This is a genomic window from Streptomyces sp. NPDC002144 (assembly GCF_053593695.1).
Window position 1 is genome coordinate 1 of record NZ_JBSFDB010000032.1, and the last position, 108,731, is coordinate 108,731.

The window sequence follows — 108,731 nt, forward strand, 5'->3', positions numbered from 1 at the left end:
GCGAGCTTCCAGACCACCCTGTCCAACTTCGCCGCGCTCGGCGTCGACGTACAGATCACCGAACTCGACATCGCCCAGGCACCCGCCACCGCCTATGCGAACACCGTCAAGGCGTGCATGAACGTGGCGCGTTGCAAGGGCATCACCGTGTGGGGCATCCGGGACAGCGACTCCTGGCGCACCGGCCAGAACCCGCTGCTGTTCGACAACAACGGCAACAAGAAGGCGGCGTACAACGCGGCGCTGACCGCGCTCGGCGGCACACCCGCGACCACCGCCCGAGCCTCCGCCGCCGCCCTCCCTTCGAGCTTCAGCTGGAGTTCGAGCGGCGCGCTGATCGCGCCCAAGCCCGACTCGGCACACAACATCGCGGGGATCAAGGACCCGTCGGTCGTGTACTACAACGGCAAGTACCACGTCTTCGCGAGCGTCGCGAGCTCCTCCGGCTACAGCCTGGTGTACCTCAGCTTCAGCGACTGGTCGCAGGCCGGCTCGGCCACGCACCACGACCTGGACCGCGGCGCGATCGGCAGCGGCTACCGGGCCGCCCCGCAGATCTTCTACTTCGCCCCGCAGAAACTCTGGTACCTCGTCTACCAGACCGGCAACGCCTCGTACTCCACCAACGCCGACATCAGCAACCCCGACGGCTGGAGCGCGCCGCGCAACTTCTACGCCTCGATGCCGGACATCATCAGGCAGAACATCGGCGGCGGTTACTGGGTCGACATGTGGGTGATCTGCGACAGCGCCACCTGCTACCTGTTCTCCTCGGACGACAACGGACACCTGTACCGCTCGCAGACCGGCCTGTCCCAGTTCCCGAACGGCTTCACCAACACCGTCATCGCGGCCCAGGACTCCAACAAGTACGCCCTGTTCGAGGCGAGCAACGTCTACAAGGTGCAGGGCAGCAACCAGTACCTGCTGATCGTCGAGGCCATCGGCTCCGACGGGCGGCGCTACTTCCGCTCCTGGACGTCCGGCAGTATCGCGGGCTCGTGGACCCCGCTGGCCGCCACCGAGAGCAATCCCCTCGCCCGCGCCACCAACGTCAGCTTCCCGGCGGGCGCCTGGACGAAGGACATCAGCCACGGCGAGATGATCCGCGCCGGCTACGACCAGACGCTGACGATCCCCTCCTGCAGGCTCCAGTACCTCTACCAGGGCCTCAACCCCAACGCGAGCGGTGACTACAACACCCTGCCCTGGCGCCTGGGCCTGCTCACCCAGACCAACTCCGCCTGCTGACCGCCGACCGCCCTCATCACTCACCCGCACGACCAGAGGAGCTTCCCGTGATCGTCCGACAGTCGTTACGTCCCTCCCGGCGCGCCCTCCTCGCCACCGGAGCGGCCGTCGCCCTCGGCGCCGGCATCCTCACCGGCACCGCCCCGTCCTCCCACGCCGCGGGATCGCTGCCCTGCGACCTGTACGCCTCCGGCGGCACACCCTGCGTGGCCGCCCACAGCACGACCCGCGCCCTGTACTCCGCCTACAACGGCCCGCTGTACCAGGTGCGCCGCGCCTCCGACAACGTCACCCGCGACATCGGCGTCCTCAGCGCGGGAGGCGTCGCCAACGCGGCAGCCCAGGACTCCTTCTGCGCCGGCACGTCCTGCGTCATCACCGTCATCTACGACCAGTCCGGCCGGGGCAACCGCCTCACCCAGGCGCCCGGCGGCGGTGCCGCCGGCGGTCCGGACAACCTGGCCAACGCCACCGCCGCCCCCACCACGGTCGCCGGCCACAAGGCCTACGGCGTGTACGTCGCCCCCGGCACCGGCTACCGCAACAACACCACCAACGGCACGGCGAAGGGCGACCAGCCGGAGGGTATGTACGCCGTCCTCGACGGCACCCACTACAACGGCGGCTGCTGTTTCGACTACGGCAACGCCGAGACCAACAGCCGCGACAACGGCAACGGCACCATGGAGGCCATCTACTTCGGCAACATCAAGGTCTGGGGCTACGGCAGCGGCAACGGCCCCTGGATCATGGCCGACCTGGAGAACGGCCTGTTCTCCGGCGTCAACCAGCACTACAACGCGAACGACCCCTCCATCAGCCACCGCTACCTGACCGCCGTCATCAAGGGCGGGCCCAACAAATGGGCCATCCGCGGCGGCAACGCCCAGTCCGGCGCCCTGTCCACCTTCTACAACGGGGTCCGCCCCAACGTCGCCGGCTACAACCCGATGAAGAAGGAGGGAGCCATCATCCTCGGCATCGGCGGCGACAACAGCAAGGGCGCCCAAGGCACCTTCTACGAAGGCGTCATGACCTCCGGCTATCCCTCGGACGCCACCGAGAACGCCGTACAGGCCAACATCACCGCCGCCGGCTACGGCAGGTGACAGCGCCGGGTGGCCCGGGCCGACGCCCATCGGCCCGGGCCACCCCTCCCACGTCCCCGGCCACCGCGTTTGATCAGACCCACCTCGTCCGCGAGGCTGGAGGTCCGGCGCAGTCCAGGAAAGGTCCCCCCGTGGTCAGCATCCCGACGTACACGCTCAACGACGGCACGACGATCCCCGCCATCGGCCTGGGCACCTGGCCGATGAGCGACGCGGAGGCGGAACGCGCCGTGGCCGGGGCTCTGGAGACGGGCTACCGCCTGGTCGACACGGCGACCAACTACCGCAACGAGTCGGGAGTCGGCCTCGGCATCGCCCGCAGCGGCATCCCGCGCGAGGAGGTCGTCGTCACGACGAAGCTGCCGGGCCGTCACCACGGCCACGAGGAGACACTCGCCTCCTTCGAGGAGTCCCGCAGGCGGCTGGGCCTGGAGTACGTGGACCTGTACCTGATCCACTGGCCGCTCCCCCGCGTCGACAAGTACGTCGACTCCTGGCGCGCCATGATCAAGCTCCGCGAGGACGGACTCGTCCGCTCCATCGGCGTCTCCAACTTCACCGCCGAACACATCGAACGGCTGGAGAAGGAGACCGGTGTGCTGCCCTCGGTGAACCAGATCGAGCTGCACCCGCTCTTCCCGCAGGAACAGCTGCGCGCCTTCCACAGTGCCAACGGCATCGTCACCGAGAGCTGGAGCCCGCTCGGCCGGGGCAGCAGCCTCCTCGAGGACCCTGCCCTCGTCGCCATCGCCGAGGCCCACGGCGTGACACCCGGGCAGGTCGTGCTGCGCTGGCACACCCAGCTCGGCGCGCTGCCCATCCCGAAGTCCTCCGACCCCGAGCGGCAACGGCAGAACCTCGACATCTTCGGCTTCGAGCTCGACGCCGACCAGCTGGCAGCCGTCTCCGACCGCGCCCACCGGCGCCTGGGCGGCGACCCGGCGGTGCACGAGGAGTTCTGAGCCACCGCGCGGGGTACTCGGACGGCCGCGAGGATCAGGGCGCGTGGAAGGAGCCCCAGGTGGGCGAGCGGGACCGGCTGCGGGACTACCACGACAAGCGCGACTTCCAGCGAACCAGGGAGCCACGGGGGCGGTCGGCCGCCTCGGGGGACGAGCCGCGGTTCGTCGTGCAGATCCACGACGCCAGCACCCTGCACTTCGACTTCCGGCTGCAGGTCGGCGACGTACTGAAGTCATGGTCCATCCCCAAGGGCCCCTCCGACGACCCGCACGACAAGCGGCTCGCCGTGCCCACCGAGGACCACCCCCTGGAGTACGAGGACTTCGAGGGCGTGATCCCGCGGGGCGAGTACGGCGGAGGCACGGTGATCGTGTGGGACCACGGCACCTACGAACCGCTCAGCCACGACCGCAAGGGGCGGCCCGTCGACTTCGAGGAGTCCCTGGAGGGCGGACACGCCCGCTTCCGCCTCAAGGGCTCCAAACTGCACGGCGAGTACGCCCTCACCCGGTTCCGCGGCGGCAGGGACGGCGACCGGGAAGAGGCCTGGCTGCTGGTGCGGACCGGCAGCGCGAAGGCCTCCGGGCACGGCACGCCGGATCCGCGCCGGGCCCGCTCGGTCAGCAGCGGCCGTACGCTCGCCCAGGTCGCCGCCGACGACGGCGACCAGGCGTAGCGGGTCGCCAGGTGATCGCTAGGTGTCCGCTCGTCTCTGCCTCGGGCCGGCGGGGGCGCGCAGTTCGCGGTGGACCGCCCAGGCCACCGACACCATCGGCACGGCGACGACCGCGCCGATCACCCCCGCCAGGATGCTGCCGGCGATCACCGAGACCGCCACCACGACCGGATGCAGCCGCACCGCCCAGCTCATCACCAGCGGATGCAGTACATGGCCCTCGATCTGGCCGACGATGACGATCAGCGCGAGGACCACGATCGCGATGACCGGCCCGCGCGACGCCAGCGCGACCACCGTGGCCACGCCCAGCGCGATGGGCGATCCCACCAGGGGGATGAACGCTGCGAAGAACTCCAGCAACGTCAGCGGCAGCGCCAACGGCACCCGCAGCACGAACAGGGCGATGCCGACCAGCACCGCGTTGGTGGCCGCCACGATCACGATGCCCCGCGTGTACCCGGCGAAGGTCCGCCACGCCGCGCCACCCGCACGGTTCCAGGGGTCCCGGGCCTGCTGCGGCAGCAACTCCTGGAACCAGTGCCAGAACCGGTCGCCGGAATGGATGAAGAACAAGGAGCAGAACAGCGCCAGCACCCCCGCGGTCAGCACCTCCACGAGCCGCCCGGCACCGCTCACCGCGCTGGTGATCAACGTGGAGCGGTGCTCCGACACGAAGGTGTTGACCTTGCCCTGAAGATTTGACGTCACCGAGCGACTCACATGGAACGGAGCTCCCTGCAGCCATCGCTCGATGCGCCCGATGCCCCCGCTGAACTCCCGCCCGAGCTGGTCCCACTCGCTCGCCACCAGCTCACCGACCAGCGCCAGCAGTCCCAGGAACAGCACCAGGCTTCCCACGACGCTCACCACCACCGCGAGCGACCTCGGCAGCCATCGTGCCAGCAGATCGGCGAGGGGACGCAGTACGGAGGTCACGACCAGGGCGAGGAACAAAGCGACGGCGACCAGCTGCAGGCGTCCCAGAATCACGAAGCCCGCGTACACGGCCGCCCCGAGCACCAGCAGCCGCCAGGCGTAGGCGGCACCGACCTTCAGCCCGTGATGCACGTCCACGCCGTTCGCGGCCCCCGGCGCGGATGCCGACGCCCTGCGCGCACGGGCCACCGTCCCGTATCCGCGGGCCGGCCGGCTGCCCAGCACGACGTACCGCATCCGACGCGGGCCGCGGCTGCCGCCGGGTCCGGTACCGGGATGTCGGCGCGACCGACGCAGGGCGTCGCTCACCTGCACGTCACCGCCTCACATCGCCGCAGGTCGTCGAATTACGCAGCTACGTGTTCCCAAAGCGGCAATTTTCTAAATCGAGGGTGCACGCACGGACCAGTCGGCACGGAATCGGGCCCACCAGACCGCTTCCCCGCCGGATTGATCCGTTCCGGCCCCAACCACCCTCCCGGGGCTCTATGTTCACGGCGGTACTCGATCTTCCCCCCATGTCCAGAGAGGCCCTCGCATGCGCACCGCGCTCCGCTCCGCCCTCGTCGGCGCGATCGTCACCACCACAACCCTCACCATCTCCGGTACGGCAGGCGCCACACCGCCCGGCCCAGGGGTGACCGCCAAGCTCATCAGCCAGACCACCGTCGGCGACACCGACTACGTCCTGCGCGAGATCACGGTCCCGCCCGGCCAGGCCACCGGCTGGCACTACCACGACGGCCCCGTCTACGGCTTCGTCCGCCAGGGCACCCTCAGCCACTACCACTCCGACTGCGCCGAGGACGGCGTCTACCCGACGGGCACCACCGTCCGCGAACCCGGCGGCCCCGGCGACGTCCACCTCGGCCGCAACGAGGGCGCCACCCCGCTCGTCCTCGACGTCCTCTACGTCCTCCCGCACGGCGCCCCCTACTCGGAGGACGTGCCCAACCCCGGCTGCTCCTTCCAGTGATCAGCCCGGAGGCAGCGGCTGCTCCGCCCAGATCGTCTTGCCCCGGCCGGTCTGCCGACTGCCCCAGCGGTGGGTGAGCTGGGCGACCAGCAGCAGCCCGCGGCCGCCCTCGTCGAAGGCATGGGCCCGGCGCAGATGCGGTGAGGTGGAACTGCCGTCGGAGACCTCGCAGATCAGCGTGCGGTCGCGGATCAACCGCAGCTGGATGGGCGGGGCGCCGTAGCGGATGGCGTTCGTGACCAGCTCGCTGACCACCAGCTCGGTCACGAACGCCGCCTCGTCCAGACCCCACGCCGACAACTGCTCGGTGGCGGCCTGCCGGGCCGCGGCCACCCGCTCCGGGTCGGGCGTGATGTCCCAGGTGGCCACCTGGTCCGCGCCCAGCGCCCGGGTGCGGGCCAGCAGCAGCGCCACGTCGTCACTGGGGTCCTCCGGCAGCACCGCCTTCAGCACCGTGTCGCACAGCGCCTCCAACGTGTCGACGGGGGCGGTCAGCGCACGGCACAGCTCGGCGGTGGCATGGTCGACATCCCGGTCGCGGTCCTCGATCAGACCGTCGGTGTACAGGGCCACCACCGCGCCCTCGGGTACTTCCAGCTCCATCGCCTCGAACGGCAGACCACCGACGCCCAGAGGCGGCCCGGCCGTCATCTCGATCAGGCTCGCCGTACCGTCCGGCAACAACAGCGCCGGCCCCGGATGGCCGGCGGCCGCGACGTTCAGCCGCCGCGAGACGGGGTCGTAGACCGCGTACAGGCAGGTGGCCCCCAGCTCAGCGACCTCGTCACCGCTGTCACCCGAGGCCAGATGGGTGACGAGGTCGTCGAGGTGGGTGAGCAGCTCGTCCGGCGGCAGATCCACGTCCGCCAGCGTGCGTACGGCCGTACACAGCCGGCCCATCGTCGCCGTCGAGGGAATGCCGTGCCCCACGACATCCCCGACGACCAGCGCGACACGGCTGCCGGACAACGGGATCACGTCGAACCAGTCGCCGCCGATCCCGACCAGCGCACCCGAGGGCAGGTATCGGTGCGCCACCTCCACCGCGGCCTGTCCGGGCAGGCCCTTCGGCAGCAGACTGTTCTGCAGCGCCAACGCCGTGCTGCGCTCGCGCGCGAACCGACGGGCGTTGTCGACGCACACGGCCGCACGGCTGGCCAGCTCCTCCGCCAGTACGACGTCGTCGTCCCCGAAGTCGTCCGGATTCGCGATCCGTACGCCCACCGCCACACCCAGCGTCGTACCGCGCGCCCGCAACGGCACCGCCAGCATCGAGTGCACACCCCTGCGCCGGGGGCGACCCGCCGGAGCGCGGGCATTGCGCTCAGCGACCCACCGCATGAACTCCGGCTCCCCCGCCTGGCTGACGATTGCCCGCCCCGCACGCAGAGCCATCGCCGGCGGCGAGAACGACGGGTAGAAGTCCGCGTCCCCGATACGCACCGCCGCCTCCGGCGTCCCCTCCGTCACCGAGCCGTGCGCGACGCGGCGGAGAACGATGTCGATGTCCGGCAGTGCGGGCCGCTCCTCCGCGGCCAGCACCCAGTCGAGCAGATCCACGCTCGCGAAGTCCGCGTACCGCGGCACCAGCAGCTCCACGAGCTCTTCCGCGGTACGGACCACGTCCAGCGTGGTCCCGATCGACGCCGCCGCCTCGTTCAGCAGCGCCAGACGCTCACGCGCCCAGTACTGCTCGGTGCTGTCGAAGGCCGCCAGCGCGACCGCGCACACCGCGCCCGAGTCGTCCCGCAGCGGCCACATGTCCGTGGTCCAGGCCTGATCACGGTTGAGGGCGGGGGCGCCGGCGTAGCTCTCGTACCGGGTGGGCCGGCCGGTCTCGGCGACCTGGCGCAGATGGGCCAGGAAGCCACGGCTGTGCTCGGCGTCCGCCACGGTGTCCGAGAAGTGCCGCCCCTGCAGGGCGTCCTCCGGCACTCCCATGACCCGGCATGCCACGTCGTTGAGCCGCAGATAGCGCTGGCGCGTGTCGAACACCGACATCGACATCGACGCCTGCTGAAAGGCGCGGGCGGCCAGCAGCTCCGACTCCCGCGTCCCGCCGGCCGCCTCGGCCGTGATCACGTGCCCGGCCGCCGCACCGCCCTCACCGGTGACGGGACAGGCCCGCGCGTCGAGGCTGACACTCGAGCCGTCCCGATGCCGCACCACCACCCTCCCGGCGAGCGCTGCCAAGGCCTCGGCCGACGGCGCCTCGACGACCAGATCCCGAACAGCCCGCCCGACGACGTCGTCGGCGGTGTATCCGGTCAGTCGCCGGGCACCCTCGCTCCACCCCGTCACCATGCCCCCGGCATCGACGATCACCGCAGCAGAGCCATGCTCCATATAGTTCAGGATGGTTCTTTTGTCGCACCGCTTCAACCGAAACGCGCGACCCCGGGGGGTCGCGCGTTGCGCGGGTGTCACTTCTGGTGGGTCCGCAGGGCCGCCAGGGCGCGGTCCGCGTGGGTGTTCATGCGGAGTTCGCTGCGGATGATCTCCAGGACGGTGCGGTCCTGGGCTATGACGAAGGTGGCGCGTTTGGTGGGGGCGAGGTTGAAGCCTCGTTTGACACCGAAGCGCTCGCGGATGGTGCCGTCGGCGTCGGAGAGGAGGGGCGTGCCGAGGGTGTGGCGGCCGGAGAACTCCTGCTGGCGTTCGACGGTGTCGCCGCTGATGCCGACGGGGTGGGCGCCCACGGCGGCGAACTCGGCGGCGAGGTCGCGGAAGTGGCACGCCTCGGCGGTGCAGCCGGCGCTCAGGGCCGCGGGATAGAAGAAGAGGACGACGGGTCCGTCGGCGAGCAGTGCGGAGAGGGTGCGGGGGGTGCCGGTCTCGTCGGGCAGTTCGAAGTCGTCGACCTTGTCGCCGACGGTGATGCGCTCGCTCATGCCTGGCTCTCCCCACTCTTGGCGATGCTGCGGGCCCACAGGACGAGGGGCAGCTGCAGGGGCAGTCGTCCGATGGCGGCTGCCTTGTGGGGGGTGGGGCGGTGGCGCCAGTCGATGGCCATCTTGACGTTGGCGGGGAAGACACCGACGAAGAACGCGGCCGCGGCGAGGGCGGCGGTCTTGCGGGTGCGGGGCAGGGCGAGGCCGGCGGCGAGGGCGAGTTCGGCGGCGCCGCTGGCGTAGGTCCAGGTCCTCGGGGTGCCGGGCAGGGCCTCGGGGATGGTGGCGTCGAAGGGGCGTGGTGCGGCGAAGTGGGCTACTCCGGCGGTGGCCAAGAGACCGGCGAGCAGCAGGGGTGAGCGTTCGGACCGTGGCACGGTTCCTCCTCTGGGGGGCCTGCCGCGGGATACTAGCCGGACGGTAAGAGTCACCTCCGCGCGGGCCTCGGTTCTACGGGCGGTGGCGGTGGGCGCCCGGGGTGTAGCCGAGGTGACGGCGGAAGACGTCGATGAAGGCGCTGGTGGAGGACCAGCCGCAGTGGTGGGCGACGGTGGTGACGGGGGTGTCGTCGGCGAGCAGGCGCAGGGCGTGGTAGAGGCGGGACTGGGTGCGCCACTGGGGGAAGGTCATGCCGAGCTCTCCGCGGAAGAGGCGGCTGAGGGTGCGTTCGCCGGTTCCGGTCGCCGCGCCGAGGGCGGCGAGGGTGCGGGGGTCGGCGGGGTTGGCGTGGACGAGGGCGCAGACGGCGGTCAGGCGGGGGTCGGTGGGGGTGGGCAGGCGCATGGGCTGCTGGGGTGAGACGCGCAGTTGGTCGCGCAGGACGGCGAGCAGGCGGTGGCGTTCGGGGGTGTCGTCGTCGGGGTCGTGGGTGTAGGCGAGGATCAGTTCGCGCAGGAGAGGGCTGACGGCGAGGGCGGTGGGGGCGTCGAGGCCGAGCGGGTTGTCGTGGGCGGGCAGGCCCACGAGGTGCAGCTCGAGGTGGCCGCGGGCGCGGTGGGCGTGGACGGTGTGGGCGGGGACCCACAGGGCGCGGGTGCCGGGGGCGAACCAGGTGCCGGCGTCGGTGGTGACGGTGACGACGCCTGAGCCGGCGTAGACGATCTGGTGTTCGTCGTGGTGGTGGGCGTCGATGCGTTCGCCGGCGGCCAAGGTGCGGACGCGGGTGGGCGCCTTCGGCGCGTGGCGGATGTTCGACACAGACAGGCAGATTATCGGAAGCGGGCCAGAGGGGGGTGCCGCGACGATCGCGGGGTGCCTCTTCACCGCGGTCGTCCCCTCGCCCTGCTGTCCCTGAGTCACGCCTGTGTGGACGTGTATCAGGGAGCCGTCGCCGCGCTCGTGCCGTTCTTCGTCGGCGAGCGCGCCTACACCTACGCCGCCGCGTCGGGCGTCGTGCTGGCTGCCTCGCTGCTGTCGTCGGTGGTGCAGCCGCTGTTCGGGGTGCTGACCGACCGGTGGCCGATGCCGTGGCTGCTGCCGGTGAGTGCGGTGACCGGTGGTGCGGGAGTCGCGCTGTGCGGGGTCGTCGGCTCGTACGGGCCGACGTTGGCGGCGGTCGCCGTGTCGGGGATCGGGGTCGCCGCCTACCATCCGGAAGCGGCGCGGGCGGCTCGTACGGCGGCGGGCGGCAGCAACACGGCGATGAGCTGGTTCGCGTTGGGCGGCAATCTCGGCTTCGCGACGGCGCCCCTGCTGGTCGCGGCCGTCGTGGGCACCGGTGGCCTGCACGCCTCTCCCCTGCTGGTGCTGCCGGCACTGGCGGGGGCCGCACTGTGCGCGGCGGGGGTTCGCCGGTCCGGGAGCGGAGGGGGGCTCACCCGTGAGGCGATGGCGAACGGCGAGGACGACTGGCCGTCGTTCCTGCGGCTGTCCGGGGCGATCGTGTGCCGGTCGATCGTCTTCGTCGGCCTGAGTGCGTTCATTTCGTTGTACGTGCGTCAGCGCTCGGGCGGCGGGGAGGCGGCCGGTACGGCCGCGCTGTTCGTGCTGTACGTCGGGGGTGCCGTGGGCACGGTGGCCGGGGGCCGGCTGGCCGACCGGTACGGACGGCTGGCGGTGGTGCGGCGCTCGTACGCCCTGACTGTTCTGGCGGTGGCGGGCGTGGTGCTGGTGCCGGGGCCGGTGGTGTATCTGTTCGTGGCGCTGACCTCGGCCGGGCTGTATGTGCCGTTCTCGCTGCACGTCACGCTCGGTCAGGACTTCCTGCCGGGCCGGGTGGGGACGGCGAGCGGGGTCACGCTGGGACTGACGGTGAGTGTGGGTGGGCTGGCCGCTCCTGCGTTGGGGGCGTTGGCCGACGTGACGTCGCTGCGGACGGCGTTGCTGCCGCTGATCGCGCTGCCGGCGCTGGGCCGGCTGCTGCTGTGGGGTCTGCGGGAACCCTCGGCGGGGGCGCGGCCGGCCGGTCGGCGTGCGATGTCGGTGTGACGGGCGTCAGACGGTGGTGTGCTCGGTTTCCTCGTCGATGGCGTAGGTGAGGAAGTCGTCGACCATGCGGTGGAAGAGCGTGGCCAGCTGGCGCAGTTCCTCCGCCGACCAGTCGGACAGGGCGAGCTGCATGCCGCGGGCGCCGGCGTCGCGGACGCGGGCGATGGCCTGCTGTCCGGCCTCGGTGAGCTGGATGCGCTGGGCGCGGCGGTCGTCGGGGTCGGGGACGCGGGTGACGTAGCCGGACTTCTGCAGTTGCTGCACGGTGCGGGTGACGTGCGAGGCCTCCACGCCGAGGCGGGTGGCGAGTTCGCCGGGGCGCAGTGGCTCGGAGTCGGCGACCTGTCGCAGCAGCGCCACGGCGGCGCGGTCGAGGGGCACGCCGGCCAGTGCCATCAGCCGCTCGTGCTGGCGGGCGCGGGTGCTCAGGTAGGTGATGCGGGTGAGCGCGCGCTCGATCTCGATGACCTCCTCGGACGCGGGGGTGTCGGGGAGTTCGGGGAGCGGTGGAGTGGCCATGCGATCCACTTTACCATCTTGTTGCGTAACTCAAGTAACCTACTGCGTACGTTCGCTTCGTGTACTACGGGCGCATGATGCCGCCCGTACGGCGACCCTTCGTTCAGTCCGGGCATGCGGTGTCGGAGGACCGGATCTCGCGGCCCTCCGCAGCCGTGACGGTGACGGGCAGGGGCCTGGTTCCGGGGGCGCCGACGCGCTCGGCCGCGAGGGCCGTGCAGATGAGCTGCGCGGCGGCGAGGTCGGTCTTGTTGCCCATCGCGACGGTGAGCCGGATGTCCACGCGGTCCCTGTGTGAGGTGACCTGCACCCACTTCGTTGTCTCGGCGGCCGCACTCTGGTCCAGGGTGGGCGCTTCGCTGGGGAAGAGAGCCGTGGGAGGGGACGACGCCACGGAGGGCAGCAGCGACCTCAGGCCCGCGGACTGTTCGCCCGGGGTGGGACCTTTGAGCAGCACCTGGATCGCCGACTCGGCGTCGGGGGGCGCCGCGGTCCGGCGGGAGACGCCGTAGAGGACGTCGCCGGTGACGTAGTAGACCCGGATGGTCGGCACGAGCCCGCTCGCGGGGACGCCGGACTGCACCACTCCGGTGGTGGGGATGCCGCAGGAGGCGAGCAGGCCCAGGGCCGGTATCAGCATCACGGACGCCCAGCGGCGTACGGGTGTGGTCACCGGTTCTCCTCGTTGTGCAGCGGGAGTTCTACGGTGAAGACCGCGCCGCCCTCCGGCCGGTTGGCGGCGCGCACGGTCCCGCCGTGGACGCGGACGTTCTCGGCGGTGATCGCGAGGCCGAGTCCACTGCCCTCGGTACGGGTGCGGGCGGCGTCGGACTTGTAGAACCGTTCGAAGACGTGGGGCAGGACATGGGCGTGAATGCCGGGGCCGCTGTCCAGCACCTCGATGACGGCACGGGGCTCTGTCCCGGTCGAGCCGCTCAGGCGCAGCCGGACCGGGCGGGCGCCGTGCCGGAGGGCGTTGCCGACGAGGTTCGCCACGACCACGTCGAGGCGGCGCGGGTCGACGCGTCCGCGCAGGGTGTCGGGCGGCGGCAGTTCGGTGTCCACCACGTCGGTCCAGGCGCGGGCGGCGAGCGTGCGGCGCAGTGACTCGGCGAGGTCGATCTCGTCCAGGTGCAGCACCGCGGCGCCCGCGTCGAAGCGGGAGATCTCCATCAGGTCGTCCACCAGGCGGGCCAGTTTCACGGTCTCCTCGCTGATCAGACGGACCGCGGTGGCGGTGTCCGGGTCGAGGCGGGCGGCGTCCTCGTCGAGGACGTCGGTGACCGCCGACATGGCCGCCAGCGGGGTGCGCAGTTCGTGCGAGACGTCGGCGGCGAACCGGCGGGCGCGGGCCTCCATGCCGCGCAGTTCGGCCACCGACGCCTCCAGGGCGGCGGCCGTCTCGTTGAACGTGTGCGACAGGTCGGCCAGTTCGTCGGAGCCGTTGACGGCGAGGCGGGTGTCGAGGCGTCCCTCGGCGATGCTGCGGGTGGCGCTGCGCAGCGCGCGCACCGGGCGTAGGACGCCGCGGGCGGCGAGGAGCGCGAGGAGCACCGCCAGGACGAGGGCGGGCACGGTGGCCCGTTCGACGGCCGCGACCAGGGCGTCGACGTAGGCCTGTTCCGTTGCCTGGGGGACGGTCAGGAAGATCCGCAGACCCGACGCGGCGCCGGTCGTGAACGCCACGGACATGCCGACGACGAGGGAGGTGTGGTCACCGGTGCGGACCCGCTGGAAGACGGTCGCCACGCTGGAGCGCACGGCCTCGCGCAGCGCGGGCGTCAGTTCCGCGAACCGATCGCCTGCGGCGGACGTCGCGCTCAACTCGCCGTAGGTCACCATGACCCGCCAGGCACCGGACGGTTCGGAGGCCGCGACGTCGGACGCGAACCGCCGCAGCCCGTCCTGGGTGGGCGGTATGTCGAGGTCGGGGGCGAGCCGGTTGGCCTGGGCGCGCAGCTGTGAGATCACCGCGTCCTGGCTCTGCTGGAGCACACCGGTGCGCGCCTCGCGGAAGGTCAGGGCGCCGGTCGTGGTCGCGGTGAGCGCCGCCACGAGCGCGAACGCGAGAACCAACCGGGTGCGCAGTCCGAGCAGTTGGGGCACTCTGGAGCGCCGGGCGGACAGCCCGCGGACGCGGGCCCTGCGAGTGCGGGTCACTGTGCGGCGAACCGGTAGCCGAAGCCGCGCACGGTCTCGATGTAGCGGGGCTCGCCCATCTTGGCGCGTAGCCGCTTGACGCAGGCGTCCACCAGACGCGCGTCGCCGTGGTAGCTGTGCTCCCAGACCGCCTCCAGCAGTTGCTGCCGGCTGAAGACCTGCCCGGGCGAGGCGGACAGGGTCAGCAGGAGGCGCAGTTCGGAGGCGGCGAGCGCCACGGGCACACCGCGCAGGGCGACCGAGAAGCCGGCCCGGTCGACGGTGAGGTCTCCGTACGTGTCGAGTTTCGGTATGCCGCCGTCGCCCGGCGCCTGGGCCGCCCGGCGCAGTACGGCGCGGATGCGGGCTTCCAGGACCCGCGCCTGCACGGGCTTGACCACGTAGTCGTCGGCTCCGGCCTCCAGCCCCACGACGATGTCCTCGTCGTCGCCCCGCGCGGTGGCCATGATGATCGGCAGCGTCTGGTCGAGGTCACGCAGCGCACGGCAGACGTCCAGGCCGGGCATGCCGGGCAGCATCAGGTCCAGCACCGCGACGTCCGGCCGGAAGGAGCGGGCCTGTTGGAGCCCCTCCTCCCCCGTCACGGCGGTACCGACCTCGTGCCCCTGCCGACGCAGGGCCAGGGCGACTCCCTCCCGCACGGCGCGGTCGTCTTCGATCAGCAGTACACGTGGCATGGGCTCAGTATCGGCACGTCCCGCGCCCGGCCGGGGTTCTGTTACCGGATGATCACATGAGCGGCCAACCGGATGGGCGTTATCTTTTCGTTACCCTTCGGGCCAGGTTCGATCACAAAGCGGTCACAACCTAAGCCACCATGACCGCGCACAAAGCAACTCGATCCAGCAGCCGCCGCCGTCCCAGCGGCCCAGCCCACGCCGTGGTGAACGGACGGAAGGGAGGACGGCTGTGGGGAGGTGTCGCCGCGATCGCCGTGCTGGGCGCAGCGGGCTTCGCGGCCGTGGGCTGGACCGCTCCCGGCCACGGCGACGACCAGGCGGACGCACCGGCCCGCGAACACACCCAGGCCGGGTCCAAGGCCCCCACGCCGTCCCACACCAGCAAGCCCTCCCCCAGCCACAACCCCTCGGCGTCTCCCTCCCCGAAGGTGATCCCGGCCACGGGCCCGGGTACGTTCACCACCGCGCCCGGCACCAGCCCCACGGTCGGCACCGGCAAGGTATGGCGTTACCGGGTCGAGGTGGAGGACGGCCTAGACGTGTCCCCCCGGGCCGCCGCAGAGGAAGTCGAGCGCATCCTCGCCGACCGGCGCGGCTGGACGGCCGACGGACACTCGGCGTTCCAGCGCGTCTCCGGCGGCACCGCCGACTTCGCCGTCAAGATCGCGACACCCCGGACCGTGGACAGGATCTGCGGTGCCTACGGACTGCAGACCAAGGGCGAGGTCAACTGCCGTGTCTCCAACGACGTGATGGTCAACCTCAAACGCTGGCTGCTGGCCACCCCCGTCTACGCCAAGGACGTCACCGCCTACCGCGCGCTGATCATCAACCACGAGGTCGGCCACTTCCTCGGCCACGGCCACGCCGGCTGCCCGGGCCCCGGAAAGCCGGCGCCCGCGATGATGCAGCAGATCAAGGGCATGCACGGCTGCGTGCCCAACGTGTGGCCGTACGACGAGCAGGGCCGGTACATCACCGGCCCGGCCGTCTCCTGAGCCCCGACTTGTTCTGGGGAACTCGGCTGGACCCGCATCGAATGCAGCACGGTGCCTTTCCTGGAGGGCGACGAACTCCACCCGGCCGCGAACCGCGGCAAGATGGCCGCGGGCCCGGCCGCTGGACGACGACCGCCCGCCGTGGCTGCGATCCCTCACCGACCGGACAACGGAGGCGACCGACTCCGGCCGGGGCGGTGCGATGTCCTGCTCGGCTCGCCCGCCCGGCCCAGGGCGATCGCGGTAGCCAGGCCGATACCCGAGTCGGCTCCGGTCACCAGCGCCTTCTGGCCCTTGAGAAGCTGCGCGGACGCTGGTTCGCGATCGTCGGCATGCATCGCCACCACGGTCACTCCCTCGGCGTTTCGGTGGTCACGGCCACCGGGACGGGCGGAGCGCGTGAGGACGAACGAGTGCCGGACGATCGGGCTACGAGCCCCTGCGGGCAGCTGCCGGCCGGGCTGCTGCGCACGACCGCGCCGGCTCAGCTGGAGGTCGGCGTCTTGTCCGGGTTGCCGTAGTAGGCGTTGGGGCCGTGTTTGCGGGTGTAGTGACGTTGGAGGAGGTGGGGTGGGGGTGGGGTGGTGGGGTTGAGGGAGAGGGTGTGCAGGGCGATGTCGGCGACGGCCTCGCAGATGATGGCGTGTTCCAGGGAGGTGCGGGCGGTGGTGCCCCAGGTGAAGGGGCCGTGCCCGGCGACCAGCGCGGCGGGGACCTCGGCTGCGCGGTGGTCGTCGCCGTGCAGGAGGTCGACGATGACGCGGCCGGTGTTGTACTCGTAGTCGGCCGCGCATTCGGCGGGGGTGAGGTCGCGGGTGACGGGGATGGGGCCGTTGAAGGTGTCGGCGTGGGTGGTGCCCAGGACGGGGATGTCGCGGTGGGCCTGGGCGAAGGCGACGGCGTGGGTGGAGTGGGTGTGGGTGATGCCGCCGATGGAGGGGAAGGCGAGGTAGAGGCTGCGGTGGGTCTCGGTGTCGGTGGAGGGACGCAGGTGCCCTGCGACCACGGCCCCGTCGGACAGGCGCACGGTGACCAGGTCGTCGAGGGTGAGGCTGTCGTAGGGCACGCCGGAGGGCTTGATGACGAACACCCCCGCCTCGCGGTCGACGCCGCTGACGTTGCCCCAGGTCAGGGTGGCCAGGCCGACGTGGGGGATGGCGAGGTTGGCGGCCAGGACCTCCTCGTGCAGGCGTGCCATCACAGGGCCTGGGCCAGTCGGTGGTAGGCGGCGTTCCAGCGGATCTCCTTGGCGAACTGTTCGGTGCTGGTGTGCTCGTCGATGGTCAGCAGTTCGACGCCGGTCATGGCGGCGAAGTCGCTCAGGCTCTCCGGGTCGACGGCGGAGGTCAGGACGGTGTGGTGGGGAGCGCCGGCCAGCAGCCAGCTCTCCGCGGACTCGGCCAGCGAGGGGCGGGGTTTCCATACCGCGCGGGCGACGGGCAGTTGGGGCAGGGGGCGGCTGGGGGCGACGACGTCGACGCTGTTGGCGGTCAGCCGGAAGCGGTCGCCGAGGTCGGCGAGGCCGACGACGAGGGCGGGGCCGGGGGCGGCGTCGAAGACCAGGCGGACGGGGTCCTCGCGGCCGCCGATGGACAGGGGGTGGATCTCGCAGCTGGGGCGGGCGGCGGCGAGGGAGGGGCAGACCTCCAGCATGTGGGCGCCCAGGATGCGTGGTTCGCCGGGGCCGAGGTGGTAGGTGTAGTCCTCCATGAAGGAGGTGCCGCCGGGACGGCCGTGGCCGATGACCTTCAGGGTGCGCAGCAGGGCGGCGGTCTTCCAGTCGCCCTCGCCGCCGAAGCCGTAGCCGTCGGCCATCAGCCGCTGCACCGCAAGGCCGGGCAGCTGGCGCAGGCCGCCGAGGTCTTCGAAGTTGGTGGTGAAGGCGGTGAAGCGGCCGTCGGTGAGGAAGGCGCGCAGGCCCAGCTCCTGCCGGGCGGCATACAGCAGGGCGTCGTGGCGGATGCCGCCGGGGCGGAGGGCGGGGACCACGTCGTAGGAGTGCAGGTACTCCTCGGCCAGTTCGGCCGCCGCCTTGGGCTCGACGGCGTCGACGACGGCGACGAGGTCGTTGACGGCGTAGGTGTTGACGGAGTAGCCGAAACGCAGCTGGGCCTCGACCTTGTCGCCCTCGGTGACCGCGACCTCGCGCATGTTGTCCCCGAACCGGGCCAGCCGCAGGGAGCGGGCTGCCTGCCGGCCGGCCGCGGCGCGGGACCAGGCGGCGATGCGTCTGACGACGCGGGGGTCGGTGGCGTGCCCGGCGACGATCTTCCGGTTCACCCCCACCCGGGCCTCGATGTGGGCGAACTCGCGGTCGCCGTGGGCGGCCTGGTTGAGGTTCATGAAGTCCATGTCGATGCTCGACCAGGGCAGCGACAGGTTGTACTGGGTGTGCAGGTGCAGCACCGGCCGGTCCAGCGCGCTCAGGCCGGCGATCCACATCTTGGCCGGGGAGAAGGTGTGCATCCACACGATCACGCCGACGCAGGCGTCCGACGCGTTGGCTTCCAGGCATATCCGGCGGATCGACTCGGCGTCACTCAGGACGGGCTGGGACACGATCCGCAGCGGGATCTCCGCGGCCGCGTCGAGGCGCTCGGCGATCTGCCGGGACTGCTGGGCCACCTGCGCCAGGGTCTCCTCCCCGTACAGGTGCTGGCTGCCGGTCAGGAACCACACCTCACGGCTGTCGAAGGGCTGCGGTTGGCTCGTCATGGCGATGTCCTTTCACAAAGGGTGGTTCAGGCGGAGGCCTCGGCACGCAGACGGCGCAGGCGGTGCATGACGTCGTTGGTGCCGCGCCCGAAGTAGTCGTGCAGCAGCCGGTATTCGGCATAGAGGCGGTCGTAGGCCACAGCCCGCTGCGGGTCGGGCTGGTACACGCCGCGGTCGGCCTTGCCCATCGAGGCTGCGGCGGCCTGGATGTCGGGGTAGGCCCCGGCGGCGACCGCGGCGTGCATCGCCGCGCCCAGTGCCGGGCCCTGGGTGGAGGCGATGATGCTCAGCGGGCGGCGGGTGACGTCGGCGTAGATCTGCATCAGCAGCGCGTTCTTCGTCAGCCCCCCGGCGATGATCAGCTCGTCGACCGGCACCCCGGCGGACTCGAAGGCGTCGATGATGGTGCGGGTGCCGAAGGCGGTGGCCTCCAGCAACGCCCGGTAGACGTCCTCGGGGCGGGTGGAGAGGGTCTGGCCCACGATCACACCGCTGAGGTCGTGGTCGACCAGGACCGACCGGTTGCCGCTGTGCCAGTCCAGGGCCACCAGGCCGTGTTCCCCGACCTGCTGCCCGGCCGCGAGACCGGTCAGGTACGCGTGCGGGTCCTGGCCGGCCGCGGCGGCCCGCTCCGCGTACGCGGCGGGGAAGCCGGTGCGCACGAACCAGGCGAAGATGTCACCGACCCCGCTCTGCCCCGCCTCATACCCCCACAGGCCCGGCAGGATCCCCCCGTCCACCACCCCGCACATGCCCGGAACCACACCATGCTGGTCGGAACTCATCACATGGCACGTCGAGGTGCCCATGATGGCCACCATCTGCCCCGGCTCCACCGCCCCCGCCGCCGGTGCCGTCACGTGGGCGTCGACGTTGCCGACACACACCGCGATACCCTCCGGCAACCCCGTCCAGCCCGCCGCCTCCGCCGTCAACCGCCCTGCGGCCTGGCCGAGTTGCCCGATCGGGTGCTCCAGCTTGTCGGCCACGAACCCGGCGAAGCCGGGGTTGAGTGCCTCCAGATAGGCCCCAGACGGGTAAGTGCCGTCCTGGTACTGGCCCTTGTACCCGGCCGTGCACGCGTTGCGCACGTAAGCCCCGCACAGCCGCCACACGATCCAGTCCGCCGCCTCCACCCAGCGCTCCGTCCGCCGGTAGATCTCCGGATCCTCCTCCAGCACCTGCAGCGCCTTGGCGAACTCCCACTCCGAGGAGACCTTCCCGCCATAGCGCTCCAGCCACGGCTCCTTGCGCTCCACGGCCAGCGCGTTGATCCGGTCGGCCTGCCCCTGCGCGGCATGATGCCGCCACAGCTTCACGTAAGCATGCGGACGCCCCGTGAACTCGGGCAGCTCCGACAGCGGGGTGCCGTCCGCGAGCACCGGCAGCACCGTGCACGCCGTGAAATCCGTCCCGATACCGACCACCTGCTCAGGCCGGACACCAGCAGCAGCCACCGCCTCCGGCACCGCCTTGCGCAGCACGTCGAGGTAGTCCGACGGCACCTGCAACGCCCAGTCCGGAGGCAACCGCGTCCCGTCCGGCAGCTCACGGTCCAAAACCGCATGCCGGTACACGTGCTCCGCCGACCCCAATTCCGCGCCGTCGCGGACCCGGACCACCACCGCACGGCCCGACAGGGTCCCGAAGTCGACTCCCACGACGCAGGGTTCCGGGTTGCCGGATGTCTCGTCCCCGTTGTTCACCATCAGCCTCCTCCTCTGTACAGGCTTATTCGATATATCGACCGTCGTTCGAGTTCCTGAAGACGCCGAGAAGGCGACCGCGGCGGAGTCGACCGGCGTGTCGGTGCTCAGCTCCGGCTTCTGCCGAAGTAGCGGGCGCGCACCCGGTCGAGCAGGATGGCGACGCCGAGCACCGCTCCCTGGACGACCTGCTGGTCGTACGGGCTGACCTTGAGCGCGAGCAGGCCGTTGGTGATGAACTCCAGCAGGATCGCGCCGGCCGCGATGCCGGCGATACGGCCCTCGCCGCCGGAGAGGGACATCCCGCCGACCACCGCGGCGGCGATCGCGGTCAGTTCCCAGCCCGCCCCGACCGAGGGGTCGGCCACGTTCATACGGCCGATCACCAGGATGCCGACCACACCGGCGAGCACGGCGCTGGCGATGTAGGTGGAGGTGATGCGGCGGGCGGTCGGGATGCCCGCGAGGCGGGCCGCTTCCTTGTTGCCGCCTACCGCGTAGATCTGGCGGCCCACGTAGGTGCGTTCGAGGACGAACCAGGCGACGGCGGCGGCGCCGACGAAGAACAGGGCGGGGACCGGGATCTGGCCGATGTAGTACTGGCTGAGGTTGCTGAACATCGGGTCGAGGTTGTTGATGGGTGAGCCGCTGGTGATGGCGAGCGCCATGCCCTGCGCGACGGTGTAGGTCACCAGGGTGATCACGAACGGCGGCACGTTGAGGCGGGTGACCATGATGCCGTGCCACAGGCCGACGCAGGCCGTGATCACCAGCGTGAGAAGGATCGCGAGAGGCGCGGGCATGCCCTCGTTGACGTTCATCCAGGCGGCGAGGATGCCGGCCAGGCCGGCCAGCGCGCCCACCGAGAGGTCAATGCCGCCGGTGAGGATGACCAGCGACTCGCCGATGGCGAGGATGCCGACCTGCGCCAGGTCGCGCCCCATCACCTGGAGGTTGCCCACCGCGGTGTAGGTGTCGGCGTTGGCCGCGATCCCGACGAACACCAGCACGCAGGCGATGATGACTCCGGCCTCCGGAGAGGCGGCGAGCTTACGGGCGAGAGTCGCTGCGGCCGGTCGCGACTTGGGCGCGGCCTCCTCGGGTGCGAGCGTGCTCTGCGCGCTCATGCTGTGGCTCCGTTCGTCAGTTCTTCCTGGTCGGGGGTTTTCCGGTCGAGCGCGGGCGTGCCGGCCGCGGCCGTCATGATCCGTTCCTTGGTGGCGTCGGCCCGGTCGATGACCGTGACGACCCGGCCGTGGTTCATCACCGCGATGCGGTGGCAGATCCACAGCAGTTCCTCCAGTTCGGAGGAGGCGGCCACCACCGCCATGCCCTGTTCGGCCGCCCGGTCGATCAGCTTGTAGATCTCGGCCTTCGCGCCCACGTCCACGCCACGGGTGGGCTCGTCGAGCAGCAGCAGGCGCGGTTCGGCGGCGAAGGCGCGGCCGAAGATGGCGCGCTGCTGGTTGCCTCCGGACAGGGAGCCGATCGGCTGCTCCACCGACTGCATCCGGACGTTGACGTTCTCGGTGATCTTCCGGGCCTCGGCGCGCTCGCGTCCCGGGCCGAGCAGGCCCCGGGTGCTGATCCGTTTGAGCACGGAGACGAGGACGTTGGAGCGGATCGACGCGAACAGCACGAGGGACTGTTCCTTGCGGTCCTCGGGGATCAGGGCGATCCCGGCCGCCACGCCGTCGCCCGCGCCGCGCGGATGGTAGGACTCGCCGCCCAGCAGCATCCGGCCGCCCGTGGAGGGCTGCGCGCCGGCGATGGTGTGGACGAGGCGGCTGCGGCCGGAGCCCATGAGCCCGGCGACGCCCAGGATCTCGCCCTCGCGCACCTCCAGGTCGACCGGTCCCAGACCGTCCGCGGTCAGGCCTTCGACCTGCAGCAGGACGGGGCTGGTCGCGGGCGGTGCCTTCGGCTCGCCCTGGGCGACCTCACCGCCCACCATCTCCCGGATCAGCCGTTCCTCGGTGGCCTCGGCCGGTTCGAGGTCGGCCACCAGCCTGCCGTTGCGCAGCACCAGGACGCGGTCGCTGATGTCGCGGACCTCGTCCAGGCGGTGCCCGATGAACAGCACCGTGCCGCCGCGTTCGGCGAGTTGCCGGGCCAGGCCCAGGACCATCTCGGCCTCGACCGGGCCCAGGGAGGAAGTCGGTTCGTCCAGGATCAGCAGCTTGGGTTCGCGGCCCCAGGCCTTGGCAATCTCGATCATCTGCCGGGTCGGCACCGGAAGGGTGCGCACCTCCCGGCTGACCGGGATCGTCCCGGCGGACAGGCCGATCTCCGCCAGCATCGCCTCGGCCTCGGCGCGCTGTGCCGCACGGTCCACGAGCAGCCGCCGCTTCGACTTGCGCGGCCGACGGCCCAGCAGCAGGTTCTCCGCCACCGACAGCTGCCCGACCAGCGGAAACTCCTGCGAGACCATGGCGATGCCGAGCTGCCCGGCCGCTTCGGTGGACCCCGCGACGAGGGGCTGGCCGTCGACCAGGATCTCGCCGCCGTCCCGGTGGACCGAGCCGGCCAGCGTCCCCATCAGCGTGGACTTTCCGGCGCCGTTCTCGCCCACCACGCCGATCACCTGGCCGGCGTACAGGTCGAGTTCGGGCAGGTCGAGGACGCGGACCGGCCCGTAGGACTTGTGGACTCCCCGCAGCCGCGCGGTGATCGCGCGGCTCGGGGCGTTCTGGGTGGCCGTCATGCTCAGCCGATCCCGAGCTGCGACTCGAGGGACTGGTAGGCGCTGAGGTCGGACTTGGTGACCAGGCCCACGCCGGAGCTCAGGGTCGAGCCGTCCTTCTCCAGGTACGGCTTGACGATCGCCATCGTCTTGGCCTTGCCCAGCACCTTCTCCGCGGCCAGGAGGTACGCCCCGGTGTAGCCCTGCTGGTACGGCATCTGCACGACGGTTCCGGAGATCACGCCGGACTGGATGAACTTCAGCGTCTGGGCGTCGGAGTCGTCGGAGACGATGTGCACGGAGGCGGTCTTGCCCGCCGAGGTGACCGCCTGCGCGAGCGCGGGACCGTCGTAGGAGTACACGCCGTACAGGCCGTTCACATCGGGGTTGTTGGCCAGGATCGTCTCGGCGTCCGAAGTCGCCGTGCTGGCCTGGAGGTTGTCGTTGACCTTCTGCGCGACCGTGATCTGGGTGCCCTTGAGGGCGGCCTCGAAGCCCGCGATGCGCTGGGTGGCGTTCGACGCGGTGAGCGAGCCGACCAGGATCGCCACCTTGCCCTTGCCGCCGAGCACCTGCTTCATCGCGGTGCCCGCCTGGAAGCCGGCGGTGTAGTTCGGGGTGCCCAGGTAGAGCGAGGCGGCGTCGGTGCCCGGCAGCGGCGAGTCGATCGCCAGGACGTCGATGCCCTTCTGCACGTCGGTGTGGATGGTCCCGGCGGCGGAGGTCGGGTCGATCGCGGAGATCGAGTAACCGGTCACGCCCTGCGAGCGCAGCGTCTCCAGCTCCGAGTTCTGCTCCGTCAACTTGCCGTTGGGCGGGGCGAAGTAGGTGCACTTGCTCTTCGCGATGCCGAGGTCGGAGCAGCCTTTGAGGAAGCCGACCTGGCCCGCCTTCCAGTAGTCGGCGGCCACGTTCACGACCATCGCGATGTCGACCTTGGACAGGTCCTTGCCGGCCAGATCGGCCTTCAGCGCCGCGTCGAGCTTGGCCAGGCTCGTCTGGTTGAAGGTGACCGACCCGGACAGGGCGACCGGGGCCGCACTGGGGCTCGACGAGCCGGCGCCGGCCTGGCTGGAGGAGCTGCCGGAGTTCTTGGAGCAGCCGGCGGCGGCGAGCGAGATGAGCACCGCTGTCGCGGCGATCGCGGTGCGGGACCTTCTGCTACGGATCATCATTGATCTGCGCCCTTCTAGGCGTGTCGGGGTGGCGAGCCCACGGCCGGGAGCGGCGGTGGGCGGGTGGGGAGGACGGGGCCGCGAACGGGCATGCCGGAGCGTCCCGGCGAGGGGGATGCGTTGGTCCACGGCGGAGCGGTACGAGGCTCAGGAGGCGCTCGTCGCGGCGGTGGGGCGGGGCCGACGGCGCGGTGGTGGAGGCCTGACGAGCAGTCAGGTCGGATACTCAACTGGCAATGTACACAGCTGAGTTGATGTTCAGGTCACGCTGATGGGCAGCAGTCCATACGGACTCCCTCGTTCAGGGTCGGGGGCGGGTCGCCGAGGTGCGCACCACGAGGGTGGGCGGGATGACGATGTGGTGCGTCTCGTCGGCCACCTGCAGCCCCGCGTCGGGGTCTCCGACGATCTCGATCAGTAACCGCAGGGCGCGCCGGCCGAGTTCGTCGAAGTCCTGGCGGACGCTGGTCAGCGACGGGCCGAAGTACTCGGTCTCCGGCATGTCGTCGAAACCCACCACGCTGATGTCCTCGGGCACCCGCAGCCCTGCCTGCTGCAGGGCCCGCAGCAGGCCGAGCGCCATGTGGTCGTTGGCGCAGAACACCGCCGTGACATCGGGGTCGGCGGCGACGCGCCGGCCGAGCTCGTATCCGGTGCGGGCCGTCCAGTCGACACCAGCGAGCGGCTCGGGCACCGCGGCGCCCCGCTTTTCCAGGGTGCCGCGCCAACCGGCCTCGCGTTCCTGCGCGTCGAGCCAGGAACGCGGTCCGACCAGGTGGTGCACCGTGCGATGGCCGAGGTCCAGCAGGTAGTTGGTGGCGAGTTCGGCACCGGCCTCGTTGTCCACCGCCACCGAGGCCAGCGCGGCGTGGGTCCCGCAGCCCACCGCGACCAGGGGCACGTCCGAGGGGACGTTCGCCAGTGCGGCGATCGCGGAGGTCTGCGGCGCGATCACGATGATTCCTTCGACGCCCTGGTCACGCAGCCGGTCCACGGCGTCCAGTACGGACCGCCGGTCGAGTGTGCCGACGGCGGCCACGGTGACGAAGTACTCGTGTTGTCGGGCCGCCTGCTCGATGCCGTAGAGCATGCAGGCGGGGCCGTACAGCGTGGTGTTGAAGCTGATCACACCCAGGGTGCGGGTGCGGCGGGTCGCCAGGGTGCGGGCGGCGGCGTTGGGGCGGTAGCCGAGCTCGCGGACCGCGGCCAGGACCCGGTCGCGGGTGGCGGGCCGTACGTTCGGGTGGTCGTGGAGGACCCGCGAGACGGTCTGGTGCGACACGCCCGCGAGCCGGGCCACGTCCGCCATCACCGGTGCGCGTTCCGTGTCCATGCTCCACCTCCTCACTGGCTGTCGTGGGAATTGTTAACGCACACAATCCGGAGGGGTCAAGGCATGGGAAGGACCTGTCGTCGAATGCTCCGACAGCGTTGCCATGGGCGGGGAATCCCTCACGACCTGCGGTTTTCCCCCGGCGCGATCCGCCGACGAGCCACCAATGCCAGGCAGAGGAAGCAGAGTTCAAAGCTTTTGTTTCCACTCTCTTGACTGTTCAAGAGAGTTGACCGGCTATTCATCCCAGCGTAGAAAGACGGAGTCGCGAGACCGGGCGATCACCCCATCCGCCCGAGTACAGAGCCGCACGTGACCCGCCGCAGCCGCACCCCCGCTCCCCCGACGCTTCCGGATGAGTAACGGCGTCTGACGTGCTCGCTTGTTAACGCTCACAATCCGCTCGTCCGCAGACAGCGGATCTCCCCCCTGCCCCTGCGCGCGCCGCGGGGCGGCACGCACGACGGAAGAGGTTCACAGTGACAGTCAGACACCTGAGAGGTCTCCGGTTCAGGGTGGTGGGCGCGGTCCTCGCCCTCCTCGCCGGCATCCTGGCCGCGGCCATCGGCACCGCGGGCACGGCCCAGGCCGCCTCGTCCCTCCCCTGTGACATCTACGCCGCCGCGGGCACGCCCTGTGTCGCCGCGCACAGCACCACGCGGGCGCTGTCCGCCTCGTACAGCGGCGCGCTCTACCAGGTCAAGCGTCTGTCCGACAACACCACCACGAACATCGGGACGCTCACCGCCGGCGGCTACGCCAACGCGGCGGCCCAGGACTCCTTCTGCTCCGGCACGGAGTGCGTCATCACCGAGATCTTCGACCAGAGCGGCGAGGGCAACAACCTCACCGTCGAGGGCCCGGGCGGCAACGGCGGGCAGGACGTCGGCGCCATCGCGAACGCCCTGCCCGTCACGGCGGGCGGCCACAAGGTGTACGGCGTCTCCGTGCAGGCCGGCGTCGGCTACCGCGACAACAGCACCACCGGGATCGCCACCGGCAGCCAGCCGGAGGGCACCTACATGGTCACCAGCGGCCACCACGTCGACGGCAACTGCTGCTTCGACTACGGCAACGCCGAGACCAACGGCAAGGACACCGGCAACGGCCACATGGACGCCGTCAACTTCGGCACGGAGTGCTGGTTCACGCCCTGCTCCGGCTCCGGCCCCTGGGTCATGGCGGACCTGGAGAACGGCCTGTTCGCCGGCGGAAACGGAACCAACAGCAACAACACGGGCAACTCCAGCACGTTCGTCACGGCGCTGGAGAAGAACAACGGCACCACCACGTACGCCATCAAGGACGGCAACGCCCAGTCCGGCACCCTGAAGACCGACTACAACGGCAGCCTGCCGACCACCACCGGCTACATGCCGATGCACAAGGAGGGCGCCATCGTCCTCGGCACCGGCGGTGACGACAGCAACTGGTCCGACGGCTCGTTCTTCGAAGGCGTCATGACCTCCGGCTACCCGACCGACGCGGCCGACAACGCGGTGCAGGCCAACATCGTCTCGGTCGGCTACACCCAGGCCGCCCAGACCTTCCCGGTCACCGGCACCGCCTACCGGCTGACCAACCCCAACAGCGGCAAAGTACTGGACGCCGTCAACTGCGGCACCGCCAACGGCACCGCCGTCGACCTGTGGTCCTCCCTCGGCAACACCTGCCAGCAGTGGAAGTTCGCGAGCGCCGGCAACGGCCACTACACCATCACCAACGTCAACAGCGGCACGGTGCTGGACGACAAGAACTGCGGCATCAGCAACGGCACCGCGGCGCAGCTGTGGGCGTCACTGGGCAACACCTGCCAGCAGTGGGACATCACCCCGGCCGGAAGCCACTACACGATCAGCAACGTCAACAGCGGCATGACCCTCGACGTGGCGAACTGCGGCACCGCCAACGGCACGTCCGTGCGCCAGTGGGCGCAGCTGGACAACGTCTGCCAGCAGTGGGACATCGCGCCCTGACCTCAACGACCGCTCACCGACGGCCCGTCGGTCCTCCCCGCCCGACGGGCCGTGTCCCCCGCCTGATCATCTCCGTCCTCCGCACAGTTCTCCCGGCCGACTCGTCTCACAAAGGAACCCCACATGCCTTCGGAAGCCGGACTGCCCCGCAGAACCGTTCTGACCGCCCTCGGCGCCGCCTCCCTGGCCGGCACCTTCGCCGCCGCCGTTCCCGTCCAGGCCGCCGAGCGTGACGCCCCGGCAGCGGACGCAGCCATCACGGACCTGCCCGCCGCGGCCGCGCACTGGACCTTCGACGAGGGTTCCGGCACCTCCGCCGCCGACGCGTCCGGCAACGCTCACACCGTGACCCTCCAGGGCGCGGCCGGCTGGGACACCGGCAAGGTCGGCGCCCACAGCCTGAACCTCACGGCGGGCGGCAACGCCACCGCGTCCGGGCCCGTCCTCGACACCTCCAAGGCGTTCACGGTGGCCGCCTGGGTCAACCTCGGCCAGCTGGGCGGCTACCAGACCGCCGTCAGCATCGACGGCAAGGTCGTCAGCGCCTTCTACCTGGGGCTGCGCGACGACACCGGCACCTTCGCCTTCGCCCGGCTCGACTCCGACGCCGATCAGGGTGCCGCCGTGGCGGCCGCCGCCTCGGCTCCCGCCACCGGCACCTGGACCCACCTCGTCGGCGTCAGCGACCCCTCGGCCGGCGTCACCCGCCTCTACGTCAACGGCGTGCTGGAGGGCCAGGCCGACTACACCTCCGGCTGGGCCGGCACCGGCGACACCGCCGTCGGCCGGGCGCTCTACAGCGGCGGCCACGTCGACCAGTGGCACGGTCTCATCGACGACGTATGGCTGTTCCCGGCCGCCCTCACCTCCGACCAGGTCGCCACGCTGGCGGGGGTGCCGGTGGAGAGCACGACACCGCTGCTGAGCGTGGACGTCGCCAGCCCGGCGCACGCCGTCTCCCCCATCCTGCCCGGCCTGATGTTCGAGGACATCAACCACTCCGGCGAGGGCGGCATCTACGCCGAACTCGTGCAGAACCGCTCGATGATGGCCAGCGACACCTCCCCCGTGCACTGGTCCGCGGTGGGCGGGACGACTCTCGCGCTGGACGCCTCCACGCCGCTCAACGAGGTCCTCACGCGGTCCCTCAAGGTCGTCCTGCCGGCCACCACCGGAGCCGGCAACCGGGCCGGCGTGGCCAACGACGGCTTCTGGGGCATACCCGTGCGGCCCCGGACCACCTACACCGCCCGGCTGTTCGCCAAGGCGACCCGACGCCTCGGCCCGCTCAGGGTGGCCATCGAATCCGCGGACGGCTCGACCGTGTACGCCTCCGCGCGCCTTCCCCACGTGGGCACCGCGTTCCGGGACCGGCCCTTCGAGTTGACCCTGCGCACCCCTTCGGGCGTTCCCGTGGTCGGTGACGCGCGGCTGACCGTGACCACCGACGACGCGTCCGCAGCGGGCGAGACACTCTGGCTGCAGCACGTCTCCCTCTTCCCGCCCACCTACAACAACCGCCCGAACGGTCTGCGCGTCGACCTGATGGAGAAACTGGTCGCTCTCAAGCCGAAGTTCCTGCGCTTCCCCGGCGGCAACTTCCTCGAGGGCAACACCATCGCGACGCGGTTCAACTGGAAGAACACCATCGGCCCGGTCTGGGAGCGCCCCGGCCACATGGACGACGCCTGGGGCTACTGGTCCACCGACGGCCTGGGACTCCTCGAGTACCTGGAGTGGGTCGAGGACATGCGGGCCCAGCCCGTGCTCGCCGTTTTCGCCGGCTACGCGCTCCGGGGTGAACACGTCACCGGCGACGCCCTCAAGCCGTACATCCAGGACGCTCTCGACGAGATCGAGTACGTCACCGGTCCCGTCACCAGCACCTGGGGCGCGAAGCGGGCCGCCGACGGTCACCCGAAGCCGTTCCCGCTGGAGTTCGTGGAGATCGGCAACGAGGACTGGTTCGACTCCTCGGGGTCCTACGACGAGCGCTTCGCCGCCTTCTACGACGCGATCAAGGCCAAGTACCCCCGTCTGAAGCTGATCGCCTCGACGACGGTGACGAGCCGCACCCCGGACCTGATCGACGAGCACTACTACCTCGCGCCGTCCGCCGCCCAGGCCTCCACGCACAAGTACGACAACCGGGACCGCGGGTCGGCGAAGGTGTTCGTCGGCGAGTGGGCCGCCCAGGAAGGCCGCCCCACACCCGACCTCAACGCGGCGCTCGGCGACGCCGCCTGGCTGGCCGGACTGATCCGCAACTCCGACCAGGTCCTGATGGAGTGCTACGCGCCCCTCTTCTCCAACGTCAACAACAACGTCTGGGCGACCAACCTGATCGCCTACGACAACCTGACCAGCTACGCCTCACCCAGCTACTGGGCGCAGCACATGCTCACGAGCCGGCTCGGCGACACCGTCCTGCCGGCCACCGCGCGTGCGCTGCCTGCCGTCGCCACGGTCGCCACCCGCGCCGGGAAGCGGCTCTACCTCGCGATCGTCAACTCCGGCACGCAGAAGGCGAGCGTGCCCGTCGAGCTGAAGGGGCTGGCCAAGGGGGTGAAGAAGACCGCGACGGCCACCGTGCTGAGCGGAGCGTCACGCACCACCACGAACACCCTGGCCGACCCCCATGCCCTCGTGCCCACCACGAGCACGGTCACCGGCGCGGCAGCGGCCTTCACCAGTACGTTGCCGCCGTTGTCCGTCACGGTCCTGGAGCTCACGCTGACCTGACGGAGGGAGTGTCCCACCACCTGTCGCAGCGGGCGCGCCGCTCACCCAGTCGCCGGTGGGGTACGCGGCGAAAACCGCGGCTCGGCCAAGTCGCCGTCCACGACGGCGACTTGGCCGTGCCCGCGCAGACGGCCGTGCAGCATGTCGGCGACCCTGTTGTTCTGTGCGCCCGACTCAAGGAAAACGTCTATTGCTTGACTCAAGTAATCTATCTATGCTTGCCTGACGCAAGCAACCCCTTGTCGGACGGGACCCTCGTCCCGTCGTCCGACCGGGGCCGCCTAAGCGGAGGCGACCCCGCGTGCCGTGCACCGCCCCCGAACTCGGTGCCGGCACGGTGCCGGGCCCGGCGCCGGACTCCCCGTCCGGTGCCGGGTCCAGGGTTCCGCCCCTGCCCACTGCTCGGTTGTCCAGCCGCCCCTCCCCCGGCCGAGCGACGCTCCGGCCACGTCCGGACGCGCCTCACCGGACGCGAGAGAGACGAAGGACAGGACACCGATGAAGACCTCCGTACGGGCCCTGCTGGCCGGGCTGCTCGCCTTCGGGGCGCTGGGCCTCACGCTCGGCGTCACCCACCACGGCGACAGCCCCGGCCAGGCCCCGCCCAAGGGGCCCTACGTCGCCCTGGGCGACTCCTACACCGCGGGCCCCGGAATCCCAAACCAGCACGGCAGCCCGGCCGGCTGCGACCGCTCGGACCGCAACTACCCCTCCCTGGTGGCCCGCCGACTCGGCCTCGACGCGACCGACTTCCGCGACGTCAGCTGCAGCGGCGCCACCATCGACGACCTCTCCCTGGCCCAGAGCACCGACAACGGGACCAACCCGGCGCAGCTGGACGCCCTTTCCAGCCGCACACGTCTGGTGACCCTCGGCATCGGCGGCAACGACATCGGATTCAGTTCGATGATCAAGCAGTGCGTGGAGCGCGGAGTCGTCTACTACGCGCTCGGCGGCACCCGGGCCTCGAACGGCGCCCCCTGCCGCGAACGCCATGGAGCCGGCGGCACCGACGAGACGGAGGAGAAGATCCACGCGGCGGGCGAGCGGCTCACCGGCGCACTGAGCGAGATCCGGCGCCGGGCACCGCGGGCCCGGGTGTACGTCGTCGGATATCCGGCGATCCTGCCGGCCGAAGGATCGAACTGCGGGCGGGCGATGGGGCTGGCGCCCGGAGACGTCGGCTATCTGCATGCCAACGAGCAGCAGTTGAACGCGATGCTGCGGGCGCGCTCCGAAGCGGCGGGGGCGGGCTATGTCGACACGTACACCCCCTCCGTGGGACACGACGCCTGCTCGGCCCGTGACACCCGCTGGATCGAGCCGCTCGTCCCGCTCGCCCCGGCCGCCGCCGTCCACCCCAACGAGCGCGGGGAGCGGGGCATGGCCGAGGCGACACTGTCGGCCTTCGGCGTCACGGGGTGAACGGGCGTCAGGGACGGGACGAGATCGGGGCCAGCCACAGGCCGACGAGTGCGTCGGCGAGGCCGCTGGCGGCATCGTCCCAGTTGGCGCGGGGCGTGGCCCGGTTCTCGGCGATCGCGCGCTCCCGCTCGGCAGGCATGTGCACGATGAGATGGCGGGCCATCTCGGCGCGCTCGGCCCTTACTTCGGGGGGCAGGTCGGGCAGGCAGCGGGTCAGACCGTCGATGATCTGGCGCAGGGTCGGGGAGACGAGGGACTCCTCGACGAGGATCTCGTGCAGCGCGGGGTCGGTGACGACCTGCGCGCAGAACCGTGCGTACCAGGTCGGTCCGCCCAGCGCGCCGAGGTGCTCGGGGACGGGCCGCACCAGGCAGTCCACCCAGTCGCGTACGTCCGTGGAGTCGCCGATGCCGGCCAGCAGCCGGGCGCGGATCTCCTCGATGCGGGTGGCGTGCTTGCGGACGATCGCGCGGACCAGGTCGGCCTTGGTGCCGAAGTGGTAGCCCACGGCCGTGTTGTTGCCCTGGCCGGCGGCCTCGCTGACCTGACGGTTGGAGACCGCGTTCACACCCCGCTCGGCGAACAGCCGCTCCGCCGCGGTCAGGATCAGCTCACGGGTCGCGCTGACCTGTTCCGCCCGTGCCGTCCTGCTCGCCATGCTCACCACCGCACCGGGACTTCGCTCAGCCCTCCGACGGCCAGCCCCTCGAGCCGTCGCAGGTCCGCCGTCGGTGCGGCGAGTTCCAGCGACGGAAGCCTACGCAACAGCACATGGAGGACGGTCCGCAGCTCGGTACGGGCGAGTTCCTGACCGAGGCAGGCGTGCGGGCCGGCACCGAACGCCAGAGGGGGGTTGGGGCTGCGGTCGAGCCGCATCTCGCCGGGCGCCTCGAAGACGGTCTCGTCCCGGTTGGCGGCGGCGGTGTTGCACAGCACCGTCGTCCCGGACGGCAGTAAGGCGCCGGCCACCTCGGCCGGCCGGACGAGGTAGCGGGGTACGCCGATGCCGGGCTCGGCGTCGAAGCGCAGCGCCTCCTCGACCGCGAGCGGCACCAGGGAGCGGTCGGCGAGCAGGCGCTCCCAGCGGCGGCGGTCGGCGAGCAGCAGGGCCACCATCTTGCCGATGACGTTGGCGGTGGTCTCGTGCCCGGCGATCAGCAGGGCCTGGCCGGTGAAGACCAGTTCCCGTTCGGACAGGGGCGGTTCGTCGGCGTCCCACTCGGTCGCCAGATCGCTGAGCAGGAAGACGCTGGGGGCGGTGCGCTTGGCGTACACGTGCGCGGCCATGTAGTCGACGAAGTCGTCCTGCGCCTGCTCGATCTCGTCCTGCGCAGCGGGTGAGGTTGAGCATGACGTCGGACCAGTACGCGAACCTGTCCTGGTCGGCGGCGGGGACACCGAGGAGATCGCAGATCACCCACACGGGCAGCGGGAAGGCCAGGTGCGCCCGCAGGTCCGCCGGATGACCGTGGGACACCATGTCGTCGACGAGCTTCTCGGCCATGGCCCTCGATGCCGGGCTGCTGCGCGGCCATGCGCTCGGCGGTGAACCACCGGCCCACGGTCCGCCGCCACCGCGCGTGCTCGCTGCCGTGCGCCGGGATGGCCATCGCCATGTCGCTGCCGAAGACGCCGCCCGCCTCCTCGTCGGCCAGGCGCGCGGCGCCGTCCGCGCGCAGCACATTGCCGAACCGGCTGTCGGACAGCAGCCGGCGGACGTCCTCGTGGCGGGTGAGCAGCGTCGCCTCGTCCTCGCTGGGCAGGCGTACGCGCGCGAGGGGGCACCGTTGCACCAGCGCGGCCCACTCGCCGGGGGCCTCCAGTGCCGTATCGCCGTGGAAGGGATACCTCGGGAGCAGATCGTCCTCACGCGGGTGCATACGCCCTCCTGAGATCCGGCGGTCCCGGCGCGATCAGGCAGACCGAGCCCTTACAGTAAGTCAGGCGCCTGCCTTAAAACTGGCAAGCTGTTCGCCTGTCCCGTTGTGCCTGGAGGCTATTTCATGTCCGACGCCCTTCCCAGACCCGCGAACGCGGCCGATCCGGCCGCTCCCCCGGCGGGCGCCGTGGTCGCGGTGCTGGCCTTCGCCGGCATCGTCGTCTCACTGATGCAGACGCTGGTCATCCCGATCGTCCCGGAGCTGCCCAAACTGCTGGACGCGCCCGCGTCGGACACCGCCTGGGCCGTGACCGCCACGCTGCTGGCCGCCGCGGTGGCGACTCCGGTGGTGGGCCGGCTCGGCGACATGTTCGGCAAGCGGCGGATGCTGCTGGTCAGCGGGGTGCTGCTGGTGACCGGGTCCATCCTGTGCGCCCTCAGCGACTCGCTCGTACCGATGATCGTCGGCCGGGCGGTGCAGGGTCTGGCCTCGGCCGTCGTGCCGCTGGGCATCAGCATCATGCGGGACGAGCTGCCGCCCGAGCGGCTGGCGGGTGCCACGGCGCTGATGAGCGCCTCACTCGGAGTCGGCGGCGCGCTGGGCCTGCCGACGGCGGCCCTGATCGCGGACCACTTCGACTGGCACGTGCTGTTCTGGAGCTCGGCCGGCATGGGCGCGGTGGCCCTGGTCCTGGTTCTGCTGTTCGTGCCCGAGTCCAAGGTGCGGTCGGGCGGCCGCTTCGACGTCGTCGGCGGCCTCGGCATGGCCGCGGGGCTGGTCTCCCTGCTGCTCGCCATCTCCAAGGGCGCCGACTGGGGCTGGACCAGTGGCACGACCCTCGGCCTGTTCGCGGCGTCCGTCGTGGTGCTGCTCGCCTGGGGCTTCTTCGAACTGCGCACCACCGAGCCGCTGGTGGACCTGCGCACCACCGCCCGCCGTCAGGTGCTGGTGACCAACCTCGCCTCCATCGCGATCGGCTTCTCGATGTTCGCGATGTCCCTGGTCCTGCCCCAGTTGCTGCAGCTGCCCACCCAGACCGGCTTCGGCCTCGGCAAGTCGCTGCTGACCGCCGGTCTGGTGATGGCGCCGTCCGGTCTGGTGATGATGGCCTTCGCTCCGGTCTCGGCCGCCGTCTCCAAGGCCAAGGGACCCAAGGTGACCTTGATGATCGGCGCCCTCATCGTGGCCGCCGGGTACGGACTGAACATCGTGGCGATGTCACAGGTCTGGCACCTGGTGCTGGTGTCCTGCGTGATCGGCGCCGGCATCGGCTTCACGTACGGCGCCATGCCCGCCCTGATCATGGGCGCGGTGGACCCCTCCGAGACCGCCGCCGCCAACAGTCTCAACACGCTGATGCGGTCGATCGGTACGTCCTGCGCCAGCGCCATCGCCGGCGTCGTCCTGTCCCAGATGACGATCAGCCTGGGCGGTTACGCGCTGCCCTCGGAGAACGGCTTCAAGTCCGTCATGGCCCTCGGCGCGGGTGCCGCCCTGCTCGCCTTCGCCGTCGCGTCGTTCATCCCGCGCCGACGCCCCGTCACGGCGACCGCGCCGGTGCCGGCCGCCGAACCGTCGGCCGACGCGTCCTCGGTCAGCTGACCCCAGCCGCCTGAGGGCCGCCCACCGACGTCCCTCAGACCGGTCTTCTCCTCGTTCGCAGCAGGCTCACACCTGCGCCGAGCGCGACGGCGCCCAGGCCGACGCAGGTCAAGACGCCCTGGGTGCCGTCGACCACGAAAGGGGCCACCACGGCGACCGCCAGGTTGAACACGAACAGAAACCAGAGCACGGGCCGCGAGACCAGCGGGGAGTTCATCGGTTTTCCTTCCAGGACGGTGATGGTCGGACCAGAACGGTGACGGTGGGAACGCCGTCAACACTGCCGTCCGCGGTCCACTCCCCGCGATGGAGCGCACTCCCGGACCCGGGGTGTAGCCCGCTGCACCATCGCGACGCCGATCCCGCCTTCCTGCCCAGGGAGGAGAGCGGCCGACCTCGTACTGCGTTCTCAGTAGCGGCCATTGTCGGCAGCCGCACGACGACGCGGCGAGCCCGCTCAGGGAGCCTGAGGTATCCGAGTGCCCGGGCTGTTGACCTCCCCCTCCCCCAGAGGGTCTCCCGTCGTTTCCGGCGGGCATCGCCCACCATGACGTGAGGACCACGACCGGAGAGAACCGATGAGCATCCCCTGGCAGCGCTACGACGACGAGCACGTCCGCGTCGTCGACACCATGGCGGCGGCGCTGCTGTTCGCCGCGTTCCTCTTCGGCAGCGAGATCCAGGTGCCCGGCACCCACCACTCCGACCGCGTCATGCCCACCCTCGCGCTGGCGGCCGTCTCCTGCGGGGCCCTGTTCTGGCACCGCCGCCACTCCCGCACCGTCGTCGCGGTCACCGCGCTGGGGGCCGCCGGAGCGGGCGCCCTGGGTCATCTGCTCACACCGCTGATGCTGGGCCCGGTCATGCTGGCGCTGTTCCGGCTGGCCGTCAGCACCGATCGCCGCACCACCCGGACCTTCTTCCTCGCCACGCTCGTGGTCGTGGTCGTTCCCGCCTTCGCCGTCGACCCCAACGACAACCCCTGGCCCCTGAAGACCCTGGGCCCTGCCGCCTGGCTGCTCCTTCCGGTCGCCACCGGCAGCACCGTCCGGATGAAGGGCGCGTATCTGCAGGCCGTGCAGGCGCGCGCCGAGTACGCCGAACGCAGCCGCGAGGAGGAGGCACGGCACCGGGTGGCCGAGGAGCGCATGCGCATCGCCCGTGAACTGCACGACGTCGTCGCCCACCATCTGGCCCTGGCCAACGCCCAGGCGGGTACGGCGGCCCATCTGGCGCGCACCCATCCCGAACAGGTGCAGAGGATACTCACCGACCTCGCCGGTACGACGTCGTCGGCACTGCGCGAGATGAAGGCCACCGTCGGCCTGCTGCGCCAGAAGGACGACCCCGACGCTCCTCTCGCCCCGACGCCGGGACTGGGCCAACTCGGCGAACTGACGGACGCGTTGCAGTCCACCGGCCTGACCGTCCAGGTGAGCACGGAAGGCGTACCCCGGCCGCTCACGCCCGGCGTGGACCTCACCGCATACCGCATCGTGCAGGAGGCGCTGACCAACGTCACCAAGCATGCCGCCGCCCGGGCCGCGTACGTCCGGCTGCGCTACGGCGACGACCACATGACCATCACCGTCACCGACGACGGCACCGCCACCGCCTCGGCCGCATCCGCGCCCGCGCCGGGCAGCGGTTTCGGGCTGATCGGCATGCGCGAGCGCGCCCACTCCGTGGGCGGCGCCCTGCAGGCCGGGCACCGCCTGGAGGGCGGCTTCGAGGTCACCACCCGACTGCCTCTGTACCCGGCAACGCCATGAGGCGGTATCACGATGAGACGACAGAGGACAGAAACGGACCCGATGACCATCCGCGTGCTGCTCGCCGACGACCAGGCCCTGCTGCGGGCCACCTTCCGCATTTTGATCGACTCCTGCGACGACATGGAGGTGGTCGCCGAGGCCGCCGACGGCCGTGAGGCGGTGGCGCTCACGCGCGAACACCGCCCCTCTCTCGTGCTGATGGACATCCGCATGCCCGGCACCGACGGGCTCGCCGCCACGTCCGCGATCTGCGCCGACCCCGACCTGTCGGACACGCGCGTGCTGATCCTGACCACCTTCGAGATCGACGAGTACGTCGCCCAGGCACTGCGGGCCGGCGCGAGCGGCTTCCTCGGCAAGGACGTGACCGCCGACGCGCTCCTGGACGGCATCCGGACCGTGGCCCGCGGCGACTCCCTGCTCTCGCCGCTCGCCACGCGCGCGCTGATCACTCGTTTCCTGACCACCCCGGCCCGCGGCCACCGGCTTCCCGGCTCCGACGACCTGAGCGGCCTGACCGCCCGTGAACGGGAGGTCATGGCGTGGGTGGCCGAGGGTCACTCCAACGAGGAGATCGCCGAGAAGCTGTACGTCAGCCCGCTGACCGTACGCACGCACGTGCACCGGGCGATGACCAAACTGGGCGCCCGCGACCGCGCCCAGCTGGTCGTCATGGCCTACCAGTCGGGCCTGGTGCGGGCCCCGCAGGGCGGGGAGCGGTAGGGCCCCGGGGGGCTGGTGCCTATCGGGGGTGCGGGCCACTCAGGACGGGCAGCGGTAGGCCCGGTGGGGGCTGCCGATTGGGTGGGGGCGGGCTCCGCAGGGCGGGCAGCGGTAGGTCCGGTGGGGGGATGCCGATCGGAAGGCCGGTGGGGGCTGCCGATCGGATGGTGCGGGCTCCGCAGGGTGGCTGGCTGTGGTTCCGGCGGGGCAGGCGCCGATCGGGGTCGTGTGCGGCCTCCGCAGGGTGGCTAACCGATGGCTGACCGTGGTCCCTGCGGGGCGGCCGTCGATTGGAGGGCTCAGAGTCCGCAGGGCGGGCAGCGGTAGGTCCGGTGGGGCGGGTGCCGATCGGGGGTGGTGTGGGTCTGGCGCGCAGGGGGGTGGTAGCCCGGCCGAGGGGCTGGCGGTCGGGACGGTGCCCCACCGCGACCGGAGCGGGCGTGGCGCTGGCGAGCGCGGTGGCGGATCCGGCGACCGTCGGCCCGCAGGCAGGTGAGAGCGGCTTCTACGAGGCCTGGTGGTTGGGTTGGCCCATGCCGGCCCGACCAGAGGACCCCAAACGGCGGCGGCGCGTCGGCCCACCCAGTCGCGCTGGGTCAGCCGCCGCGCACGAAACGCCCCGCGCGGCTGGCGCTGCGCCAGCCGCTCAGCCTGCTGACAGCTTGTCCAGCCACTGCTCCAGCAGGGCCGACTCGGCCGCGGTGAAGACCGTCGACTGTTCGGCACGCAGGCGGGCGGCGAGTGTGGCGGCGGCGACCGGAACCGCCCTGTCCTGATCGTCCCGCTCGGCGGGCTCGTCCGTGGCGGCCGGACGCGTCACCGAGTCGAGAACGGCGTCACGCAGCCGCTCGGAGAACTGCGGGTCCGCGTACTGCTCTGGCCGGGTCAGCATCGACAGGGCCGCGCCGACATTGGCCGACATGATCATCTGCGTGGCGAGCGCGGGCGGCACGGTGAGCCGGCCGGCGGCCGCGCAGCGCTCCAGGATCCCGTGCAGCAGGGCGTGCGCCTCCTGCGCCGCGGCTGGCGGAACCGTCAGCTCGGGTGAGTACATCAGGCGGTAGTGATTGGGGTGCTCCAGCGCGAAGCGCATGTGGTTGTCCCAGCCGCTCCTGACGTCGGCCACCGGGTCGTCGCTCGGCCTGGCCGCCCGCTTGGAGGCGAGGTACGCCTCGAAACCCCGGTCGACGACGGCCGCCAGCAGCCCCGCCTTGTCGCCGAAGAGCCGGTAGAGCATCGGCGCACCCACCCCGGCCGCCTCGCAGACCGCCCGCGTGGAGACATCGGCGACCGAGGCCTTGGCCAGCAGGTCCGCGGCCGCTTCCAGGATCTTTTCCCTCGCATCCATGGGTCTACCGTACGCCATTCGTATCGGCGATACGAAGCAGGGGGTATCAACGCTACGAAACTGTGTTATCGTCGATACGAACAATCCGTAGCAGCGCTAACAAAGGATGCAGTCATGACCACTCACACCCCCACCTCCGCGCACCGGCGCGTCGCGATCGTGACCGGCGGTTCGCGCGGCATCGGACGACAGGTCGCCGAGCGCCTCGCCGCGGACGGGTACGCAGTCGTCGTCGGATACGCGGGCAACAAGGAGGCGGCTGACGAGGCCGTCCGTGCCATAGAAACCGCCGGCGGCACCGCACAGGCAGCCCGTGCGGACGTCGCCGACGAGCACGAGATCGCCGCCCTGTTCGACCTCGCGGAGACCACCTACGGCGGCGTCGACGCGGTCGTGCACGCCGCCGGCCGCATGCCGCTCTCCCCCGTCGCCGACCTCGACCTCGCCGAGCTCGACGCCCTGTACCGCACCAACATCCGCGGCACGTTCGTCGTCGACCAGCAGGCGGCGCGCCGGCTGCGCCCGGGCGGAGCGCTGGTCAACTTCTCCACCTCGGTGGTCGGACTGGCCTTCCCCGGCTACGGCGCCTACGCCGCCAGCAAGGGCGCGGTCGAGGCGCTGACGCTGATCCTCGCCCGCGAGATGCGGGGGCGTGACATCACCGTCAACGCCGTCGCCCCCGGCCCCACCGCGACCGAGCTCTTCCTCGACGGCAAGGACGAGGAGACCATCGCCCGCCTCGCCGCGCAGCCGCCGCTGGAGCGCCTGGGCACGCCCGAGGACATCGCCAACGTCGTGTCCTTCCTGGTCGGTCCAGAGGGCCACTGGGTCAACGGCCAGGTACTGCGGGCCAACGGCGGAATCATCTGACGGCCGGCTCTGACAAAGGAACGGAACGCCATGAACGACAGCAAGGTCATCCTCGTCACCGGCGCCTCCAGCGGTTTCGGCGCCCTCAGCGTCCGCGCACTCGCCGCGCGCGGCCACACCGTCTACGCGGGCATGCGCGCCCTCACCACCCGTAACGCGCCAGCCGCTTCGAATCTGGCCGCACACGCCGACGAGCACGGCGTCGATCTGCGCGCCGTGGAACTCGACGTGACCGCGCAGGCCAGCGCGGACGCAGCAGTCGAGCGGATCGTCGCCGAGCAGGGGCGGCTGGATGTCGTGGTGCACAACGCCGGGCACATGGTGCTGGGCCCCGCCGAGGCCTTCACCCCGGAGCAACTGGCGGACGTCTACGACACCAACGTCCTGGGCACCCAGCGCGTCAACCGCGCGGCACTGCCACAGCTGCGCCGACAGGGCCAGGGCCACCTCGTGTGGATCGGCTCCTCCAGCACCCGCGGCGGCTGCCCGCCCTTCCTGGCCCCCTACTTCGCGGCCAAGGCGGCGATGGACGCCCTCGCGGTGAGCTACGCGGCCGAGGTCATCCGGTTCGGGATCGACACCTCGATCGTCGTTCCGGGTGCCTTCACCGCCGGCACCAACCACTTCGCCCACGCCGGCACGCCCGCCGACGCGGAGCGGGCCGCCGCCTACGACGCCCGCTACAAGGCGCTGATGGACGACGTCAACGAGCGGCTGGCCGGGCTGATACCACCGGGCGCCGATGTCTCCGAGGTGGCCGACGCGGTCGTGCGCGTGGTGGAACTCCCGTCCGGCGAGCGGCCGTTCCGCGTCCATGTCGACCCCAGCCGGGACGGCAGCGAGGTCGTCTCGGCGGTGGCCGACCGCATCCGGGTGGAGTTCTTCCGCCGAGTGGGCCTGGAGGACTTGCTGACGCCTGCGAGCAGTCTCTAGGTCGCGCCGTTGCGGGAGAGCGAGGGGGTGGGCGGGGGTGAGGGGAGTGGCATCTGCCAGGCACAGGGGCCCGTCAGGTCGTCGGCGGAACGCAGCGCCGTTCAGGCGAAACCGGTCGGATGGGCGCGTGACGGGGTGCCGAGGTGTCGACAAGTGACCCCGTGACGCTCCCCCTGATCCCGCCCATGCTCGCCACGCCGGGCAAGCTGCCGCCGGTCGCCCAGGACGCCCGCTGGGCCTACGAGACCAAGCAGGACGGCCAGCGCGTGGTCGCCTATCTCGAAGGGGACGGGAGTGTGCTGCTGCGCGCCCGGTCCGGGGAGGACATCACCGCCGCCTATCCCGAGCTCCGGCCACTCGGCGCGGCGCTGGGGAGGACGGCAGCCGTACTGGACGGGGAGGTGCTGGCGCTGGACGAACGGGGGCGTGCCGACTTCCAGTTGCTGCAGTCCCGGATGGGCCTGGCGCACGCGCCCGGCAAGGCGGCACGGCAGGCGACGAAGGTGCCCGTCCATCTCGTCCTGTTCGACGTGATGCACCTGGCCGGGCAGGACCTCACCGGGCTCCCCTACACCCGGCGGCGCGGGCTGCTGGAGGAGCTCGGACTCGGCGGGGCCCACTGGTCCACGCCCGCCGCGCTCGTCGGCCACGGCGAGGAGGCCCTGCGGGCCACCGTCGAGCACGGACTGGAAGGTCTGGTCTGCAAACGGCTGGACTCGGTGTACGAGGCCGGGGTGCGATCGCGGGCCTGGATCAAGATCCGCAACATGCGCAGCGAGGACGTGCTGGTGGGCGGGTGGCTGCCGGGCAAGGGACGGTTGCAGGGGCTGCCAGGTGCCGTCCTCGTCGGACAGCGGGCGGCGGGGCGGCTGCGTTATGTGGGCGGCGTGGGGACCGGCTGGAGCGAGGCCGAGCGGGTGCGGCTGGCCGAGCTGTTGCGGGCCGCGGAGACCGACGTGTGCCCGTTCGATCCGGTGCCGCACGTGGCGGGCGCGCACTGGGTGGTACCGCGGCTGGTGGGGGAGGTCCGGTTCAGCACCCGTACCCGGGCGGGCATGCTGCGCCAGCCGTCCTGGCTGCGGCTGCGGCCCGACCTCGCGCCGGAGGATTCGGCGGCCGACCTGCCGGACGACCTCACCTGACCACCCGTCACCGCACACCGCCGACCCTGACCGCCCGCCACTGCACGCCGCCGCCCCTGACCGCCCGCCACCGCCCTTCGACACCCACACCGCCCATCACCGCACGCCGGCACCCCAGACCGCCCACCACCGCACTACAACCCTCTGCCCGCCCGCCATCGCAGGTCGCCCCCTGACCACCCCTGACCGCCTCCACCGCCTCGATCGCCTCTGACTACCCCTCTGCTCCTCCCCCGGACGCTTCCGACCGCCCCCTGCCTCACCCGCACGCCCCTGACCACCCCTCACCGCTCCTCCCCGCCCCTCCCCTCCCCGATCATCTATTGGGCTGCGCTTCACCACCGGTACGCCTGGGACGTCTTGGCCCGGAAGTGAAAACCCGGGATGCTGAACTCCCTTGCCCCCCACGGCCGTTGGGCTGCCCCCCGACGAGGAGGAGGACGCAGTGTCGTCACCGAAGCTGAAGGCACACCGCAGGAGATGGCTGACCGGGCTGGCGGGTTCGGCCGCGCTCGTTCTCGCCGTGCCCACCGCCGCCTTCGCCGCACCGCCCAAGGCGCTGCCCGCCAACGCCGAGACCGCCGAGTTCACCTACCAGCCGGCCTTCGACTACGACACGGACGGCTGCTACCCGACGCCGGCCATCGGCCCGGACGGCACCATCAACGGCGGACTCAAGCCCACAGGTTCGCTCAGCGGGGAGTGCCACGACGCCTCCGACCTGGACAACACCAACAGCTACTCGCGTTACAAGTGCAACAACGGCTGGTGCGCCTATATGTACGGCCTGTACTTCGAGAAGGACCAGGCCCTCGCGAACAGCAGCATCGGCGGGCACCGCAACGACTGGGAGCACGTCGTGGTCTGGGTGCAGGACGGCCAGATCAAGTACGTGTCGACGTCGAACCACGGTTCGTTCACGGTGCACGCGGCGTCCGAGGTCCGTTTCGACGGCAGCCACGCCAAGATCGTCTATCACAAGGACGGCATCGGCACCCACGACTTCCGCCTCGCCAACACGAACGACGAGCCGCCGGAGAACGACAAGCACACCTGGCAGTACCCGCCGCTGGTGGGCTGGAACGGCTACCCGGCGGGCCTGCGTGACAAGCTGAGCGCGTACGACTTCGGCAGCGCCAACTTCGGCCTGAAGGACGCCAACTTCACCGCGCACCTGACCTCGGCCAAGCCGTCCGGAATCGCGTTCGACCCGAGCGCCTGATCCCGCGACCGCCGACCGGTTCACTCGTTCCACAGCTCCCGGAGTCATCCTGGCTCCGGGAGCTCGGGAAGGGCGGAGCATGCCGGTGGGAAGACGGGTCGACCGAGGGCGGCTGACGCGGCGGAGCTTTCTGGCCGCGGTGGCGGCCCTCGGCACGGCGAGTGCGCGGGCCACGGCCGAGGGGAACGGCTACACCATGCCCTCCCTCACCTTCAGCGACCGCTCCACCCAGCGCAGGCTCGGCAGTGTGTACGCCAGGGCCCTGTCGGCCCTCGCCGACACCCACACGATCGCCGCCGACCCGGCGGCGTACGACAAGGCGGGGCTGCTGACCTATCCGCCCGGCACGGTCGTACGGGCCGGCGGCGGGTATCCCGCGCCGCAGCGGTGGACCCGGGACGCCGCCGTCAACGCGTGGAACGCGGTGAGCCTGCTCGCGCCGGACGTCGGCCGCAACACGCTGTGGTCGGTGGTCGACCGCGGCCCGGACGGGCTCGTCGTGCAGCAGGACGACCAGTGGTGGGACCAGGTGGTGTGGATCCTGGCCGCCCGGCACCACTACCGGGTCACCGGCGACCGTGTCTTCCTGGCCCGCGCGTACCGGACCGCCGCCCGCACCCTCGCCGTGCGCACGGCCCTCGACTTCGACACCTCCCACGGGCTCTTCCGCGGGCCCGGTTTCATGAACGACGGCATCTCCGGTTATCCCAGCCCGCCCGCCTCGGCCTGGGTGCGCTCGTCCTTCGTACTGGACCATCCCGGCACCGAGCGACTGATGTGCCTGTCGACGAACTGCCTCTACTTCGGCGCCCAGTCGGCGCTCGCGGACATGGCCGACAGCCTCGGCGAGCCGGCTCGGGCCACGTCCCTGCGGGCGGACGCGCGACGCCTGCGTCAGGCGGTCGACCGGCATCTGTGGCGTGCGGACGCCGGGACATACGCCTACCTCCGCAAAGACGACGGCACGGTCGACGTCTCCCAAGAGGGGGCTGGTCTCGCCCTCGCGCTGCTGTGCGGGGTGGCCGATGAGCAGCGGGCGCAGCAGATCCTCGAGCACACCCACTGGCAGCCGCACGGCGTCGTCAACGTCTGGCCGCACTTTCCGCGCTTCGACGACGCCAGGCCGGGACGGCACAACGCCATGGTGTGGCCGATGGTGCACGGTTTGTTCGGCAACGCGGCCGCGAGCGCGGGCCGCGGCGACCTGTTCGCACGGGCCGTCGAGCAGCTCGCCACGCTGGTCACGTCGAGCGACGGATTCTACGAGCTGTACGACTCGGTCAGTGGTGCCGTCGACGGCGGCTGGCAGGAGGGCGGCAGCGGGCGGGCCGAGCACTTCGTGTCGCAGCCCGACCAGACGTGGTCCGTCACGGCGTACCTGCGCCTCATCCACGACGGCCTGTTCGGTCTGGACTTCGCCGAGGACGCCCTGCGACTGCGACCGTGTCTGCCTCCGGAGTGGGGCGCGGTGAGTCTGCGCGGACTGCGCTACCGGGGCATGACGCTCGACATCACGCTGAGCGGGGGCGGCGGCCGGGTGTTGGAGTGCTCGGTGGACGGGCGGCCGGCCGAAGCCGTCGTACCCGCCGAGGGGACGGGACACCACACCGTGGAGCTGGTCCTAGGGGTGTGACGGGGTCTGCCGGGCCGGGTGGCCCGGCAGACCTGTTGTGCCGCCGGCGGACCGCTAACTGCGGCGTCCGGCCGGGTCGTGGGTGACGGTGTCTCCCCTGGCGTCGGACTCCGGTGCGGCATCGACGGATCCGGTGTCCGGGGCGGCGCCCTCCTGCGCCCGGTCGGCGTGCCCCGGCCACCAGGCCGCGTGGCCGATCAGAGCGGTGAGGCTGGGCGTGAAGAACATCGCCATCACGAAGGCGGCGACCGCGATGCCGAAGGAGACCGCGAAACCCATCTCCGTCAGCAGGGAGTTGCCGGCCAGCATCATCGTGGCGAAGGTCGCCGCCAGGATGAACCCGGCCGCGGCCACCGTCGGCCCGGCGTGCCGCAGTGCCATACCGGCCGCCTCCCGGGGTTCGCGGCCCTCGCGGGCCTCCTCCCTGAGCCGGGCGATCATGAGGATGTTGTAGTCGGTGCCGATCGCGACCACGAACAGATACATGATCACCGGGAGCATGAACATCAGGCCGGACTTGCCCTGCGCCTCCTGGAAGATCCACACGGTGGCACCGAGGGTGGCACCGAAGCCCAGACCCACCGAGGCGATCAGATACCAGGGCGCGACGACGCTGCGCAGCAGCAGCCCCAGGATGACCATGATCAGAATGGCGGCGACGGGGAAGACGGTCCGGTAGTCGTGGTTGACCGCCGTGTCGATGTCCTTGTAGATCGAGGACATGCCACCGACCAGTGCCTTGGTGCCGTCCGGAGCGTTGGCGTGGGCGACGTCGCGGACCTTGCTCACGGCGTCGATCGCCTTGTCCGTGGACGCCTCGTACTTGAGGGTGACCGTGAAGTCGGCGGTCGTGCCGTCCTTGTTCAACTGGTTCATCCGCGCGGAGGCGACACCGTCCACCGCGCCGAGCTTCTGCGCGTAGGCGGTGAACCCGGACTTGTCCAGCGGCTTGCCGTCGGTGCTGGACAGGTAGACGTCCGTCGGCGCGGCGGCACCCGCCGAGTACGCCTTCTGCATCTGGTCCTGGACGACCATCGACTCCTTGGTCTTGGGCATGGAGCCCGAGGCCAGGTCGAAGGTGGCGTGGAAGCCGAGGATGCCGGACGACAGGGCGAGCAGGATCAGACCCGAGAGGGCGGCGGTCAGCGCCGGACGGCGCTGCACACCCCGGCCCAGGGCCGCGAACCGGGCGTTGTCCGGCTCCCGTCGCCAGGACTTGGAGGGCCAGAACACCTTCGGCCCGATCAGCGAGACCACGGCCGGGATCAGGGTCAGGCCGGCGATCAGCGTGACGGTGACTGCGATGGCCAGGGCCGGACCCATCTGCTTGAGGAAGCCCAGCGTGGACAGCGCCAGCGCGAGGAAGGCGATGATGACCGCGCCGGCGGCGGAGGCGATGGCCTCACCGACCCGGCCGACCGCGTTGACCATGGCCTGCTTGGGTTCGTCACCGGCGCGCAGGCGTTCTCGGTAACGGAACATCAGGAACAGGAAGTAGTCGGTGCCCACGCCGAACAGCACCACGATCAGGATCGACGAGATCGAGCTGTTGGCCTGCAGACCGAACAGCTTGGTGGCATAGGCGATCAGACCGTTGGCGATCGCCGACACCAGGCCGATGGTGATCAGCGGCAGGATGGCGAGGATCGGCGCACGGAAGATGATCAGCAGCGTGACCAGGATGATCACAAAGGTGCCGATGCCGATCAGCGCCTCACCGCGTTTGGAGGAGTCCTGCTGGTCGAGGGCCTGTGCGGCCGACCCGCCGAGCTTCACCTCCAGGTTGGTGCCTTTCGCCAGCTGTTTGACGTCGTCGCGCAACACCTTGGCGGCGTCGGCCTGTTTGGGCTGGCCGGCGTTCTTGCTGTCCATCTGGACCAGGGTCAGGTCATACCTGCCGTCCTTGGACGGCTGGCCGGGGACGACCTTCTGCACCTGGTCGATGTGCTTGTTGCCCAGCTCGGTGGTGATCCGGGCGACGTCCTTCTTGTCTTCGGCGGTCAGCTTTCCGCCGTCGGTGCGCTGGTAGAGCGCGATCGCGGACGGGGTGAAGGCGCTGGGGAACGCCTTCTGCTGCAGGTCCGCGGCCTTGATGGACTCGTAACTCTTGGGCAGGAAACTGCTCTCGTCGCTGTTCGAGGGCAGACTGGGAGCGGTGGCGACGATGGCCACCGCCGCGATCAGCCATGCCACGATCGTCCAGACGGGATGTCGGACGACCGCGGTGCCAATACGTCGGAACATGCGGAAGGTCCTCCTGGGGCAGGAAGATCACCGCAGCCCGGGGAGCGGACCCTGGCATCGGCGACCCCGACCGGCACGCAGGGCACTCCCCCCAGTGCACCGGTCGCTCGGTTGTCTTCGGTCACATCGTAGTGACCTTGGAGAAAGATCTCTCGTGGGATTCGGCCGCGTTGTGAGTGCGGCGGAAGGCGCCCGGGCTCGTGCCCGTGTGGAGGGCGACACGGGTGGTGTTCGGAGCCGCCGGAAAGGCCGGTTCCCGTGTCGTGGCCGAGGCCGACGCGCGCGGACATGAGGTCACCACGGTGACCCGGGACCTCTCGCGGTGGTCCGCATCAGTGCCTGGTCGAGGCAGAACTCGTTGCCCTCGGGGACGCGCTGGAAGAACAGTCGCGGGCCGACACCGGTGGGGGCGGTGCAGGTGAACGCGGTTCCCTGGCGCTCGGGCGGCAGGGAACGGTCGAAGTCGTCCCACGAGGCGAAACCTTCGGGCGGCGGCACGACGTTCCCCAACACCTCGCATCAGAAGCGAGCCACGCGCCAGACCAGGGTGTCACTCGCCCAGCAGTCGGCGCAGCCACCGCAGTCGTGCCGCTTTCGCGTCCCGGGAGAGCGCGGCCTGCGGGACCATGCCGTCGAAACCGTGGAATCCGCCCGGCCATACATGCAGTTCGGCGATGCCGCCCGCCTGCCAGATGCGGCTGGCGTAGGCGACGTCCTCGTCTCGGAAGGTCTCGGCCGAGCCGACGTCGATGAAGGCCGGCGGCAGCCCGGACAGGTCGTCCGCGCGGGCGGGCGCCGCGTACGGGGAGACGTCGGCGGTGCCCCGCGCCTCGCCCAGCAGCGCACCCCACCCCGTCTCGTTGGACGTCCGGTCCCACACACCCACACCTGCCATCTGGTGGGCCGAGGGGGTGTCGTTGCGGTCGTCGAGCATCGGGCACATCAGTACTTGCCCGATCGCCTGCGGTCCGTTGCGGTCGCGGGCGAGCAGCGCCACGGCCGCCGTGAGCCCTCCTCCGGCACTGCCGCCCGCCAGGATGACGCGGTCCGGGTCGCCGCCGATCTCCTTGGCGTGCTCGGCCGTCCACAGCAACCCCGCATAGCAGTCCTCCACCGGGGCCGGGTGCGGGTGTTCGGGGGCGAGCCGGTACTCCACGGACACCACGACCAGGTCGAGTTCCTCCGCCCAGTCGAGCGGTATGCCCAGCCGGTGGGAGCCCGCCACCATCCCGCCGCCATGGATGTTGTAGACGATCGGGCGTGGTTCGGTCGCGGTGGTGGGCCGGCAGATCAGCAGTGGCACCTCCGGCGCGCCCGGCGGACCGGGGACCGTCCGCTCCTCGACCTCGAAGCGCCCGCCGCAGGCCAGCTCCTCGTTGGTCGGCGGCGGGAACGGCCCGTCCGTGCGCCGTCCGGCCTCGATCATGTCTGGCGTCACCGTGGGTGGCAGCCAGGCACGGATCGCCTCGAGCTCAGGGGCGAGTTCGCGGTCGAAGGGCGGGCGGCGCATGACCATCGGAGGTCCTCCTCATGGCGGGTACGGTGCCGCGGTGATCGCGGGCTTCCGACGCGGCCCGGGTGATGTCGTCATGGTGGCGACAGCGTCCAGGGCCACGTCGACGACTGCCCCCGATCGTTGCGAGCAGGCCGACGAGTCAAGCGGCCGAAGCGGTCGGCTCGGTCGGGAGGGCGTCGGCGAGCGGCGGGGGCTCCGCCGTTGACACGGGGTTCTGCCCGGGACCTGCAGCCTTCGGCAGCCATGGTCACGCCGGTGGCGGTGGCGCGCAGCAGGGTGGGGTCCCAGTCCGCTCCTGCCCACCCCGGCGGGACAACCACCCCCAGTCCCGAGGCAGTTCTGGCGGCTCGGTGTTTCGAGCGCCTTGAACGGGCCCTGCTCAGACGGGTTCCGGCGATGTTCGGTGGCGTGGGCCTCGGGTGACGTAGGCGGCGGTTCCGGCGGCGGCGAGAAGGGCCGCGACCATGGCCGCCGGTCGGCTGTCGGAGGCCTGCGTCTGCCAGGTCAGCGTCTCCCCCACCATGCCCATGCCCGGGAAGACCACCGCGCCGAGTGTCCACCCGAGGGGCAGGAACCATGACCGGGCGGTTCCGACCGCGGCCGCCCCCAGGGCGGTCAGTCCCAGCAGGCCGGCCGCGTCACGCAACACACATCCAACGGGACCGAACCGCGTGCCGGTCAACAGCGTGACCAGCAGGAGCATGAGTACGCATGTCAGGGCCGCTGCCAGGTGGGACATCCGCAGACTTGCCCATGGCCTCGCCGCCGTCCGGTCGAGGGTGTCGTCGGGGCCGCCGAGGGTGGTGGTGACGACGGAGACCAGGAGCAGGACCGTCAGGACGAGTACGGTCCGCCCGACCTCGCCCCGGCCGCCGAAGACGGTTGCCAGCAGCCATGCGGCGACGGTGCCCGCGGTCGCCGCGCCCAGCGCCGCCGGCACCTGGCGTGAGCGGACGTAGAGCGTCAGCCCTCTCATCGGGCACCTCGCGTCAGAAGACCGGTCGTGACCTGGCATTTCTGGGCAGCCTGATAGACGGCGGTGACCCGGGCTCCGGCCTCGGCCCGCGGCAGGGTCCGCAGTGCCGTCCAGAGCTTGACGGCGTCCGGGTCGACGTATTCGAGGCCGTCGGGACCGGCGGTCGGCTTCCGGTCGAGCAGCCAGAAGGCCGCAGCGGTGGCGACCGTGACGTTAGACCTGTCACCGCAGCTGCCCGGGCCGGTGAACGCTCCTGTGAGCATCGCCGGTACGAGCCGGCCCGGGTGGGCGAGGCGACCATGGTGGTCCACCGTGATCCTCATCAGCACGGTGTCGGCCCGCGGCTTCGGTGAGGTGGGCGGGAAGAGTGTGCTGGTGTCCTCGTGTGCCTCGACGGCCGATGTCCTCGAAAGGAGGGCCAAGGCGCGCCGTGCCCTGGGGGCGACCTCGGGCAGCAACGCTTCATGGGCCCTGCTGAGGCAGACCCGTGGGGCGACGGCGGTGCACACCAGTTCCTGGGCGACGGGGTCGAGCCTCCCGCGCTCGTAGGCGTCGCCGGTCGGCACGACCAGGGCCGTGGCGGTCGCCCCGACGGCCAGCGGCACCAGCGCGGCGACCGCGAACGCACGGTTCTGGACGGCGAAGAGCACGACGGCGCCCCCGGCGATCGCGGCCATCCACAGCCCCTGGGCAGCGCTGACTTGGCCGTCGACAGTGTCGTAGTCGCTGAAGACGCTCATTCCCATGCTCGGGGAGAACGCCGCCGTCATCCCGCCGTCCGGAAGCGCATGAGGGGCGAGGATGAGCAGCGCGAAGCCGATCACGGCCAGCGCGGGCGCCGTGGCGAGCGCCGGCACCTGCCGTCCGACGGCCAGCCCGAGCCAGACGGAGGCGATCATCGCGACCAGTCCGACGGCTACGACGACATACGCGGCCGGCGGCAGGTACCGTGCCGTGTCGGCGATCCGTGGTGCCGCCGTGAGGAGCGTGACTAGGTACGCGACGAGCACCGCCAGGCCCGTCGTGACCAGGATCGGCACCATGCGCTGCGGTCGCGGGCGGGACGCGCTGGCGAACAGTTCGTCGACGTTGGCCCGATGCACGCGATAGGACTGCCAGGCACCGGCGGCCATCGCGAGGGGCGAGAGCAGCGCGAGGTACTCGCGCTGCGTCATGGCGAGGGCCATCCACCCGGTGGACCATCGTGATGCGGTCGCCTGCAGGAGGATCGTACCGGCGACGGTGATCAGGAACGCTGCGCCGAGAGCGGCCGACCGCCGGAACTCGATGGCGAGGATACGGTTCACGCGTTGCTCCGGTGCCGGCGCAGGAGGGCGGAGTAGCCGCGTTCCGCCGGGCTGTCGCCGGCGTCGCTCTCTCCACCTCGGGCGATCAGGTCGTCGGGGGTGCCCTGGAAGAGAAGTCGGCCTTCGTTCATGAGGATGACGTCGGTGCAGGCGGCGACGACATCCTCGACAAGGTGGGTGGAGACCAGCACACAGCTGTCGGCGCCCAGGTCACGCAGCAGGTCGCGGAAGTCGAGACGCTGTTCGGGGTCGAGTCCGACGGTCGGCTCGTCGAGCAGCAGCAGTTCGGGGTCGTTCACGATGGCCTGGGCGATGCCGGCCCGGCGCACCATGCCGCCGGACAGTGTCTTCATCTTCTTGTCGGCCTTGGCCGTCAAACCCACTCGGTCGATCGCGCGTTGCACGGCGTCGGGGATCGCGGTCTTCGGCATTTCCTTGAGCCAGGCCATGTACGCAACGAACTCGCGGACGGTGAACCGCGGGTAGAAGCCGAACTGCTGCGGCAGGTAACCCAGTCTGCGGCGTATCCCGCGCAGGTCGGCACGGCCGTCGGCCTGCGCGCCGAGCAGCGTCAACGAGCCGGCGGCGGGCTTGACAACGGTGGACAACGCGCGCATCAGTGTGGTCTTGCCGGCGCCGTTCGGGCCGAGCACACCATGCACTCCGGCGCTCAGCGCCAAGTCGAGTCCGTCGACGGCCAGATGGCGGCCGGCCCGGACCCGCAGGCCTTTCGCGTGGACTGGCCAAGGATGAAGGGTGGGGGCCGTTTCGGCAGCACTCATCGCCCGCATGGGGTCTCTCCTGTAGGTCCTGTGATCTTGTTGACGGAGGGTCAGTTGCCGCTGCGCAGGCGGCGGAAGGGGGAGGCAGCGAATGGGGTGAACGCGGCAAGAGCCACGGTGGTCACCGCCCAGACAGCGGTGCTGCCCGGCTGCAGCACCGGTGACAGGGACCGCGCCGCCACGCTCGGCAGCAGGACTGCCGCGCACCAGGTCAACGCGAGGGCGATCGCCGCGCGTTGTACGCCGATGAGGGCGCCGAGCACGAGGGTGGCCGCCGTGAACGCCAGGCACGGCAGGAGGGTGAGGGCCAGCGAGGTTCCGGTACTCGCCCCCGCCACCAGCAACGCCGGAAGCACGACGAGGAGCACCGCGAGTGTCCGCCGTAGAACCATGGCCAGGCCGGCCGCGGGTGTGGCCGCGATCAGTTCCCAGGCCGGATCGGTCCGGCGGCTCCAGGCCACCGCGACGCCGGGCAGCGGGGCCACCGGAGCCAGCAGCAGCACCAGCGACGGCAGGCTCGGTTCGGCTGCGTCGAGGAGCACACCGCAGCCCAGCACCGCGGCGGTCACCGCGAGCCAAGGCAGCAGCGTCCAGGCGAGCCACCGTCGGTGGACGACCCCTGCGCGGGTACGCCGGCGGGCCGGTGACGGGCTCGTTTCGAGCGCCCTGTCGAGCGAGACGGCGACACGATCGAGCAGATCCCTCGTGGCCGGGGTGGCGTGGGCGGCCAGTTGCGCACGGCAGTCGGCGCACCCGTCGAGATGGACCTCGATCGACCAGAGCGCGGCGTCGTCGAGCCCCGGGCCGCCGTCCGCGTAGCGGGCCAGCAGCATGGTGGTGGGATGAGTCATGACAGCGCCTCCCGCAGTGCGATCCGGGCCCGACGTGCGCGGGTCTTGACCGTGCCCTCCGGCACGCTGAGCAGCACCGCCGTCTGTCGCACCGACAGGTCGTCCAGCACCATGGCCTGCAGTACCTGCCGCAGTTCCGGCGGCAGCCGCAGCAGTGCCTGTTCGAAGTTCTGGTCGACGCGGGTCGCCATCACCTCGTCCTCGGCGGCCGGAGCGGTCGTCTCGAACAGGGCGACGACCGGCACCCGCTCCTGGCGGGCGCGTCGACGGAAGGCGTCGACGAGTCGGTTCGCGGCGATCGTCCAGAGCCAGCCGACGGCACTGCCCTCGGTCACGGCGCCCGCATAGCTGCCGGCCGCGCGCCACACCGCCAGATAGGTCTCCTGGAGCACGTCGGCGACGACGTCCTCGTCCGCGCAGCGACGGCGCAGCCGCACCGCCAGCCAGGGTGAAGTACGCCGATACAACTCGTCGAACGCCGCCCGGTCACCGTCGGCGACGCGACGCACGAGTTCCGCCTCTTCGAGGCCTGTCATGCCTTTCACGATCAGAGAGACGAAACGATCTTCCCTTCAGGTTCTCGGACGCCTCGCCGCCTGGCGAAGGACGAACGGCAAGGCGCCCGCCCCGTAGTGGGGACGAGCGCCCTGTGACACCGCCGCGCCCTGACCGTTGCCGCACGGCCGCGGGGAAAGGGCCCGGCGTCCTTGGGCCGCCGGGCCCCTCGCGGCTACCTGTCCGTGGCGATCACACAGTGCCGTGCCACGTAGACCCGCGTGCCGTTGGAGGCGGCCACCGGCAGCCAGTCGCTGTACTGCGGTGCCCCGGAGTAGCAGCGGTAGCTGCCCCCGCTGACGTAGTCACCGCAGTTCGTCTCCTGGTGCCAGCACCAGGCGCCGTTCGGTGCCCTGACCGACCCCACGGCCGCGCTGCGGGTGGAGGCGCCGGCCCGCAGCGTGACCCTGCCCGGGTTGCCTCCGCCGGTCCGCGGCACCGCGTACCAGGCGTGCTGCGCGCGCACAGAGCCCGTGACGTGCGCGGCCGGCTCGGCGGACGCGCCTGGTGCCGAGGCCAGCAGCGCGGCGACAAGCCCCCGGGCCCGCCAGGCCGCCACCCACGGCCGGACCGCGCAGCCACGACCGTTCCCCGAGCCGATTCCCTGTCCTCATGTTTCCCCCTTCGGTGGTTGCTCCGGCCCGTGGTCGGCGAGCCGGGCGTGCTGACACTTCCGTGGCGGGGGATTCGCGCCCTGTTCGGGCCGTACCCAGGCCGGGTCACCCGCCGTCATGTGGTGCCGGAGCAAGAAGTTACGCACGGGCCCGCGCCCAGTCGTCACACACCGGGTTGAACCCCGGCCCCGTCCATGGCGGTACGCCGACGGTTCCTGCAACCTTTGCGGTACCGCGGAAGGTTGACGCAGTGGCTTCGGCGGCGGTGTCCTTCGAAAACGCGCCGTCACGGAATCAAGCCCTCGCTACGCGACGCCCAAGTCAGCCCGTGGGGGTGTTGTAGTTGACGATTCCCTCGACCATGAGAGCGACCGCACCGGCCAACGGGTTCGTTCCTGTGCCCACGACGTCGGGCAGCTTGTGCGCCTCGCTCTCGGTGACGGCCACCATGCCCCAGAACGCGTTGAAGCCCGAGGGATCGGCCGGCTTGTCGGTGGCCGCCCCCACGGTCAGTACCCCGCCCGCCTCGGCGACGGCCAACGCGCCCATCTGCCGCAGCGTGTCGTGGTCCCGTTCCTCGGCGGCCACCACGCTCCAGCCCGCCACCTCCACCTGCCGTAAGGCGTCGAGGAGTTTGCCCGGTGTGTCCGACCCGGCGACAACGATGTCGGGCAGGACGAGGGCCACCGGCCCCTGGGTCATCGGCAGGGCGGAGCGGATCGCCCCGTCGAGACCGGGCCCGAACGACTCGTCCTGGTAGACGAAGACCATCTGGAAGGTGTCGGCATAGCGGGCGAGATAACTCACCGTCTCCAGCTTGTGCGTTGCGAACACGACGACCAGGCGTACGTTGAGTCCGCTCTTGGCGAGTTCCACCACGGCTTCCAGGCTGCGGTCCAGCACGGTGACGCCGGGAGCCAGACAGTGCAGTTCCTTCGGATAGGGAGCCCCGAAACGCGTTCCGTATCCGGCACAGGGCAGGATGACCGAAACATCGGGTCCGGATGGGGACGAACTCTGCATCGCGTAGCACTCCGGTCGTGTGGACGATGGGTGACCTTGCACAACCCGCCGAGCACAGACTGCCCAGGGCCGACCGACGCCGAACCTCCGGCGCCACATGCACTCCCGGTAACTCCCGAAGGTCCAACTGTGCGGCGGAATCGTCGAGTTGACCGGAGCGATCAAGCGCGATGAGGTGAGATGACCATCGCGGTAGACCGGACGAAAGAGGACTCTCCATGCGGGTGCTGTTGTCCACCTACGGGACACGGGGCGATGTCGAACCGCTGCTGGCCCTCGCGGTGCGGTTGCGGGCGCTGGGCGTGGCGGTGCGGATGTGCGCCCCGCCGGACGAGGAGTTCGCCCAGCGGCTGGCGGGTATCGGGGTGGAGTCCGTGCCGGTCGGGCCACCTGTGCGGGAGTTGATGCGCGGCAAGGCCCTGCCCTCGGCGACGGATCTGGCCCGCTACCGGAACGAGTTGGTCGAGACCCAGTTCGCCGCCTTCCCCGCGGCCTTCGACGGATGTGACGTGGTGGTGGCGGCAGGCCTGGGGCAGGTCGGCGCGCGATCCGTGGCCGAGGCCGCGGGGATCTCCTACGTGTACGTCAGCTACGCGGCGGTTCACCTGCCGTCGCCGCACCATGCGCCGCCTCCGCGGCCGGGCTGGCCGGAGCCCGAGGTCGCCGACAACCGGACCCTGTGGGAGGTGGACGCCCAGAACGTCACCGCGCAGTTCGGCGAGGCGCTCAACCGCCACCGGGCGGCGCTCGGTCTGCCGCCGGTGGACAACGTGCGCGATCACATCCTCACCGACCGTCCGTGGCTCGCGGCCGATCCCGTACTGGGGTCGTGGCCGCAGACCCCCGGTCTCGACGTCGTACAGACGGGCGCATGGACGCTCCCTGACGAGCGCCCTCTCCCGGCGGACCTGGTGCGGTTCCTGGACGCGGGCAGTGCGCCGGTCTATGTCGGCTTCGGCAGCTTGTCCCCGGCCGAGGGCATCGGCGGCATGGCCGTCGAGGCGATCCGCGCTCTGGGGTACCGCGTGCTCGTGTCCCGGGGCTGGGCGGGACTGGATCTCGTCGACGACGGGGACGACTGCTTCACCATCGGCGAGGTCAGCCATCAGAGTCTGTTCGGCAGGGTGGCGGCCGTGGTCCACCACGGGGGCGCGGGTACCACGCTGACGGCGGCGCGGGCGGGCGCGCCGCAAGTGGTGATACCGCTCCAGCTGTCGGACAACCCGTACTGGGCCGGCCGGGTGGCGGCACTGGAGCTCGGTGCGGCCCTCGACGCTCCGGCCACGACCGTCGAATCGCTGGGCATCGCGCTCAAGAGCGCTCTGTCGCCGGAGACCCGGGCGCGCGCGAAGTCCCTGGGGAGCCGTGTCCGCACTGACGGAGCGGAGGTGGCCGCGCATCGGTTGGTCGACCGGTCGCGGTGACCGGCACCGGTCGGCGGTGCGCGGTTGATCACTCTGAGCGCCGATACCGCGCCGTCGATTGCTAGCGTTCGCGTTCATGGACGACGGTGTGTATGTAGGCAGTGCGGGCAAGGACGCGGCGATGGACCGGGGGTGGCTGCTCGGGCACTTCAAGGAGCAGGGCGATCCCCGGCACAGTGACGCGGTCGAGGTGAAATGGGGCGTCCATTCACGCGGTGAGCAACGCGCGCAGTGGGTGAAGGGCGAGATGCGGACAGCTCTGCTGGTCCTCATCACCGGACGCTTTCGGCTGGAGTTCCCCGGACGCAGCGTGGTGCTGGAGCGGCAGGGCGATTACGTCGTCTGGGGCCAGGGGGTGGACCACTCCTGGTTCGCCGAGGAGGACTCCGTGGTGATCACCGTGCGGTGGCCTTCCGTGGCCGGATACGCCGTCCCCGAGGGAAAGAGCGAGGAACGACCGAAGTGAACCATTGGCCGCGTGTGGTCCACTATCCCATGCAAACCCCTTAATGTCGCATGCCGAGCGCAAACAGGTTTGCTAGGTTATTGGTTGTGGCGTTGGTCACCGTTGACCGCTTAATCGGAGCACATTTAGCATCACGGAAAATGATCCCGTCTTCTGGGGCTGCAACGCCTGCATTCCGGACGTCAGCCTGATACTCCGGTAACACCGCGACCGACGTCCGTCGCGTTCTCTTCTCGTGAAGGGTAATCCGTGAATTTACCCCGAATCGCAGTCAGTAATCATTCCGGCGAAGAGACAGAATCCGCGCCATTGTCGCTGGCGCAGGAGCGTCTGTGGGTCATGGCGCGCATGGACGGAGACGCCAGCGCCGCCTACAACGAGCCGATGCCGTTCGACATCCGGGGACCGCTGGACCGGGACCTGCTCATCAAGGCGCTTCATCTGCTCGCGGCCCGGCACGAGGCCCTGCGCACCCGGCTGGTCCCCTTCGATGGTTCGGCTCTCCAGGTGGTCGATCCGCCGGACACGGGGTTCCCGGTGACCTTCGAGGACCTGACCGAACTGCCCGACGCGGCTGCACGGTTGACACGTATACGGCTGGAGGTGGAGGGCACCCCGTTCCGCCTGGGCGAGGAACCCATGGTGCGCGGCTGCCTGATCGCACTCCAACCGAACCATCACGTACTGATCCTGACGGCACATCACATCATCTTCGACGGCTGGTCCCGTTCCCTGCTGCTGAAGGAGCTGGGCCTGGTGTACGACGCGCTTCAGCGGGGGCAGGTCGTCTCGCTGCCCGAACTGACCTGGCAGTACAGCGATTACACGCGGTGGCAGTGGGAGTGGATGTCGGGAGACGAGCCCGCCTCGCAGGCCGACTACTGGATTGCCGCGCTGGCTGACTGCCCGGCCGTGATCGCCCTTCCCACCGATCGACCCCGCCCGCCCGAACAGGACTTCCACGGCGCCCGGTTGGCCGTGACGGTCGACGAGGACCTGACGCGGGCCCTGCGCGCGCTGTCGTCCGACAACGATGTCTCCCTCTACGCGACCGTCCTGACCGGCTGGTCCGTGCTGCTGTCCCTGCTCTCCGGGCAGGACGACATCGTGGTCGGCGCTCCCACGTCGAACCGGCGACGCGGGGACGTCGAGGGTCTGGTCGGCTTCTTCGTCAACACCCTCGCCCTGCGCGCGGACCTCTCCGGCTCCCCCACCGTCAAGGACGCCCTGCAGCGGGTGAACGAACGGATCCGCGACGCCCTCAAGCACGTCGACCTCCCCTTCGAGCGAGTCGTCGAACTGGTCAACCCACCGCGGAGCCCCGCCTGCACGGCCCTGTTCCAGACGATGTTCGCCTGGGTCCCCTCCATGCGGAAGGAACTCGAACTCCCGGGTCTGGAGGTCGAGTTACGGGAAGACGCCGCCCACGTACCGGCGAAGTTCGACATGGTCCTGGCCCTGGCCGACGAGGGCCGGCGGCTCACCGGAGAGATCGACTACGCGGTGGCGCTCTTCGACCGGGCGACGATCGAACGGTATGTACGTCAATTCCTGCGCGTGCTGCGGCTGATGACCGAGCGGCCCGATGCAGAGATCGCCGACCTGACACTGCTCGACGAGGACGAGCAGCGGGCACTGCTCGCCGCCTTCAGCACCGGGCCCGCCGTGACCGGCCCGGCATCGGCGGGCGTGCTGGAGCGCTTCGCCGCGCAGGTCCGTGAACGACCGGGCCAGTGTGCGGTGGTGGCCGGTGACGTCGAGCTGGACTACGCGACACTCGACCGCCGGGCCAACCGTCTCGCCCACGCCCTGATCGCCCGCGGTGCCGGTCCTGACCGGGTGGTGGGCCTGCACGCCGGACGCACCACCGACCTCGTCGTCGGTGTGCTCGGGATCCTCAAGTCCGGAGCCGCGTACCTGCCCCTCGACCCCGGCCAGCCCCCGGAGCGGCTCGCGGCCATGGTCAGTGACGCGGCACCGGTCCTCGTGCTGACCGACCAGAGGAGCGCCGCGGACGACGGACAGCTGTGGGAGCGCCTGGCGACCGTGGAAGCCGAGGGGCCCCACGACGACACGCCGGCCATCGGCACGGACACGGCGCGGCTCGCCTACGTCATCTACACCTCGGGATCGACCGGCCGGCCCAAGGGTGTGGCGGTGACCCACGGAAGCGTCGTCAATCTCTTCGACCACTGGCGCGACCTCATGGGGGACGCCCCCGGCGAGGCCTCGTCGGCCTGGTCCAGCATCGGCTTCGACGCGTCGGTGCACGAACTCCTCGTCCCGCTGACCACCGGCGCCGTCCTCCACCTGGTCCCCGACGAACTCCGCGGAGACCCCGGGGCGTTGCTGGCGTGGATGCGCGACCGCAAGGTCACCCAGGCGTTCCTGCCCCCCTCCTACGTCCAGTGGATCGGCGAGGACCCGGCCGCGCGCCTCGCCGGATCGAGCCTGCGTCAGCTCCTCACCGGTGTGGAGTCCCTGCCGGAGAGCACCCTGCACCGCATGTGTGAGCTGCTGCCCGGCCTGCGGATCTGCTTCGGCTACGGCCCGACCGAGGCCACCCTCTACTCCACCGCCTACACCGACCCCCAGCCGTACGAGCGGTCGTGTCCCATCGGGCGGCCGCTGCGCGGCACCCGTCTGTACCTGCTCGACGACCGGATGCGTCCGGTACCCGTGGGAGTCACCGGAGAGGTCTACCTCGGTGGAGCGAGTCTGGCCCGCGGCTATCTCAACCGCCCCGACCTCACCGACGAACTCTTCGTGCCCGACCCCTTCGTCCCCGGTGAACGCCTCTACCGCACCGGCGACTTGGCACGCTGGCTGCCGGACGGCAACGCCGAATACGTCGGCCGCCGGGACGACCAGCTCAAGCTGCGCGGATTCCGTATCGAACCGGGAGAGGTCGAAGCGGCACTGCTGGCGGTCCCCGGGGTGCGGGAGGCCGTCGTTCTGGCCGATCGTGACACGCCGGGTGGTCCTCGCCTGGTCGCCGGCGTGGGATGTGACGCCGAGCGCACGCGGATGCCGTACGAGTGGCGTGCGGCCCTGAAGGACCGCCTGCCGGACTACATGATCCCCGCCGCCGTCGCCGAGTTCCCGCGACTGCCGTTGAACAACAGCGGCAAGGTGGACCGGACGGCGGTGCTGCGCGCCGCTGCGGCATCGCACGCGGGCCGGGTCAACACGGCCGCGCCCCGCGACCATGTCGAAATGGCCCTGTACCGGGTGTGGCGGCGGATCCTGCTGCATCCTGACATCGGTATCGGTGACAACTTCTTCGAACTGGGCGGCACTTCGATATCGGCGATCAAGATGGCCTCCGCCGTCCAGGAGGAGCTCGGCGTCGCCCTGCCCGTCCGGGACGTCATGCTGCACCCGACCATCGAGGCGCTCGCCGAACGCGTGCGCGCCGCCGGCGGCGATGCCGCGCAGTCCGCCGAGCTCAGCAGCCTGGTCGAATTCCGCGCGGGCGGCGGCCGACGGCGCGTGGTGTGCGTACACCCCGCCGGCGGCACCGCCTTCTGCTACCTGCCCCTGTCCGCCGAACTGGCCGACGACACAGGCGTCGTGGGGCTCCAGGCGCCCGGCATCAACCCCGGCGAGTCCACCCTGCCCGGCGTCGAGGCCATGGCCGAGGAGTATCTGCGGCTGGTCGCACCCCGCACCGACGAGGCACTGGTGCTGTGCGGGCTGTCCTACGGAGGTCTGATCGCGTACGAGATGGGCCGCCGCCTGGTGACGGCCGGACACGAGAAGGTGAGCGTGGTCCTCCTCGACACCCACGGCGCCCAGGACGACGAACAGCGCGCCGCGATCGCGCCGGTGGGCATGGCGGAGTTCCGGGAGAAGCTGGTGCGCTTCAACGGCATGTACCCGGGCATCGACGACGAGCAGGTGGCCCGGTACCTGAACGTCTACAACCACCATCGTGAGACGGGGCGCGACTACGTCGTACCCGCGTCGCCCGCCCGGGTCGTGCTGTTGCAGGCGACGGCCGTGGAGGACGAAGAGGCGGACGTCGAGCATGCCGCCGCTCGTCTACGCGCGTTCTGGCGGCAGCGCGTCAACGGTGAGTTCGTGGTCGAGCCGGTCGCCTGCGGTCACTGGGACATGTTGGAGAGCGACGAACTGCCCCGCGTCGCAGCCGTTCTCACCGCCGAACTGCACAAGCTGGCCGCCGTCCCCGGCCCGGGCGCCCCTTCAGGTACGTCGGAGGATGCACGATGAAACCGCGCGTCGGAATGTCTCCCACTGACGTGTCCGAGGACCTGAGCGATCCGGCCGGGTTGGCGCTCGAGATTCACCGCCGGGCCCTGCGCACTCCACACGCGGAGGCCGTCGTCGACGGCGAAGTCCACCTCGACTACGGGGCGTTGAACCGGGGAGCCGCCACCGTCGCCCGGGAGCTGGGGCGTCTGGGCGTCACCGCGGGGCAGGCCGTGGCGGTGGCGCTGCCGCGGTCGTGGCGGCTGGTCTGCGTGATGCTGGGCATTCTGCGGCTGGGGGCGCAGGTCGTGCCCCTCGACACGCAGAGCCCCGCCGAGCGCCGTCACTTCATTCTCCAGGACTCCGCCGCGGTCGCCCTGGTGCATGAAACCGCCGAGGGCTTCACCGAGCTCCCCACGGAGATCAAAGCGCTCGGCGCGGACACGCTCCTGCCCGAACCGCCGGGCTCTGCCGCCCCCTTGGAGGCGCCGGCCGCCCCCGGCGAGGTGTCCTTCCTGTTCTACACCTCCGGAACGACCGGACGCCCGAAGGGCGTCGAGGTCCACGACGCCGGTATCCGGCGCCTGGCCCAACCCGGTTACATCCGTATCGCGCCCGACCTGCGCTATGCCTGTCTGGCCAATCCGGCGTTCGACGCGCTGAGTTTCGAAGTCTGGGTGCCCCTGCTGACCGGCGGCTGCTGCGTGATTCTGAGCGACACGGACGTACAGACGCCCGAGCGGCTCGCCGCGGCACTGCGGCACGGACGCGTCGACACCGTCTTCGTCACCACGGCCCTGTTCAACGCGATGGTCACGGCTGTGCCGGACTGCTTCGCCGCGGCCGGACAGGTCCTGGTCGGCGGTGAGCAGCTCAACGCACAGGTGATGCGCCGCTGGTACCGGCACAACGCCGACAGCGGCACCCGCCTGTTCAACGTCTACGGACCCACGGAGTCCACCACCTTCGCCCTGTGCCATCCCATCCCGCGCGACTTCGACGGGGACGTGGTGCCGATCGGCCGGCCCCTGCCGCAGACCGGTGCGGTCACGGTCGTACCGGGCCAGGAGCGGGTGGCCGCGCCGGGTGAGGTGGGCGAACTCCTGTTGAGCGGAGCCGGACTCGCCGTCGGATACCGCAACCTTCCCGACGAGACCGAGCGGCGCTTCGTGCGCCTGCCGTGGCTCGACGGCGGCGAGGAGACGTACTACCGCACCGGTGACCTCGTTCGTGCCGACGGCGAGGGCCTGGTGGCATACGTGGGCCGAACCGACCGCCAGGTCAAGGTCCGTGGCTTCAGGATCGAGCCCGGCGAGGTCGAACGGCGCGTCCTGACCCACCCGGCGGTCCAGCAGGCCCATGTGTGCACGCGCCCCGCCGGCCGGGAGGGGCCCAATGAACTCCTGGCGTTCCTCGTCCTCGGCCAGGAACTGTCCTACGAGGAGTTCGACGGCCACCTGGCGGCACAGCTGCCGGCCTACATGCGCCCCCACCGGATCCATCTCGTGGCCGACCTCCCGCTCAACGCCAACGGCAAGGTCGACCAAAGGGCCCTGCTCGAGCAGGCCGCCCAGCCCTGGCGGTCCACCGCCGCCGACTCCGACACGCCGGCCACCACGGAGACGGAGCGCCAAGTCATCGAACTGGCCGAGGAGATACTCGGCACCACCGGCCTCCGCCTCGGCGACCGGTGGATCGCCGTCGGCGGTGACTCGCTGAAGGCGCTGCGGTTCTGTTTCGCCGTACGTCAGCGCTGGGGCCGCGAGCTGACCCAGTCGGCCGTCCTGCACGGCGACCTGGCCGCCGTCGCCCGGTCGCTCGCCACGGCCGGTCCCGGCGAGGAGAGCGCCTTGCCGACACCGGTGGTCTCCGGTGCCCGCTCGGCGCCCGCCACCAGCGAACAGCAGCGCCTGTGGCTGATACAGCGCCGCACACCCGACTCCCGGGCCTACTCCGTCAACCAGGCCTTCCGCGTGGACGGACCCGTCGACACCGCCGCACTCCGGCGGGCGCTGCGCAGCCTCGTGGCACGACACCCGGCGCTGCGGACGGGCTTCCACCTCGGCCCTGAGGGCCTGGAGCAGACCGTGGGCGAACCGTACGACCCCTGGCACGAGCCAGGTCCCCGCCGGCTCTGGACGGAGGAAGAAGCGCACGCCTTCGCCGACACCTTCTTCGCCGAACCCTTCGACCTCGCGGTCCCCCGCATGCTCCGAGCCTGCTGGCTGCCGCGTGACGGCGGCGGCACGCTCCTGCTCCACCTGCACCACATCGCCGTGGACGGCTGGTCGTTGAGCGTCCTGCTGCACGACCTGTCGGCCGACTACGCCGGAAGCGACCGGCCCGAGGCACCCTCCCCGACCCCGCTGGACTTCGCCGTCTGGCAGCGCGACCGCTTCGCGAGCGCGGCCTATCGGGCCCAGCGCGATGAACTCCTCGCGTTCTACCGGGGTTTGAAGGAGCCGCTGGAGGCGCTGCCCCTGCAGAACGCGAGTACGGCACCGCGGGCACGCCTGCTGCACACGTCCCTCGACGTCGTTCGGCGGGCCCACGTCGACCAGCTGTGCGCCGAGTTCGGGCTGACCCGGTTCCAGGTTCTGCTGAGCGTGTTCTCCTGGTGCCTGTACGGCGTGACCGGCCTGGTCCGCCCGCGCATCGCCGCCCCGGTCGCGGGCCGCCCGGTGCGCGAGTTCGAGAACAGCGCGGGCATGATGGCGAACACCGTGCTGCTGCCCCTGACCGTCGCACCCGGGGAGGATCTGCGCTCACATCTCGCCCGCTCCGGGAACGACACCGGGCAGGTGTTGGGCCGCCAGGACGTGGCGTTCACCGACGTGCTGACCGGCTGGGAGGGCGTCGGCGACACCACACCGTTCGACTTCCTGTTCGTCCTGGAGAACACCGACTTCGGGGCGTTGCGGCTGCCCGGCTGCGCCCAGCGCCCCCTGTGGTGGGCGGCACCGGAGGCCAAGTGCCCGCTGACGGTGTCCGTTGTCGAGCATGCGGACGCGCTCGACGTGCTGTGGGAGTACGCCGAGGACCGGTTCACCGACGAGGACGTCGAGGCGATGGCGGAGCTGTTGCGGCGGGGCGTCGACGCGCTCGCGTCCGGTGGCCGCCGTACCGCCCGTGAACTCGTCCTCCCCTACCGGGAGTCCCTTCCCCGGCACGGGCGCGGGCCCGCCCCCGAACCCGGCTTCACCACGATCGCCGAAGGCTTCAGCCGTCAGGTCGCCCGCACTCCGCACGCCCCCGCCGTCGTCACGGCCGACGGCGAGACCCTCAGCTATGCGGCCCTCGACGCCCGTGCGGCGGCGCTCGCCGCGGAGCTGGCCGACCGCTACCCGATCCCGGCCGACGACAGCCTGTGCCGGGCGGCCCTGTATCTGGAGCCGTCCGTCGAACACGTGGTCTCGCTGCTGGCGCTGGCCAGGCTGAACGTCACCGCCGTCCCCCTCGACCCCTCCTACCCGGCCGACGTGCTGCGCCGCGTCCTGGAACGGATCGACCCCCTGTGCGTCCTGACCACACGGGACAGCTCGCCGCCGCTGGACACGCTGCTCCCGGACGGCGTGGCCCGCCACCTCGTCGTACCGGGGGCGGGCTCGCAGCCGCGAACGGGCGACGGCACGGGGACGTCGTACGGCGGGGACACCCGCGGCACGGTCGACGCGCCGGCCCACCGCGGCGCTCGCCCCCTGTACACGCTGTTCACCTCCGGCTCCACCGGCGTCCCCAAGGCCGTGCAGATCCAGGACCGCACCCTGTGCGACCTGATCAGGTGGCAGTCCGGTCCCGGCGGCCTGACCGCCCCGGCCGCCACCCAGCAGTTCTCGATGCTGTCGTTCGACGTGTCCTTCCAGGAGATCTTCGGGACCCTGTGCACGGGCGGCAGCCTCCAGCTCATCCGTCCCGAGTGGCGTCAGGACGTGCCCGCGCTCCTGGAGCGGCTGGACTCCGCGGGCGCCGAGCGGATCTTCATGCCCTACGTGGCCCTGCACCTCCTCGCCGAGTACGCCGTCCGCCTGAACAGGTATCCGTCCCGGCTGCGTGAAGTGGTCACCGCGGGCGAGCAGTTGGTGTGCACCGACAGCATCCGGCGCTGGTTCGCCGGGCTCCCCGGCGCGCGGCTGTTCAACCACTACGGGCCGACCGAGACCCATGTGGTCAGCGCCCTGTGCCTGGAGGGAGATCCCGGGCACTGGCCGGAGCGGCCCGCCATCGGACGTCCGGTGGCCGGGGCCGACCTGCGGGTGGTGGACGCCCAGGGCGACCCGGTCCCGGCCGGGTGCACCGGCGAGCTGCTGATCGGCGGCACCATGACCACCCGCTGCTACCTCGACGAGCCGGACCTCGACGACACCCGCTTCGTCGAACTCCCCGGAGCCGCGGGCCTGTTCTACCGCAGCGGCGACCGGGCGTTCTTCGACCGCGATGGTCTGCTGCACTACGCGGGCCGTGACGACCAGCAGATCAAACTGAGCGGGCACCGGCTCGAACTCGGTTCCGTCGAGGCGGCCCTGCTGCGCCATCCGGCGGTGGTCAACGCCGCCGTCACGCGTGACGGAGACCGGCTGACGGCCGGTCTGGAGATCCGTGGCGAAGCACCTTCCGCGGACGAGCTGACCGCGCATCTGTCCGCCCTGCTGCCCTCGTACGTTCGTGTGGAGCGATTCCGCAGGCTGGAGAGACTGCCCCGCACACCCAGCGGCAAGCTCGACCGGCAAGCCGTGCTCGGGGCTCCGGGGGGAGAGTTACGTCGTTCGGCGACCGCCGGCACGGGCCTGTCGGCCGAGGAGGAGCGCCTCACCGCTGCCTTCGAGGAGGTCACCGGATCGGTGATCGCACCGGACCAGACCTTCTTCGAGGCAGGTGCCTCCAGTCTCGCCCTGATGCGCTTCCACCTGCGCTGCACCACGGCACTCGGTCTGCGCTTCAGTGTCGCGGACCTCTTCGAACACGTCACCGTCCGCTCCCTGGCCCGGCACCTCAGCGCCCCGCGGCCCCGGACCACACCGGCCGTGCAGAACGAGGGGCCCTGGGCACCCGGCGAGCCCATCGCGGTCGTCGGTATGGCGGTGCGGGTGCCCGGAGCCCCGGACCTGGCCGCCTTCTGGGAGCTGGTGGTCTCCGGCGGCACCGGAATCCGCCGCATCGAGGCGCCGGAAGGAATGGTCGGCGTGCACAGCACGCTCGACGGCATGCTCGACTTCGACCCGGGCCACTTCGGCATCAGTCCTCAGGAGGCACGGCTGATGGACCCCCAGCAGCGTCACCTGCTGATGGCCGGCGTGCAGGCCCTGGCGCACGCCGGAGTGGCGGACACCTCGGCCGCACGGGTGGGCCTGGTGGCGGGTGCGGGTGAGAACACGTACTTCCAGTCCCTGCTCCGCGAGGCGGACCCCGACCGGCTGCCCGACGGCTTCCAACTCGCCCTGCACCACGACAAGGACTTCCTGGCCACCAAGGTCGCCTACCACCTCGGGCTGACCGGCCCCGCCTTCAGCGCTCAGACGGCCTGCTCCAGCTCCCTCGTCGCCGTGCACCTCGCCGCCGGTCTGCTCCGGCAGGGCGAAGCCGACGTGATGCTGGCCGGAGGAGTCCTCATCGACCCGGGGCTGACCGGCGGCTACCGCTATCGTCCGCAGCACATCTTCTCCGCGGACGGCGACTGCCGTCCCTTCAGCGACGACGCCACGGGCACGGTCGGCGCGAGCGGCGTCGGCGTCGTGGTCCTCAAGACGCTGCGGCAGGCACGGCGTGACGGCGACACCGTCTACGCACTCATCACCGGCTCCGCGATCAACAACGACGGTGCGCAGAAGATGAGTTACACCGCGCCGTCCCTGGCAGGGCAGCGGGAGGTGATCCGCACCGCCCTGTCCCGCGCCGGACGCACGGGCGCCGATCTCGGCTATGTGGAGGCCCACGGCACCGGCACCCGGCTCGGCGACCCGATCGAAGTGGGTGCGCTACGGCAGGCGTTCGACGTCACCGAGTCCGGTCGCTGTGCTCTGAGTTCCGTCAAGAGCCAGCTCGGCCACCTCGGCGCGGCCGCCGGAGTGGTGGGCCTCGTCCGCGCGGTCCTCGCCGTGCACCATGCCACGCTCCCGCCCAACCTCAACTTCCGTGCCTTCAATCCGGAGATCGGCCCCGATCCCACTCCGTTCCACATCCCGACCGAAGCCACACCCTGGCCCGGGGGACGTCAACGGGTGGCCGCTGTCAGCAGCTTCGGCATCGGCGGCACCAACGCCCACGTCATCGTCGAACAGGCCACCACGCCCGAGCCGGCAGCACCCCACGAGGTCCCCACCTGCCTCGTGCTCTCCGCCTCCAGTCCGGACGCCCTCGCCGCCGACGCGGCGCGCATCGCCGACTACCTCCACCTGCACCCGGAGCGCCACGAGTCGGTGCTGCGCCATCTTCAGGCCGGGCGGGTCGTTCACCGACTGCGGGCCGCGACACCGGTGACGGACGCCGCCGCGGCCGAGCACTGGCTGCGCACGGTGGCCGCGGGAGCGGTGACGCCCGGTACCGCGGACCCGGACGCCGTGCCGGTCTCCGCCTGCGGTCGCACGGCCCACGACCTCGCCGACGACTGGGCCGCCGGACGCCCGGTCGACTGGGGGGCCGCGGGCTCCGCTCCGGCGCCCTGGGACTTCCCTCCCCCGTCCTTCTCCCTCGCGACCTACGACTTCGACCGGCGATCTCAGAATCCGCGCGAGGCCCCGGCCGCCACACCCCGGCGGCTGCCCCAGGAGAACTGGCTGCACCAGCCGCACTGGGTACGCCTGCGCCGTGCCGCCGTCGCGGACACCACCGTGCCGAACGGGCGAGCATCCGCCGTGGTCGTCGCAACCTCCCAGGACACTCCGCCGACAGCACTCGCGGCCTTCAAAGCGGTGGCACCACGAGTCATACGTGTCCACCCGGCCGACACCTTCACCCGAACAGGACCGGACTCCTACACCGTGGACCCGGCCGATCCGGCATCTGTGCGCCGGCTGCTCGATGCGCTGTCCGAGGACGGTGCCCCGCCCTCCCTCGACCTGGAGTGGGTGCACGCCCTGCCCCTGGAGGTGACAGGGCCGGTCGGTCCCGGCACCTTGGAACGCGCCCGTCACGCCTGCCTGGACAGTACGGCGGCCCTGGCCCAGGCGCTGGCCGGTCGCGGCGACTCCCCACGCGTGTGGTGGCTGTCGTACGGCGCCCGGCCCGTGACGGGAACGGTGGACCGACCCGAACTGGCCCTCCTCGCCGGGCCGGTCGAGGTCTCCCATCAGGAGTCGGCCCTCAACGGTCACTGGCTCGACCTCCCCGACGGCGACCTCACCCGCTGGGCCGGACACGTGGCCTCGATCGTCGCCGAGACACCTGAGGCCGGTCATCCGGACGGACCGGACCTCCCCCGCCAACTCGCCCTGCGGGAGGGCTACTGGTGGCGGCCCGGCACCGTGCCCGTACCGGCGCCGGAGGGTGTGCACTCCCGCGTATCGTCCGCATCCGACACCGTCCACCTGGTGCTCGGCGGCACGGGCGGCATAGGCCGAGCCATCGCCGCCTGGCTGCTCGAACACACCCGCGGCAAGGTGCTGTTGCTGTCGGGAAACCCGCGCCTGCCCGAGGAACTGGACGGGTGGGCCGACCGCATCGGCCTCGTCCCGGCGGATCTCGCGTCCATGTCCGTTCACGACGTGGCCGCGGCCGTCGCCGAGCACACGTCACGGCTGGACGCCGTCGTCCACGCGGCCGGTCTCGGACATGGCGGGCTGCTCGTACGACGTGACGCCACCGCGATGCGCGACGCCGCGGCGGTCCGCGAAAGGGGCGCACTCGTCGTCGAACACCTCATCGGCGCCTTCCGCCCTGAGATCGCGGTCTACTGCTCCTCGATGTCCGCCCTGCTCGGCGGTGTCGGCCAGAGCGACTACGCGGCAGGCGCGAGCCTCCTCGACGGCTTCGCCCACCACCGGGCCACCGTGACGGAGACGACCGTCAGGATCGGCATCGACTGGGACATCTGGCGGGAGACCGGCATGGCCACGAGGGTTCTGGCCCCGGACAGCCGCCATCAGGCCCACCTCTCCGTCGGCCTGAGCGTGGAGGAGGGCAAAGCGGTCTTCGGCCATGCCCTCGCCCTGCAACTGCCTCAACTCCTCGTCTCCACCACCGATATCGAGGCCTCCCGCGCCTTCTACGCTCCTGCCGGGATCACGGATCGCTCCTCACCGGCGCGCGTGGCGGACGCGCAGAAGGAAGTCCCCGACGCAGGAGGTGCAGGAGAGCGGTCGGACGCCATGGCCCGGGTGATCAAGGAGCTGCTCGGCATGGACGAACTGGACCCCGAGGACTCCCTCTACGACCTGGGCGCCGACTCGCTGACCCTGATCAGCCTCATCGCCCAGATCGAGGAGGACTACGGCGTCGAGTTCGACCTGGCCTCCTTCAGCCACCGCGTCAGCCTCACGGAGATCCTCAAACACATCGAGGCCGCCCTCACCTCCACCGAGCACACCGCCGGGACGGCGGCGATGACCTCCACCGTCGTCCTCGACATCTGGCAGGAGGGAACCGGTCCGGCTGTCCTGTGCCTGATCCACCCCGTGGGCGGAGACATCCAGGCCTACCGCCCCCTCGTGGCAGCCCTCGGGCCCGCCCCGACGGTGTGCCTCATCGCCGACCCGGCACTCCGCGACGCCGGGATGCCCGCATGGTCACTGGCCGAGCGGGCCCATCACTACGAGGCGGCGCTGCGCGGCCGCTTCGGCCCGGGACGCGACCACCGGTTCCATCTGGCCGGATGGTCCTACGGGGCCCGTGTGGCGATGGAGATGGCGGCCCTCGCCGAGGCGGCCGGACGGCCACCGCAAGCGCTCCACCTCCTCGATCCGCCACCGCCCCAGGCAGAAGCGCTGGTGTCCGCCTACGACGAGACCCGGCTGGAAAAGGTGTTCGCCGCCGAACTCGGCGCCGGCGCCGCCTCGTTGCCGACCGAGCACGCACAGGCGTACGCCGAGAGACTGGCCCGCTGCTGCCGCGCGAACCTGCGCAGCCTCGGGGAACATCGCGTACGGCCGCTCGTCTCCGTCCCCACCTGTCTCTGGCTGGCCGAACACCCCACAGCGGGGATGCCCACCCCCACGGACCCTGAGGAGACAGAGCGGCAGTGGAACACCTGCCTGCCCCCGTCCGCCGTACGCAGGTACCTGCCCACGGACCACTACGGCATCGTCGCGGCGCCCCACGTGGACACGGTGGCCGCGACCATCAGGGCGACGCTGTCATCCCCGGATGCCCTTGCCCACCGCACCGCCGACCTGTAAATCCCCACCGCGCCCCTGGAGGACGACATGGAGTCGTACGAGCTCGAAGCACTGGAAGCGGTGACCACGCGTCCCACACACCCCTACCGTACGATCACCGTCGAGAGGATCACTCCAGTCCTGGGAGCGGAAGTCTCCGGCGTCGACCTCTCGCAGGAGATCCCGCCCGAGCAACTGCAGGACATCCGGGCCGCCTTCCGCGACCACCATGTCCTCGTCTTCCGCGACCAGACCATCACCGCCGAGCACCACAAGCGCTTCGCCGCCGCCTTCGGCGAACTCCGCCCGGTCAACCCGCCTCCGCCCGAGGGCGATCCCTACATCCTGGAGATCCGTACGACCTCGGCCGCGGCGGACGTGGCCGGCAACGGCTGGCACGCGGACGGCACCGCCGACGCCGAACCGTCACTGGGGTCGATGCTCTACATCACCGAGACACCGGAGCCGGGGTGCGGCGGCGACACCCTCTTCGCCAACATGCACCTCGCCTACGACATGCTCTCCCCGGCCATGCGCGCCCTGCTGGACCCGCTGACCGCGATACACGACGGTGCGCAGGCCCTGGCCGGCTACACACCGCCGCCGGACTACGTCATCCCGAAGAGCGAACACCCGGTCGTCGCCCGGCACCCCGAGACCGACCGCAGACTCCTGTACGTCAACAAGGCCTACACCAGCCGCATCCCGCAGCTCTCGGCCGACGAGAGCCGCGCCCTGCTCGACGTCCTCTTCGACATCATCGCCCGCAGGCCGGTCCTGCACTGCCGCGTCCGCTGGACCCCGGGCACGCTGGTCTTCTGGGACAACCGCTGCGTCCAGCACCACGCGACCTACGACTACTACCCCTACGCCCGCTACGGCCAGCGCGTCGCCATCAACGGCGGCCCGGTCAAGGGCTGATGTCCCGAAAGGTCGGCGTTCATGGAGACCCACGGGATCGTTCGCCGTCGCACGGCGGAGCGTCGGCGCGACACTCTGAAACGGCTCGTCACCGAGCGGGACGTCTGGGTGTCGACGGCACATCCTGCTCACGGACCGCACCAAGTGCCCTTGTGCGTGCCTGGCGCGGTGAGCCGGAACTTCGCGGTCGCGTCGTCATGCGCGACGGGACGTGGCTGGAATAGCGGCCGTCCCGGGTGGCGCCCCCCTCTCGGTCCCAACCAGTCGAACAGCGCGCAAGGGTTCCGGGCACTCCAACTCGCCGGTTCTGACCGAGCCTGAGGAGCAGCCGTGCCCCGGGGATCTCGCGCGCTATCGCCTTTCCGTTTCCGACGGGGAAGAACCGGTCGTGGCGCCCGTGGACCCCAGCGTCGGGACCTCGATCTCGGGCAGGCGCTCGCGCCAGCGGGGTGTGCGGTCGAGCCTGGAGAACACCATGCCCCGCTGGTCGGCCATCTGCCGCACGGTCCGTCACCCCCTCTGGTTCGGCCCCGCGTTGGGATCAGAGGGTGAGCACGAGCTTGCCCTGGAGGTGGCCGGCGTCGAGCAATCGGTGTGCGTCCACGACGCGCTCGAACGGGAACGTCTCCTGCACATGAACCCGGAGCCTTCCCTGTTCGACGAGTCCGACGAGGCCTCGCAGGGCGATGGGATCCGGGTCGACGGCGATGCCGCTGAAGCGCCTGCCGGCCGCCGCGTACATGGCGGCGAGCTCCGCATCGTCCTCGGCGACCGCCGTCACCAGGTGACCGCCCGGGCGGAGCACTTCAAGCGAGCGCTCGACAGTGTCGCCGCCGATCGTGTCGAGAACCACGTCGACGTCACGGACCGCCCTGGTGAAGTCGACCGCCGTGTAGTCGATCACCTCGTCGGCGCCGAGGTCCTCGACGAACTTCCGCTTGCTCCCGCCGGCGGTCGTGATCACGTACGCACCGAGCGCTTTGGCGATCTGGATCGCGACGTGGCCGACGCCGCCGCCTCCGCCGTGGACCAGGACGCGGTGGCCCTCGGTCACGCCGGCGAGGTCGACGAGGCCCTGCCACGCCGTCAGCCCGACGACCGGCAGCGCAGACGCCTCCACGTGCGAGAGCTGCGCCGGCTTGGGTGCCAGGTGCAGCGCAGGCGCGGACACGACCTCGGCGTAGGCGTTCGCCGGCTGCGGAAACAGCGGCATCCCGAACACCTCGTCGCCGGGTCGGAAGCGCCACGTCTGCGGCGCCTCCTCGACCACGCCGCTGATGTCCCAGCCGAGGACGAACGGCGGCCGGCCGATCAGCGGGAACTCGCCCGCGCGCAGGCGTGCCTCCAACGGGTTCAGCCCGATGGCCTTGACGCGGACGAGAACCCCGGCCGGCCGCGGCTGGGGCTCGGGAGCGTCCACGATGGTGAGCACCTCGGGACCGCCGAGCGTCTGTTGGGTGATGACGCGCATGACTCTCCTGGCTCGAAGGGGGGTGAGAAAGCCAGGCTAGGTTTCCGACAGGAACCAGCAGGTTCCTGTCACGCGGGTACCTTGGCGCCATGAGCGGTTTCGGTGCCTGTGATGCCTTCCTCGCCGACTGTCCGGCTCGTCTGGCGGTCGAGCTGATCGCCGACAAGTGGACGGTGGTGGTGCTCTCCGGCCTCAGCAGGGGCCCGGTGCGCCACGGCGAGCTGGTCGGGCTGATCGGTGGCATCTCCCGCAAGATGCTCACCCAGACGCTCCGACGGCTCGAGGCGCACGGGCTCATCCGCCGCCACGCCTACGCCGAGGTGCCGCCCCGCGTCGAGTACGAACTCACGCCGCTCGGGGCGACGCTGATCGATCCGATCCACACGCTGACCGAGTGGGCGAGGACGAACGGCGACGCCGTGCTCGACGCCCTCGACGCCCACGCCGAAGCGGTCACCACCGGCGACTGAGCCTCCTGCAACGTAGTACGTGGTCTCGGCCGGGCGCTTGTTCTATGTGCCTGGCTCGCACAGGTAGAGGGTCTGCCCGGTGGCCATGGCAGCCGAGCCGTCGTACGCCGAGGCCGGGACCTTGGTGCAGGTGGCCTGTACCCAGGTGGTGATCTCCGCCGCCGCCGTCTGCTCCGTCGCCCCGGTCCCGGCCGCCGTCCCGTCACCGGTGACGCCCGGCAGGGCGCCGGCGCCCCTCCCCCGTCCGCCGCCACCGAGCAGTACGTATCGCACCTTGCCGCTGACGACCAGTTGGCGGAACCGGTTCTCGGTCGGGGACGGCACCCGGCCGCTGAAGCCGCCGATCGGCAGAACCTTCGCCCCGGTCGCCAGAATGTACGGCGACGCCGAGCTCCAGCTGGTGGTGGCGAACACATAGGCCGCCGAGCCGTCATGGGCGCGTGTGTAGGCAAGCAGCCGCTGCTGTGCCGGGGTCAGCGCACCGCCCGAGGCCGCCCCGCCGAAGCCGCCCATGCCACCGGCGGTCCCGGTCCGCCCAGCGCCGCCCGCACCGCTACGGGCCACTTGCCTTGACGTCGCGCCGCCGGCCCATGCCATGTGCCCGAAGCGGGCCGACCCGGGCCGTGTCGTTCCGAAGCCGCGGCCGGTGCCCGAGGGGCCGACCGCGCCCATCACACCGGTGCGGTACGACGGGGCGAAGACCTGCACCGCCCACGCGCTCGGCGCCAGGAGAAGAGCCGCGAGTGCGGCGGCCAGACCGCCGAGTGCCAGTCTGCCCCCGGCCCGGCGCCCGCCCGGACGCGCCATCAGAAGCAGGGCCAGTGCCGCGACGGCGAGCACCCCCACCGCGGGCGCCAACCACGGTGCGAAGGACGTGAACTGCCCGGCGAGATAAGCCGCCCAGGCCGCGGTCGCCGCCACCGCGCCCGGCAGGACCCAGGCGCGCGGTCCACCGCCCCGGTAGCCGCGCCACATCAGTACCGTCCCGGCGCCGGTGAGCGCGGCGAGCGGTACGGCGATGACGCCCATGTAGTACGTGTGCCCGGCGACGCTGCCGGCGCTGAAGACCAGGAAGTACACGGCGAGCCAGGTGGCCCACAGGAGGTATCCGGCGCGAAGCCGATCGGTACGCGGCCGGCCCCGCGTCCACAGCAGTCCGCACACGGCGGCGATGGCCGCGATCGGGTAGAACCAGCCGGTCTGGGAGGCGAGCGACGTGCCGAACATCTTCGACCAGCCGTTGTCGTCACCGCCGAACCCGCCACCGCCGCCGCTCCGTGGAGCAGCCGCGCCGAGGGCACGACCGCCGCCGTAGGTGTGGTGACCGGCGTGAGCGCGGGTGCCGCTTCCGGCACCGGGGGCGCCGTACGCGCCCGGGCCGGTCGACGAGCCCGATCCCCGGCCCGTGTCCTGGCCGGAGGTGCCGCCATGACCGTTGCCTCCCCCCTGCGAGGCGGAAACGCTGCCCGTGGAGGCCGCGCTGATGCCCAGGGAGGAGAAGCGGGACAGGAAGTTGTAGCCGACCACCATGCTGAACGCCGAGTTGTTGGTGGTGCCGTCCACATAGGGCCGGTCCTTGGCCGGAGTGAGGGTGACGGCGAGGATCCACGACGCCGACACAGCCGTCATGACCAGGGCGGCGACGCCGAGGTGGGTCAGCCGTCGGCGCAGCGTGAGCGGTGTGGAGATCAGATACACGAGGGCGAGCGCCGGCAGCACGGCCCATGACTCGAGCATCTTGGCCTGGAAGCCGATGCCGACCCAGACGCCGGCCATGACCAGCGGCCGGAGCCGGCCGTCGCGCGCGGCCCACTGGGTCGCCTCGGCCGCGAGCAGCAGGCACAGCGTGAACATCGGGTCCTCGACCGAGGTACGGAACAGCCCGACCGCGACGGGGGTCACCAGAAACACCGCGCCGGCGATCAGAGCGGCGTGCGCGCCCGCCCAGCGCGTGACGACGCGATGGAGAACGAGCAGGCTCGCGACGCCTTCCAGGACCTGCGGCAGGGTCAGTGCCCACGCATGGAATCCGAAGATCCGCGCGGACAGCGCCTGCGGCCAAAGGAACCCCGGCAATTTGTCGAGCGTGATGGAATTTCCGGGATCGAAGGACCCGTAGAAGAAAGCCTTCCAGCTCTCCGTCATGCTGCGGGCCGCGCTCGCGTAGAACGTGTGGTACTCGCTGCGGTCGATACCCCAGGCATAGAGCACGACGGCGAGCACGACGAGAACCAGCAGCGCAGGGCGTGCGTACGCCGGCTCACCCTCGGGTGATCGCCATGGCGGACGACGGTATGAGCCGACGGGCGCGGTTGCGTTGAGGACGTTCGAGGCCATGCGCAGCAGTTTTGGTCACGGCATCTCCCCGCAACACCGACACGGCCCCGTTTCAAGGGAACTCTCACCGCGACAAGGGGAATTCTTTAAGCGCATTGCACGGAAATGACACCGGTCGAGTGAAGCCCTTACTCGCAAGGGAACCCGTTCTCATCTGACAGTGGCTCAGGCGTCTCTGCCCTGCCATGTGGTCACGCAGGCCTCGTTCCCCTCCGCGTCGGAAAGGACCCAGAAGGCCGGGGCACGGGTCGCGGACACCAGTCGGCCGCCCGCCGCCAGCGCGGCGTCGACCCGCCAGGACGCCTCGTCGTGCGGGACGCTGACGTCCAGGTGGACCCGGTTGCGCTGTGGGCGTGCCCGGTCCATCTGTTGGAACCAGACCGCGGGCCCCACCCGGAACGGGTCGACGAGCGGATCTTCCGGTCCCGCGCCGCCCAGTTCGTCGGCGTAGCCCAGGACCGCCTTCCAGAAGGGCCGAATCCGGGCGATGTCCAGCGCATCGATCGCGATCTCCACGAGCTGGACGGACCGCTGTGCGCCGGTTCCGATCCCGGGCTCTGTCCGCAGCCCGGCTTCGCGAACCGTCGCGGAGATCCGATGGGCGAGTTCGACGTCCCGGTCGGTCACCCACGCATGGGCCGACGATTGCAGAGTGAGCACGACCAGATCGGGGCGGGCATCGACCCGAAGATGCTGATCGGCGTCGTCACCGCACACCGCCACGCCGTCCGACGTCACGCTGATTCCCTGGGCCAGCGACCGGACCGGGACGGACGTCTGCAGGGTGCCCAGCAAGTAGCGCCAGCCCTGCTCGTGCACTGCCTCAGACGCCTGCTGTCGGCTCAGTGGTTGCTCCATGACGCCATCCTCACAGCTCACGATCATGGCAGGAAGCCGTTCCCGGGCTGGTCCAGCGTCCTGCCGCCGCCCGAGTCGGTTCCGCCGCGCAGGTCTTGCGCAGGCCCTCAGCCGCAGAGCGGGCGGTTCCCGCCGCTCCGGGAAGACGGAGCGGCGGGAGGGAGCGAGCGGGGCGGGCCCGGACGGCGGGTCAGCCATGGAACTGGTTCGCGGGGACCGGGAGCCCGTAGTGCTCGCGCAGGGTCGTGCCTTCGTACTCCTCACGGAACAGGCCCTTGCCGCGCAGGATCGGCAGCACGTGCTCGACGAAGGCCGCCAGGCCGGACGGCAGGGCGGGGGCCATGATGTTGAACCCGTCCGCAGCACCGCCCTCGAACCAGGCGATGATCGTGTCCGCGACCTGCTCGGGCGTGCCCACGAACTCGAAGTGGCCGCGTCCGCCGCCGAGCCGGGAGATGATCTGCCGGACCGTCAGCTGCTCACGCACCGCGAGCTCGATGATCAGGTCGGATCGGCTCTGCGAGCCCTCCAGCTTCGGCCTGGCCAGGATGAAGTCCGGTAGCGGGGCGTCGAGTTGGAAGACCGACGGCTCGGTCTCGAACACGGCGGCCAGCTGGCGCAGCCCGTACTCGGGGACGCGCAGTTCGTCGAACTGCCGGGCCAGCGCCCGGGCTTCCTCCTCGGTCGACCCGATGTAGGGGACGATGCCCGGCAGGACGATCACGCCGTCCGGATCGCGGCCCGCCGCCACGGTCCGTGCCTTGATGTCGGCGTAGAAGGCGGCCGCGCGCTCGTACGTCGTGTGAGCGGTGAAGATGGCCTCGGCGTGGCGGGCGGCGAAGTCCTTGCCGTCCTCCGAGGAGCCCGCCTGGACGAGCAGCGGGTAACCCTGCGGTGGGCGCTCGACGTTGAGGGGGCCAGCGACCTTGAAGTACCGGCCCTGGTGGTCGAGCCGGTGCAGCCGTTCGGGGTCGGCGTACCGCCCGGTGTTCTTGTCGGCGGCGACGGCCTCGGTCTCCCAGCTGTCCCACAGGGCCTTGGCGACCTTAAGGAACTCGTCGGCGCGGGCGTAGCGTTCGGCGTGGCCGGGACGGTCGTCGAGGCCGAAGTTGGCCGCCTCGTCCGCGCCTGCCGAGGTGACGATGTTCCAGCCGGCGCGGCCGCCGCTGACGTGGTCGACGGAGGCGAGGCGACGGGCGAGGTTGTACGGCTCGTTGTACGTCGACGACACGGTGGCGATGAGACCGATCCTGCTGGTGGCCTGGGACAGCGCGGTGAGCAGGGTCAGTGGTTCGAGCTGTCCCGGGGGCCGGAACTCGCCGGTGCCGATGAGGGCCGGGCCGTCCGCGAGGAACAGCGAGTCGAACTTGGCGCTCTCGGCGAGCTGTGCCAGCTCGATCCAGTGCCGCAGGTCGAAGTCGGCGCGGGGGTTGCTGTGCGGGAGCCGCCAGGCCGCCTCGTGGTGGCCCGCCTCCATGAGGAAGGCGTTGAGGTGGAGTTGTCGTTGTGGCGCGCTCATGAGGTGACCTTCAGCTTGGAGCTGTCGTAGCCGGCCGGGAGGAGGTTGTCGGTGATCGACTTGATGTCGACCGTCTTGGTGATCTGGCCTGCCTCCAGGAAGGCGTCCGCGAGCTTCTGCTCGGCCGCGACGTCCGCCGTCTCCACCGGTGTCACGCGGGTCTCGAATGCCTTGACGGAGGCCTTGGCGTCGTCCAGCGGGATGCCCTCCTCCTTGGCAAGCGCCTCGGCGTACTTGTCCTCGTGCTTGATCGCCCAGGCGAACTCGCCGGCCAGCCGCTGCAGGACGTCCGTGAGCGCCGCCCGCTTGGTCTTGTCGTTGAGCGACTTCTCGCTGGCGACGTAGTAGCTGCTGGTCTGGTCGATCGGCGGCAGGCCCTTCGCCAGAATGCGCGCGCCGTTCTTCACCGCGATCGCGGACTGGGGATTCCAGATCGACCAGGCGTCCACCTTGCCGGTGTTGAACGCCGTGGCGCCGGCCGCCGGGTCGAGGAAGACCAACTGCACGTCCTTGGGGCCGAGGCCGACGCTCTTGAGCGCGTTGAGGGCCAGGCCGTGGGCCGAACTGCCCTGCGGGACGGCGATCTTCTTGCCCTTGAGGTCCTTGAGCGACTTCAGCGGTGATCCCTTGGGAACGATGATGTTCTCGTTGGACTGGGTGGGCGTGAGCGAGCGGTTGACCGCGACCACCTTGAAGCCGTACTCCTTCGCGGCGCCGGTGATCGGCGGCACGTCGCCGACGCTGCCGAGGTCGATGTCGCCCGAGGCGGCGGCCTGCACGAGCGGCGGGCCGTAGGTGAAGCGGGCGAACTTCACCTTGTAGGACGCGTTGGCGAACGCGCCGGTGATCCGCGCCAGTTCCTGGCTGCCGTCACCGCCGTTGTCGCCGATGGTGAAGGTGTACTTGCTCCACTCGGGGTGCTTGGCGTCGCTCGCGTCGACGGCTTTGCTCAGCGGCGCGGTGGAGTCCGAGGAGGATCCGCAGGCGGCGAGAGTACCCGCCAGGGCGAGCGAACCGACGGCGCCGATGAGTCTGGTCGTTCTCTTTCGCATGGGTTGTCGTGCTTTCTGTGCTGGGTGAGGGTGTTCGGGAAGGTCAGTGCTGTCCGGCGAGGCCGAGGTCGGCCAGGAGCCGGGCGCGGAGTTCCTCACGGGCGACGCTCGCCTCCCGGTCCGCGGCGGTGAGGCTCACCGAGTGCGAGCTGCCGATGCGGCCGTTGCTCATGACGACGATGCGGTCCGCCAGGGCGATCGCCTCGTCGACGTCGTGGGTGACCAGGAGCATGGCCGCGTGGTGCTTGCTGCGCAGCGCGCGTACGAGGTCGTGCATGCGCAGTCGGGTGATGGCGTCCAGGGCCGCGAACGGCTCGTCGAGCAGCACCAGTTCGGGCTCGGAGACCAGTGCCCGCGCGAGCGACACCCGCTGGGCCTCGCCACCGGAGAGCTCCTTGGGCCAGGCCTTCTCGCGGCCCGAGAGTCCGACCTCGGCGAGCACCTCGCGGGCCCGCCGGTCGGCGTCGGGGCCGTGCAGGCCGAGCGTGACGTTGCGCAGCACCCGCTGCCAGGGCAGCAGCCGGTCGGCCTGGAAGACGATCGCGCGCCGTGCCGGGACCTCCACGCGTCCGCCGTCGGGCCGGTCGAGGCCGGCGAGCAGCCGCAGCAGGGTGCTCTTGCCGCAGCCCGAGGGGCCGAGCAGGATCACCAGCTCCTCTTCCTCGATGGTCAGATCGAGGCGGTCGAGGACGCGCCGGTCACCGAACTGCCGTACCACCTGCTCGACGACGACCCCGGTCCGACGGCGCGGTTCCGTCGTGATCGTGCTGCTCATGACGCCTCATAACTGGGTCGCCACCGCAGCAGCACCCGCTCGAGAGCCCGGACGAACTGGTCGGCGAGCAGACCGAGGAGCGAGTAGATCACCAGCCCGACGAAGACCTGGTTGGTCTGGAGATACGTCTGCCCTTGCGTGATGAGGAAGCCAAGTCCCTTGTCCGCGTTGACCGTTTCCGCGGCGACCAGTCCCAGAACGCTGTACGCGAGGGAGAACCGGAGGCCGACCAGGAACCCCGGCAGGGCTCCGGGCACCAGTACGCGTGTGACCAGGCGCCAGGTGCCGGCGCCCGTCGTGCGCGCCATCTCGATCAGCCGCTGGTCGACGCCCCGTATCGCGGCGAACAGGTTGAGGTACATCGGGACGCCGGCGCCGAAGGAGATCAGCAGGACCTTGGTGAGTTCGTCGATGCCGAACCACACGATCATCAGCGGCAGCACGGCGAGGAGGGGGATCGTGTTGAGTACCTGCACGAGCCCGTTGAAGAGGTACTCGCCGCTGCGCAGCAGCCCGCCCAGGACGCCGGTGACGACACCCACCGTCAGACCGATCGCCAGGCCGATGCCGGCCCGCTGCAGCGATATGGCCAGGTCGGGCCCGAGGACGCCCTGTTGCCACAGGTCGACGGCCGACTTCACGATCGAGGTGGGCGCCGGGGCGTAGGTCTTGGACACCACGCCCGCCCGGGCGAGCACCTCCCAGGCGAGGAGGATCGCGACCGGAGTCGTGTAGATGCCCAGCGGCCAGCGCAGGCGCTCGCGGAGTGTGCGCAGCGGTGTCCGTCGGCGGGCGTCGATCGGCAGGAACACCTCGCGTTCCCGCGCGTTCGTCGTCGTCTCCGCGACCGGGCCCTTCACGACCGCCGGTGCCGGGATGCGGATCTCGGTCATGCCGCCACCGCCAGTACGCCGCTGTAGTGCGAGGCGTCGCCGAGGAGTTGCTCGCTGCGGCCACCGTCGACTCCGGCGGGCACTTCCCCGGCGACGGTCACCCGGTTGAGGCGGCGCGGGTGGTCGTCGTAGTTGTCCACGCCGTAGTGCTGGGTGATCCGGTTGTCGAAGATCAGCAGCTGGTTCGGGGACCAGGTCCAGCGCAGGATGTTCTCCGGGCGGGTGACGTATGACTGCAGGATGCGCAGCAGATCCGCCGAGTCACTGCCCGACAGGCCGACGATCCGCTTGGCGAACCCGCCGATGAACAGCCCGCGTTCGCCGGTCAGCGGATGCACCCGCACGACGGGGTGCTCGGCCTCGTAGGGCGTCGAGACGAAGACGCGGTCGTACTCCTGCCGTTCGGCGGTGGTGGGCTCGGGGCGTGCGTAGTCGTACTGGTTGGTGTGCACGACGCGCAGGGTGTCGGCGAGGGCGCGCAGTGATTCGGGCAGGTCGCGGTAGGCCGCGGCGGCGTTGGCGATGAGCGTCTCGCCGCCGTAGGGCGGGATCTCGATGGACCGGAGCGTGGTCACCTGGGGCGGGTTGACCACGAAGGTGACGTCCGTGTGCCATTCGTTGGCCTTGGACGTCTCGCTGTCGACGGCGAGCACGTTCGTCGTGCCGTCGGCGGCCGGCACATTGGGGTGGGCGGTGGTCAGCTCGCCGAACCAGCGGGCCACACGCTCCTGGCCGGCGTTGTCGAGTCGCACGTCGTCGAACACGATCGCCTTGTGCTCGTTGAGGGCGTCTCGCAGCGTCGTGACCGTCGCGAGGTCGGGGGGCGCCGTGAGGTCGACGCCCTCGACGACGGCGCCGATGCGGCTGGTGAGCTTACGGATGGACGGAGGCATGAGGGGGTCCCTCCCGGACAGACGGGCACACGCGAACGGGCGCAGGGGATGACGTAACGGGGTGAAGGGGAAACGCGTGGTCGCAGGGCCGCCGCAGGCGCGTTCTCAGCGGCCGCGTCGGCGTACGCGAACAGGCTCCCGACTCATGCGACTCATGCGACTCATGCGAGGAGGAGAGGAGACGGGGAGCCCTCAGGAGGTGAGTACGACGGTCCTGCGGGGAGAGGCATCACGGTGCGGGCGGCTCAATACCGCCTCACGCCGACGCGCATCCAATGCACGCGCGGCTGTCGCCGGGGACCACTTGCCGGGTCAGCGACAACAAAACGCGCTGGAGACGTGCGCCAGATCGATGTGGCGCCGCCGAGTGAGGTCCACGCGCGGGTTCATGAGACGGGAGTTCAGCAGAAGCCGCCACGTTGGTCAATAACTTCCCGGACAGGTCTTGCATTGCGGACACGGGGACCTTCTCCACCTCTTTCCGACCTTGACATCCGCGGGGACGGGCGACGTACGTTGAGGCCGAGAGTTCCTGATGGGTGGAGGCTTCCATGCACGTACTGAGCGCGCCCTCGCGCCGTACGTGCACCGGTGCGCGGCTGATCACCCGACGGCATGTCGACTACTGCCGTACCTCCTCCGCGGTCTGTCCTTCCGTATCCGCCTGATCCCCTGCCGGCCCTTACCGCCGGCTCTCTCGTCGTGGCCCGTCGGCCGCGCGTCGTCGTGTTTCCCGGAAGGAACCCCATGCCTGGCCCTGCCCTGCACCTAGCCGTCGAGATCGACGGCGACGGCGCCCACCCCGCGGCCTGGCGCCGCGCCGCCCACTCCCCCGATCAGCTGCTCACCCCGCGCCGCGTGGCCGGTGTCGCCGCCGTCGCCGAGAACGCCGGGTTCACCCTGGTCACCCTGGACGACGGCGTCCTGCCCCCCGGTGCGGCACCGGATCCGGTCGGCCGTATCGGCGCGGTGGAGCGGGCGGCTTTCGTCGCGGCGTCCACGAGCACCGTAGGGGTCGCGCCCGTCGTGCCGGTCACGTACGCCGAACCCTTCCATGTCTCCAGTCAGTTGGCGTCCCTGGACCACATCTCCGCAGGTCGCGCCGGGTGGGTGGTGGCGGAGGAGGAACGTCCCGAGGCGGCCCGCGCCTGGGGGCGCCCACCGGTCGCCGATGCCGAGGCGCGGGCCCGGGAGTCCCGTGACGGTATCGAGGTGGCCCGCGCTCTGTGGGACTCGTGGGAGGACGACGCGGTCATCCGGTCCGTGGCCACCAGCCGCTACCTCGACCGCGACCGGCTGCACTACATCGACTTCACCGGCGAGACGTATGCCGTCAAGGGGCCCGCGATCGTGCCACGCCCGCCCCAGGGGCAGCTCGTCGTCCTGGGCCGGCCGGACCGGGTTCCCGCCGCACAGCTCGACGTCGGGCTCGTCGAAGGGCGCGATCTCGCGTCGGTCGCCAGGGCAGCTGCCGTCGCCGGTACGCCCCGGGTCTTCGCCGAGGTCGAGGTGGCCCTGGACACCCCGGGCGCCACGGCCGCCGAGCGCGTCGCGGACCTCGAACGGCACACGGCATGGAGCGACCGCGGGCGACTGCGGCACATCGGTTCCGCCGACCAACTCGTGGCTCTGCTACGTGAGTTGAGCCGTCATCTGGACGGGGTACGGCTGCATCCGCTCGTGCTGGACGAGGACCTGTCCGTCCTCTCCCGACTCGTCCTGCCGGCCCTGTCCGAGCGACGCCTCGTCGCCCGTCCGCTGCCCGGTACGTCCCTGCGCTCGACCCTGGGTCTGGAGCGCCCCGCCAACCGCTACGCCGTCGCGGCCCCCGCCGCCCAGGAGGACGCACAATGACCCGCACCGACCCCCTCGACGTTCCCCGGCCACACGCCCAGCTGCACTTCGGCGTCTTCTTCCAGGGCGTCAACCACTGGACCATCTGGTCCGCCCCCGACAGCGGCTCCCAGATCGACCCCGCCTCCTTCCGCAAGGTCGCCCAGACCGCCGAACGCGGCCTGTTCGACGCCTTCTTCCTCGGCGAGGGCCTGCGGCTGCGCGAGGTCGACGGCCGGATCCACGATCTGGACGTGGCCGGACGGCCGGACGCCATCACCCAGCTGGCGGCGCTGGCCGCGGTCACCCGCCGGATCGGCCTGGTCTCCACCTCCAACTCCACCTTCAACGAGCCCGCCGACCTGGCCCGCCGCCTCTCCGGCCTCGACCTCCTCTCCGAGGGCCGCGCAGGCTGGAACGTGGTCACCACGGACAACGCCTGGACCGGCGCGAACTTCCGCCGCGGCGGCTACCTCGACCACGCCGACCGCTACCGGCGCGCCGAGGAGTTCCTCACCGTGGCCCGTGCCCTCTGGGACGGCTGGGAGGACGGCGCCGTCGCCGACTCCGCGACCGCCCGCGCCTGGTCGGCTCCCGGCGCCGTGCGTCAAGTGCGCCACAAGGGCCCGCAGTTCGACGTCGACCTCGCCCCCACCCTGCCGCGCAGCGCCCAGGGTCACCCGGTGATCTTCCAGGCCGGTGACTCCGGCGAGGGACGCGACTTCGCCGCCCGCAACGCCGACGTCATCTTCTCCGCGCACGGCAATGACTTCGACGACGCCCTGGCCTTCGCCGACGACCTCCGACACCGGCTGCGCGCGATCGGGCGTCCCGACGACGATCTGCGGATCCTGCCCGGCACCGAGATCATCATCGGCGCGACGGAAAAGGAGGCCCAGGAGAAGAAGCAGTGGATCCGGCTCCAACAAGTCACCCCGGCCACCGCGTTGGGGATCGCCGGGCTGCTGTGGGGCATCGACCTCTCCGACCGTGACGCCGACGGGCCGCTGCCGAAGGAGGACCCGGTCGTCACCGAGAACGACGGCTCCTTCGGCGCCCGCCGGATCGCCGACCCGCGTGCGGTCGTAGCGGAGTGGCGGGCGAAGGCGGAGGCGCACGGCTGGTCGCTGCGCGAGACGGTCATCGCGCTGGGCCCGCAGCGCGGGCACGTCGGTACGCCGTCCGGTCTCGCCGACAAGTTCGCCCACTTCGTACGGCACGGCGCGGTCGACGGCTTCAACGTCACGCCGTACCTGATTCCCGACGGCCTCGACGACATCGTCGACCTGCTCGTCCCGGAACTGCAGGAACGCGGGATCTACCGCACCGAGTACAGCGGGACCACGCTGCGCGAGAACCTCGGCCTGCGTGAACCGCTCACCCACCGGTCCGCCCCGGACCGGCGGCAGGCGGGCTGAGCCCCCGCGCCGGGTCTCGTACACATGACTGACAAGAAGCTGTCACACAGGAACCGGAATGCGACTCCGGCCGACGCCCGTTCTGAACCGACATGACGGTTGGAGTAGTGCTCACCGCGTCCGACGCGCCGAACCAGGTCGACGCCGCCGTACGACTGGCCCATGAGGCAGCGGAGTCCGGTGTCACGTCGGCCTGGTTCGGGCAGAGCTTCGGCGCGGACTCGCCCCAGCTCGCGGCGATCGTCGGGCGCGAGGTGCCCGGACTGCAGGTCGGCACCTCCGCGATCCCCGTCTTCGGCCGCCACCCACTGCTCGTCTCCAGCCAGGCCCAGACCGCCCAGGCCGCGACCCACGGCCGCTACCACCTCGGCCTGGCCCTGGGCACGAAACTGCTGACGGAGACCGCCTTCGGCCTGCCCTTCGAGCGGCCCATCGCCCGGCTGTGTGAATTCCTCACCGGGCTGCGGCAGTTGACCGAGACCGGCACGGCCGACTTCCACGGTGAGCTGCTGACCGCCACCACCCCGCGCCCGGCGCGGGTACCGGGTGCCGAGAGAGGTGTCCCCCTGCTGGTCGCCGCAATGGGGCCGCAGGCGCTGCGGGTCAGCGGTGAACTGGCGGACGGGATCCTGCCGTACCTGGCGGGACCACGCGCCCTGGCGGACCACATCGTGCCCGCCCTGACCACCGCCGCCGAGGCCGCCGGCCGCCCCGCGCCCAGGATCGTCGCCCTCGTGCCGGGCGTGGTCACCGACGACGTGGAGGCAGTAAAGGCCAAGGCCACCGAGAACCTCGCCTTCTACGAGGGGATCCCGTCCTACGCCCGGGTCATCGAACTCTCCGGCGCCCGACGAGCCGCCGACCTGGCCGTGATCGGCGACGAGCGGACCGTCGAGGCCAAGGTGCGCCGATACCGCGACGCCGGTGCCACCGAGGTCGTGTTCTCGGGCACCGGGATCGCCAAAGAGGCCGACCGCCGACGCACCTGGCGACTCCTCGGCGAACTCGCCCGCTGAACCGCCCCGAAGACCCGACAGCCCCTGCACGAAGGAGACTCCTTTGACCACCGAGGCCACCACGACCGACCTCCACACCTTCACCGAGACCTGGCTGGAGTGGTACCGGGCCCAGGAGGCCCAACTCTCCGCCCCGCACGGGATCCTGGCGATCACCGGCCAACACTGGCTCGACGACCGCCCCCAGCGTTTCCCGGACGCGCCCGGCGCCTGGCACACCGGCCCCGACGGAGTCGTCGTCACCCTCGACGACGGCGAGGAACTGGTCGTCGAGGGAACCCCGGTGCGCGGTGAACACCGTTTCGGCGTGCTGCCCGAGCGCGGCGGCGTCAACGCGGTGTGGAAGGACGCCGTCATCGAGGTCGCCAAGCGCGGCGGCCACGACATCGTGCGCCCCCGGCACCCGGACGCGCCCCGGCGCGCGGCCTTCACCGGAACACCTGCCTACGCACCCGACCCGCGTTGGGCCGTGACCGGCCGCTACGTCCCCTTCGACACACCCCGGCCGACCACCGTGGGGGCGGCCGTCGAGGGCCTGGAGCACGTCTATGACGCTCCGGGCAGGATCGACTTCGAGCTGGACGGACGTCAGCTGTCCCTCACCGCGTTCCCCGGCGCCGGCGAGGGCCGGCTGCTGGTGCTGTTCACCGACGCCACCTCCGGGGTCACCACCTACGCCGCCAACCGGGCCCTGTGGCTGGAGCCGCCCGCCGCCGACGGCCGGGTCGTCCTGGACTTCAACCGCGCCGCGAACCTGCCGTGCGCCTACACGGACCTGGCCACGTGCCCGCTGCCCCCGGCCGAGAACCGGCTGCCGGTGGCGATCGAGGCCGGTCAGAAGATCCCCCGCGAGCGCGGCGGTTCCTGAGCCGGGGCCCGGCCATTGACCAACGGCAAGATCTCTCCGTACGATCACGAGTGGCATTGAGTGTCAGCGTCAAGCCCTGGCTCGCTGACCGGCAACCCTCCCACGCGGTGGGGTGCTCCAGGTGAAAGCCCGGCGGGATCAGCGACGATCCCGCAAGCGCGTGGCCCCGTGACCGGGGCCGGACAGGTGGAGGACCGACATGCGGCACGGTGGTGACCTCAGCGCCCGTTTCGCCGTCGCCACCGTGTTCTCCCGGCTCTCGCGTCGGCGCCACATCGATCTCAAGCGCTCGACCAGCTGTCTCTGTCAGGCCTGACGCGCCTTTTCAGCGCTGGTCGCCGCCCGGCACCGGTCGCCGCCGCATCCGTCTGCGCCTGATCCGCGTACTTCGTTTCCGCTGATCCCCGTTCTTCCTTTCCGCTGATCCCTGTCTGCACAGCGCTCCCCGACGTCGGCATCACGCCGATCGGGTCCGCACGCCCTCGCACGGCCGAGTCCCGTACCACCGCCGTGCCTGGTGACACGAGTAGGAGAAGCCCTCCGTGATCGCACTTCCCCATGTCAGAACCTCTCGGTGGGCGGCACTGACCGCCCTTGTGACCACCAGCGCCCTGCTGACCGCCTGCGGATCCGGCGGCGGCGACGCGGGCGGCGGCACCGGAGTGCCCAGGTCCGGCGGCACCCTGACCTTCGCGGTGGGCTCGGACTCCGGCTGCGTGGATCCGCAGCAGGTCGCCAGCAACGAGACCATCTACTCGGTGCGCCAGCTCGTGGACTCCCTGACGGACCAGGACCCGAAGACCGGCAAGATCGTGCCGTGGCTGGCGAAGAGCTGGGACGTCAGTCCCGACGCCACGGCCTTCACCTTCCATCTGCGCTCCGGCGTCACCTTCAGCGACGGCTCGAAGCTGACCGCGCAGGTGGTCAAGGACAACTTCGACGCGGTGCCGAAGCTCGGCGCCCTGGGCACCCTCGCCGAGGGCTACCTGAGCGGCGTCAAGAGCACCACCGTGGTCGACCCGCTCACCGTGAAGGTGACCTTCGGCCAGCCCAACGCCCAGTTCCTGCAGGCCACTTCGACGCACTCGCTCGGCATCGAGTCCTCGGCCAGCGTGAAGAAGACCCCGCAGCAGAAGTGCAGCGACGGGGTGACCGGCTCCGGACCGTTCGTGCTGAAGCAGTACGTGCAGAACCAGTCCCTCACACTCGCCAGGCGCACCGGATACGCCTGGGGATCATCACTGTGGTCCAAGAAGGGCGAGGCGTATCTCGACAAGCTGGTGTTCAAGGTCGTGCCGGAGCCGGGTGTGCGGGCCGGCAGCCTGCAGTCCGGTCAGGTGGACGCCGTCGCCAGCGTCGGCAAGGCCAACGAGGCGGCCCTCAAGGGTGGCCAGGTCACCCTCCAGCGACGGGCCAACCCCGGGGTGGTGTTCGGTCTCGGCCTGAACAACTCCCGGCCGCTGTTCAAGGACGCCAAGGTGCGCCAGGCGATCCTCCACGCCATCGACCGGCAGCAGATCGCCGACACCGTCTTCCCGACCGGCACCCGGCCGGCCACCAGCGTCCTCGCACACACCACACCCGACTACACCGACCTCGCCTCCGGCCTGACCTTCGACGTCACCAAGGCCAAGTCCCTGCTGGATGCGGCCGGCTGGAAGACCGGAAGCGACGGCATCCGCGCCAAGGGCGGCCAGAAGCTGAGTCTTACGATCAAGTGGTTTCCCAACGCGGCCACCAACCAGCCCGCGCTGGAGCTCATTCAGCAGCAGCTCAAGACCGTCGGTGTCGACGTGGCCCTCAAGCAGCTCCAGGTCACGCAGTTCGCCCCGACACTCCAGTCGGGCGACTACGACGCGGTGTGGGGGAACGTGACCCGCGCCGATCCCGACATCCTGCGCAGCTCCTTCTCCACCGAGCTGGCCAACTTCTACCACCTGCCCCCGAGTTCCCTGGACACGGCACTGTCCGAGCAGGCCGCTACCGTCGACCCGGCCAAGCGCAGGCAACTGGTCGGCCGGGCACAGCAGTTGATCGTGCAGAACGCCTACTACGCTCCGGTGGTGGAGCTCCAGACCCAACTGGGCGTGTCGAAGAAGGTGCACGACCTGGACTTCGACGCCTCCAGCCGGCTCCAGCTGCACGACACCTGGATCGGCTGACGCATGCGCCGCTATGTGATCAAACGGCTCGCGCAGGCGGTCGGCGTGCTGTGGGCGGCGTACACGGTCTCGTTCCTGGTGCTGGACTATCTGCCGGGCGACCCGGTCACGGCGATGGCCAGTGCCGGGATGGACTCGGGGCAGGTCGACCCGAAACAGATCGCCGCCCTGCGGCACGAGTACGGCTTCGACAAGCCGGTGCTGGTGCAGTACGCCGAGTACCTCGGCCGGGCGGTGCGCGGGGACTTCGGCGACTCGGTGTCCACCGGTCGTGCGGTGACCTCGACGCTGGCCGACGCCCTGCCGCAGACCCTGCAGTTGACCGGCGCGGCCCTGCTGCTCGCGGTGCTCCTCGGCGGCGGTCTGGCGGTGGTGGCGACGTACACCAGACAGCGCTGGCTGCGGCAGCTGCTGCTGTCGCTGCCGCCGCTGGGGGTGTCCGTCCCGACGTTCTGGGTGGGGCTGCTGCTGGTCGAGTTGTTCTCCTTCCGGCTGCGCTGGTTTCCCGCGTTCGGCAACGACGGCCTGCGGGGGCTGGTGCTGCCGGCCCTGACGCTGGCGGTGCCGACCGGGGCGCAGGTCGCCCAGGTGCTCGCCAAGAGCCTGCTCACCGCACTGGACCAGGCGTACATCGAGACAGCGCGGGCCAAGGGCGCCGACCGGTGGCGGGTTCATCTGCGGCACGCCCTGCGCAACGCGTCCCTGCCGGCGCTGACCGTCGTCGGCCTGCTCGTGGGGCAACTGATCGCCGGTTCGGTGGTGGTGGAGACCGTGTTCTCCCGCGACGGCCTCGGCCGCGTCACCGCGGCGGCGGTCACGGCCCAGGACATCCCGCTCGTGCAAGGGGTCGTGGTGTTCGGAGCGCTGATCTTCGTGACGACGAACCTGGTCGTCGACCTGGTCTACCCACTCCTCGATCCACGGATCGTGGTGGCCTCGAACGGAAGGGCGGCCCTCGCATGAGCCAGAGCCTCGTCGACGACACCGCCCTCGGCCTGGCCCGGCCGGTCGACACGGCCCCCGGCCCCGAGCCGCGCGGCCGCGGCGACGTACGACGTGTGCTGCGGTTCCTGGCCCGCCGACCGGGCCTGCTGTTGTCGGTCGTCGTCCTCGTCCTGGTGGTACTGGCCTCGTTCTGGCCGGGACTGTTCACCTCTCAGGACCCGCTGAAGGGCGTCCCCGCACAGAACTTCCGCGGCCCGAGCGCACATCACTGGTTCGGCACGGACGAGTTGGGCCGCGACGTGTTCTCCCGGGTCGTCCACGGCGCCCAGCTGTCCCTCAAGGCGACGCTGATCGCCGTCCTGGTCGCGTTCGTGGTCGGTGGACTGCTCGGGGTGGTCGCTGGGTTCGTGGGCCGCTGGGTGGACGACGTCCTCATGCGCTTCGTCGACGTACTCCTGTCCATCCCCGCGCTGTTCATGTCCCTCGCCCTGGTCACCGCGCTGGGCTACGGCACGGTGAAGGTGGCGGTCGCGGTCGGCATCGCCAGCGTCGCCTCGTTCGCACGGGTGGCGCGCGCCGAGGTGCTGCGGGTGCGGCAGGCGGTGTTCGTGGAGGCCTCGCGGGCGAGCGGGGCGCGCTGGTACTCGGTGCTGGGCCGGCATGTGCTGCCCAACTCGGCGGGCCCGGTGATCGTCCTGGCCACCCTCGACTTCGGCTCCTCCATCCTGGCCGTCTCCGCCCTCAGCTTCCTCGGTTACGGCGCTCCCCCGCCCGCCCCGGAGTGGGGCACGTTGATCTCCGACGGCCGCAACTACCTCGCCAACGCATGGTGGCTGACCGCGCTGCCCGGACTGGCCATCGCCGCGACCGTTCTGGCAACCAACCGCATTGCCCGCGCGCTGGACGGCGAATGGTCCCGACAGCCATGACCGACGAACGTGAGGACGGTGAGGACGTGACCACACCACTGCTGGAGATACGCGGCCTGTCGGTGTCGTACCGCACCCGGGGCGGCACGGTCGAGGCCGTGCGGGGCGTGGATCTCGACGTGTGGCCGGGACAGGTGACCGCGGTGGTCGGCGAGTCGGGCTCCGGAAAGAGCACGACCGCGCACGCGATCATCCGGCTCCTGTCGGCGAACGGCCGGATCGACGCGGGCACCATCCGCTTCGGCCGGCACGACCTCACCACCCTCTCGGAAGCCGAACTGCGCACCGTCCGCGGGGCACGCATCGGACTGGTGCCCCAGGATCCGACGGTCTCCCTCAACCCGGTCAGGCGGATCGGTGACCAGGTCGCCGAGGTGCTGCGCATCCACGGTCTGGCGACCCGCCGATCGGCTCCCGCCGAGGCGGTCGAGGTCCTGGACCGGGCCGGGCTGCCCGACGCGGCCGTACGGGCGCGGCAGTACCCGCACGAACTGTCCGGCGGGATGCGGCAACGCGCCCTGATCGCCGTCGCCATCGCGGCGCGGCCCGAGCTGATCATCGCCGACGAGCCCACCAGCGCGCTCGACGTCACCGTGCAACGGGTCATCCTCGACCATCTCCAGACCCTGACCCAGGAACTGGGCACCGCGGTCCTGCTGGTGACCCATGACCTCGGGGTCGCCGCCGACCGGGCCCAGCGGCTGGTGGTGATGTCCCGGGGCAAGGTCGTCGAGGTCGGCCCCACCGGTGACATCCTGGCCGCCCCGCGGGACGCCTACACCCGGCACCTGCTGGCCAGCGCCCCGAGCCTGACGACCGCCCGACCCCGCACCCCGGTCGCCGCCACCGAGGCGGAGACGGCACCGCTGCTCGAAGTACGCAACCTCGTCAAGGAGTACAGGCTGCCCCGCGCCGGTGACGGGCCCCGAACCCTGCGCGCCGTGGACGACGTCAGCCTCACCCTCCGACGCGGTCGGACCCTCGCCCTGGTCGGCGAGTCGGGCTCGGGCAAGTCCACCACCGCCCGTCTGGTGCTGCGCCTCACCGACGCGACCGCCGGACAGATCCTCCTCGACGGCACCGACGTCACCACCGCCAAGGGCGCACAGGCCCGGCAGTTGCGCCGCCGCGCCCAGCTCGTCTACCAGAACCCCTACGCCTCCCTCGACCCCCGCTTCTCCATCGCCGAGGTGATCACCGAACCGCTGCGCGCCTTCAAGGTCGGCGACCGTGTCTCCCGGCTCAACCGGGCCCGCGAGCTCCTCGACCGGGTGGCCCTGCCCGCCGCCACGCTGGAGCGCCGGCCGGCGGAACTCTCCGGGGGACAACGCCAGCGCGTGGCGATCGCCCGGGCCCTCGCCCTCTCCCCCGACCTCGTGGTCTGCGACGAGCCGGTCTCCGCCCTCGACGTGTCCGTCCAGGCCCAGGTCCTCGATCTGCTCGCCGAATTGCAGGCCGACACGGGCGTCACGTATCTGTTCATCTCGCACGACCTGGCCGTCGTACGCCAGATCGCCCACCAGGTCGCGGTCATGCGGACCGGCCGGGTCGTCGAGACCGGGCCGCCCGAGAAGCTCTTCACCGATCCCCGCCACGAGTACACCCGAGAACTCCTTTCCGCCATCCCCGGCGGCCGGCTCCCCTCCCCCGCCGAGACCGCCACGAGCCGAGGAGCAGCGTCATGAGCACTCCCGCCATCACCTCCTTGGCCTTCCTCACCCCCGGCAACTTCGCCGACGACGACCCCTACACCGGCCTGGAGGAGACCCTCCAGCTCTTCGAGTACGGCGAACGGCTCGGCTACGACGGGGCCTGGATCCGCCAGCGCCACCTCGAACACGGCGTCGGCTCCGCCGCGGTGTTCCTCGCCGCGGCCGGCCAGCGCACCGAGCGGGTCGAGCTGGGGACCGCGGTCATCCCCATCGGTTACGAGAACCCCTTCCGCCTGGCCGAGGACCTCGCCCTGGCCGACGTCCTGTCCCGCGGCCGCCTCCAGGTCGGCTTCAGCACCGGCATGCCGCACGCCGAACTCCTCGGCGACCTGGTGCACGACGGCGACTGGCGCGGCTTCGACCTGTCGTACGGCAGGATCGCCCGCCTCGTCGACCACCTGCGCGGCGACTACCTCGGCGGCCCGGACACCGTGATCCACTCGCCGGGCAACGTCCAGCGGCCGCGGCTGCAACCCCACAACCCCGGTCTGGTCCGGCGGATCTGGTACGGCGGAGGCAGCCTGCGCTCGGTCCGCTGGGCCGCCGAGAACGGCCTCAGCCTGCTGTCCGGCAACATCGTCTCCGGCGAGGACACCGACGACTTCACCACCGCCCAGGCGAACCTGCTCGCCGAGTACCGGCGCACCCTCGGCGACGACCGGCAGACGACACGCGTGGCACTGGGGCGGGTCATCGTGCCGTACGACAGCGCCGACGCGGCCACCCGGACCCGCTACCGCGACTACGCGGCCAGTCGGCACGAGCGCACCCTCAAGCCGCAGACAATCGCCGCGCTGGGCGGAAAGCGGTTCCTGTTCGCTCCGGACGTGGTCGGCACCGCGGAGCAGATCCTGGAGCGGCTGACGGCCGATCCCGTCCTCGCGCAGGTGTCGGAACTGCGCCTGGAGCTGCCGTACGAGTTCCACCGGGAGGAGTACGAGCAGATCCTGCACGACGTACGGCACCTGATCGCGCCTGAGTTGGGTTGGCGCACCGCCTTCCCCGCTGTTCAGGAGGCGGGCCGGTGAGCCCTGGCCCGGTGCGCCCGCACGATGGTCTTGCCGGTGTTCCGGCCGCGCAGCATGCCCAGGAACGCCTGCACGATGTGCTCGAAGCCGTCCACCACCGTCTCGTCCAGCGCGAGCCGGCCGCTCTGCAAATGGGGAACCGCGAAGTCGTACAACTCCTCTTGCAGATCGAGGTGGTTGCTGACCAGGAAGCCCTCCATCCGAAGGCTTTTCTCCACGAGGTCCGCGTAGTTGAAGTGCGGCGGCGGCACTTCGGGGGTGTTGTACTGGCCGATCGTGCCGATGCGGACGATGCGCCCGAACGGGCGCAGCGCTCCCACCGCCGCGGCCAGTTGCTCCCCGCCGACGTTGTCGACGAACACGTCGATGCCGTCCGGTGCGGCCTTGCCGAGCAGGTCGGCGGCGGGTCCGTCGTGGTAGTCGAAGGCGGCGTCGTAGCCGACATCCCGGGTGAGGTGTGCGGCCTTCGCCGCCGATCCGGCACTGCCCACGAGCCGTCCGGCACCGAGCAGCCGGGCGAATCGCCCGGTCGCCGTGCCGACCCCGCCCGCCGCTGCCGTCACGAACAGGTCCTCGCCCTCCTGGAGCCGGGCGATGCGGGTCAGGCCCGCATAGGCGGTCAGGCCGGTGCCTCCGAGAACGCTCAGGTACGCGGTCAGGGGCACCCCCTCGAAGCGGGGCAGATGGCGTGTCTCCTCGGGAGTGACCACGGAGTGCGTGCGCCAGCCCCGCCGGTGGAACACGATCTCGCCCTCGGTCAACCCGGGGGTGCGCGAGGCGACGACCCGCCCGATGGTGCGGCCCTCCAGCGGTGCGTGGAGCGCGAAGCCTCCGGGCACGTCGTCCATCATCTCGCGGTGGTAGGGGTCGACGGACCAGTAGAGGTTTTCCACCAGTGCGCTGCCGGCCGCCGGTTCGGGAGGCGGGGACTCGACGAAGGTGAAGTGCTCGGCGAAGGGAAAGCCGTGCGGGCGGGCGGTCTGGTGCACGGTGAGCGCGGTCTCGTCCATGACCGGACCGTAGGGCGCGAATGCCCCTGGCGGGCAGCGGGTTGGGCTCATGCGACGCCCCGTTCCATGAGCAGTTCTCATACGGTGAGGTGAGCGCCCCGTGGCCCGCACGATCGACTCCGATCTCGCCCCGCACGAACTGCGCGTGCTGGTGGCGATCGCGGACACCGGCGCCTTCTCGGCCGCGGCCGAGGACCTCGGGCTCACGCAGTCCGCGGTCTCCCACTCGGTGCGCGGCAGCGAGCGCAAGATCGGTGCGGTGCTCTTCGAACGCGGCCGCAGCGGCGCCCGCCCCACCCCGGCCGGGCAGAGAGCGGTCGCACACGCCCGCCGCGTCCTGCGTCTGCTGGACGTCCTGACCGCCGAAGCGCGCGGTGCTGCCCGTTCCGACGCGGCGCAGGGGCAACTGCGCATCGCGGCCTTCCGCAGTGCGGCTCTCCATCTGCTGCCGCCCGTCCTCGAGCGGCTGCGCGCCCGGCATCCGTGGATCGAGCCGCGGGTGCGGATCGTCCGCGAGGTGGGGCGCGGCACCGCGGGCGAAGTGGCCGACGGGAAAGCCGACTTGGCCCTCGCCACGCTGGGCGGCTCGGTCGCGCTCGAGCCGGGCCTCTTCGCGAGCGGGCTCTTCGAGGAGCCGTACGCCCTGGTGCACGCGGCGGGTCACGCCAGCCCGCGTTCACTGCCACTGGTCGACTGGGCTGAGAACTGCGGCTCGTACACCCGCGACTGGTGGACCGCACAGGACTGGATCCCGGAGGCGACCGTCGTGGCCGAGGACGACGGAGCGGTTCTCTCCCTGGTGAGCGCGGGGCACGGAATGGCGATCATGCCCGCGCTCTCCCTGTCCGGCGCACCGGACTCGGTGGGGATCACCGACCTCGGGCCCACGCGCCCGACGCGCCGGGTCGGCTACGTCACCACCCCCGAACTGGCCAGGTCGGCCGTGGTCCGCGCCTTGGTGAGGGAACTGCGGGCCGCCGTCCTCCAAGGGGCGGGTGTCTGATCAGGCCGGGGCGGCGGCCGCGTGATCGACGGGCGTGACAGAGGTCATTGACAAGCGGAATCGGCGAGGTTGTCATGAACACATGATTCGAGGTCGTGAGATGTGCGGGACACCTGGTGGGCGAGCTCAGCGGCGGCGCGGTCACTGACCTTGCGCTCCGAACTGCTCGACGCCGCAAGGGCCGGGTTGTCGGCCCGTTCCGGCGTCCTCTTCCACGGTCCCGCGGGAATCGGCAAGTCCGTCCTCGTCTCGGCGCTGACGACGGACGCGGTCGGCACGGTGCTGCGCTGCTCGCCCGCCCAGGAGGACAGCGAGCTGCCGTTCGCCGGGCTTGCCGACCTCTTCGCACCGGTGCCGCGGAGCCACCTGGACGCCCTCGCGCCCGAGCTCCGGCGTGCACTGGACGCGGCCCTGCTGCGCGGCCCGGAACCGCGGGACGGGCGCGGTCGGCTCGCGGTGCGCGCCGCCGTCCTCGAGGTGCTGCGGACCCTGGCCGCCGCCGACCCGGTCGTCCTCGTCGTGGACGGCCTGCAGTGGCTCGACGAGCCGACCGCCGAGGCGCTCGCCTTCGCCGTACGGCGCCTGGAGCGCCTGAAGGTAAGGATGGTGGCCGCCGAGCGGGTGGCCGAGGGGGAACAGCCCGAACGGCTGCGCTGCTGCCCGCCGGGCACCGCCGAACTCGCGGTGCCGCCGCTGACGGACGAGGAAGTGGCGGACCTCGTCCGGGACGCTACCGGTGCCGATCTGCCGTCGGCGATACTGCGGGCCATCCAGGACACGGTCGCCGGAAACCCCTTGTACGCACTGGAGTTGGCGCGGGCCGCCCTGCTCGGACCGGCCCGCGACGGCTTCGGGCCGCCGCTGCGCGTGCCCCGAAGGCTGCGCACCCTGCTGATGGGGCGGACACGTACTCTGCCGGAGCCCGTGCGACGCACTCTCCTCGTCGCCGCCACCGCCGCCCACCCCAGCCTCACGCTGCTGCGTGCGGCAGGTCTCCCCGCCCCAGCGACGGCTCTCGCGGACGCCGAACAGCTCGGCATCGCGACGGCGGACGCGGAAGGCACCGTACGGTTCGGCCATCCCCTGATCCGGACCGCCGTCCACGCCGACGCGACGGAGAGCGACCGCCGACAAGCGCACGCCCTGCTGGCCCGCGCGGTCACCGAGCCCGTGGAGCGGGCCCGCCATCTCGCCTACGCCCACCCGCACGAGGACGAAACCACCGCCCTGGTCCTGATGACCGCCGCGGAGTCCGCGCGACTCGAGGGAGCCCTCGGGGCGGCCTGCGAACTGGCCGGCCTCGCCGCCCGCCGCACCCCCGGCGGCCGTCCCGCGGACCGGGCCGAACGGCTTCTGGCGGCGGCCGACTTCGCGTGTGACGCGGGGCAGTCGGAGAAGGCGGCCCAGGCGGCGGAGACCGTTCTCGCCGTGGGCTCGGCCCGGCAGCGGGTCCGGGCCCGTCTGATCCTGCTGCGCAGCGCGGGGCAGGCACTGGAGGGTACCCACACCCTGATCGAAGAGGGTCTGCGGGACGCCTACGGCGACCCGGAGGCAGAGGCATGGCTGCACCACTGGGCGGCCGTACGAGGCCTGCTGTGCGGGGAGTTGGAGAAGGCAGCCGGTCATGCCCGGCACGCCGCTCGGCAGGCCGACGTGGCGGGTGACACGGAGACCCGCATCGGGGCGCTCGCCACGCTGGCCCGGGTGCGCTCCCTGGCGGGCGACCCGCACGCCGCCGACGCCGCGTTGCAGAAGGCGCTCGCCCTGGCCGGGGGCGCGGAAGGCGGCCCGCAGAGCTGGCGGCTGATCCGGATGCGGGCGATTCTGGCCCTGGACTCCGACCGGGTGACCGAGGCACGCAAGCAGGTAGGCGAACTCCTCAACAGGATCGCGGAGTTGGCGGGCGTCGAGGAGGTCATGGCGACCTTGGTGGCGCTGACCCGGATCCAGGTGCGCGCCGGACTGTGCCGCGAGGCCCTGGACACCGCGGCCCGCTGCTCGCAGGTAATGGCCCAGTCGGCCCCAGCGCTGTACGCGGCCGCGCTCGCGGCCACCGCGGGCGGCCCCGTCGAGGAGGCCCGGCGCCTGGCCGCACAGGCGGTGGCCGCCTCCGAGGCCGACGGTGACCGACTGTTCCTGCTGCGCGCGCTGGCCGCGCTCGGGCAGGCCCAGCTCCTCGGCGGCGACCCGCACGGGGCGGCGGCCGCGGTGGAGGCGTTGCGGCGCGTCAGGCAGCTGGGCACGGCCATGGGCGCCGCCGATCCGCCCCTGCTGCACTGGTACGCCGACCTGGCCGAAGCCCTCGTCGTGCTGGGCGAGACGGACGAGGCCGCGGTCGTGCTCCGCGAAGCCCGTGCGCGTGTCTCGCCCCGCACGCCCGCCAGCGTGTGGGCGGCTCTGGAGCGGTCGGAGGGACTGCGCGAGGCCGGCCTGGGCCGGCCGAAGGAGGGCGCGGCGCGACTGGTTGCGGCGGCGGACCGGCTGCGTCAGCTTTCCCTGCCCGTCGACCTGGTGCGCACTCTCCTCGCGCTCGGCACGGTCGAGCGCCGCTCCCGTCGCCGGAGCGCCGCCCGCACCGCCCTCGGTGAGGCTCTGGAGGTCGCCACCCGTGCCGGCGCCGCTCCCCTGGCAGCCCGGGCGAGGGACGAACTCGCCCGCGTCGACGCCTCGAGCCGTGAGACGGGGCCCGACCTGACTCCCACCGAGGCCAGGATCGCCGAACTGGTTGGCGGCGGGGCCACCAACCGGGAGGTCGCGGCCGAACTGTTCATCAGCGTCAAGACCGTTGAAGGGACCCTGTCGCGGGTCTACCGCAAGGTCGGGGTCCGCTCGCGCACCGCCCTCGCCCACGCGATGGCGGTCGCCGTCATCGCCTCCGGGGCCGCTGTGAACACCAGCGACGACGGTCAAGTGGAGCCCCGGGAAAGGGCGGTGACGGTCGCTCAGCCCACCGGCGCACAGGGCCGTCGCGCCGTGGACATACACCGTTGACATGACATCCGCCGTTAACACGTAACGCAAGGGTTCCCCCGCTTATGGGGGTGGGGCCGGAGTTTCTACGGTGAAGCCGTTCCGCTCCCGGGACAACTCCCCCACTTTCCGGAGGACTTCAGTGAAGTCTCGTCTGAAACTGCTCGGTCTGCTCGCCGCGCCGGCCCTCGTCACCGCGGTCGTCCCCGCCGCCTACGCCGCGAACGCCCCGCACACCACGCGTGCCGCCATCGCCGGAGACGTTCTGCCGGGGCTGAAGCAGAGCGCGCACCGCACCGGGAACCTCGCGGCCGGGAAGCGCATATCGGTGGCCATCAGCCTGACGCCCAGAGGCGGCAGCGCTCTCGACACGTTCGTGGCCAAGGTCAGCGATCCGCACTCCGCCTCCTACGGTCACTACCTCACCAAGAGCCGGTTCGCGGCGCGCTTCGGTCGCACCGACGCGGAGGTCGGGCAGCTCAAGGACTACCTCCACGCGCAGGGCCTCACCGTCGGCAAGGTCCACTCGGGCAACCTGCTGATCGACGCGAGCGGCACCGCCGCGCAGCTGGAGAAGGCCTTCGGCACCAAGCTGTCGACCTGGAAGGACGTCAGGTCGGGGCGCTCCTTCTACGCCAACGACAGCGCGCCGACACTGCCCTCCGGCCTCGCCCACCTTGTCAGCGACGTGGCCGGCCTCAACAACCGCGTGCAGCTCCACCACCAGGCGATCACCCGGACCGTCTCCCCGCACAACGGCCCCGGCGGCGGCTACACCCCGGCCCAGCTCAAGGGCGGGTACAACGTCTCCGGCAGCTACACCGGAAGCGGCCAGAAGATCGCCCTGCTGGAGTTCGACGGCTTCCAGCAGTCCAACATCACCAAGTACGACACCAACTACAGCCTGGGCTCGCCCACCCCGGCCGTGCAGAAGGTCGACGGCGGCTCCGGCGCTCTCGGCGACGGGCAGGTCGAGGTCGAGCTGGACATCGAGGTGCTGCACGCCATCGCCCCGAAGGCGAACGTCACCGTCTTCGAGGGCCCGAACTCCGACGCCGGCGAGGTCGACACCTACCAGGCCATCGTCGACAGCGGCATCCCGACCACCTCGATCAGCTGGGGTGCCGCCGAAAGCGCCCGCACCACGTCCAACATCAACGCGGTGGACGCCGTCTTCAAGGCGGGCGCGGCCCAGGGCCTCGGCTTCTACGCCGCCTCCGGTGACGACGGCTCCGACGACGCGGGCGACGGGGGCACGTCCGTCGACTACCCCGCCAGCGACCCGTACGTCACCGGTGTCGGCGGCACCAAGCTGACCGTCACCTCCGCCAACGCCTGGAGCAAGGAGGTCGCCTGGTCCGGTGGTGGCGGCGGCAAGTCCTCCGTCTTCAAGATCCCGAGCTGGCAGACAGCGGTCCAGAAGAGCGCCGGCGGCGGCTTCCGTCAGGTGCCGGACGTCTCCGCGCACGCCAACCCCAGCCCCGGTGTGTCCATCTACTCGCAGGGCTCCTGGTCCTCGGTCGGCGGCACCAGCGCGGCGGCCCCCGAGTGGGCGGCGTTCGCCGCCCTGTACAACCAGCAGGCCGCCGCCGCGGGCAAGGCCGACCTCGGCTTCGCCAACCCGGCCCTGTACTCGGCGAGCGGCACCGGTTTCCATGACATCACCAGTGGCAGCAACGGCGCCTACTCCGCGTCCACCGGCTGGGACTTCACCACCGGCTGGGGCTCGTACAACGCCGCGACTCTGGCGAGCAAGCTGCTCGGCTGACATCGAACGTCTGACACACAGCGCGGGCCGGGACAGCTCCCGGCCCGCGCTGTGTGTCATGGCGGCCTCCTGTGGTCCCTGGCTCGGTTTCTGCTGGATTTCAGCCATGTAGTGGACAACGACGCACATGTCTTCCGTACTATCGCTTGAACACAGCTGTGCGGCAGTAACGACTGCTGCTCACACAGCACCAGGAAGAACAGCACACGCGTTGGATTCCGCACACGTCATGGCCTGACTCCGATCGACCGTGACGCCCCGCGAAGGAGTGTGAGCATCATGTCCGAAACCACAGCCGGCAACAGCGAGTTGACGTCGCACTACAGCGCACAGGTGGCAGGCGACCTTGAGCGCAACCTCAAGGAGCAGGATCGCCTCCAGGAGGAGATCGAAGCACTGCAGGCGCAGTTGACCGCCCTGCAGGAGGACCACACCGTCCTGGTGAACATCCAACAGGCCCTCGGTGTCCCGGCAGCTCCCCCTCAGCCTGCCCCCGAGCCCGCGACGGTGCCCGCTCCCCGAAAGAGGAAGACCGCCTCCGGATCCGGGAAGGACAAGCAGGCGCGAGCCACCAAGCCCACCGCTTCCGCCCGGAAGACAGGCAAGAAGACCTCGGCCCCGGCCCCGGCCGCGCCGTCGGCCCCGTCGAAACTCGTCGACCTCGTCCGCGAACACCTGGCCGGCCAGCAGGAACCCCGCTCCGCCGCCGAAGTCGCCACCGCACTGCAACAGCAGCACCCCGAGCGGGACATCAAGACCAAGATCGTACGCCTCACCCTCGAGGGACTGGTGGCCAGGAACCACGCCCAGCGCACCAAGCAGGGCCGCTCCGTCTTCTACACCACCCCGGAAAGCGCCGAGCCCGCCTCGCAGAACGAGCCGGAGACATCCCAGTCCGCCTGACAGCCACTGACCCGTCGCGACTCCGTGCATCCGGCCCCGTCCCGTGCGGAGCCCCGCACATGTGCAGAAGAAGCAAGAGACGATCAGGAGGTGCTTGCCCGACGGCTCTTCGGGTACCGCGTTCAATGAGGGTGGCATCCGCATGGGCAGGTGGTTACTGAAAGTGATGTGGGCGTGACTCGTCTCAGTGGCTCGGGAGACGACCGGTCGAACGGATCAGGAGAGGATCCCCGGTCCGTCGCGCTGGAGATCGCCGATGCCGTGGACGCTCTCGCGGACCTGTGGTCGGTGGCCGCCCAGGGAGCCAGCCTGCGGCTGTCGCCGCACCAGTTGCGGGCCCTGCGGATCCTGGAATCGGAACCAGGGCTCAATCTCACCGCTCTGGCCGAGGGCATGGACATAGGGCCGCCGACCGCCAGCCGGCTCTGTGATCGGCTGGAGGCGGCCGGCCTGCTGGAGCGCCTGCTGCATCCGCACAAACGACGCGAGGTGCAACTGGTCCTCACGAACCGGGGCCGGCAGGTGCTCGCCGAAGTGGCCGCGCGCAGGTCCCAGGCGCTCGTCGTGGTTCTCGCGGCCATGGAGCCCGGCGAGCGGACGGCGCTGAGCCGGGGTATCCGGGCCTTCCTGACGGCTCAGGACGGCGCCGACAAGGAAGGCGACGACAAGAAGGGCGACGACAGGGAAGGCGACGGCTCCCCGTGAGACCTCAGGTGCGGCGGCCGTTCCAGTCGAGACAGACCACCGCGGCATCCGTGGCCAGATCGCTGCTGCCGTAGTGCTCGACCAGCCCGGCGACGATGGCCCGTGCCGTCTCGTGCGGTGCCGTCGGACGGGTGGCACTCAGGATCTGGCGCAGGGCACGTTCGCCGAAGAGATCACCCATGGCGGAACGCGTACCGTGCACCCCGGTGCTGACGGCGATGAGGCGGTCTCCGGGCCGGACCTGGAACGTCTGCTCCTCGTAGACGGTCTCCTCGAACATCCCCAGCGGCAGCTGGGCCGTCAGTTCGATCTGCTCGGTGCGCCCGTCCCGCTGGCGGAACAGCTGGGGCGAACCCGCGTCGACCGCGCACACGGTGCCGGTGGCCAGCTCGAACCGCAGCAGCAGCGTGGAGGCGTAGACCTTGCCGCCGTACTGGGCGAAGACGGCCTGGTCGGCCAGGCACGCCTGGTCGGCGAGGCCGATGTCGGCGCGGCGGGCGTTGCGCAGGGCACTGACGGCGAGACTGGTGAGCAGAGAGGCGTCGATTCCCTGGCCCATACCGTCGGTCATGGTGAGGACGAGGTGGTCCGCGCCGGCGGACCAGTCGAAGTTGTCGCCACCGATGGCGTAGGCGGGTTCGAGGTGGGCGCCGATGACGTACTCCTCGCGGGCGCAGCCCCCTCCGGGGAGGAGCTGCCACTGCATCTCGGCGGCGAGCGTGAGCCGGCGGGTGCGGCGGGCCTGGAGGTAGACGTCGGTGTCACGGCCGGCGGTGATGACCTCATGGCCGAGCGCGGTGGCGAAGTCACCCAGCTGAAGCACCGTGTCCGCATCGGAGGCCCCGGCGGGCAGCCGGACGGAGAGGACACCCAGGCGGTCCCCGCGCACGGTGATGGGCAGGTGTGCCACATGGCCCGTCGGCTCCTGCGCGACTTCCAGCACCGGTTTCTGGGTGCGGAAGGCGCTGCCCGCGGGCCCCTCGTGAGCGGGGACGGGGCTGTGGGTGTGCGGCAGGCGGGAGACCGCCTGCAGGACCGTCAGGCCGTAGTCCGCGAGGAGCAGTGTCACCTCCTGGGCGCCGACCCGCTCGGCGAGGAGGCGGCGTGCGGTGGCCACCAGCGCATGGGGGGCGGCCATACGCAGTTCGGCTTCCGCTGAGGGAAGCGGTTCAGGCGTCTTCACGGTGTCCACCCTCTCGCCTCGTCTTCTCCACGCTATCGCGCGAAGTCGCGCCGCCCGGATGTTCGCCGCAAGTCAGGAACCCGTTCATGCCCCGCCAACGCGGGGTGCGGGCAGGCCGGAGACCCAGGTGGTGATGGTGACGGTGGTGCCCTCGCCGGGGCTGCTGTCGAGGGTGAACTCCTGCACCAGCCGCTCTGCTCCGCTCAGTCCCAGACCCAGGCCGCCACCGGTGGTGTAGCCGTCGGTCATGGCCTGGTCGACGTCGCGGATACCGGGGCCGGTGTCGACGAAGGTCAGCCGTAGTCCACGCCGGGGGCCGTCCTCGAGCACCGCGATCTCCAGATGGCCGCCACCGCCGTGGATGAGGGTGTTCCGGGCCAGTTCGCTGGCCGCGGTCACCAGCTTGGTCTGCTGGACCAGGTCGAACCCGAGGGCGACGGCCGCGCGGCGCACCTGCTGACGTACCCAGGCCAGATCCGCGTCCGAGCGGATCGGCAGAGGCGTGGTGGAGGCGGGTGGGGCATGCATCACGCACCCTCTTCCGGGTGGGCGGACGGAGCTGCCGCGCACGTGACGGCCGACGACCGGGCGTTCGCGGCCGTCCTGTCCCGAACGGGCTTGTGGGAGGAGGCGCCGGACTCCCGGCCGATGATGTCGAGCAGGCCCGCGTCCGTCGTGGCCGAACCGCTTCCCCGGGGGCGGACGCCTTGGCGCGGGAGTTGTCCGGCCATCCCGTCGCACGGCTCGGCAGGGGTGGCCGGCAGGACGCCCTCGGGCGCAGCCTGCGGCACCGGGCCCGCACGGGTGGCGGCGCCGGTCACTGCGGGCTCGCTCCGGCGAGGGAGTGCCGGGAGACGACGACACCCTGCTCGGTGAGAGCGTGGGCCAGGGCCTCGGCGAGACCGGCCCGCGTGACGACCGTCCCGAGGTCGATGCCCAGATGGACGATGGTCTGCGCGATGGCCGGACGGATGCCGGACACGATGCACTCCGCGCCCATCAGGCGTGCCGCTGCGACCGTCTTCATGAGGTGCTGTGCCACGAGCGAGTCGACGGTCGGCACACCGGTGATGTCGAGGATGGCGTACGCGGCCCCGTGCTCGACGATCGCCTCCAGCAGACTCTCCATCACCACCTGGCTGCGGGCGCTGTCCAAGATGCCGATCAACGGGACGGCGACGACGCCCTCCCACAGCTTGATCACCGGGGTGGCGACCTCCAGCAGCTGCTGGTGCTGCCGGGCGATCACCTGCTCGCCCTCACTCACCGTCGTCTCCAGCACCACCAGGCGGAGCGTGCCCATCAGGGCCGTCAGCGCGAGGGCGCAGTCATGTGCGGGCCCCTCCGCGGAAGCGTCGAACTCGGCTCGCAGCAGGGCGACGACCGGCGTGCGCAGGCCGGCGACCTCGCTGTCGATCTGTGCGGGGGTGAATCCGGCCCGGCCGCGGGAGGCGGACATCCGGCCGAGCTGCTCTCTGACGGCGGTGAAACCCGGAGCCGCGAGATCCTCCAGCCGTCCGGAGCGGGCCACCTCGGCCAGTGCGTCCACGACGGCCTTGGACGCCTCGACCGCCTCGTCCCGGGCGACGGTGAACACCGTACGGAACAAGGCCGCGTCGGCCCATCGCTGGGCGATCTGCTCACGGCGCCGCTGCAGGAAGTCGGCCAGTGCGCCCGCCGCCCCGGAAGCCGTGTTCTGCTCCGCCACCTGCATCGTCTCCCTGCTGCGGGGCCGCGACCCGCCGAGCGGCAGACCATCAGGCAATTGTTGCCGCATGACAAACATTAGCGGGCGTGCGCGCCCCCCACAACACCGCCTGCCGCCGGGCGGTCCGGTGGACCGTCAGTCCAGCGCCCTGCCGCGCCAGTCCAGGCATACGACCAGTGCGTCATCGTCCGCCACGGCTCCGCCGCGGTGGCCGGTCAGCTCCCGCAGGATCGCGCGCGGCACCTCGGCGGCAGGCAGCAGCCGGGTGGCCTGAACGGCCCGGGTGAGAGCCTCGTCGCCGTACGCCTCCCCCTTCGGCGAGGCGACGGCGTGGACGCCGTCGCTGACGAAGACGAGCCGGTCACCGGGCTCGGCATGGAAGTCCTGCGCCACGTAGTCGGTCTCCTCGAACATGCCCAGGGGCAGCTGGGCGTCGAAGTCGACGGGCTCCACGCTGCCGTTGCGCAGCCGCAGCAGGCGCGGGGAGCCCGCGTCCACGACGACGGCACGGCCCGTGGTCAGATCGAAGTCGAACATCAGGACCGACAGATAGCAACGCCCTTGATAGTGGGCGTAGATGGCCTGGTCGGCCAGGGCCGCCTGGTCGGCGATGGAGATGCCCGCGCGGCGGGCGTTGCGCAGCGCGTTGATGGCCAGGTTCGTCAGCAGGGAGGCCTCTATGCCCTCGCCCATACCGTTGGTGACGTACAGCATCAGGTGGTCGGCGGTGGCCGACCAGTCGAAGTTGTCCCCGAAGATGGCGTAGGCGGGCTCCAGTTGGGCCGCGAGGTCGTACTCCGGCCGGGAACACGAACGGCCGGGCAGGAGCTGCCACTGCATCTCGGCGGCCAGGGTCAGCCGGTCCTTGCGCCGGGCCTGCAGGTACAGGTCGGTGTCGCGCTCGGCCACGATCAGTTCGTGTCCCAGCACATTGGCGATCTCGGCGAGTTCGGGTTCCCACTGGTGGGCGACGTCACCGCCGGACAGGGTCACGGACAGCACGCCGAGCCGGTCGCCGCGCACACTGACCGGCAGATGCAGACGGGTCCGTCCGTTCCGCCCTTCCTCGAGATACGGCCGCTGCGACCCGAAGGCCCGGCCGGCCGGGCTGTTGTGCACCGACACCGGCTCGGGCGTGTGCGGCGGGACCGACACGGGCCGCAGCACGGTCAGTCCGTAGTCGGCCATGTACAACTCGACGTTCTGCGCGTCGTACTGCTCGAGCAGCGCGGCGCGTACGGCGTCGAGCAACTCGTGGGGCGCCGCTGTGCGCAGAGCGCGTTCAGCGGCCACAAATCTTTTCATGATGAGGGAAACACCAATCCTTCGCCGGACGACCTGGTTCACGCGCAAGGCCGAGCTGCCGGGTGCGCCACGTCGGGCGGACCGTTGTCTCGGTGGCCAGGGCGCGCGGCTAGTACGCTGACAGGCACCCCAGTGCCTGCGAGAGAGTGATCGTGACTGCCTTCCGCCGCCCCCCGGAGCCCGATGAGGTCGCGCGTGTGACCACCACGGCCGTTGAGCTGCTGGAGGTCGTGTGGGGCCGGGCCTCGACGGCGCCCACCTCCGCGTCCCAGCTGCGGGTGCTGCACATCCTGGAGCACCAGGACGGCATCAGGCTGCGCACACTCGCCGAGTCCCTCGCCTCCACCCCGCCGTCCACCAGCCGGCTGTGCGACCGGCTGGTGGCCGCCGGGTTCGTCGAGCGGGAGGTGAGCGCGGAGGACCGGCGCGAGGTGCGGCTGCACCTGAGCAACCGGGGCCGCGCCTTTCTCGCCGACCTGCGCGCCCGCCGGGAGGGGGAGCTGCAGACGGTGCTGCGGGATATGCCCGCCGCCAAGCGGGTCGCGCTGCTGGAGGGGCTGGAAGCGTTCTGTGCCGCCGCGGCGACGCAGATACACGACGACGTCGCGGATTCGGGCAGCCGAACCGCCTGAACCGTCGTTCGCGACGCATGTGTCACCGTCGGCTTTCGACGTCGGTGACCAGCACACGGAGTGGCCTCCGTCCACCGGAGCATTCCAGGTCCTTCCCGCGTACGTCCGACCCGCTTACTTTGTTGCCTCACGGCTACTATTGTCAAACGGCAACAATGCACCGGAGGGCTCCTTCGCGAACTCGGATACCCCGACATCGGGGAGTTCTGCCAAGGTTGTGCCGTATGTCTCCCGAATGAGTGGGGACCGGGCGAGCAAGGCACGAACAGGGGCCCCTGGCGGCGTCACACTGAAGCCACTCGGAACTACTTCTATTGATCCGATGTATCTGCGCCGCAGTCATTGACCTCTCGCTGCCCTACCCCTACCTTTCCTGCATGTTTTTGACAACAGAACAGACGCATGCCGCGAGACCCGCCAGACCACCCTTCTTATTCATCGGGTCTTACCGTCTCCTCGCGGCCCTCTTCTGCGCAGTGCTGTGCTTCGGTGTGCTCACTTCGCCGGCGCACGCCGCGACCGCGGTCAGCTACTTCGTCTCGCCGAGCGGGAGTGACAGCAACCCGGGGACCAGCGCCGACGCCCCCTTCCGGACCCTCACCAAGGCACAGACCGCGGTCCGGGCGATCGACAAGTCGACGTCCGGTCCGATCACCGTGACGCTGGCCGGAGGCGTCTACCGGCTGGCCAAGACCCTCACCTTCAGCTCCGCGGACTCCGGCGGCGGCACGGCCGGCACCGTCTGGTGGAAGGCGGCGGCCGGACAGACTCCGGTGGTCAGCGGCGGTGTCCAGGTCACCGGCTGGTCGCGGACCAGCGCCGACAGCAGCATCTGGTCCGCCCCGGCGCCCAGCGGCCTGGACACCCGGCAGCTGTACGTGAACGGCGTACGCGCCCAGCGCGCCACAGGCTCTCTGCCGGTGTCAGTGACCCAGACGGCGACCGGATACACCACGGCATCCGGCGACCCGATGGCCGGCTGGCGCAATCGGTCGGCGATCGAGTTCGTCTACCGGGGCGGGCTCGGACTGTGGACCGAGCCACGCTGTCCGGTCGCCTCCGTCACCAGTACCGCCATCACCATGGCCCAGCCCTGCTGGAACAACTCCACCCAGCGGGTCATGCGCACCGACGACTCGGGCCGCACCTACAACCTCGTCGGCCGCAAATCGATCACCGAGGCCCCGACGGCGGTGGAGAACGCCTACGAACTCCTCGACAAGCCGGGTGAGTTCTACCTGGACAAGACCGAGCACCGCTTCTACTACATCCCGCGTTCCGGGCAGGACCTGACCACCGCGGACGTCGAGGCACCCTCGCTGGACACCCTCGTGGCGACCTCCGGCAAGGCCTCGGACGAACCCAGTCACATCGGCTTCCAGGGCATCCAGTTCAGCTACGCGAACTACACGACCTCCAACACCGGCACGGGCTTCTCCGAGATCCAGGCGACGTACCAGGTCACCGGCACCACGGGCTACGCCACCCAGGGGCTGTGCACCTTCGTGTCGGGCGGCACCTGCCCGTACGGCAACTGGACGAAGATGCCCGGCGCGCTGAGGTTCACCTACGACAGCAGCATCCACTTCGACCACGACTACTTCGTCCATCTCGGCGCGGCCGGACTGGACCTCGGCAACGGCTCGCAGAACGACACCGTCACCGCCTGCGTGTTCACCGACATCTCCGGCAACGGTCTCGACCTGGGCGGCGTGGACATCCCCCAGCCCAGCAGTACGGCACAGCACACCAGCGGAATCACCGTCAAGGACAGCCACTTCTACGACACCGCCACCGAATACCACGGCGGGGTCGCCATCGACGCCGGATACATCGACCCGGGTTCGACATAATTCCGTGGCCTGGAGAGGCGAATCCGGGGTCTGACCTGGGCGGACGTGCGTGTGTCCGCCTGGAGGGCGTGTCTCTAGGCGGTGGTGTTCTCGCTGGTCAGCGGGGTGCGGGCTGAAGTGAGACGACCTGCTTGGGGGCGGGGATGTCCAGCTTCGCGAGTAGGTCTCGCTGAGGCTTGGTCAGGGCGGTGACCTGCTGGAACGTTCCGGTGGGGCCGGTGAAGGTGCCCAGATGGAGGCGGTCGAGCTCGCGGCGGATCTGCGGCCAGGTGTCGCCCGTGGTGGTCTCGGTGATCCGGATCAGCAGGAGGGCGAGCCAGCACAGGATGACGTGGGCGCGGATGCGTTCTTCGAGGCGGTGGTAGACGGGCCGCAGGTCGATGATCTGCTTCATGTCACGCCAGCCGCGCTCGACTTCGAGCAGCTGCTTGTAGCCCAGCGCGATGTCCTCGGCGCTGAGGTGGGGGTCCGAGCAGCGCAGGAGGTACTTCCCGTCGAGGTTCTCCTCCGCCTTGATCTTCGCCTGATCGACGCGGAGCTTGCCGGCCGGGGTGGCGCGCAGGTAGCGGTTCAGGCCGGGCTTGTCGGCGATCCGTCCGCGTAGTTCGCCGCGCTTGAAGTCGCTGAGCTTGTCGGCTCCCTCGATCAAGTCGGCCAGCTGGGCGACGAGTTGTTCGCGCATGTGCCGGTCACGCTCGGCCGCTTCGGGGTTGTGGCAGATGACGAATCGGTCGATGTCGGATATCCGTACCTCCTTGACGCGCATGTTCTCGCCGACGTCCTGGTAGCGGCCCTGCCGGGACAGGGCGGCCTGCACCTCGGGACTTCCGGAGCGGAGCTTCTC

The 108,731-nt window shown here is 71.0% G+C and carries 83 protein-coding genes, 5 pseudogenes and 1 riboswitch; of the genes and pseudogenes, 42 read left to right on the plus strand and 46 right to left on the minus strand.

Going from position 1 to position 108,731, the window contains the following annotated elements; translation table 11 throughout:
• From ACWCQ1_RS36330 to ACWCQ1_RS36345, 4 genes and pseudogenes are all read left to right on the plus strand, one after another.
• The coding region (locus tag ACWCQ1_RS36330; RefSeq protein WP_451028301.1) for a non-reducing end alpha-L-arabinofuranosidase family hydrolase at positions 1–1,251 on the plus strand (1,251 nt) is incomplete at its 5' end.
• 47 nt (positions 1,252–1,298) lie between these two features.
• Positions 1,299–2,351: pseudogene (locus ACWCQ1_RS36335) on the plus strand (arabinofuranosidase catalytic domain-containing protein); the annotation flags it as partial.
• 140 nt (positions 2,352–2,491) lie between these two features.
• Positions 2,492–3,322: an aldo/keto reductase gene (locus tag ACWCQ1_RS36340; protein ID WP_358601805.1), complete on the plus strand. Its 831-nt coding sequence runs from the start codon at positions 2,492–2,494 to the stop codon at positions 3,320–3,322.
• Positions 3,323–3,381: 59 nt separating this feature from the next.
• Positions 3,382–3,999 (plus strand): DNA polymerase ligase N-terminal domain-containing protein, encoded by a 618-nt coding sequence (locus ACWCQ1_RS36345; RefSeq protein WP_358601802.1) that lies wholly within the window; start codon positions 3,382–3,384, stop codon positions 3,997–3,999.
• Between the two features lie 18 nt (positions 4,000–4,017).
• Here ACWCQ1_RS36345 and ACWCQ1_RS36350 read toward each other — a convergent pair whose 3' ends face one another.
• Positions 4,018–5,175 (minus strand): AI-2E family transporter, encoded by a 1,158-nt coding sequence (locus tag ACWCQ1_RS36350; protein WP_133043937.1) that lies wholly within the window; start codon positions 5,173–5,175, stop codon positions 4,018–4,020.
• A gap of 301 nt (positions 5,176–5,476) precedes the next feature.
• Here ACWCQ1_RS36350 and ACWCQ1_RS36355 point away from each other — a divergent pair, with 301 nt between their 5' ends.
• Positions 5,477–5,914 carry a cupin domain-containing protein gene (locus ACWCQ1_RS36355; RefSeq protein ID WP_133043936.1) on the plus strand — a complete coding sequence of 146 codons (438 nt, stop codon included), beginning with the start codon at positions 5,477–5,479 and terminating at the stop codon, positions 5,912–5,914.
• Here the strand turns inward: ACWCQ1_RS36355 and ACWCQ1_RS36360 are convergent, their stop codons facing one another.
• The 4 genes from ACWCQ1_RS36360 to ACWCQ1_RS36375 all read right to left on the minus strand — a co-directional run bounded on the left by ACWCQ1_RS36360 (position 5,915) and on the right by ACWCQ1_RS36375 (position 10,002).
• Positions 5,915–8,260: a SpoIIE family protein phosphatase gene (locus tag ACWCQ1_RS36360; protein ID WP_358601796.1), complete on the minus strand. Its 2,346-nt coding sequence runs from the start codon at positions 8,258–8,260 to the stop codon at positions 5,915–5,917. It lies immediately after the preceding gene.
• A 77-nt stretch (positions 8,261–8,337) separates the two neighbouring features.
• Entirely contained in the window at positions 8,338–8,805 is a 468-nt protein-coding gene (locus tag ACWCQ1_RS36365; protein ID WP_451028302.1) for a peroxiredoxin, read from the minus strand.
• The gene (locus ACWCQ1_RS36370) at positions 8,802–9,182 is read right to left on the minus strand and encodes a DoxX family protein (protein ID WP_133043933.1); all 381 of its coding nucleotides are present in this window, start codon (positions 9,180–9,182) and stop codon (positions 8,802–8,804) included. The genes ACWCQ1_RS36365 and ACWCQ1_RS36370 overlap by 4 nt, the downstream gene beginning before the upstream one ends.
• A 73-nt stretch (positions 9,183–9,255) precedes the next feature.
• Positions 9,256–10,002 (minus strand): AraC family transcriptional regulator, encoded by a 747-nt coding sequence (locus tag ACWCQ1_RS36375; RefSeq protein WP_451028303.1) that lies wholly within the window; start codon positions 10,000–10,002, stop codon positions 9,256–9,258.
• A 54-nt stretch (positions 10,003–10,056) separates the two neighbouring features.
• Here ACWCQ1_RS36375 and ACWCQ1_RS36380 point away from each other — a divergent pair, with 54 nt between their 5' ends.
• Positions 10,057–11,232: an MFS transporter gene (locus tag ACWCQ1_RS36380; RefSeq protein ID WP_451028304.1), complete on the plus strand. Its 1,176-nt coding sequence runs from the start codon at positions 10,057–10,059 to the stop codon at positions 11,230–11,232.
• Positions 11,233–11,238: 6 nt separating this feature from the next.
• Here ACWCQ1_RS36380 and ACWCQ1_RS36385 read toward each other — a convergent pair whose 3' ends face one another.
• The 4 genes from ACWCQ1_RS36385 to ACWCQ1_RS36400 form a co-directional block, all read right to left on the minus strand.
• Complete coding sequence (locus ACWCQ1_RS36385; RefSeq protein WP_133043930.1) at positions 11,239–11,751, minus strand: MarR family transcriptional regulator; 513 nt, start codon at positions 11,749–11,751, stop codon at positions 11,239–11,241.
• A 103-nt stretch (positions 11,752–11,854) separates the two neighbouring features.
• Positions 11,855–12,424 (minus strand): hypothetical protein, encoded by a 570-nt coding sequence (locus tag ACWCQ1_RS36390; RefSeq protein ID WP_451028305.1) that lies wholly within the window; start codon positions 12,422–12,424, stop codon positions 11,855–11,857.
• The gene (locus ACWCQ1_RS36395; protein ID WP_451028332.1) at positions 12,421–13,857 is read right to left on the minus strand and encodes a sensor histidine kinase; all 1,437 of its coding nucleotides are present in this window, start codon (positions 13,855–13,857) and stop codon (positions 12,421–12,423) included. Before ACWCQ1_RS36395 ends, ACWCQ1_RS36390 begins: the two co-directional genes overlap by 4 nt.
• Positions 13,858–13,907: 50 nt before the next feature.
• The gene (locus ACWCQ1_RS36400) at positions 13,908–14,588 is read right to left on the minus strand and encodes a response regulator transcription factor (RefSeq protein ID WP_133043928.1); all 681 of its coding nucleotides are present in this window, start codon (positions 14,586–14,588) and stop codon (positions 13,908–13,910) included.
• Between the two features lie 140 nt (positions 14,589–14,728).
• Here ACWCQ1_RS36400 and ACWCQ1_RS36405 point away from each other — a divergent pair, with 140 nt between their 5' ends.
• Entirely contained in the window at positions 14,729–15,589 is an 861-nt protein-coding gene (locus tag ACWCQ1_RS36405) for a DUF3152 domain-containing protein (protein WP_451028306.1), read from the plus strand.
• Between the two features lie 218 nt (positions 15,590–15,807).
• On the opposite strand, the pseudogene ACWCQ1_RS36410 reads toward ACWCQ1_RS36405, so the two are convergent.
• The 8 genes and pseudogenes from ACWCQ1_RS36410 to ACWCQ1_RS36445 all read right to left on the minus strand — a co-directional run.
• Positions 15,808–15,927: pseudogene (locus tag ACWCQ1_RS36410) on the minus strand (sugar dehydrogenase); the annotation flags it as partial.
• 146 nt (positions 15,928–16,073) lie between these two features.
• Positions 16,074–16,787 carry an L-ribulose-5-phosphate 4-epimerase AraD gene (gene araD, locus ACWCQ1_RS36415; RefSeq protein WP_133043927.1) on the minus strand — a complete coding sequence of 238 codons (714 nt, stop codon included), beginning with the start codon at positions 16,785–16,787 and terminating at the stop codon, positions 16,074–16,076.
• Entirely contained in the window at positions 16,787–18,304 is a 1,518-nt protein-coding gene (gene araA / locus ACWCQ1_RS36420) for an L-arabinose isomerase (protein WP_451028307.1), read from the minus strand. Before araA ends, araD begins: the two co-directional genes overlap by 1 nt.
• A 26-nt stretch (positions 18,305–18,330) precedes the next feature.
• Positions 18,331–20,013, minus strand: coding sequence for a ribulokinase (gene araB / locus ACWCQ1_RS36425; RefSeq protein WP_451028308.1), 1,683 nt, complete (start codon positions 20,011–20,013; stop codon positions 18,331–18,333).
• Positions 20,014–20,117: 104 nt separating this feature from the next.
• A complete protein-coding gene (locus ACWCQ1_RS36430; protein ID WP_208785410.1) occupies positions 20,118–21,137 on the minus strand; it encodes an ABC transporter permease in 1,020 nt (339 codons plus the stop codon).
• A complete protein-coding gene (locus ACWCQ1_RS36435; protein ID WP_451028309.1) occupies positions 21,134–22,714 on the minus strand; it encodes a sugar ABC transporter ATP-binding protein in 1,581 nt (526 codons plus the stop codon). Before ACWCQ1_RS36435 ends, ACWCQ1_RS36430 begins: the two co-directional genes overlap by 4 nt.
• Before the next feature lie 2 nt (positions 22,715–22,716).
• A complete protein-coding gene (locus tag ACWCQ1_RS36440; protein WP_451028310.1) occupies positions 22,717–23,868 on the minus strand; it encodes a substrate-binding domain-containing protein in 1,152 nt (383 codons plus the stop codon).
• A gap of 301 nt (positions 23,869–24,169) precedes the next feature.
• The gene (locus ACWCQ1_RS36445; RefSeq protein WP_451028311.1) at positions 24,170–25,201 is read right to left on the minus strand and encodes a LacI family DNA-binding transcriptional regulator; all 1,032 of its coding nucleotides are present in this window, start codon (positions 25,199–25,201) and stop codon (positions 24,170–24,172) included.
• Positions 25,202–25,680: 479 nt separating this feature from the next.
• Here ACWCQ1_RS36445 and ACWCQ1_RS36450 point away from each other — a divergent pair, with 479 nt between their 5' ends.
• The 3 genes from ACWCQ1_RS36450 to ACWCQ1_RS36460 all read left to right on the plus strand — a co-directional run bounded on the left by ACWCQ1_RS36450 (position 25,681) and on the right by ACWCQ1_RS36460 (position 31,344).
• Positions 25,681–27,177, plus strand: coding sequence for an arabinofuranosidase catalytic domain-containing protein (locus ACWCQ1_RS36450; protein WP_451028312.1), 1,497 nt, complete (start codon positions 25,681–25,683; stop codon positions 27,175–27,177).
• 123 nt (positions 27,178–27,300) lie between these two features.
• Complete coding sequence (locus ACWCQ1_RS36455) at positions 27,301–29,919, plus strand: LamG-like jellyroll fold domain-containing protein (RefSeq protein ID WP_451028313.1); 2,619 nt, start codon at positions 27,301–27,303, stop codon at positions 29,917–29,919.
• 498 nt (positions 29,920–30,417) lie between these two features.
• Positions 30,418–31,344, plus strand: coding sequence for an SGNH/GDSL hydrolase family protein (locus ACWCQ1_RS36460; RefSeq protein ID WP_451028314.1), 927 nt, complete (start codon positions 30,418–30,420; stop codon positions 31,342–31,344).
• Positions 31,345–31,351: 7 nt separating this feature from the next.
• Here ACWCQ1_RS36460 and ACWCQ1_RS36465 read toward each other — a convergent pair whose 3' ends face one another.
• Positions 31,352–32,002 carry a TetR/AcrR family transcriptional regulator gene (locus ACWCQ1_RS36465; RefSeq protein WP_451028315.1) on the minus strand — a complete coding sequence of 217 codons (651 nt, stop codon included), beginning with the start codon at positions 32,000–32,002 and terminating at the stop codon, positions 31,352–31,354.
• Between the two features lie 2 nt (positions 32,003–32,004).
• Positions 32,005–33,224 (minus strand): annotated as a pseudogene (locus ACWCQ1_RS36470) (cytochrome P450).
• 123 nt (positions 33,225–33,347) lie between these two features.
• Between ACWCQ1_RS36470 and ACWCQ1_RS36475 the strand changes: the two are divergent.
• Entirely contained in the window at positions 33,348–34,826 is a 1,479-nt protein-coding gene (locus ACWCQ1_RS36475; protein ID WP_451028316.1) for an MFS transporter, read from the plus strand.
• Between the two features lie 34 nt (positions 34,827–34,860).
• Here ACWCQ1_RS36475 and ACWCQ1_RS36480 read toward each other — a convergent pair whose 3' ends face one another.
• Entirely contained in the window at positions 34,861–35,043 is a 183-nt protein-coding gene (locus ACWCQ1_RS36480; protein ID WP_208783444.1) for a hypothetical protein, read from the minus strand.
• 361 nt (positions 35,044–35,404) lie between these two features.
• Between ACWCQ1_RS36480 and ACWCQ1_RS36485 the strand changes: the two genes are divergently transcribed.
• Positions 35,405–36,598 (plus strand): sensor histidine kinase, encoded by a 1,194-nt coding sequence (locus tag ACWCQ1_RS36485; RefSeq protein WP_358601747.1) that lies wholly within the window; start codon positions 35,405–35,407, stop codon positions 36,596–36,598.
• 42 nt (positions 36,599–36,640) lie between these two features.
• Complete coding sequence (locus tag ACWCQ1_RS36490) at positions 36,641–37,324, plus strand: response regulator (RefSeq protein ID WP_133043916.1); 684 nt, start codon at positions 36,641–36,643, stop codon at positions 37,322–37,324.
• Positions 37,325–37,970: 646 nt separating this feature from the next.
• Here ACWCQ1_RS36490 and ACWCQ1_RS36495 read toward each other — a convergent pair.
• Complete coding sequence (locus ACWCQ1_RS36495; RefSeq protein WP_358601744.1) at positions 37,971–38,672, minus strand: TetR/AcrR family transcriptional regulator; 702 nt, start codon at positions 38,670–38,672, stop codon at positions 37,971–37,973.
• 114 nt (positions 38,673–38,786) lie between these two features.
• On the opposite strand from ACWCQ1_RS36495, the gene ACWCQ1_RS36500 reads away from it, so the two are divergent.
• From ACWCQ1_RS36500 to ACWCQ1_RS36520, 5 genes are all read left to right on the plus strand, one after another.
• Complete coding sequence (locus tag ACWCQ1_RS36500) at positions 38,787–39,542, plus strand: SDR family oxidoreductase (protein ID WP_358601741.1); 756 nt, start codon at positions 38,787–38,789, stop codon at positions 39,540–39,542.
• Between the two features lie 30 nt (positions 39,543–39,572).
• Positions 39,573–40,475 carry an SDR family oxidoreductase gene (locus ACWCQ1_RS36505; protein ID WP_451028317.1) on the plus strand — a complete coding sequence of 301 codons (903 nt, stop codon included), beginning with the start codon at positions 39,573–39,575 and terminating at the stop codon, positions 40,473–40,475.
• 161 nt (positions 40,476–40,636) lie between these two features.
• Positions 40,637–41,617, plus strand: coding sequence for a non-homologous end-joining DNA ligase (ligD, locus tag ACWCQ1_RS36510; protein ID WP_358601735.1), 981 nt, complete (start codon positions 40,637–40,639; stop codon positions 41,615–41,617).
• Between the two features lie 445 nt (positions 41,618–42,062).
• Positions 42,063–42,839 (plus strand): NPP1 family protein, encoded by a 777-nt coding sequence (locus ACWCQ1_RS36515; protein WP_358601732.1) that lies wholly within the window; start codon positions 42,063–42,065, stop codon positions 42,837–42,839.
• Between the two features lie 79 nt (positions 42,840–42,918).
• Positions 42,919–44,472 (plus strand): MGH1-like glycoside hydrolase domain-containing protein, encoded by a 1,554-nt coding sequence (locus ACWCQ1_RS36520; protein WP_451028318.1) that lies wholly within the window; start codon positions 42,919–42,921, stop codon positions 44,470–44,472.
• 54 nt (positions 44,473–44,526) lie between these two features.
• Here ACWCQ1_RS36520 and ACWCQ1_RS36525 read toward each other — a convergent pair whose 3' ends face one another.
• The 10 genes and pseudogenes from ACWCQ1_RS36525 to ACWCQ1_RS36570 form a co-directional block, all read right to left on the minus strand.
• Positions 44,527–46,716, minus strand: a complete 2,190-nt coding sequence (locus tag ACWCQ1_RS36525) for an MMPL family transporter (protein WP_358601726.1) — start codon at positions 46,714–46,716, stop codon at positions 44,527–44,529.
• Positions 46,717–47,076: 360 nt separating this feature from the next.
• Positions 47,077–47,262 (minus strand): annotated as a pseudogene (locus tag ACWCQ1_RS36530) (VOC family protein); the annotation flags it as partial.
• Positions 47,263–47,266: 4 nt separating this feature from the next.
• Positions 47,267–48,232, minus strand: coding sequence for an alpha/beta hydrolase (locus ACWCQ1_RS36535; protein ID WP_358601723.1), 966 nt, complete (start codon positions 48,230–48,232; stop codon positions 47,267–47,269).
• A gap of 379 nt (positions 48,233–48,611) precedes the next feature.
• Entirely contained in the window at positions 48,612–49,208 is a 597-nt protein-coding gene (locus ACWCQ1_RS36540) for a hypothetical protein (RefSeq protein ID WP_358601720.1), read from the minus strand.
• Entirely contained in the window at positions 49,205–50,515 is a 1,311-nt protein-coding gene (locus ACWCQ1_RS36545) for a hypothetical protein (protein ID WP_358601717.1), read from the minus strand. Before ACWCQ1_RS36545 ends, ACWCQ1_RS36540 begins: the two co-directional genes overlap by 4 nt.
• Positions 50,512–51,306: an ABC transporter ATP-binding protein gene (locus ACWCQ1_RS36550; RefSeq protein ID WP_358601714.1), complete on the minus strand. Its 795-nt coding sequence runs from the start codon at positions 51,304–51,306 to the stop codon at positions 50,512–50,514. Before ACWCQ1_RS36550 ends, ACWCQ1_RS36545 begins: the two co-directional genes overlap by 4 nt.
• 41 nt (positions 51,307–51,347) lie before the next feature.
• A complete protein-coding gene (locus tag ACWCQ1_RS36555; protein WP_451028319.1) occupies positions 51,348–52,148 on the minus strand; it encodes a hypothetical protein in 801 nt (266 codons plus the stop codon).
• Positions 52,145–52,684, minus strand: a complete 540-nt coding sequence (locus ACWCQ1_RS36560; protein WP_358601708.1) for an RNA polymerase sigma factor — start codon at positions 52,682–52,684, stop codon at positions 52,145–52,147. The genes ACWCQ1_RS36555 and ACWCQ1_RS36560 overlap by 4 nt, the downstream gene beginning before the upstream one ends.
• A 194-nt stretch (positions 52,685–52,878) precedes the next feature.
• Positions 52,879–53,262 carry a hypothetical protein gene (locus tag ACWCQ1_RS36565; protein ID WP_358601705.1) on the minus strand — a complete coding sequence of 128 codons (384 nt, stop codon included), beginning with the start codon at positions 53,260–53,262 and terminating at the stop codon, positions 52,879–52,881.
• Positions 53,263–53,638: 376 nt separating this feature from the next.
• Positions 53,639–54,340, minus strand: coding sequence for an NTP transferase domain-containing protein (locus tag ACWCQ1_RS36570; protein ID WP_133043902.1), 702 nt, complete (start codon positions 54,338–54,340; stop codon positions 53,639–53,641).
• A gap of 218 nt (positions 54,341–54,558) precedes the next feature.
• Between ACWCQ1_RS36570 and ACWCQ1_RS36575 the strand changes: the two genes are divergently transcribed.
• The 6 genes and pseudogenes from ACWCQ1_RS36575 to ACWCQ1_RS36600 all read left to right on the plus strand — a co-directional run.
• The gene (locus tag ACWCQ1_RS36575) at positions 54,559–55,764 is read left to right on the plus strand and encodes a glycosyltransferase (protein ID WP_358601699.1); all 1,206 of its coding nucleotides are present in this window, start codon (positions 54,559–54,561) and stop codon (positions 55,762–55,764) included.
• 76 nt (positions 55,765–55,840) lie between these two features.
• Positions 55,841–56,230 (plus strand): signal peptidase I, encoded by a 390-nt coding sequence (locus ACWCQ1_RS36580; RefSeq protein ID WP_133043900.1) that lies wholly within the window; start codon positions 55,841–55,843, stop codon positions 56,228–56,230.
• Between the two features lie 249 nt (positions 56,231–56,479).
• Positions 56,480–60,463: a non-ribosomal peptide synthetase gene (locus ACWCQ1_RS36585; protein ID WP_358601696.1), complete on the plus strand. Its 3,984-nt coding sequence runs from the start codon at positions 56,480–56,482 to the stop codon at positions 60,461–60,463.
• Between the two features lie 29 nt (positions 60,464–60,492).
• Positions 60,493–69,768 (plus strand): amino acid adenylation domain-containing protein, encoded by a 9,276-nt coding sequence (locus ACWCQ1_RS36590; protein ID WP_451028320.1) that lies wholly within the window; start codon positions 60,493–60,495, stop codon positions 69,766–69,768.
• 27 nt (positions 69,769–69,795) lie between these two features.
• Complete coding sequence (locus tag ACWCQ1_RS36595; RefSeq protein WP_358601690.1) at positions 69,796–70,668, plus strand: TauD/TfdA dioxygenase family protein; 873 nt, start codon at positions 69,796–69,798, stop codon at positions 70,666–70,668.
• A gap of 21 nt (positions 70,669–70,689) precedes the next feature.
• Positions 70,690–70,821, plus strand: a pseudogene (locus ACWCQ1_RS36600) (pyridoxamine 5'-phosphate oxidase family protein); the annotation flags it as partial.
• Between the two features lie 388 nt (positions 70,822–71,209).
• On the opposite strand, the gene ACWCQ1_RS36605 reads toward ACWCQ1_RS36600, so the two are convergent.
• Positions 71,210–72,139 (minus strand): NADP-dependent oxidoreductase, encoded by a 930-nt coding sequence (locus tag ACWCQ1_RS36605; RefSeq protein ID WP_358601686.1) that lies wholly within the window; start codon positions 72,137–72,139, stop codon positions 71,210–71,212.
• An 89-nt stretch (positions 72,140–72,228) separates the two neighbouring features.
• On the opposite strand from ACWCQ1_RS36605, the gene ACWCQ1_RS36610 reads away from it, so the two are divergent.
• A complete protein-coding gene (locus tag ACWCQ1_RS36610) occupies positions 72,229–72,609 on the plus strand; it encodes a winged helix-turn-helix transcriptional regulator (RefSeq protein WP_358601683.1) in 381 nt (126 codons plus the stop codon).
• 42 nt (positions 72,610–72,651) lie between these two features.
• On the opposite strand, the gene ACWCQ1_RS36615 is transcribed toward ACWCQ1_RS36610, so the two are convergent.
• The 7 genes from ACWCQ1_RS36615 to ACWCQ1_RS36645 form a co-directional block, all read right to left on the minus strand.
• Positions 72,652–74,946 carry an ArnT family glycosyltransferase gene (locus tag ACWCQ1_RS36615; RefSeq protein WP_451028321.1) on the minus strand — a complete coding sequence of 765 codons (2,295 nt, stop codon included), beginning with the start codon at positions 74,944–74,946 and terminating at the stop codon, positions 72,652–72,654.
• A 165-nt stretch (positions 74,947–75,111) separates the two neighbouring features.
• A complete protein-coding gene (locus ACWCQ1_RS36620) occupies positions 75,112–75,804 on the minus strand; it encodes a VOC family protein (RefSeq protein WP_451028322.1) in 693 nt (230 codons plus the stop codon).
• 190 nt (positions 75,805–75,994) lie between these two features.
• On the minus strand, positions 75,995–77,323 hold the full coding sequence (locus ACWCQ1_RS36625) for an LLM class flavin-dependent oxidoreductase (RefSeq protein ID WP_358601674.1): 1,329 nt from the start codon (positions 77,321–77,323) through the stop codon (positions 75,995–75,997).
• On the minus strand, positions 77,320–78,375 hold the full coding sequence (locus tag ACWCQ1_RS36630) for an aliphatic sulfonate ABC transporter substrate-binding protein (protein WP_358601671.1): 1,056 nt from the start codon (positions 78,373–78,375) through the stop codon (positions 77,320–77,322). The genes ACWCQ1_RS36625 and ACWCQ1_RS36630 overlap by 4 nt, the downstream gene beginning before the upstream one ends.
• 43 nt (positions 78,376–78,418) lie before the next feature.
• Entirely contained in the window at positions 78,419–79,150 is a 732-nt protein-coding gene (locus ACWCQ1_RS36635) for an ABC transporter ATP-binding protein (RefSeq protein ID WP_133043891.1), read from the minus strand.
• Positions 79,147–80,043 (minus strand): ABC transporter permease, encoded by an 897-nt coding sequence (locus ACWCQ1_RS36640; protein WP_358601668.1) that lies wholly within the window; start codon positions 80,041–80,043, stop codon positions 79,147–79,149. The genes ACWCQ1_RS36635 and ACWCQ1_RS36640 overlap by 4 nt, the downstream gene beginning before the upstream one ends.
• Positions 80,040–80,936, minus strand: coding sequence for a TauD/TfdA dioxygenase family protein (locus ACWCQ1_RS36645; RefSeq protein ID WP_451028323.1), 897 nt, complete (start codon positions 80,934–80,936; stop codon positions 80,040–80,042). The genes ACWCQ1_RS36640 and ACWCQ1_RS36645 overlap by 4 nt, the downstream gene beginning before the upstream one ends.
• Before the next feature lie 747 nt (positions 80,937–81,683).
• Between ACWCQ1_RS36645 and ACWCQ1_RS36650 the strand changes: the two genes are divergently transcribed.
• The 10 genes from ACWCQ1_RS36650 (at position 81,684) to ACWCQ1_RS36695 (ending at position 92,847) form a co-directional block, all read left to right on the plus strand.
• On the plus strand, positions 81,684–82,790 hold the full coding sequence (locus tag ACWCQ1_RS36650) for an LLM class flavin-dependent oxidoreductase (RefSeq protein ID WP_358601662.1): 1,107 nt from the start codon (positions 81,684–81,686) through the stop codon (positions 82,788–82,790).
• Positions 82,787–84,187, plus strand: coding sequence for an NtaA/DmoA family FMN-dependent monooxygenase (locus tag ACWCQ1_RS36655; protein WP_451028324.1), 1,401 nt, complete (start codon positions 82,787–82,789; stop codon positions 84,185–84,187). Before ACWCQ1_RS36650 ends, ACWCQ1_RS36655 begins: the two co-directional genes overlap by 4 nt.
• Positions 84,188–84,279: 92 nt before the next feature.
• On the plus strand, positions 84,280–85,203 hold the full coding sequence (locus ACWCQ1_RS36660; RefSeq protein ID WP_358601657.1) for an LLM class F420-dependent oxidoreductase: 924 nt from the start codon (positions 84,280–84,282) through the stop codon (positions 85,201–85,203).
• A gap of 43 nt (positions 85,204–85,246) precedes the next feature.
• Positions 85,247–86,071 carry a DUF1684 domain-containing protein gene (locus ACWCQ1_RS36665; RefSeq protein WP_451028325.1) on the plus strand — a complete coding sequence of 275 codons (825 nt, stop codon included), beginning with the start codon at positions 85,247–85,249 and terminating at the stop codon, positions 86,069–86,071.
• Between the two features lie 52 nt (positions 86,072–86,123).
• A riboswitch (SAM riboswitch) is annotated at positions 86,124–86,236 on the plus strand.
• A gap of 34 nt (positions 86,237–86,270) precedes the next feature.
• Positions 86,271–86,387, plus strand: a complete 117-nt coding sequence (locus ACWCQ1_RS36670) for a putative leader peptide (RefSeq protein ID WP_358601651.1) — start codon at positions 86,271–86,273, stop codon at positions 86,385–86,387.
• Between the two features lie 226 nt (positions 86,388–86,613).
• Entirely contained in the window at positions 86,614–88,233 is a 1,620-nt protein-coding gene (locus ACWCQ1_RS36675) for an ABC transporter substrate-binding protein (protein ID WP_358601648.1), read from the plus strand.
• A 3-nt stretch (positions 88,234–88,236) separates the two neighbouring features.
• Positions 88,237–89,196, plus strand: coding sequence for an ABC transporter permease (locus tag ACWCQ1_RS36680; RefSeq protein WP_358601645.1), 960 nt, complete (start codon positions 88,237–88,239; stop codon positions 89,194–89,196).
• Positions 89,193–90,107 carry an ABC transporter permease gene (locus ACWCQ1_RS36685; RefSeq protein WP_451028326.1) on the plus strand — a complete coding sequence of 305 codons (915 nt, stop codon included), beginning with the start codon at positions 89,193–89,195 and terminating at the stop codon, positions 90,105–90,107. Before ACWCQ1_RS36680 ends, ACWCQ1_RS36685 begins: the two co-directional genes overlap by 4 nt.
• Positions 90,104–91,792, plus strand: coding sequence for a dipeptide ABC transporter ATP-binding protein (locus ACWCQ1_RS36690; protein WP_451028327.1), 1,689 nt, complete (start codon positions 90,104–90,106; stop codon positions 91,790–91,792). Before ACWCQ1_RS36685 ends, ACWCQ1_RS36690 begins: the two co-directional genes overlap by 4 nt.
• The gene (locus ACWCQ1_RS36695) at positions 91,789–92,847 is read left to right on the plus strand and encodes an LLM class flavin-dependent oxidoreductase (RefSeq protein WP_358601636.1); all 1,059 of its coding nucleotides are present in this window, start codon (positions 91,789–91,791) and stop codon (positions 92,845–92,847) included. The genes ACWCQ1_RS36690 and ACWCQ1_RS36695 overlap by 4 nt, the downstream gene beginning before the upstream one ends.
• Here ACWCQ1_RS36695 and ACWCQ1_RS36700 read toward each other — a convergent pair.
• Positions 92,829–93,857, minus strand: a complete 1,029-nt coding sequence (locus tag ACWCQ1_RS36700) for an NADP-dependent oxidoreductase (protein ID WP_358601633.1) — start codon at positions 93,855–93,857, stop codon at positions 92,829–92,831. The genes ACWCQ1_RS36695 and ACWCQ1_RS36700 overlap by 19 nt on opposite strands.
• Positions 93,858–93,957: 100 nt before the next feature.
• Between ACWCQ1_RS36700 and ACWCQ1_RS36705 the strand changes: the two genes are divergently transcribed.
• From ACWCQ1_RS36705 to ACWCQ1_RS36725, 5 genes are all read left to right on the plus strand, one after another.
• Positions 93,958–94,860, plus strand: coding sequence for a LysR family transcriptional regulator (locus ACWCQ1_RS36705; RefSeq protein WP_358601630.1), 903 nt, complete (start codon positions 93,958–93,960; stop codon positions 94,858–94,860).
• 102 nt (positions 94,861–94,962) lie between these two features.
• The gene (locus tag ACWCQ1_RS36710) at positions 94,963–97,851 is read left to right on the plus strand and encodes an AAA family ATPase (RefSeq protein WP_451028328.1); all 2,889 of its coding nucleotides are present in this window, start codon (positions 94,963–94,965) and stop codon (positions 97,849–97,851) included.
• A 121-nt stretch (positions 97,852–97,972) separates the two neighbouring features.
• A complete protein-coding gene (locus tag ACWCQ1_RS36715) occupies positions 97,973–99,598 on the plus strand; it encodes a S53 family peptidase (protein WP_358601624.1) in 1,626 nt (541 codons plus the stop codon).
• A 279-nt stretch (positions 99,599–99,877) separates the two neighbouring features.
• Positions 99,878–100,501: a hypothetical protein gene (locus ACWCQ1_RS36720; RefSeq protein WP_451028329.1), complete on the plus strand. Its 624-nt coding sequence runs from the start codon at positions 99,878–99,880 to the stop codon at positions 100,499–100,501.
• A gap of 174 nt (positions 100,502–100,675) precedes the next feature.
• On the plus strand, positions 100,676–101,206 hold the full coding sequence (locus tag ACWCQ1_RS36725) for a MarR family winged helix-turn-helix transcriptional regulator (protein ID WP_358601618.1): 531 nt from the start codon (positions 100,676–100,678) through the stop codon (positions 101,204–101,206).
• 4 nt (positions 101,207–101,210) lie between these two features.
• On the opposite strand, the gene ACWCQ1_RS36730 is transcribed toward ACWCQ1_RS36725, so the two are convergent.
• The 5 genes from ACWCQ1_RS36730 to ACWCQ1_RS36750 form a co-directional block, all read right to left on the minus strand.
• Positions 101,211–102,398, minus strand: a complete 1,188-nt coding sequence (locus tag ACWCQ1_RS36730) for a PP2C family protein-serine/threonine phosphatase (RefSeq protein ID WP_358601615.1) — start codon at positions 102,396–102,398, stop codon at positions 101,211–101,213.
• A 75-nt stretch (positions 102,399–102,473) separates the two neighbouring features.
• A complete protein-coding gene (locus ACWCQ1_RS36735) occupies positions 102,474–102,917 on the minus strand; it encodes an ATP-binding protein (protein WP_358601612.1) in 444 nt (147 codons plus the stop codon).
• Complete coding sequence (locus ACWCQ1_RS36740; RefSeq protein WP_358601609.1) at positions 102,917–103,210, minus strand: hypothetical protein; 294 nt, start codon at positions 103,208–103,210, stop codon at positions 102,917–102,919. Before ACWCQ1_RS36740 ends, ACWCQ1_RS36735 begins: the two co-directional genes overlap by 1 nt.
• The gene (locus ACWCQ1_RS36745; RefSeq protein ID WP_358601606.1) at positions 103,207–104,103 is read right to left on the minus strand and encodes an STAS domain-containing protein; all 897 of its coding nucleotides are present in this window, start codon (positions 104,101–104,103) and stop codon (positions 103,207–103,209) included. Before ACWCQ1_RS36745 ends, ACWCQ1_RS36740 begins: the two co-directional genes overlap by 4 nt.
• A 129-nt stretch (positions 104,104–104,232) precedes the next feature.
• Positions 104,233–105,402, minus strand: coding sequence for a PP2C family protein-serine/threonine phosphatase (locus tag ACWCQ1_RS36750; protein WP_358601603.1), 1,170 nt, complete (start codon positions 105,400–105,402; stop codon positions 104,233–104,235).
• Positions 105,403–105,599: 197 nt separating this feature from the next.
• On the opposite strand from ACWCQ1_RS36750, the gene ACWCQ1_RS36755 reads away from it, so the two are divergent.
• Both ACWCQ1_RS36755 and ACWCQ1_RS36760 read left to right on the plus strand, forming a co-directional pair.
• Positions 105,600–106,034 (plus strand): MarR family winged helix-turn-helix transcriptional regulator, encoded by a 435-nt coding sequence (locus ACWCQ1_RS36755; protein ID WP_133043870.1) that lies wholly within the window; start codon positions 105,600–105,602, stop codon positions 106,032–106,034.
• 491 nt (positions 106,035–106,525) lie between these two features.
• On the plus strand, positions 106,526–107,887 hold the full coding sequence (locus tag ACWCQ1_RS36760; protein ID WP_451028330.1) for a hypothetical protein: 1,362 nt from the start codon (positions 106,526–106,528) through the stop codon (positions 107,885–107,887).
• 97 nt (positions 107,888–107,984) lie between these two features.
• Here ACWCQ1_RS36760 and ACWCQ1_RS36765 read toward each other — a convergent pair.
• Positions 107,985–108,731 (minus strand): IS1634 family transposase (locus ACWCQ1_RS36765; RefSeq protein ID WP_451028331.1); only part of this gene is annotated, 747 nt, incomplete at its 5' end.

Bases quoted from the DNA above. Each gene is read 5' to 3' on its own strand.
- ACWCQ1_RS36350 (WP_133043937.1), bottom strand. From the start codon at position 5,175: ATGCGGTACGTCGTGCTGGGCAGCCGGCCGGCCCGCGGATACGGGACG.
- ACWCQ1_RS36355 (WP_133043936.1), top strand. From the start codon at position 5,477: ATGCGCACCGCGCTCCGCTCCGCCCTCGTCGGCGCGATCGTCACCACC.
- ACWCQ1_RS36360 (WP_358601796.1), bottom strand. From the start codon at position 8,260: ATGGAGCATGGCTCTGCTGCGGTGATCGTCGATGCCGGGGGCATGGTG.
- ACWCQ1_RS36365 (WP_451028302.1), bottom strand. From the start codon at position 8,805: ATGAGCGAGCGCATCACCGTCGGCGACAAGGTCGACGACTTCGAACTG.
- ACWCQ1_RS36385 (WP_133043930.1), bottom strand. From the start codon at position 11,751: ATGGCCACTCCACCGCTCCCCGAACTCCCCGACACCCCCGCGTCCGAG.
- ACWCQ1_RS36400 (WP_133043928.1), bottom strand. From the start codon at position 14,588: ATGCCACGTGTACTGCTGATCGAAGACGACCGCGCCGTGCGGGAGGGA.
- ACWCQ1_RS36405 (WP_451028306.1), top strand. From the start codon at position 14,729: ATGACCGCGCACAAAGCAACTCGATCCAGCAGCCGCCGCCGTCCCAGC.
- araD (WP_133043927.1), bottom strand. From the start codon at position 16,787: ATGGCACGCCTGCACGAGGAGGTCCTGGCCGCCAACCTCGCCATCCCC.
- araA (WP_451028307.1), bottom strand. From the start codon at position 18,304: ATGACGAGCCAACCGCAGCCCTTCGACAGCCGTGAGGTGTGGTTCCTG.
- araB (WP_451028308.1), bottom strand. From the start codon at position 20,013: ATGGTGAACAACGGGGACGAGACATCCGGCAACCCGGAACCCTGCGTC.
- ACWCQ1_RS36430 (WP_208785410.1), bottom strand. From the start codon at position 21,137: ATGAGCGCGCAGAGCACGCTCGCACCCGAGGAGGCCGCGCCCAAGTCG.
- ACWCQ1_RS36435 (WP_451028309.1), bottom strand. From the start codon at position 22,714: ATGACGGCCACCCAGAACGCCCCGAGCCGCGCGATCACCGCGCGGCTG.
- ACWCQ1_RS36440 (WP_451028310.1), bottom strand. From the start codon at position 23,868: ATGATGATCCGTAGCAGAAGGTCCCGCACCGCGATCGCCGCGACAGCG.
- ACWCQ1_RS36445 (WP_451028311.1), bottom strand. From the start codon at position 25,201: ATGGACACGGAACGCGCACCGGTGATGGCGGACGTGGCCCGGCTCGCG.
- ACWCQ1_RS36455 (WP_451028313.1), top strand. From the start codon at position 27,301: ATGCCTTCGGAAGCCGGACTGCCCCGCAGAACCGTTCTGACCGCCCTC.
- ACWCQ1_RS36460 (WP_451028314.1), top strand. From the start codon at position 30,418: ATGAAGACCTCCGTACGGGCCCTGCTGGCCGGGCTGCTCGCCTTCGGG.
- ACWCQ1_RS36465 (WP_451028315.1), bottom strand. From the start codon at position 32,002: ATGGCGAGCAGGACGGCACGGGCGGAACAGGTCAGCGCGACCCGTGAG.
- ACWCQ1_RS36475 (WP_451028316.1), top strand. From the start codon at position 33,348: ATGTCCGACGCCCTTCCCAGACCCGCGAACGCGGCCGATCCGGCCGCT.
- ACWCQ1_RS36480 (WP_208783444.1), bottom strand. From the start codon at position 35,043: ATGAACTCCCCGCTGGTCTCGCGGCCCGTGCTCTGGTTTCTGTTCGTG.
- ACWCQ1_RS36485 (WP_358601747.1), top strand. From the start codon at position 35,405: ATGAGCATCCCCTGGCAGCGCTACGACGACGAGCACGTCCGCGTCGTC.
- ACWCQ1_RS36490 (WP_133043916.1), top strand. From the start codon at position 36,641: ATGACCATCCGCGTGCTGCTCGCCGACGACCAGGCCCTGCTGCGGGCC.
- ACWCQ1_RS36495 (WP_358601744.1), bottom strand. From the start codon at position 38,672: ATGGATGCGAGGGAAAAGATCCTGGAAGCGGCCGCGGACCTGCTGGCC.
- ACWCQ1_RS36500 (WP_358601741.1), top strand. From the start codon at position 38,787: ATGACCACTCACACCCCCACCTCCGCGCACCGGCGCGTCGCGATCGTG.
- ACWCQ1_RS36505 (WP_451028317.1), top strand. From the start codon at position 39,573: ATGAACGACAGCAAGGTCATCCTCGTCACCGGCGCCTCCAGCGGTTTC.
- ACWCQ1_RS36520 (WP_451028318.1), top strand. From the start codon at position 42,919: ATGCCGGTGGGAAGACGGGTCGACCGAGGGCGGCTGACGCGGCGGAGC.
- ACWCQ1_RS36525 (WP_358601726.1), bottom strand. From the start codon at position 46,716: ATGTTCCGACGTATTGGCACCGCGGTCGTCCGACATCCCGTCTGGACG.
- ACWCQ1_RS36535 (WP_358601723.1), bottom strand. From the start codon at position 48,232: ATGGTCATGCGCCGCCCGCCCTTCGACCGCGAACTCGCCCCTGAGCTC.
- ACWCQ1_RS36540 (WP_358601720.1), bottom strand. From the start codon at position 49,208: ATGAGAGGGCTGACGCTCTACGTCCGCTCACGCCAGGTGCCGGCGGCG.
- ACWCQ1_RS36550 (WP_358601714.1), bottom strand. From the start codon at position 51,306: ATGCGGGCGATGAGTGCTGCCGAAACGGCCCCCACCCTTCATCCTTGG.
- ACWCQ1_RS36555 (WP_451028319.1), bottom strand. From the start codon at position 52,148: ATGACTCATCCCACCACCATGCTGCTGGCCCGCTACGCGGACGGCGGC.
- ACWCQ1_RS36560 (WP_358601708.1), bottom strand. From the start codon at position 52,684: ATGACAGGCCTCGAAGAGGCGGAACTCGTGCGTCGCGTCGCCGACGGT.
- ACWCQ1_RS36570 (WP_133043902.1), bottom strand. From the start codon at position 54,340: ATGCAGAGTTCGTCCCCATCCGGACCCGATGTTTCGGTCATCCTGCCC.
- ACWCQ1_RS36575 (WP_358601699.1), top strand. From the start codon at position 54,559: ATGCGGGTGCTGTTGTCCACCTACGGGACACGGGGCGATGTCGAACCG.
- ACWCQ1_RS36580 (WP_133043900.1), top strand. From the start codon at position 55,841: ATGGACGACGGTGTGTATGTAGGCAGTGCGGGCAAGGACGCGGCGATG.
- ACWCQ1_RS36595 (WP_358601690.1), top strand. From the start codon at position 69,796: ATGGAGTCGTACGAGCTCGAAGCACTGGAAGCGGTGACCACGCGTCCC.
- ACWCQ1_RS36605 (WP_358601686.1), bottom strand. From the start codon at position 72,139: ATGCGCGTCATCACCCAACAGACGCTCGGCGGTCCCGAGGTGCTCACC.
- ACWCQ1_RS36610 (WP_358601683.1), top strand. From the start codon at position 72,229: ATGAGCGGTTTCGGTGCCTGTGATGCCTTCCTCGCCGACTGTCCGGCT.
- ACWCQ1_RS36615 (WP_451028321.1), bottom strand. From the start codon at position 74,946: ATGGCCTCGAACGTCCTCAACGCAACCGCGCCCGTCGGCTCATACCGT.
- ACWCQ1_RS36620 (WP_451028322.1), bottom strand. From the start codon at position 75,804: ATGGAGCAACCACTGAGCCGACAGCAGGCGTCTGAGGCAGTGCACGAG.
- ACWCQ1_RS36625 (WP_358601674.1), bottom strand. From the start codon at position 77,323: ATGAGCGCGCCACAACGACAACTCCACCTCAACGCCTTCCTCATGGAG.
- ACWCQ1_RS36630 (WP_358601671.1), bottom strand. From the start codon at position 78,375: ATGCGAAAGAGAACGACCAGACTCATCGGCGCCGTCGGTTCGCTCGCC.
- ACWCQ1_RS36635 (WP_133043891.1), bottom strand. From the start codon at position 79,150: ATGAGCAGCACGATCACGACGGAACCGCGCCGTCGGACCGGGGTCGTC.
- ACWCQ1_RS36640 (WP_358601668.1), bottom strand. From the start codon at position 80,043: ATGACCGAGATCCGCATCCCGGCACCGGCGGTCGTGAAGGGCCCGGTC.
- ACWCQ1_RS36645 (WP_451028323.1), bottom strand. From the start codon at position 80,936: ATGCCTCCGTCCATCCGTAAGCTCACCAGCCGCATCGGCGCCGTCGTC.
- ACWCQ1_RS36650 (WP_358601662.1), top strand. From the start codon at position 81,684: ATGCCTGGCCCTGCCCTGCACCTAGCCGTCGAGATCGACGGCGACGGC.
- ACWCQ1_RS36655 (WP_451028324.1), top strand. From the start codon at position 82,787: ATGACCCGCACCGACCCCCTCGACGTTCCCCGGCCACACGCCCAGCTG.
- ACWCQ1_RS36660 (WP_358601657.1), top strand. From the start codon at position 84,280: ATGACGGTTGGAGTAGTGCTCACCGCGTCCGACGCGCCGAACCAGGTC.
- ACWCQ1_RS36670 (WP_358601651.1), top strand. From the start codon at position 86,271: ATGCGGCACGGTGGTGACCTCAGCGCCCGTTTCGCCGTCGCCACCGTG.
- ACWCQ1_RS36680 (WP_358601645.1), top strand. From the start codon at position 88,237: ATGCGCCGCTATGTGATCAAACGGCTCGCGCAGGCGGTCGGCGTGCTG.
- ACWCQ1_RS36685 (WP_451028326.1), top strand. From the start codon at position 89,193: ATGAGCCAGAGCCTCGTCGACGACACCGCCCTCGGCCTGGCCCGGCCG.
- ACWCQ1_RS36690 (WP_451028327.1), top strand. From the start codon at position 90,104: ATGACCGACGAACGTGAGGACGGTGAGGACGTGACCACACCACTGCTG.
- ACWCQ1_RS36695 (WP_358601636.1), top strand. From the start codon at position 91,789: ATGAGCACTCCCGCCATCACCTCCTTGGCCTTCCTCACCCCCGGCAAC.
- ACWCQ1_RS36700 (WP_358601633.1), bottom strand. From the start codon at position 93,857: ATGGACGAGACCGCGCTCACCGTGCACCAGACCGCCCGCCCGCACGGC.
- ACWCQ1_RS36720 (WP_451028329.1), top strand. From the start codon at position 99,878: ATGTCCGAAACCACAGCCGGCAACAGCGAGTTGACGTCGCACTACAGC.
- ACWCQ1_RS36735 (WP_358601612.1), bottom strand. From the start codon at position 102,917: ATGCATGCCCCACCCGCCTCCACCACGCCTCTGCCGATCCGCTCGGAC.
- ACWCQ1_RS36745 (WP_358601606.1), bottom strand. From the start codon at position 104,103: ATGCAGGTGGCGGAGCAGAACACGGCTTCCGGGGCGGCGGGCGCACTG.
- ACWCQ1_RS36750 (WP_358601603.1), bottom strand. From the start codon at position 105,402: ATGAAAAGATTTGTGGCCGCTGAACGCGCTCTGCGCACAGCGGCGCCC.